This window comes from Paenibacillus sp. (assembly GCF_035645235.1).
Classification (GTDB): Bacteria; Bacillota; Bacilli; order Paenibacillales; family YIM-B00363; genus Paenibacillus_AE.
On record NZ_DASQMZ010000145.1, the window covers coordinates 1 to 88,429 of the forward strand.

The following is an 88,429-nucleotide window of genomic DNA, read 5'->3' on the forward strand; positions in this document are numbered from 1 at the left end:
GATCGTACAGCGCACGCGCACCGGCGGCGGCGAAATCGTCGGCTTGCTCGGCAACGGCAGCGCCTACTACGCGCCGGCGGCGTCGCTCGTGCAGATGACGGAAGCGATTCTAAAGGACAAGAAGCGCATTCTTCCGACGATCGCGCTGCTTCAGGGCGAGTATGGCTATACCGACCTATTCATGGGCGTACTGACCGTGCTCGGCGGCGACGGGATCGAGAAAATCATCGAGATCGAGCTGACGCCGGAGGAGAAGGTCGCCCTCGATAAGTCGGCGGAATCGGTGCGCAATGTGATGAAGATCGTTCAAGGCTGACGGACGCATAGCAGGGACGGAAGAGGCTGCATGACCGCGGGAAACCGCGGGGGTGCAGCCTTTTCCAATGGGGAAAATCACGAAAGGAAATGAATAACTTCAACGGAAATAACCATGATAATTGATAGCAGAAAGCTTGGATCGCGCGAGCGGTGATACTACGAAGAAAGAAGTGACCCGACATGCCTACGCGCTTAGGCGTGAAACCGCAAGCGGCCCCGGCGAACGATGCTCGGGCGAAGCTGACGTCGGCCGAAGTCGCGAACCTATGGACGCAGTATATGAACGACAGCCTAGCCGTACGATTTACCGAGCATTCCTTGTCCAGAGCCCAGGATCCGTCGGTACGATCCATCCTCGAGTTCGCACAGGGGTTGTCTCTAGCGCATCTAGAGAAGATTCGGGCGTTCCTAAGCGCGGACGGATATGAGATTCCGATCGGGTTTACCGAAGCCGACCTAATCAACCCCGAGGCCCCGGCCTTATTTTCGGACGATTTTCTGTTAGCGTATTTCCATGTGATGAGTTTATTGGGGTTGACGAGCTACGCCGGCGCGCTGAGTACCTCGTCCCGCTCGGACCAAAGAGCGTATTTCACCGCGTGCAACGAGGAGACGATGGAGCTGTTCAACCGGGTTCTCGATGCAATGGTGCAGAAAGGCTTGTACGTCAAGCCGCCGATTTTGAACGCGTCGCAGCCCGTCCGATTCGTGGAGCGCCAAGGGTATTTGGCGGGGTGGTTCGGCAAGGAACGGCCGCTCAACGCGATCGAAATCAGCAGCGTGTTTTTCAATATGGTCAAGATTCAAGTAAAAATCGTGCTGGAGTCGGCGTTCAGCCAGGTGACGGGCTCGAAGGAAATTCGAGACTATCTCCAACGGGGCGTCGCCTTATGCAAGGAACAATTCCAATCGCTAGGAGCACGGTTAACGGAAAACGACCTCCCGCTCCCTCGGAAATGGGAGTCCGAAGTGACGGATTCGACGCCGCCGCCTTTCTCCGATAAGTTGATGCTGTTCCATGTCTCTACGTTGATTTCGGCCTCGGCGGCGTTCTATGGGGCCGCGTTGTCGGTCTCCCAGCGGCGGGATTTGGCCATGCAATACTTGAAGCTCATCGGGGAGATCGGCCTGTTCGCGGAGGACGGCATCAACATCTTGATCAAGCACGGGTGGTTGGAAGAGCCTCCCCACGCGATCGATCGGGACGCGCTGCTCGAGCAAAACAAGACGTAGCGCGGGGGTTCGTCGGGCCCGCGTTGGAAAACGTTTCCCGGATAAGCTATACTTTGAGGGAGAAACATTCCAGCGAAAACGGACGGAGGTACATCGGAATGACGGATATCGTGTTGTTTTTACATGTGCTAGGCGCGCTTACTGTAGGCTTTTACTTACTGCTCCCATTCGTGGTGAGCAAGCTTAAGGGCTTAAACCCGCAGGCGCAAGTCGGCTTCGCCCGCAGCATCTTCGGGTTGAATCGCGTCGGCCAGTGGCTGTTGATCGTGCAGTTTTTAACGGGAGGCTACCTCATTAGCAAGTACGAGCTGTCTGTCGCTTGGATGATCGTCGTCATCGTGCTGTTCGTCGCGCTCGGCGCGGTGTCCGGCATGATCGCCGGTCCGCTGAAACGGATTATCGCGCACGGCGGCGAAGGCAAGGCGGCGGCCGCGAAGGACGCGAGCAAGCTGTCGGCGTTCAGCGGCGCCGCTTCCCTGCTCGTGCTCGTCCTGCTCTTCCTCATGTACTACCCGGGCGTCTTGTAAGCGGCGGATATGGAGAGCCATTTCTTCTCCTATTTGTACCGGCTGCGTTACATCGAACGATGGAGCTTGATGCGCAATACGCATAAAGAATCCGTCGCCGTCCATTCGTATTTCGTGGCGGCGCTCGCGCATCTCCTCTGCACGATCGCGAACGAAGTGTACGGCAAAGCCGTCCCGACGGACAAGGTCGTCTCGATCGCGCTGTTCCACGACGCGACGGAGGTGTTCGTCGGGGACGTGGCGGCGCCGGTGAAGCACAGCAGCCCGGCCGTTCGGAACGGCTTTCGGGAGATCGAACGCGCGGCGGAGGAGAACATCGTGCGCATGATCCCCGAGGAGCTTCGGGCGGTATACGCGCCGCTCATCCAATCGCACGACGACGAGCTGTATCGGTGGGTCAAGGCGGCGGATTTGCTCGATGCATACCTGAAGTCGATGTCCGAGCTGACCGCGGGCAACCGCGAGTTCGCGGTCGCGAAGACGCAGCTCGAGGCGTCGCTGCGAAAGCTGGACATGCCCGAGGTGACGTATTTCCTCGAGCGGCTGGCGCCGTCGTTCGAGAAGACGCTCGACGAGATCGTCGCCGCGGAATAGCCGCGGCGTCAAGCGGAGCCGCTCCGCGCCGTTTTCCGGCGCGGGGCGGTTCTTTTCCTATTGCGCGGTATGATATGATAGAACATATAAATATATGATCGTCAGGAACGAGAGGAGAGCCATACCGACCATGGAACGATTCGAGCAAAGCATGTACGATCTCATCGTCGAGACGTCGACGAATTTGCCGGCGGACGTCCGCCGCGCCATCAAGGCGGGCGCGAAGCGCGAGAGCGAAGGAACGCGGGCGGCGCTGTCGATGAGCACGATTACGCGCAACATTACGATGGCGGAGACGAACGTCTCCCCCATCTGCCAAGATACCGGCATGCCGACGTTCGTCGTGCATACGCCCGTCGGCGCCAATCAGCTCGAGATGAAGCGGGCGATCCGCTCGGCGATCGCGCGCACGACGAAGGACGGCAAACTGCGGACGAATTCCGTCGACTCGCTCACGGGCGACAACACGGGCGACAATCTCGGCCCGGGGACGCCGGTCATTCATTTCGAGCAGTGGGAGCGCGACGACGTCGAGGTGAAGCTGATTCTCAAGGGCGGCGGCTGCGAAAATAAAAACATCCAATACAGCCTGCCGGCGGAGCTGCCGGGTCTCGGCAAGGCCGGACGCGATCTCGACGGCATCCGCAAGTGCATCCTGCATGCGGTTTACCAAGCGCAAGGGCAAGGCTGCAGCGCCGGCTTCATCGGCGTCGGCATCGGCGGCGACCGGACGACGGGCTATGAGCTCGCGAAGCAGCAGCTGTTCCGCAAAGTCGACGACGTGAACGAGCACGAGGATTTGCGCAAGCTCGAGGACTATATCTTGGAAAACGCAAACAAGCTCGGCATCGGCACGATGGGCTTCGGCGGCGAGGTGACGCTGCTCGGCTGCAAGATCGGCGTCAACAATCGGCTGCCGGCGAGCTTCTTCGTCTCCGTAGCGTACAACTGCTGGGCGTTCCGTCGCCAAGGCGTCATTCTGGACGCCGCGACGGGCGGCATCAAGGAGTGGGTATACGAGCGGGGCACGGCCGAGTCGATGGACGAAACGAAGGAGGCGGCTTCGGCGGCCGAGACGTCGACGGACGCAATCGCCGCCGCCTCGGAGCGGGAAGGCCGCCGCGAGGTCGTACTGACGACGCCGATTACGGAAGAGCAAGTTCGTTCGCTGCGCGTCGGCGACGTCGTCATCCTGAACGGCCGCATGTACACGGGGCGGGACGCGATCCATAAGCATCTTATGGATCATGACGCGCCGGTCGACCTGAACGGCGCCGCGTTGTACCATTGCGGACCGGTCATGCTGAAGGACGAGCAAGGCTGGCACGTGAAGGCGGCCGGTCCGACGACGTCCATTCGCGAGGAGCCGTATCAGGGCGATATTATTAAGAAGTTCGGCATTCGGGCGGTCATCGGCAAGGGCGGCATGGGGCCGAAGACGCTCAAGGCGCTGCAGGAGCACGGTGGCGTATATTTGAACGCGATCGGCGGCGCGGCGCAATATTACGCCGAGACGATCAAAGGCGTGGACGGCGTCGACTTTATGGAATTCGGCATCCCGGAAGCGATGTGGCATCTGAACGTCGAAGGCTTCGCCGCGATCGTGACGATGGATTCCCACGGAAACAGCCTGCACGCGGATGTCGATAAGAGCTCGTTCGAGAAGCTGGAATCGTTCAAGGAGCCGGTCTTCCGCTAATGCTGAAGTTTCGGAACCGATTAACGCTTATTTTTATTTTCTTCATCGGACTCTCTAACGGAGTGGCCGGCATCTTCACGATTACGGTGATGCGCGACTCGCAAATTCAAGCCCTCGAGGAAGGATTGGCGGAGCAGCTCGAGATGTATGCGGCGACCGTCGACTGGAATTACGTGGCTTCGCGCTCCGTGGACGGGGAGATGTTCCGCACGGAGGCGGCCCGCATCGCCCGCAAGACGGGCGCGCGGGTCACCTTCTTCGACGAGGACGGCGCCATGCTCGGAGATTCCGGGACGGGGGCTTCGGCCGTCGACGCGGACGGACCGCCCCCGGAGATCGCGAAGGCGAGGTCGGGCAAGCCCGGCATGGACATTCGGCGCGATCCCGCGGTCGGCGTGCAGACGATGTACGTTGCGATTCCCGCATCGTTCGGCGGCGCGGGCGTCGGCTTCGTCCGGTTCGGCGAAAGCTTGTCGCCGCTCGATGCAGAGACGCGGCGCATCGCGTCGTATTTCGGCTTCGGCATGCTCGTCATCTTGCTCGTCACGGCGCTGATCGCCCACCGGATGTCGCAAAGCCTCACCGGGCCGATCGAGAAGATGACGAGGGTCGCCAATCAGATCACGAATATGAATTATCGCGCGCGCGTGACGATCCCGAGCCGCGACGAGATCGGGCAGCTCGGACATGCGATCAATAAGATGTCCGAGAGCTTGCAATTCCAGATGCATCAAATTCAGGAGGACGAAAGCCGCCTGAAGAGCGTGCTCGAGAACATGACGAGCGGCGTCGTCATGATCGACCGCGACGGAAAGATCGTGCTGCTCAATCGATCGGCGGAGGAGCAGCTCGGCTTCACCGCCGCGGAGCTGCTGGGCCAGACGTACACGCACGCGAAAACGCATCAGGAGCTGACCCGCATGGTCGCCGAATGCTTCCAGCGGCGGGAGCCGCTGCGGGGCGAGGTCGTCTTCCACTATCCGGAGGAGCGCACGTTCGATATTCACCTCGTGCCGATGACGGTCGCGAACGACGAATACGCCGGCATTCTAATTGTGCTGCACGACATTACCGCCATCCGGCGGCTCGAGCGCATGCGCAGCGAATTCGTCGCGAACGTGTCGCACGAGCTGAAGACGCCGATCGCGGCGGTGAAGGGCTTCGCCGAGACGCTGCTCGGCGGGGCGGCGAGCGACCCGGAGACGTCGAAGGCGTTCCTGCAAATCATCTACGACGAGAGCGAGCGGCTGAACCGGCTGATCGGCGACATCCTCGACCTGTCGAAGATCGAGTCGAAGCGGGTGCCGCTGCAATATTCTCCCGTGGAGATGAAGTCGTTCGTCGAACGCATCTTTCATATGATGGCGACCGAGGCGGGCAAGAAGCGGATCGAGCTCGAGGCGGTCGTGGATTCGGATGTGTACATCGAGGCGGACGAGGATCGGCTGCAGCAAATCTTCATCAACCTGCTCGCGAACGGCATTACGTATTCCCACGACGAGGGGCGGGTACGGGTTCTCGTGGAGCCGCTGCCCGCCGATCCCGAGCGCCCCGACGAATACGATCGCGTGCGGATCACGGTGCAGGATTACGGCGTCGGCATTCCGAAGAAAGATTTGCCGCGCATCTTCGAGCGGTTTTACCGCGTAGACAAGGCGAGGACGCGCCTCTCCGGGGGCACGGGGCTCGGGCTCAGCATCGTGAAGCATCTGGTCGAGCTGCATAAGGGCTCGATTCGAGTGGAGAGCACGCTCGGCATGGGCACGAAATTTATCGTCGAGCTGCCCGTGCTGCAGTAGGGCGCTGGTTTCATTTTCGGTACATTGTGGTACTATGGTTCGTATGAACGCATTCGGGGAAACGGGGGATTCCATGCCGCACAATATATTGGTGATCGAGGACGAACCGACCTTATCCCGTCTTTTAACTTATAACCTTACCCAAGAGGGCTATGCCGTCGATACGGCGGACAACGGCGGCGACGGCTTGCTCGCCGCGTCCGGCCGCAAATACGATCTCATCGTGCTCGACATTATGCTGCCGGGCCTGAACGGCTTCGAGGTGCTGACGAAGCTGCGGCAGCAAGGCGACCGGACGCCGATTATTATTTTGACGGCGCGCAACGCGGAGAACGACGTGGTGCAAGGGCTCAAGCTCGGGGCGGACGATTATATGACGAAGCCGTTCGGCGTCGCCGAGCTGCTCGCTCGCGTCAGCGCGGTGCTGCGTCGGTCCGGCTCCGGCGACGGCGGCGCGCCTTCCGAGGAGGCCGCGCAAGAGAAGGTGATCGCCGTGGGCGGCCTCACGATTTATCCGGAGAAGTACGAGGTGTCGATCGGCGGGGAGACGATCGAGCTTCGGCCGAAGGAATTCGAGGTGCTGCTGTATTTGGTACAGCGTCCGGGCATGGTCGTCACGCGGGACGACTTGATGAACGTCGTGTGGGGCTTCGATTACGTCGGCGGGCAGCGCACCGTGGACGTGCACGTCTCGTCGCTCCGCAAGAAGCTTGAGATGAATCAGCAAAGCGTTCAGATCGACTCGATCCGCGGCGTCGGCTATAAGCTGGTCATCGGGAAAAAGTAATGATGCGTAAGGCACGAACGCCGCCCGCTCGTCGCGGGCGTTATTTTTTTCGCATATTTCATCCTCTTCCAACAAATTTCGCGCGCGCGAATTCGTATGGTTCCTCCCGGCGCGGTGCGGTACAGTAGGGGGGAAGCAGTCGATCCGCGCAGGAGGAGGCGAAACAATGATTCGTAAGCTGCCTTTCGAAACATTGCTCCAAGTGTACCGAGATTCGGTACGATACGACCTGGATCCGGAATTCATCGACATCCTCGAGCAAGAACTGCAAAGAAGAGAAGCCGCGGAGCGTTCCGGCTCGGACGAAAGCAGCCTCGCAGGCGCGAACGCGGGATCCAACGGATAAAGTAGAGGAGCATGTTCATCATGTTTCGACGCAAACATCGCTCCACTGGTAAGATCAGCTTTATGATCTTATGCAGTGGACTTGTTGTTTTTACGGTACTTATGACAACCGTTCTGCAATTGGCCGCCGGGTACCGCGCGGAGCAGCGTCTCTTATACGATACGACGCTGGAGCTGAATCAGGCGACCGCGAAGCAAATGGCCGTCACGATGAACTCGTTGATTCGGTCGATGAAATCCTCGCTCCGGTACGGCGGCGAGGCGGTCGGGAAGACGTGGGAGGACGCGGAGGGCGCGCAGGCGCGCCTCGATTTGCTGCGGGAAGGCGGAGGCATGCTGTTCAACTCCATGCTGCTCGTAAGCGCCGACGGCGTCGTCCGGACGACGTCGCCGTCCGATCTCGGCCTCCAAGGCAAGACGCTTTCCTCGGCCGCGGGACAGGAAGCGCTGCGCTCGCGGGCGACTTACGTCTCCGAGCCTTACGTCGGCGCCACGGGGCGGCTGATCGTTCTGCTGTCGGAGCCGATCTTCGCGGCGGACGGCGCGTACCTGGGGATGCTGGCGGGCACCGTTTACTTGGAGCAGTCGAACGTATTGTCCGATGCGTTCGGCACCGGTACGATTCTCGCCTCCGGCTCCTACACGTATATCGTGGACGGGAACGGCAACTTGGTGTACCATCCCGATTCGGATCGCCTCGGCGAGTCGGTCGTCCGCAACCCCGTCGTGCAGGAGCTGATGCGCGGGCGGGAAGGCCGTATGCAGGTCACGAACACAAGGGGCCGTGCGTTCTTAGCCGGCTACTATCCCGTCGAAGAGAACGGATGGGGCATCGTATCGCAGACGCCGCTCACGACCGTCGAGCGGGCGCTCGCCCGGCAAACCTGGAGTCGGCTCGCCTATGCCGTACCGCTGTGCCTCCTGATGCTCGTCGCGGCGGTATACCTTGCGAGGCGCTTGGCCGAGCCGTTCGTCGTGCTGTCGGGCGTGGCGCGCAAGCTGTCGGACGGCGAGCGGGTGTCGGAGTCGCTCCTCGGGGGACATTGGAACCGGGAGGCGGACGCGCTCGGCAAGTCGATGCTCATCGCGATGCGCGCGATGCAGCAGCACCGCGACCGGCTGACGACCGCAGCGATGACGGACCCGCTCACCGGCCTGCCGAACCGCCGCGCGATGAACGAAGCCGTGGAGCGGCGGATCGCGGCGGGAGAGCCGTTCGCGCTGCTTGTGATGGACATCGATCGCTTTAAGGCGATCAACGATACATACGGGCATGCGGTCGGAGACGAGGTGCTGCGCTTCTTGGCCGAGACGGCGAAGGCGGCGCTGCGGCCGAGCGACCGATGCTATCGGTTCGGCGGCGAGGAGTTCGTCGTGCTGCTGCCGGAGCTCGACGCGGCGACGGCGTATCCGGCCGCCGAGCGGCTTCGCGGGGCGCTCGAGCGGACGCCGAGCCCGGCGGGGCGGCCCGTGACGGTCTCGATCGGGCTCGCCGGGTTTCCGGCGGACGGCGTAACGCCGGAGCAGGTGTTCGAGGCGGCCGACGAGGCGATGTATCGGGCGAAGCAGGAAGGGCGCAATCGGACGTTGATCGCGAAGAGGGACCGGGCATAGCGCCGCGGTCCCTCTTTGGCGTACGTTCGGCGGCGTCGGGAGTCCGGGGCGCGGGACGCGTCTTATGCCCGCGCGAAGCCTTCCTCTCGTAAATAGGCCTCCGTCTCTTCGTACGTTTCGAACGCCGCCTCGAGATTCGAACCCGAGAATACGTACCAGAGCTCGTCCTCGAAGGTCACCAGCAGCGTCTGGCCGTCCGGATGCGTCCAACGGGCCGGCGCGGAGGCGTCGGGGCGGGCGCCGCCGGCCGATGCGCCGCCAGTGGATGCGCCGCCAGTGGATGCGCCGCCGGCCGATGCGCCGTCTGCGGTCGGCCGCGCGGTCCGGTCGTCCGACGGTTCGCCGCGCAGCGAGTCGATCGACGCTTCGATCCACCGGCGAAGCTCGGCCTCCGACGCCTCGCGGATGTTGACGAAGCCCTTCGGGTCCGTCTCGGCCCCCGGGATCAGCCCGGCGTATACGTACCCGTTGCCGTTCGGATGCAAATGGTAGCCGACGGTTTTTTTCTCGTGCCGGCTTTGCTCGTAATGAAAGTTGACGCGGCCGAGCGAGACGTCTTTGCGCGTCAGCTCCGGGTACGACGCGAAGACGGCGAGCTTGCGTTCGAAGTCCAGCATGAATGCGAAGCCTCCTTGAATTAGACACGCGCGAAAGAAGATCGGCGTGCGTTTATAGCATACCCTCGCAGGAAGCGTCTTCGCAACCGACGCGCACGATCTAAAAAAATGTCCGGTCTCCCCAAAAAAACGACATTCTATCCCTCCTCCCGCCTCGGTAAGATGGAGCCATGCAAGCGAGTATCCAATCGAACGAGGGGGAATTGAAAGTGAAAAACAAATTGAGGTTATCGGCGCTGCTTGTCGCGTTGGCCGTCATCGGCTCGGCGTGCTCGGCGTCAACGAGCGGCGGCGATTCGGGCGGCAAGGCTTCGACGGGCAGCGGCGGGAACGGCGGAGGCGGCGGCGGCACGACGGAGGTGCTGTTCTGGTCGCCGTTCTCCGGCGCGGACGGCGCGTTCATGCAGGAGATGGTAGAGAAATACAACGCCTCGCAGGACGCCGTGAAGGTCGACTTCGTCATCCAGCCGAGCGGGGAGTATTACAAGCAGCTCGACGTGGCGCTTAGCACCGACAGCGACCGTCCGGATCTCATGATTATGCACGTCGACCAAATTCCGACGTACGTAAGCAAAGGGCAGCTGGCGCCGATGGAGCCGCTCGCCGACGCCGCAGGCATCGTGAAGGGCGACTACGTCGAAGCGCCGGTCGAATACTCGACGATCGACGGCAAGTGGTACGGCATTCCGCTCGACATCCACCCGCTCGTCATGTACTACAACAAAGACTTGTTCGAGAAGGCCGGCATCGCCGGGCCGCCGACGAACATGGAAGAGTTCGAAGCGGCCGTCACGAAGCTGACGGACGCAAGCGCAGGCGTGTACGGGTATGTGCTGCCGACGCTCTGGCCGCAGCAGTTCATCTTCCCGACGCTCGTCTGGCAAAACGGCGGCGAAATGTGGAACGGCTCCGACGTCGCGTACAACTCGCCGGAAGCGGTCGAGATGGTCAAATGGATGCGCAGCCTCGTCGATCGCGGCATCTCTCCGGGCAACGTGCAGCAGGACGGCGAAAACACGCTGTTCCTCCAAGGGAAGAACGCGATTCAGTTCAACGGTCCTTGGATGAAGGGACAGTTCGACGAAGCCGGCATCAACTACGGCCTCGCGCCGATGCCGCAGCTCGGCAAGGCGAAGCAAGCCGTCTTCGCCGGATCGCACAACTTCGTCATCCCGGCGAGCCTGAAGGACGAAGCGACGATCGACGCCGTCGGCGACTTCCTGAAGTACGTCGCTTCGAATTCGATCGAGTGGGCGAAATCGGGCCAGGCGCTCGCGTCGAAGCCGATGCTCGAGAGCGATGAGTTCAAGGCGCTGCCGAACAGCATCATCGCGGAAAGCTTCGCGCATGTCCAATTCGCGCCGAACGTCCTGAACTGGCCGACGATTTCCGAGCCGATCTGGGGCGAGCTGAGCAGCGCGCTGCTCGGCGAGAAGGATCCGCAGCAAGCGCTGGACGACGCGGCCGCGAAATCGCGGCAGGCGATCGGCAAGTAACGGCCGAACGATACTCATACGGAAAGACGGGAGAGCGAACGAAGTCTCCCGTCTTTTTCCCCATCATTTTCGAAATAGGAAAAGGAGGCGGCGGTCTTGCTGAGGGCGTCCTGGCGGTCCCGGTTCACTTCGCTGTTGTTCGTTCTGCCGTATTTGGCATGTTTTCTCGTCTTTCTGCTGTTCCCGATTTTATACGGCATCTATATCAGCCTGCACGAATTCGAGCTGCTCTCTACCGAGCATCCGTTCGTCGGCTTCAAACATTACGCAAGCATCTTCACGCCCGATACGTACTTGAACAGTTTGTTCTTCAACGGCCTATGGGCGACGCTTCAATTCGTCGTCTACTCCGTGCCGCTATTGATCTTCCTCGGCCTCGCGCTGGCGCTGCTCGTGAACGCGCTGCCCCGCCGCATTCAGGGATTGTTCCGCACGTTTTACTTCCTGCCGTACGCGCTGTCCGCGTCGGTCATGGCCGTCATCTGGCTTATGATGTTCGATACGAACGCCGGCTTCATCAACAGCTTCTTAAGCAAGCTCAGCCTCGACCCGGCGCCTTGGCTGACAGGCCGGCCTTGGGCGTGGATCGCGCTCGTGCTGGCGACGCTGTGGTGGACGATCGGCTTTAATATGGTCATCTTCGTCAACGCGCTGAACGAGGTGCCGGCGGACCACTACGAGGCCGCTTCCATCGACGGCGCGGGCGCGTGGCGGCAGTTCGTCAGCATTACGCTGCCTTCGATCCGGCCCGTTATGCTCTTCGTCTTGATTACGTCGACGATCGCGTCGTTCAATATTTACGCGCAGCCGTTCCTGCTGACGCGCGGAGGCCCGGGCGACAGCACGAAGGTGCTCCTCATTAATATTCTCGATCAGGCGTTCATCCGCAAGGAAATCGGCTCCGCCTCGGCGATGGCCGTCTTGATGGCGCTGCTGATTATGGCGATATCCGTCGTGCAGTACCGGCTGACCTACGGAAGGAAGGGGTAGATCGATATGAACAAGGCAAGAACCGCGCTGCTCGTCCTAGTCGCTTGCGCGACGGCCGTCGTCTTCCTGCTGCCGCTCGTCTGGATGCTTTCGACGGGCTTCAAGAACGACTTCGAAGCGCTCGCCGGCCAAATGAACTTCATCCCGAAGAAGCCGACGCTCGACAACTTCGTCGACGGGCTCACCGGGGAGCTGATGAACGTGCCGATCACGCGCTGGATTTTCAATTCGCTGTTCGCGGGGGTCGTGGGCACCGTACTCGTGCTGTGGATCGACTCCATGGCGGCGTACGCGCTGGCAAGACTGCCGGACGTGCCGCTGCGAGGCGTCTTGTTTCCGATGTTCGTCGCTTCGCTCATGATTCCCGGCGTCCTGTCGTTCCTGCCGATGTATCTCGAATTCAACGCCTTCGGGCTCATCAACACCTATTACGCCTTGATTCTGCCGTATACGGCGTATGCGTTCGGCGTCTTCTTGCTGTTCCAGTTCTTCGTTTCTTTCCCGAGAGAAATCGAAGAAGCGGCGCGCATCGACGGCGCGAACAAGTGGCAAGTGTACGCCAGCGTGCTGCTGCCGTCCTCCGTTCCGATCATGGTGACGCTCGGCATCTTTACGTTTATGGGCATCTACAACGATTTCGTCTGGCCGCTGTACGCGACGACGTCGCCGGACATGCGCACGATTACGGCGGGGATCGCCATGATGGCCCATGGGAGTTATACTCAAGCATATGGCAAGCTGATGGCGATGACGACGATCGCGGCGCTGCCGGTGCTGCTCGTGTTCATTTTCGGACAACGCTCTTTCGTTCGGGCGATCACGCAATCCGGCATCAAATAGCGGCCGCGCGAGGAGGATCGGGATGGGTCGATGGAGAAATAAGAAAGCGCTTGCTCTGTTTGCGGCGAGCATCATGGTACTGATCGGGGGAGGAATCGCATTGCTGCAAGGGATGAGCGACCGGTCGCCGGACGCGTCGGCGAACGGGACCTATGCCGGACATGGCGGCACCTTCAAGAACGCGCTGGCGGACATCGACACGCCGGACCCCAGCGTCGTATATAAAGACGGCTATTATTACATGACGTTCACGCACAACGGAACCGACGTGATGGTGATGAAGTCGCGCACGCTCGATTTCCGCGGGGCGGAGCGCAAGATCGTCTGGTACCCGCCGGTCGACACGATGTATTCGGCCAACCTGTGGGCCCCGGAAATTCAATTCATCCGCGGAAAATGGTACATCTACTTCGCCGCGGACAACGGCCTGAACGACAACCACCGCATGTATGCGCTGGAGGCGGACACGGACGACCCGATGGGCTCGTGGACGTTCCGCGGGCAAGTGACGGACGAGACGAACAAGTGGGCGATCGACGGCCTCGCGCTCGAGCTGGACGACAAGCTGTATTTTATTTGGTCGGGCTGGGAGGGCGACGTCAACATCGCGCAAAACACGTATATCGCGCCGATGAGCGACCCGCTGACGGTTAGCGGGCCGCGGGTGCTGCTGTCGAAGCCGGATCTCGATTGGGAGCGCATGGGCGGGCCGCCGTACATTAACGAAGGGCAAGCGATTTTGAAAAGGAACGGCCGCACCTTCTTGTTTTATTCGGGCGCGGGCAGTTGGACGCCGTTTTACAGCATCGGCATGCTCGTCTTGGAGCCTGGCGCGGACCCGCTCGTGCCGGAAAACTGGAAGAAAGCGGAGCAGCCGCTGCTGACGATGAACGACGAAGGAGGCGTCTACGGCCCCGGCCACAACTCGTTCACGACGTCGCCGGACGGGACGGAGGATTGGATCGTCTATCACGCCACGAGCGGCATCTCCGACGGCTGGAACAACCGGAAGGCGCGCGCGCAGCGGGTCATCTGGTCCGAGGACGGCATGCCTTCGTTCGGACCGGCGCTGCCGCTCGAGACGGCGATCGCGGCGCCGTCCGGCTCCGGCGTATTCCGCGCCGAGCACGCTTCGTCGGCGGGGGGCGCGCTGACGTTCGACCTGCTGCCGTCGAGCGTCGATACGACCGTCCCTGTGCTCGTGCACTATACGAACGAGAGCGGCGCTTCGGTCGCCGCGGCGTTGTCCGCGAACGGCGCGCCCGCGGGCGACGTCGAGCTCCCGCCGACGGCGGTCGGCGAGACGGGCTACGCGTATGCGAGCGCGCCGCTGCGAGAAGGCGCCAATGCGCTGTCGATCGCCTCCGGCGGCGAAGGCTGGCGCGTGCTCGCGATCGAGCTGCCGCGCTTTGAGGCGGAGAACGCGCAGGCGGAGGGCGAGGCGGCCGCCGAGTCGAAACCGTTCGCGTCCGGCTGGGGCGTCGCCGAGCTGCCTGCCGCCGAAGGGGCGGCCGTCCGCTTCGCGAACGTGCGCGTACCGGCCGCCGGGACGTACGTCGCGACGGTGTACGCCGCGAACGGGGGCGAGGCGGCGAGCGTCGCCTTACGCGCGAACGGCGGCGCGGCGGCGACGATCGACGTGCCGGCGGGCGAGCGGACCCGGTTCGAGCCGTTCGTCGCGGAGGTAAAGCTGAAGGCAGGCGCGAACGAGCTCGTCGTCGACGGCGCGACGGGCGCGCTCTTGATCGACGCGATCGACTTGACGTTACGACGATAAGAGGGGGCCGCACCGGTGGACCGACACGGTCTTTACACCCGCATGAAGCTCGCCCTGCTTCCGGTGGCGCTCGCGCTGTCGTCCGGCTGCGCCGGCGGCGGCGAGGCGCCCGCGCCGGAGACGGCCGAGGGACCGGCTCCGGCCTACCGGCTGGAATACTGGACGCCGTTCAGCGGCGGCGACAACCGATTTATGACGGAGATGGTCGACCGCTTCAACGCGGAGCATCCCGACATTCAAGTGAAACAGACGAATTCCCGGCTGGACGATTATTACCAACGGCTGCGCACGGCTATCCTCGCGGGCAACGCGCCCGACGTGGCGATCATTCATACGACGAGCCTGCCGCAATTCGTGCAGAACGGCTATATCGAGGATGTTACCGAGCCGGCGAAGCGCGCCGGCCTCGAGCTCGGCGGCTTTAACCCGAACATTCTGGATGCGGCGACGTACGACGGGCGCATGTACGCCGTGCCGCTCGACACGCACGCGCTCGTCCTGTATTACAACAAGAAACATCTCGCGGCGGCCGGCTTGCTGGACGAGGAAGGGAGGCCGACCATCGCGGGAGGCCCGGAGGGCTTCGAGTCGTTCCTCGCGCGCATCAAGGAAGCGGTGCCGTCCGGCGTGGCGCCGATGGCGCAGCCGAGCACGCGCATCGACTCCGTCTGGCTCTGGTGGAGCTTATACAACCAAATGGAGGGCGGCGGCGTCTTCTACAACGCCGACGCGACGGCGGCGGCGCTCGATAACCCGAAGGCGCTGGAAGCGCTTGAATTCGTGAACGGCTTGTACGAGAAGGAGTTCATTCCGCCGGACATCAACGACGCGTTCAAGCTGTTCTACGACGGGAAGGCGGCCGTTCTGATTACGGGCATGTGGGGCACCGGCGCCTTCGAGCACGCGCCGGGGCTCGACTTCGGCGTCGTACCGATGCCCGTGCTGTACGACCGCCCGGCGGTATGGGGAGATTCGCATACGCTGGCGATCCCGACCCGGCACGACATGGCGGACGGGAAGCGGGACGCGATTCTAACGTTCGCCCGCTGGATGGTCGAGCATGGGGAGCTGTGGGCCGCGGCCGGCCACGTTCCGAGCCTCACGAAGGTCGTCGAGGGCGAGGCGCTCCGCGCGCTGAAGTATCGCGGCGATTACGCGGCGACGGCCGACTACGTCGCGTACTGGCCGCGCCATGTCAAGCAGTGGTCGATGATCGAAGTGCTCATCCGGGAGTTCGAGCGGATGATTTACAAGCGCCAGACGCCAGCGGAGGCGCTGCGCCGCGCCGACGAGACGATCGATACCGAATTGCGGCCGTAAGGAGAACGCCCTCATGACTTGGATCCGCACCTTGCTTCGGCGGTTTACCGACCAGGAGCTCGCCAAAAAATTGATCGTCGTCAACTGCGTCCTCATCGTCGTCCCGTTCGGCGCCTTGGCGTGGTTCGCCTATGCCGGCTTCGAGCGGACGATGGAACGCAACGTAGGCGCCTACCAGCTGCAAACGCTGAAGCAGGTGACGCTGAACATCGATACGTACATGAACGAGCTGAACCGACTGTCGCTGATGCCGTACCAGTACGAAGAGATTCTCGACTTTCTCGGCTCCGAGCGCGAGGAGGGCCAGCCGCTTACGCTCGAGGAGATCGAGCAGCTGAACGGCTTCGTCTCGAAGGTATTCATCAACGGCCGGGTCGACATTATGGGCGTCTCGCTCTACGGAGAGCGGGGCGCGTCTTACGTCGTGCTGCCGGAAAGCCAGTACATTACGTCCTACAAGCTGGACGACGACGCCGAATGGCTGAAGCGCGCCAAAGGACAGTTCGGGCAGCCGACGTTCATCACGACGCACGAGATCGTCTCGACGAGCGGCACCGTCTACCGCGTGTTCTCGATCGCGCGGGAGCTGCGCAGCTTCGATACGGGCGAGACGCTCGGCTACATCGTTATCGACATCGATCCGACCGCGGTCCGCAACATCTTGACGCAGGTCAAGCTCGGCGAGCAAGAATCGCTGTACATCGCCGACAAGAACGGGCGGCTCGTCATCGGCTCGACGCTCGGCGTCGGCGATCCGGCGTCGATCGGCTTGCTGGCGGGCGAAGGGGTGCGTCATCTCAACGTCCCGGGCGTCGGCAGCCTGCTCGTCTCCCACGTCACCTCGGGCGTGACCGGTTGGACGACGGTCAGCGCCGTGCCCGTGCGGGAGCTGATGGAGGACAGCGTCGTGCTGCGCAATTCGATCGCGCTCCTCGGCGTCGCGTTCGTCGGGCTCGCGATGGCGCTCTCCGCGCTGTTCGCGTTCGGCGTGACGAAGCCGCTGCGCAAGCTGAGCCGGCTGATGCGCAAGGTCGAGCAGGGCGACCTGCAGGTGTCTTTCCCGGTCGCGAGCGGCGACGAAGTCGGCCGGCTCGGCCACGCGTTCAACACGATGGTTTCGAAGTTAAGCGAGCTCGGTTATTTGCTTTACGAGACGGAGCTGCGCGAGAAGGACGCGCAGATCGCGGCGCTGCAAAGCAAGATCAACCCGCATTTTCTATACAACACGCTCGGTTCGATCAGCATGTACGCGGAGCTGGAGGGGAACAAGGAGATCGTCCTGATGTCGAACAACCTTAGCCGCCTGCTCCGCTACTCGCTCGGCAGCCGCAAGGAGACGGTGACGCTTCGCGACGAGCTCGAGCACGTGAACGGGTACATGGCGATTCAGAAGCTGCGGTACGACGAGCGGATCGATTACGTCTGCGACATCGAGCCGTCCGCGCTGGATTGCCGCATGATTCCGCTGCTGCTGCAGCCGATCGTCGAGAACGCCTTAAACCACGGCATCGACAAGGGCGTCGGCATCGGACGCATCCGCCTCGGCGGCTGCGCCGAGGACGGAACGCTGCGCCTTACGGTCGAGGACGACGGCGTGGGCCTCACGAGCGAGCGGCTCGAATCGCTGCAGGAGCGGCTCCGCTCGGCGAGGGACATCGGCGGCGCCACCGGCAACGGGTTGTTGAACGTGCATCGGCGCATTCGGCTGCATTTCGGAGCGCCTTACGGCCTTACGCTGGAGAGCATGCCGTACCAAGGCGTGAAGGTGATCATGACGCTGCCGGCGATCCGTCCAGCGGAGCCGTCGGAGACGAAGGAGGGAGACGATGCCGAACATCGTCATCGTGGATGACGAAGCGATTTTCCGGCGAGGGCTTCGTTCGATGATCGCTTCGCTCGATCCGGAATGGAATGTGGTCGGGGACGCCCGGGACGGCTACGAAGCGCTCGATCTGCTTCAGGAGCGGCGGCCCGACGTGATGCTGACGGATATCCGGATGCCGCGCATGGACGGCTTGCAGCTGCAGAAGATCGCCAGGGAGCGGTTCCCGGAGCTGGTCAGCGCCGTCGTCAGCGGCTACGAAGATTTCGCCTACGTGAAGCAGTCGATGCAGCACGGGGCGAAGGATTATTTAATGAAGCCGATCGAGCGGGAGGAGCTGGCGAAGTTGCTCCAGCGGCTGAAGGCGGAGGTGCGGGAGCGCGCGGAACGCCGAGGCGCGGCGGCGGAGCCGAGGGAGGATCACCGCCGGACGCGAGAGCAGCTCGGGGAGCATCTGGCCGCCGTTCTGCTGCGGGGGACCGTCGCCGAGGAGGACGTCCGGCGCCTGGAGACGATCGGCATCCGGTTCGACAAACCTTGCTTTATGTGCATGACCGTGAAGCTCGATAAACGGTCGGTCGGGCCGGATCGGTACCGGCAGCAGGATCCGTCGCTGTTTCAGCTGTATATCCAGCAGTTCGTGCAGGAAATCGTCGACCGCCGAACGAAGGGCTTCTGCTTCGTGCTGAACGACTCGGAGGTCGTCGCGCTCCTGAACTCGGACGGCGGGGAAGACGCGATGCGAAAGCATCTCGAGATGGCCGAGTCGATTCGGCTGCAAATCAAATCGCTCTCCAACTTGACGGTGACGATCGGGCTCGGCCGGCTCGCGCCCGGCGCGGCGTCGCTCGCGAAGTCGTACCGGGAGGCGGAGATCGCGCTGCTGCACCGGCTCATCGTCGGCGGCGACAAGGTGCTCGCGTACGAGCGCACGATGGAAGCCGGCATGCCGGCGGCCGCGGAGCCGCGGGAATGGTCGTGGGAGGCGCTGGAGCGGGCGATCGCCGGCGGCAGGGCGGACGAAGCCGACGCCCGCGCGAAGGAAGCGGCCGCCGAGCTGTGTCGCATGGCGGCGACGCCGCAGACGGTGCACCGCCACATCTGCAAGCTCGTCATCCGCTATTACGAGCTGTCCTCCGAGTGGGGCGTGGCGAAGGCCTGGCTCGGGGAGAAGGACGTGCGCGAGCTGCTGTTCGACGTCTGCTCGATTTCGGCCAGCGACGAGCTGACCGAGCTGTGCGGCTCGCTCTTCGGGCGTCTCGCCGCCTGCGTCGCGGCGTCCGGCGCCGATCGGCCGACGGATCCGATCGCGAAAGCGATCCGCTATATGGAGACGAACTACGAGAAGCCGATTACGCTCGGCCGCATGGCGGAGATGCTGTTCCTGAATCCCGCTTACTTCAGCGCGTTGTTTAAGCAGCGGACCGGCGCCACGTTCGTGGAGCGGCTGACGTCGATCCGCGTCGAGGCGGCGAAGCGGCGGCTCGCCGCGACGAACGAGCTCGTAACGGAGGTGGCCGAGCGGACGGGCTTCCGCAACGTGCGCCACTTCAACCGCGTGTTCAAAACCGAAACGGGCGTATCGCCGACGGAATACCGCGAGCGCGCACGGGCGGAAGACGCAGGCCGTTCCCGTAACGGCTGATTTCGGGCGGTTATGTCCGGAAAACATCCGTTACGGGTGGCGGTGGGGGAAAGCGCAAATTTTGAGCATCACGGCGAGTTAATCGCAAAATTTGATCATAACAGCGAGTTAAGCGCAAAATTTGAGCATTTCGCGGCATGCGGCAGACGGCGGTCGGCTCGGGGCGTGTGCGATCGGGCGAGCGGCGGCGGGTAACGTGGGTAAAGCGCAAATTTTGAGCATAACGGCGAGTTAAGCGCAAAATTTGAGCATTTCGCGGCATGCGGCGGACGGCGGTCGGCTCGCGGAGTGTGTGGCAACGGGCGAACGGCGGCGGGTAACGTGAGAAGAGAGCAAATTTTGAGCATAACAGCGAGTTAAGCGCAAAATTTGAGCATTTCCGGGCGTGCGGCGGACGGCGGTCGGCTCGGGGCGTGTGCGATCGAGGCGAGAGGCGGCGGGTAACGTGGGAAAAGCGCAAATTTTGAGCATCACGGCGAGTTAAGTGCAAATTTTGAGCATCACGGCGAGTTAAGCGCAAAATTTGAGCATTTCGCGGCATGGGGTGGACGGCGGTCGGCTCGGGGCGTGTGCGATCGGGGCGAGCGGCGGCGGGTAACGTTAGGGGAATGCGCAAATTTTGAGCATACCGCCGAGTTAAGCAAAAACCGTTATAACGAACGCGTTCTTCCGCGACAAAGAAAGAAGAAGGCCATGAGTTCCGGCGTCGCCGGAACCCATGGCCTTCTTGTGCGCAAGCCGCCGTTAATGTGCGACCGTATTATAGGTCATAATCCATATCGAGCCGCCGACGACGGTCACTAAGATCAGTACGCCCAGCAGCAGCGACATGATGTTCCAACGCGCGTTCTCGCCTTCGCGCAGGTGCATAAAGAACAGCAGCTGAATCGCGAATTGCAGGACGGCCGCCGCCAGAATGACGATCATCGTCGCCGTTCGTCCGAGGTCCGCGCCGAGCACGGCGACGAGCGGCACGACCGTCAGCACGATCGATAGGACGAAGCCGATAATATAGGATTTCAGGGAGCCGTGGTTGCCGTAGGCCGCCCCATGATTGTCGTGCGCCGCCATGTTACATCACCCCCATCAAATATACGACGGTAAAGAGGAAAATCCACACCGCGTCAAGGAAGTGCCAGTACAAGCTTAGTACGTTGACCTTGCGCTCCGTGACCGGCGTGATGCCGCGGCGTCGAAGCTGCAGCATGAGCCCGATCATCCAGACGAGGCCGACGGTGACGTGCAAGCCGTGCGCGCCGACGAGCGTGAAGAACGCCGACAGGAATGCGCTCGTCTGCAGCGTCGCGCCTTCATGCACCATGTGCGTGAACTCGTAAATCTCTAAGCCGACGAACGCGGCGCCGAGCGCCGCCGTGACGGCGAGCCAGCCGATCAGGCCGCGCAGCCGCCCCTGCTGCATCGACAGCACCGCGAGGCCGCTCGTAAAGCTGCTCGTCAGCAGGATGAACGTGCTGACGATGACGATCGGCATGCTGAACAGCTCCGCGCCCGTCGGACCGCCGGCCGTATTGTTCCGCAGCACGACGTACGTCGCGAAGAGGGTCGCGAACAAAATGACGTCGGTGATCAGGAACAGCCAGAAGCCGAACGTCTTCATGCCTTCCAGGTCGTGATGCCCATGGTCCGCGTGCGCATCGTGCGCGCCGGGAGCCCCATGCGTATGCGTTGCCGCCATTATGCCTTGCCTCCTCTCAGCGCCGCCTCCGTGCGGCGCACCTCATCTGCTGGAATATAGTAATCCGTATCGTACGAGAACGAACGCGCCATCATGCAGGCCGCTACGCCGAGAAGACCCGGGATGACGAAGTGCAGCCAGTCGAAGACGAAGCCGAAGCCCGCGACGAACCAGCAGAACGACATAATGAACGGAATCGAAGAGTTTTTCGGCATGTGGATCGGTGCGATCTCCGGAGCCGGCGCCTCGGGAACGCCCGCCGCGCGGCGCTGCTTCGTCGCCCACCAATCGTCCGTCTCCGAGACGGTCGGCACGGTCGCGAAATTATACAGCGGCGCCGGCGACGGGATGGACCACTCGAGCGTCCGGCCGTCCCACGGGTCGCCGGTGACGTCCCTTTTCATAAACTTCACGCTGTGAGCGATCTGCCACACCTGGAACAAGAAGCCGATGCCCATCAGGAAGCCGCCGACCGTCGAGATCAAATTCAGCGGTCCCCAGCCCATGTCGAAATCGTACGTGTACATCCGGCGCGTCATGCCGTCCAGCCCAAGGAAGTACTGCGGCATAAAGCATACGTAGAACCCGATGTTCCACGTCCAGAACGCCCACTTGCCGAGTCCCTCGTGCAGCGTGAAGCCGAACATCTTCGGCCACCAGTACGCGAGTCCGGCGAAGTAGCCGAACGCGACGCCGCCGATGAGCACCTGATGGAAATGCGCGATCAGGAAGTAGCTGTTGTGGAACTGGAAGTCCGCCGGAGCGACGGAGAGCAGCACGCCCGTCATGCCGCCGACGACGAAGCAAGGAATGAACGCGAGCGTCCAAAGCATCGGCGTCGTGAATTGAATGCGGCCGCGGTACATCGTGAACAGCCAGTTAAAGATTTTCACGCCGGTCGGGATGGCGATAATCATCGTCGTGACGGCGAAGAACGCGTTGACGTTCGCGCCGGAGCCCATCGTGAAGAAGTGATGCGCCCACGTGAAGAACGAGGTGACGCTGATCGAAATCATCGCGACGACCATCGACGTGTAGCCGAACAGCTTCTTCTTCGCGAACGTGGCGACGACCTCGGAGAAGATGCCGAACGCCGGCAGGACGACGATATATACCTCGGGGTGGCCCCACATCCAGATGAGGTTAATGTACATCATCGGATTGCCGCCCGCATCTAACGTGAAGAAGTGAGCGCCGAAGTAACGATCCATAAACAACAAGAACAACGTAATCGTGAGAATCGGGAAAGCGAAAATAATCGTGATGCAGCTCGACAGCACCGACCACGTAAACATCGGCATTTTCATTAAGGTCATGCCGGGGGCGCGCATTTTCAAAATGGTAACGATAAAGTTAATGCCGGTCGCGAGCGACCCGATGCCGGAAATCTGGATGCCCCAAATATAGAAGTTCTGCCCTACGCCCGGACTGCCGGCGAGGCCCGACAATGGCGGATACGCGAGCCAGCCCGCGTCCGGCGAGCCGCCGATGACGAACGACATGTTGAACAGCATCGCGCCCCAGAAGAACAGCCAGAAGCTTAAGGAGTTCAAGAACGGGAAGGCGACGTCGCGCGCGCCGATCTGCAGCGGCACGACGATGTTGAACAGGCCGAACATGAGCGGCATCGCCATAAACAAGATCATGATGACGCCGTGCGTCGTGAATATCGCGTTATAGTGATCCGCGTGCAGAAACTCCATGCCGGGGAACGCGAGCTGCGTCCGCATGAGCAGGGCGTCGACGCCGCCGCGGAATAACATCAGGAGGGAACACACAATATACATAATGCCGATTCTCTTGTGATCGACGGTCGTCAGCCATTCGCGCCACAGCCAGCCCCACTTGCGAAAGTAGGACAGGACGAACACGATGGCGACCATCGTCAGGCCGATGCTGACCTGCGCGCCCAGGATGAGCGGGTCGCCGGTCACGAAAAACTCGGATGCGAATTGCCGGATGGTATCCATAGGGAACTCCTCTCTAGTACGTTCGATTAGTGGGAACCATGCGCTGCGTCATGGGCGTCATGGGCGTCATGGGCGTCGTGCGTCGAGCCCGCGTCCTTCGCGGCCGCGGCGCCGTGGCCGGCGTGCGGGTTATGCCCGTCGACGACGTATTTCGTGACGATGTCGTGGAACAGCCCTTCCGGGATGCCCGAGAACGACTGTACATGCGTCGTGCCCGGCGCGGCGAGCGCCTCGTAGCCCTCCGTCGTGAGCGGCTCGGACGTCGCTTTCACCTCGGCGACCCAAGCGTCGAACTCGGCTTGCGGCACGGCGGTCGCGTAAAACGTCATATCGGCGAAGTGCTCGCCGCTGAAGTTCGCGCCGGAGCCGTAATAAACGCCGGGATCGTCCGCCTGCAAATACAGCGTCATCGCCATGCCCGACATCGTATAAATTTGTCCGCCGAGCTGCGGAATCCAAAACGAATTCATCGGCGCGTCCGACGTCAGCTCGAACCGGATCGGCCGGTCCTCGGGAATATACAAGTAGTTGACCGTAGCGATACCTTGCTCGGGATATTGGAACAGCCATTTCCAATCGAGCGAGGTGACCTGCACGACGAGCTCCTCCTGCTCCGACGCGATCGGCTTGGAAGGCTCCAGCTCGTGCGTATAACGAACGGTAATAACGGCGAGAATCGCGATGATCACGATCGGGATCGCCCACCAGACGGTCTCGAGCTTCGCGCTGTGCGACCACTCCGGCTCGTAAGGCGCCGTGTTGTCCGCGCGATCGCGGTAACGGTATACGATATAGGCGGTCAAGGCCAGCACCGGCACGAGGATGATCACGCACAGCAGCGTCGAAATATAAATGAGATCTTTTTGCGCCGCGCCGATCGGCCCTTTCGGATCCAACACCATCGGGTCGCCGCAGCCGGATAAGAACGCCGCGGCCAGCAGCAGAACGGTCGGCAGCGCCAGCGCGTATTTGAAAAATCGCGTTCGCATCGTTTTCCACCTCTTCTGTGAGTCTTTCGAATTGCAGCTCGTTAGCTTGTGATGAAATTCACGAACCTCTTGTATTCCTAGCTTATCAAAATCGCGGCCGGAACGGACCCCACTTTGCAAATCTGTCAAACGTTCGCCCCAATTCGGTAAAATTGTATTCACGCTTTAGACGAAAACGTCCCCGAACGCGCAAAAAAAGCCCCCAAGCCGATAGCTTGGAGGCGGATGTACCGCGTCTGGACTAGATTTTTGCGTCGTGGTCCGGCGACTGCGGCGCGCGCGCATGGACGAGATGGATCGCCGTGCGGATGACATAAATGTGAACGCTGCCGACCATAAAGCCGATGCCGATCATAAACGAGGTGTTGCTTTCGCTGAAGTGGTGCAGGTTCGCCAGGCTCAGCGCGAGGCCGACGAGCAGCGTCGCCCAAGCGGCGGCCGTCATCCAGCGGACCAGCCGCTGCACGCTGCGTTCGGAAGGAGCCGCGCGATGGTCGAAGGTCTTGATGTTCATTCGTCCCACATCCTTGTAAGTGCTTTCGTTATCTATTATTGTATCACATTTTCGGCCGACGCGTTCAAACAATTTTCACCGATTCGCCAAACTTTCGTCACCGGGTAGTCACGGCTGGGGGATTCGCTTACAATAGGGAAATATTGAAATTCCGTCTTGGAAAATGAGGGTGTCCCCATGCTGTTCGTACAGCGCTTACGCTGGTTTTTTCGAAAACGATGGCCGTTCTACGTCATTACGATGGCGCTGATCGCGGGCAACAGCTACATGAACTCCGTCGCGCCGCGCCTCGTCGGCGACACGATCGACAGTATCATGAGCGGCGGGCTGACCCGGCAAAGCCTCGACGCGACGGTCGGCCTGCTGCTCGCGATCGCGGTCGCGATGTATCTCGCCACCTATGTTTGGATCAACTCGCTGTTCGGCAGCGCGTCGCTGCTGAATAAGGAGCTGCGCGAGCGGCTGCTGGCGCATTGGACGCGCATGAAGCCGTCGTTCTTCCAAAGAAACCGTTCCGGGGAGCTGATGGCGCTCGCGACGAACGACGTCGAGGCGGTCAGCAACACGGCCGGCTTCGGCGTCGTCACGATCACGAACACGATTACCGGCATCGTCGTGGTCGTCGTCTCCATGATTCTTTATGTAGACGTGCGGCTTATGTTCGCCGCGCTGCTCCCGATGCCGCTGCTGACCGTCGCGATCAACGTGCTCGGCCGCCGGATGCGGACGCAATTCGGCGTGGCGCAGCAGCGGTTCGGCGTGATGAACGATCATGTGCTGGAATCGATCTCAGGGCTGCGCGTGCTGCGCTCGTACGTGCAGGAGGAGAAGGACATCGAGGCGTTCGATCGGGTGACGAAAGACGTCATGGAGGCCAACATCGGCGTCGCGCGGACGAATGCATTGTTTCTGCCGGTCATCTCGGCGGTGACGGGGATCAGCTTCGCCATCGCGATCGGGTACGGTTCGATGCTGGTCACCCGCGGCGCCATCACGCTCGGAGATCTGGTGACGTTCAACATTTACCTCGGGCTGCTCGTATGGCCGCTTATCGCGTTCGGCGACTTTATTAATATTTTGCAGCGGGGCAACGCGTCGGTGAACCGGATCGAAGACAGCTTCGCGCAGCAGCCCGACGTGACGGAGCCTGCGGAGCCCGCGCCGGTCGCCGCCGCGGGCGATATCGCCTTCGACGGCTTGACGTTCCGCTACCCCGGCTCCGAGCTGGACCGGCTGAAGGACATCCGGCTGTCGGCGCGGCGGGGGGAGACGATCGGCGTCGTCGGCAAGACCGGCAGCGGCAAGAGCACGCTGCTAAAGCAGCTGCTGCGCCAATATCCGATCGAGCCGGGGCGGCTGACCGTGTCCGGCGTCGGTATTGAGCGCATCCCGCTCGCGCGGCTGCTCGGCTGGATCGGCTACGTGCCGCAGGAGCACATGCTGCTCTCCCGCTCGATCCGGGACAACATCGCGCTGGGCCGGCCCGAGGCGACGGAGGACGACATTGTCGAAGCGGCGCGCAAGGCGTTCCTCGCGGAGGATCTCGCCCGCATGCCCGCGGGGCTCGACACGATCGTCGGCGAGAACGGCGTCATGCTGTCGGGCGGGCAGAAGCAGCGCATCGGCATCGCGCGGGCGCTGCTCGTCGACCCGGACGTGCTCGTGCTCGACGACGCGTTATCGGCGGTCGATGCGCGCACGGAAGCGGCCATTCTCGACGAGGTGCGGCGTTCGCGGGTCGGCAAGACGACGTTCATCGCGACGCATCGGCTGTCCGCGGTAAAGCATGCGCATCGCATCGTCGTGCTCGACGACGGGCGGATCGTCGAGGAGGGCGACCATGATGCGTTGATGCGCCGGGGCGGCTGGTACCGCCGCCAATACGAGCGGCAGCAGCTGGAGCGCAGCTTGCTGGAGGAGGGGCCATGATCGAACTCGAACAAGACCAGGATCGCGTGCAGGACCGGGCCGTCGCCCGCAGGCTGTTCGCCTACTTGCTGCTTTTCCGCCGCCAGGTCGCGCTAGCGCTCGGCGTCCTCGTTCTGGCGATGGGGGCGCAGCTTTCCGTGCCGATCGTCACGAAGACGATCATCGACGAGCATCTGCTGGCGATTCAGCGCGAATGGATCGAGCTGCCCCCGGACGCCGTGCCGGCGGGCGCGCGCTTCGTGCCGTTCCGGGACATGGCGTACGTGCGGAGCGACTGGCTGCCTGCGGAGGCGCCGGCGGCCGGGGCGGCGGCGCGATTCGTCTCGGGCGACGGGGGATTCGCCCTCGACAGCCCCGCGTACGGCGCGGTGCGCGTCACCGGAAGCGAAGCGGCCGCGTTTTACCGGTACGATGTCGGGCCAATCTACGGCCTCGTCCTATTGATCGTAGGGCTGACGGTCGCAGGCAGCGCGCTGACGTACATACAGAGTTATCTCCTGCAATCGTCCGCGCAGCGCATCGTGCAGCGCATGCGCATGGATTTGTTCCGGCATCTGAACCGGCTGCCCGTCTCGTTCTTCGATAAGACGCCGATCGGGCAGCTCGTCTCGCGCGTATCCAACGACACCGAGAACATTAAGGAGCTGTATATCAGCTTTACCGCCACGTTCGTCGTCAGCGGCCTGAACATTCTCGGCGTCTTCGCGGCGCTCCTCTTTCTGGAATGGCGGCTCGCGCTGCTGTGCGCGCTGATCTTGCCTCTATTCGCGGGGCTGCTGTATTTGCATCTGACGTTCTCCAAGCCGTTCGTCCAGACGATCCGGTCGCGGCTCGCGGAGATGAACGCGATGTTGAACGAGATGATTCACGTTATGCCGATCGTACAGGCGTTCCGGCGGGAGGAGGCGATGCGCGCGGACTTCCGGCGGCTGAACGAGGACCGGTATCGGGCGCAGGTCAAGCAATTCCGCATCTTCGCGTTCTCCGGCCGGAACGTCGTCTACTTCATCGGACGGCTGCTGACGGCGCTCATCGTCTGGTATTTCGGCGGCCAATCGCTCGCCTCCGCGGCGATTTCGTTCGGCGTGCTCTACGCGTTCGTCGATTACCTCGGGCGCATCTACGAGCCGATCGTAGGCATCTTCGATCAGATGACGAACGCGCAGCGGGCTTTCGTGTCGGCAGAGCGGGTGTTCGCGCTGATGGACCGCAAGGGGGAGGGCGCAAGGGAGGCGGGGAAGGAGGCGGCGGTGCCGAGGCCGGAAGGGCATGTCGCTTTCGAAAACGTCACCTTCGCCTACGTCCCCGGCGAGAACGTGCTGAAGGACGTCGCCTTCGAGGCGAAGCGGGGGGAAACCGTCGCGATCGTCGGCCATACCGGCTCGGGCAAAAGCTCGATCATGAATCTATTGTTAGGCTTCTACGAACCGACCGGCGGCACGATCCGCATCGACGGCGTCGACATTCGCTCCCTGCCGAAGCAGGCGCTGCGAAAGCATATGGGCATCGTACTGCAGGATCCGTTCCTCTTTACCGGCGATCTGCGGTTCAACGTCGCGCTGTACAACGAAGCGATCGACGAGGCGGACGTCGCCCGGGCGCTGCGGGCGGTCGGCGCCGAGCCGTTCGTCTCGCGCCTGCCGCACGGCCTCCGCGAGCCGGTCGTCGAACGCGGCGCGACGATGTCCGCAGGCGAACGGCAGCTCGTTTCCTTCGCGCGGGCGCTCGCGTTCGACCCGGCCATTCTCATTTTGGACGAGGCGACGGCGAGCGTAGACGGCGAGACGGAGCAAGTGATCCAGCGCGCGCTGGACGTGCTCCGTCACGGGCGGACGACGTTCGTCATCGCGCATCGACTGTCCACCATTCGGGACGCCGACCGCATTCTCGTCCTGCACCGCGGCGTCATCGAAGAACGCGGCACGCACGAGGAGTTGATGGCGCTGCAAGGCCGTTACTACCGCATGTACCTGCTGCAAAACGCGGACGCGCCCGAAGGCGCTCCTGCCCGGGGCGGCTAATCGGCGCGGCGATCAAGACAACAAAATCCGCTTCCCGTACTCGAGATGCGCTTCCATCCGCTGCGCCGCTTCGTCGCCGCGCCCCGCGGCGGCGAGCTCGAAGATGCGCAGGTGATCCTCGTACGAGGCGCGGATCCGCTGCGCATCCTTGCGAAGCACGCGCAGCGCCAACCGGTACAGCCGGTCCTGCAGCCGGTCCGCGGCCCTCAGCATTTCGCCGTTGTCGTACAGCTCGACGAGCTTTCGGTGAAAAGCGGCATCGGCTGCCGTGAAGCGCTCGGCGTCGTTCGCCTGAACGCATCGCTCCTGCTCCTGCAGGTTGGCGCGGAACCAGGCGCGGTCCGCTTCGCGCCACGTTCCCCCCGCGAGCCGTTTCGCGACATATCCTTCGATCGCGATTCGGAAATCGAACACCTCCGCGACCTGCGCCGCCGAGATGTCCGAGACGATCAGCCCCTTATTCGGCGTATATTTCGCCAGCCCCTCGGCGTCGAGCCGCTCGAGCGCCGCCCGGATCGGCGTGCGGCTCATCCCCAGCCGTTCGACGAGCGTCCGCTCGGTCAGGAAATCGCCGGGCCGGAGCTCGCCGTCGAGAATCGCGCGTCGCATCGCGTCGTACGCCTTCTCCTTCAACGTTACGGCCGGCATGGCATCCCCCTCATCCCGATCGAAATTCCGGCAGCGTCCGCAAATAAGCGAGACTTTGCCGCAGCCACTCGCGTTCCAGGGCGATCGTCGCTTCGACGCTGCCTTGGTACGGAGGCCACAGCTCGAGGATCGCGTTCGCGTGCCGTCCGCGTTCGCGCGCCGCGCGGAGCAGCGACGGAACGTTCAGCTTGCCCGCGCCCGCCGGCGTGCCAAGCACGACGAAGCCCATCTGATGGTCGATCCGGGTAATGTCGAAATCCTTAATATGCAAATTAAGCAGGTGCGGCATCAAGTCGGCGACGACCGTGTCCGGGCTGTCGAGCGCGCCGAACGAATTGACCGTGTCCAGACAGCACCCGAGGAACGGGGAGCCGACTTCTTCGAATAAGCGGACGAGCTGTTTCGTCGTATGCAGCCCGTGATTTTCGAGCGCGAGGGCGACGCCCGCGCGCTCGTACGCGGGCAGCGCCTCGAGCAGCTGCGCCTTCGCGGCGTCGAGGTCCGGCGTCGTCGCGAGCGTCCGGACGAACGGGGAGCCGACGGCTCGAGCGACGTCGAGATACGCAAGAAGCAACGAAGGCTCCGTGCCGCGCGTGCCGACCTCGAGCGCGACGCCGCTCTCGTCGGCCTCGGCTTTCAGCCGGGCCAGCTCGGCGGGCGTCCAAGCGTGCAGCGGGACGTTGTCGGCGATTTGCACGAGCGAGAGCCCGGCTTCCCGCGCGATGCGGAGGAGCGCGAAGGCGTCGAGCGGCGCGGCCGGCCGTTCGTAGCCAGGGACGCCGATCGACCAGGCGAGCGTATAGCTGCCGATTCCGAGTTTCATGCGGAAGGGTCCTCCTTCGGGATGGGATGTTATGTATGACCGATTATCGATCTCCCGGCGCGAGGCTGTCAACACATTGTATACAACTTGTATATAATTGACGAATTGCATGGGCGCCCGGCAGGACATGTCCTTCGGGATGTCGAAGGAGAGAGGAAACCGGCGCGTCTCGTTGGGCGGCGCGGGGAAAAACATTTTCCAAATATGAGGAGTGTGGGCCGATGCCGCGATACACGCCGCCGGCGAACGGGTTTCCGGAGTGGAACAACAATCCTGAGGTGTTTCAGGTGAATCGCCTGAAGGCGCATGCGACCTTCATGCCGTACGATACGATCGAGCAAGCGCTCGCGGGGGACCGGTACGCGTCCCCGTATTTTATGTCGCTGAACGGAACGTGGAAATTCAGTTATGCCGAGCGGCCGGAGGAGCGGGAGAAGCATTTCTATCGGACGGATTACGACTGTTCCGGATGGGCGGAGCTGCCGGTGCCTTCGCATTGGCAGCTTCACGGCTACGATACGCCGCAGTATACGAACATTCGGTATCCGTGGGAAGGGAAAGAGGTCGTGAACCCGCCCTTCGCGCCGGAGGAACGCAATCCGGTCGGCTCTTACGCGCGCACGTTCGAGACGCCTGCAAGCTGGCGCGGCCGGCAGGTGCGCATTAGCTTTCAAGGCGTCGAATCGGCGTTTTACGTGTGGGTCAACGGCGAGTTCGTCGGCTACAGCGAGGATTCGTTCACGCCGGCCGAATTCGATCTTACGCCGTACCTCGTCGAGGGAAAGAACAAGCTGGCGGTCGAGGTGTATCGTTGGAGCGACGCCAGCTGGCTGGAGGATCAAGATTTTTGGCGGCTGAGCGGAATTTTTCGCGAGGTGTATTTGTTCGCGCCGTCGGCCGTGCACGTCGCCGACTTCTTCGCGGTCGCCGCGCTCGACGAACGGTACGAGCACGGCGAGCTGCGCGTCTCTGCGACGGTCGCGCGCGCGGACGGGGCGCCGGACGGCGCGGCGACGCTCGAGGCGGCGCTTTACGGGGCGGACGGCGCGCCGGTGCCCGCGGCGGCGGCGGCCGTCGCGCTGGCGTTCGGCGCGAACGGCGAAGCCGAGGCGTCGTTCGCTCGCGCCATAGAGCGGCCGCTCCCGTGGAGCGCCGAGCAGCCGAATTTGTACACGCTCGTTCTGGCGCTGCGCGACGCGGAAGGCGGCTTGCTCGAAGCGGTCAGCTGCCGGGTCGGGTTCCGCACGTTCGAAATCCGCGACGGCTTGATGCGGATCAACGGCCGGCGCATCGTCTTCAAGGGCGTCAACCGGCACGAGTTCCACTGCGATCGAGGACGGGCGATCACGTACGAGGATATGCTCGCGGACGTGAAGCTGATGAAGGCGAATAACATGAACGCGGTGCGCACGTCGCACTATCCGAACCATCCGCTGTGGTACGATTTATGCGACGAATACGGTCTGTACGTGATCGACGAGACGAACCTCGAGACGCACGGCTCCTGGTTTTACGGGCAGAAGGAGGAGGAAGGCGCGCTGCCGGGCAGCAAGCCGGAATGGCGGGACGCCGTGCTCGACCGGGCGAATTCGATGCTGCAGCGGGACAAAAACCATCCCTCCGTCGTGATGTGGTCGCTCGGCAACGAATCGTTCGGCGGCGACAACTTCCTCGCGATGCGGGATTTGCTCAAAGCGGCCGATCCGACCCGGCCGGTCCATTACGAGGGCGTAACCCTGTACCGCGCCTCGGAGGCGGCTTCCGACGTCGAAAGCCAGATGTATTCGAAGCTGCCCCAGCTTTACGCATACGCCGAGGCGCCGGAGCCGAAAAAGCCGTTCCTGCTGTGCGAATATTCGCATGCGATGGGAAATTCGCTCGGCAACCTGCACAAATACGTAGAGTTGTTTTATAAATACCCCGTATTGCAAGGCGGGTTTATTTGGGATTGGCTCGACCAAGCGCTGCGCAAGGCGACGCCGGACGGGACGTCGACGTACCTCGCGTACGGCGGCGACTTCGGCGACAACCCGAACGACGGCAACTTCTGCGGCAACGGACTCGTCTTCGCGGACCGCTCCGCCTCGCCGAAGCTGCCCGAAGCGAAAGCATGCTACCAGAACGTCTTGTTCGAAACCGTCGACGCGGCGGCGGGCGTCTTCCGCCTGACGAACCGGTTCTTGTTTACGAATTTGAACGCCTTCGACTGCGTCTGGACGCTGCTGCAGGACGGCGAGCCGGTCGCGGTCGAGCGGACGACGGTAACGCTGGCGCCGGGCGAAAGCGCGGAGGCGCGCGCGCCGTTCGCGCCGGACGCGCTGTCGTCGGGGGATCGGGAGTACGTCGTCGAGGCGAGCTTCGTCCTGCGCCAGGACGAGCGCTGGGCGCCTGCCGGGCATGAGATCGCGTTCGGCCAAATCGCGCTCGAGCGCGCCGCTTCGGCGGTTTCGCCGGCGTCTTCCGCCGCTCCCGGCGCGACGCTTCGGGTCGTCGAGAACGCGGTCACGGTTCAGGTGTTCGGCGACGATTTTACCGTATCGTTCGAAAAGCGCTTCGGCCATCTTTCGCGGTATCGACGCCAAGGGCGGGATCTCGTCAGCGCGCCGCCGGCGCCGAACTTCTGGCGCGCGTACACGGACAACGATCGCGGCGCGAACCATCACGTTCGCTGCGCCCCGTGGCGGCTTGCCGGCGCCGCCCGAAGAATGACGGCGATGCGCGTCGAGGCGGGCGCCGAGCGCGTCTTCGTCGAGACGACGTTCGAGCTCGGCCTGCCGGAGGCGTACGGTTCTTCGCGGACGACATGCGTCGTCGCGTACGCGGTATACCCGAACGGCGAGGTAGAAGTGACGCAGACGCTGACGCCGGGCGGCGGCTTGCCGGAAATTCCGGAGATCGGCATGTTGTTCCTGCTGGACGGACGCCTCGATTCCGTTCGGTGGTACGGGAACGGGCCGCAGGAGACGTACTGGGATCGGATGAACGGGGGAAAACTGGGCATCTACGAGGGGAAGGTCCAAGAGCAGTTGGCGCCGTATTTGCGGCCGCAGGAGAGCGGCAACAAGACGGAGGTGCGGTGGGCTTGCGTGACGGACGAGGCGGGCTTCGGCCTTCGATTCTCGGGATCGCCCACGATGGAGTGGAGCGCGCTGCCGTTCACGCCGCTCGAGCTGGAGAGCTGCAGCTATCCGTACCAGCTGAAGGCGTTCGGCGGCAAGACGGTCGTGCGGGCCAATCTTCGCCAGATGGGCGTCGGCGGCGACGACAGCTGGGGCGCGAAGGCGCATGCGGAATATACGCTGCCGGCAGACCGGGCCTATACGCATACGTTCCGGTTTCGCGGGATCGGCCCCACATAAGCGAGGGTCCCGCGGGGAATCATAGCTGCATATCAAGACCTTGGAAGCGAGGGAACAGCTATGATCGAACCGCGTACCGTACCTCTGGCCTCTTCCGAGCTCGGATCGCTGTGGATGACGTATCAAGAGAAGACGATGACCTATCAGATGCTGAAGCACTTCCTCCGGCATGAAGCGGACGAGGAATCGCGAGCGCTGCTCACCCGGGCTTACACGGACGCAGGGGGTTTTATCGAAGCCATCCGGGGGATCCTCGAGCGGGAAGGCGCAGTCGTACCGGTCGGCTTCGGCGACACGGACGTCAAGCCGGACGCGCCGGCGCTGTTCAACGGCATGTTCGCCGTCTCCTTCCTTCGGATGTTGGCCAAAATTACGGGGGGGATCGGCGCGCTCCACCTGGGGATGTCGTATCGGGAAGACGTTCGGCGGTTGAACGTCGAGTTGACGAACAAAGCCCAGAACATGTACGAGGACGCGACGGAACTGCTGCTGAAGCGGGGCATGCTGACGCGTCCGCCGATCGTCACCCCGCCGCAAGAGACGGAATTCGTGGAGGGGCTGCAGTACATGAAGGGGCATAGCGTGCTGCACAAAGCCAGGCCGGTCAACTTGGTGGAGACCGCTCATTTGTATCAGCAGCTGGAGACGAACGCCTTCGGGCTCGAGCTAATGACCGGCTTCGCGCAGGTCGCTGCGGAGCCGGACGCGAGAAGGTATTTCGAGCAAGGCCTCGAGCTTGCGAGAGACACGGTCGACATGGTTCGGTCGCTCTTCATGGAGAGCGATATGAATCCGTCGCCGGCGCCCGGCGGACGGGCGACCGACTCGACCGCGCCGGTATTTTCCGACAAGCTGATGATGTACTGCACGAACCTGCTGACGACCTTCGGCCTCGGCGGCAATGCGCTCGGCACGTCGTTCAGCCTGCGCAGCGATCTGCCGCTCAAGCTGATCGCGCTGGCGACCAAGGTGTACAACTTCGCTCAGGAGGGCGGCAAGCTCATGATCAAGCACGGTTGGATGGAAGAACCGCCGCAGGCGGAAAACCGCGAGGAGCTCGTACTGTCGCATTCCTAGCGGGCCTCGGGTCACGCAGCAAAAATCGCGCCTTCGGTGACTAAGGTCGCCGCCTTCGTACAACCGAAGGCGGCGATTTTTTTTGTAACAAAAAGAGCCGCCCCTTCGCTAGATTCATAGCGTTAGGGACAGCTCCGTTGCGTTCTGAATTTATGCCTTCGGCTGGAAGACGTCGTGGTCGACGTACCGTTCGCCGTTCAGCTCGCTGATAATGTTGATGGCGACCTTCGCGCCGTCGCCCGCGGTAATGACGCCGTGCATGCTGACGCCGGCGACCGTGCCGGCGGCCCATACGCCGGGGACGTTCGTACGCCCGGACGCGTCGACCTCGAAGATGCTCTTAATGCGCGGCTCCGTGCCGGGCGCGACTTTCACGCCGAGCTTCTCGCCGAGCTCGACGGAGAGGCCCGTCGCCAAGACGACATGCTTCGCTTCATAGCTTACGCCGCCGGTCGTCGCGATCGCGAACCCGCCGTCGATCGCGGCGATGCTCGCCGCTTCGTCAAGCACGTACTCCGCGCCGAACTTCTTGAGCTGCGCGATGCCGATGTCGACGAGCGACGGTCCGTCGATCGCTTCGATGCCGTAGAAATTTTCGAACCACGCGCGTCTCGTCGCGCCTTTGTCGCTGTCGACGACGATCGTCTTCTTTCCGGCTTTCGCCGCGAAAATCGCGGCGCTGGCCCCGGCCGGACCGGCGCCGATGATGGCGATATCGTACATGTGGATCGTCCTCCCTGTAGTAAATCTAGTTGCGTGCCCTTCCATTATGAACCGATTGCATAACTTTATCAACGTATATGTTAAATATTATTTTACGGGGTTATTGAACGATCGCCTTCTCCAGCTGACGGACCAGCTGCCCGATCATCGCCGGTTCCGCTTCGCGCAGATGCTCGAGCACGCCGAGAACGATCGGATCGGACGGCGCCCGCTTCCGCAGCTCGGCTTCCAACACGACCGTATACCCGAGCAGCTCCTCGCGCTTCGCGTCGTCGCGGACGGATTCCCGAATCGCCTCCCGCAGGACGCGGAGCCACTGGGCGCGAAGGTCGATCGGTCCGACGGGATCGCCGGCTTCCGTCCCGAGGGAGGTGCCGGCCAGCGTACGTTCGGTTAAGATCGGGGGGAGGCCCTTGCGAATCATTCCGTCCACGGCGTCGTCGAGTCGGTCGGCAAGGAAAGCGGCTAACGCTTCGATGTCGATCTCGGCTTGTTCGATGAGCAAGTATCCGGTGTATTGCGCGCACAGCGCTTGCAGGACGGCCACGGCGTCCAAGGCGTACGGACCGACCCGCTCGCCATAGACGTCCTGAATATCCGCCTGCGCCCAACGGAAGCCGCGGATGCGCAATTCGAGCATGAACGACTTCAGCTCCTCGTTCACGTGCAGCATCCCTTCGTTCATCAACATGAGGAAGAACGACTTGTGTTCGGTGGCGAAGCGAAGCTGCTCTGCGGTTTTGCGGACGAGCCGCTCCCGCGGAGACAGCCCCGGCGCGGCGGCGGCGCGGCCGACGTCCTCGATCATGCGCTGCACGGTGTGCTTGAGCGCGGATACGAGCATATCTTCTTTCGATTTAAAGTGAATATAAACAGAGCCCTTGGCGATACCGATCGCTTCGGCGATGTCTTGGATCGACGTCGCGTGAAAGCCCTTGGCGGCGAAGAGACGCAGCGCCGTCTCGATGATCTGTTCCTTCTTGTCGTTCATTCGGCCCAGCTCCTTGTCAGATGGACTCTTCGATGCCGCCCTTGCGCAGCTTCATTAGTAATTCGTAGGCGATCGGCACGATGACGAGCGTGAGCGCCGTCGAGCTGGCGAGGCCGCCGATGACGGTGACGCCGAGTCCCTTAGAGATGATGCCCGCACCCTCGAGCCCGAACGCCAGCGGCAGCAGCGCGCCGATCGTCGCGAGCGCGGTCATCAGAATCGGACGGAGACGGGTCGCGGCCGCTTCGAGCAGCGCTTCGCGCGTCGAGAGCCCCTCTTTCTCCTTACGAATGACCCGGTCGACGAGGACGATCGCGTTCGTGACGACGATGCCGATCAGCATGAGCGCGCCCATCATCGCGGAGACGCTGATCGTCTCGCCGGCAATCAGCAGGGCGAGGAGCGCGCCGATGATCGCGAACGGCAGCGAGAGCAGAATGGCGAACGGCGCGAGGCCGCCGCCGAACGTGACGACGAGCACGAGGTAGACGATCGCGATCGCCGCGGCCATCGCGAGACCGAGCTGCGCGAACGTCTCGTTAATTTGCTCCGCGACGCCGCCGAATTCGACGTCGACCGTCGGCGGCAGCGTCAGCTTCGCGTCGATGGCCGCCTCCAGGTCGGAGGACGCCTTCGCGACGTCCTTCGCCGTAATGTCGGCGGAGACGCTGCCGTACAGCCGCCCGTCCTTGCGCGTGACGGTGTCCGGGGAGTCGCCCTCGACCACGTCGACGACGTCGCCGACGGCGACCTCGAAACCGAGCGGCGAGGCGACGGTCGTCCGCTCGATATCCTCGATCGAGCCGTACGTCTTCGGATCGGCGGCGACGACGACCTCGTACGTCTTGCCTTCGATCTCGACGTTCGTCAACACCGGCCGCTCGCGAGACGGGCTAAGCGCCAGAACGAGCTGCCCGGGCGTGAGGCCGAGGCCGCTCAGCTTCTCCTTATCCGCGACGAGCGTATATTGGCCGTACGTCTCGGACAGGCTCGACTCGATGTTCTCGAATCGGCCGTCGTCCTCCATCAGCCCTTGGATGTCCGCGATCGCCGCTTCGATCTCCTCCATCGTATCGCCGTACACATGGAGATTTAGACCGGCGCCGCCGAAGCCGCCGGAGAAATCCATCTGTCCCCACTCGCCTTCCCCCGGGGCTTGTTCCGCAAGGGCGTCGACCAATGCGTTCTTCACGTCTTCGAACGCTTCGGTATCGTCGGGATACTGGATATAAAACAGCGCCGACCGGGAAGGCCCCGGGCTCATCGGATTGCTGCCGCCGACCGAGTATTGGAAATTCGTTACCCGCTCGTCTTTCAGCAACAGCGTCTCCGCTTGGAGCGCGATCGCCTCCACATCCGCCAGCCGTTCGCCCGGAGCGGGCGTGTAGGAGACCATGGCGTATTTCTGCTCCTCCTCGGGCAGGAAGCTGACGCCGATCGCCGGGACGAGGGCGAAGCTGCCGAACAGCAGGGCGAAGGAGACGACAATCGAAATCGTTTTATGATCCAGCGTCCACCGCAGCGCGCGCTTGTACGCGCCGGCGAGCCGGCCGACCTTCGCTTCGTCGTGCGCCTTGCCTTTCAGCCCGTTCTTGAACATCGCGAAGCCCATCGCCGGCACGACCGTAATCGCCACGAGCAGCGAGGCGAGAAGCGCGAACACCATCGTGAGCGCGAACGGCAGGAACAGCTCGCCGACCATGCCGCTCACGGCGCCGAGCGGCAGGAACACCGCGATCGTCACGATCGTGGAGGATAGAATCGGGATGAACATCTCGCGCGTGGCGTCGAGAATCAGCGCCTTCCCCTTCAGCGACTCGTTCGGCAGCGACATGCGGCGGTAGATGTTCTCGATGACGACGATCGAGTCGTCGACGACGCGGCCGATCGCGACCGTCATCGCGCCGAGCGTCATCATGTTCAGCGTGATGTCCAGTTGTTGCAGCAGCAAGACGCCGATGAGCAGCGACAGCGGAATCGAGACGACGGAGATGATCGTCGAGCGCACGTTGCGCAGGAACAGCAGGATGATGAGAATCGCGAACAATGCGCCGAAGGCGGCCTTCTCGAGCATCGTCTTGACCGATTGCTCGATCGGCTCGCCTTGGTCGAGCAGCGTCGTCACCTCGAGTGTCGGGTACCGGTCGCGCAGCGACGCGGCTTCGTCCTTCACGGCGTTGACCACGTCGACCGTATTGGCGTCCTGCGCCTTGACGATCTGAATGCCGATCGACTCGGAGCCGTTCGTCCGGGAGATCGACTCGGAGCGCCCCGTCACGGCCAGCGTCGCGACCTCCTTCAGCGGTACTGTCGAGAGGCCCGTCGGTCCGGCGATCGGAATCGGCACGTTCTCGAGATCTTCGATCGTCTTGACGCCGCCGTCGACGACGATCGTCTTCTGTTCGTTCCCGAGCTCGTACAACCCGAGCGGCGCGGAGAACGCGGACGCCTGCACGACGCCCTTGACGGCGTCCTCCGTCAGTCCGCGGCGCCGCAGCGCCTCGGCGTCGAACCGCAGCGACACCTCGGTCACGTATTGACCGGCGATTTGGACGCTCGCGACGCCGTCGAGGCCCTCCAGCGCGGGCTGAATCTCCCGTTCGACGAGCTTCGTCAGCTCCTCCAGCGAGCCGTTCGGATCGGCGACGCTGAGCGAGACGACCGGGAACGCGTTCAGACTGATGCGCGAGACGGTCGGCTCCTGCGCCCCGGAGGGGAGCGAAAGAAGCTCGAGCGCCTCGCGCGCCTCCGCCGCGGCCTTGTCCATGTCGACGCCGTAATCGTATTCGATCGTAATGGCGGAGACGTTTTCCATCGAGGAGGAGTTGACCGTCTTCACGCCGGGCAAATGGAGGAGTCGCTGCTCGGCGGGGCCGGTGATCGACTCCGCGACCTCCTCCGGCGCCGCGCCGGGATAGACGGCGGTAATTTGCAAATACGGCACTTCCAAATTCGGCAGCGTCTCCTGCTTCATGTTCAGGCCGGCATAGAGACCGGCGACGGTCACGATGATCGTCAGAATCAGAACGGCGAACCGGTTGTTCAGGGAAAAGCGTATGATTCCTCTCATGCTCCGCGTATCCTCTTTTCTGTAGGGAAGGTGATACGGGAAGCATAGCACAATCTTGACTGACTAGTCAAAACGAAAACCGACCGTTCAGTTTACTTTGATGACGATCTTCGGAATGCCGTCGGCGACACGCCGAACCGCTTGCGGAATTGCTTCGAAAAGTACAACGGGTCCGCGAACCCGACCGAGGAGGCGACCTCCTCGACCGACCAACGGCTGCCCAGCAGCGATTTCGCGCGTTCGAGCCGAATTTGCATCAGGTATTGCATCGGCGAGAGGCCGATCGTCTCCTTGAAAATTTTCGACAAATGCGTGCGATGATAACCTAACGACTTGGACAGCTGTTCGATGGAAATCGGCTGCGCGTGCTGCAGCTCGAGCCAACGCATCGCTTGTTCGACCTGCCGTTTCGCCGGGGATTCGGCCGACGGCGCCGAGGGCAGCTGCGCCCCGCTGGCGAGCGAGAGCTCGTGCAGCAAGAGGCGAAGCAACCCTTCCGCCTCCAAGTCGGCCAGCGCCGGCCGTTCCGCGTCGCGCAGCGTCCGGCGCAGCTTGCGGTAGAGGGAGAACGCTTTGCGCGTGCCGCTGCCGCGGACGACGGGCCGCTCCGGGGTGATGCCCAGCTGCTGGAGCAGCGGCTCGGACCGGTGGCCGTGGAAGGCGACCCAGACGTAATGCCAAGGTTCGACTTCGGCCGCAACGTACTGATGAAGCGCTCCCGGGAAAATGACGAACGTATCCCCGGCACCACAAATGTAATGCGTTCCGTTCAGCGAGAAGCTGCCGTTGCCCGAGACGATCGTGTGGATCAAGTAATAATCGTGGATGCCCGGACCGGTGTTGTGCAGCTCCACCGGACGCCCTTCCCCGCTGAATAATACCGTCATTTCGCCGGGACCCTTCGCCCGATTCACATAGGTTACGAAGCTGTAGTGTTCTGCGATGACCGGCAACGTCGCCCGCCTCCTTTTCTCCCAAGCGTACCTGAACGGACTACAAAAATCCATATCTCTCTTCGTTTCCTCCATATGCTTGCGCGCACGCCTCCCCTATATTGAAGGAGAACATGTTCAATCATGAGTTGGAGGGTTCGAACGATGACGAAAATTACGTTCTTGGGAGCGGGAAGCTCCGTCTTCGCGAAAAACGTGCTCGGCGACACGATGATGACGCCGGCGCTGCAGGGCTTCGAGCTGGCGCTGTTCGATATCGACCACGTGCGGCTGAAGGATTCGGAGATGATGCTCAACAACATCAAGCGGACGGTCGGCAGCAGCTGCGTCGTAAAGTCGTATACCGATCGGAAGGAAGCGCTGCGCGGCGCGAAATACGTCGTGAACGCGATTCAAGTGGGCGGCTACGATCCGTGCACGATCACCGATTTCGAAATCCCGAAGAAATACGGTCTGCGGCAGACGATCGCGGATACGGTCGGGATCGGCGGCATTTTCCGCAATTTGCGTACGATTCCCGTCATGCTCGACTTCGCGAAAGATATTCGCGAGGTGTGCCCGGACGCGTGGTTCCTGAACTACACGAACCCGATGGCGGTGCTGACGAACGTCATGAACACGCACGGCGGCGTGCAGACGGTCGGTCTGTGCCATAGCGTGCAGGTGTGCGTACCGCATCTGTTCCGCCACCTCGGCATCGATTCGGAGGGCGTCAAGTCGAAGATCGCGGGCATCAACCACATGGCGTGGCTGCTCGAGGTGTCGAAGGACGGCGTCGATCTGTATCCGGAAATCAAGCGGCGCGCGGCCGAGAAGCAGAAAGAAAAGCACGGCGACATGGTGCGCTACGAGATGATGCTGAAATTCGGCTATTACATTACCGAGTCGTCCGAGCATAACGCGGAGTACCATCCGTACTTTATCAAGCGCAACTACCCGGAGCTGATCGAGCGATTCAACATTCCGCTCGACGAATATCCGCGCCGCTGCGTCAACCAGATCGAGCAGTGGGCGAAGATGCGCGACGAACTCGTGAACGACGCCAACCTGTCGCATACCCGATCGCACGAATATGCGTCTTATATCTTCGAGGCGATGGAGACGAACAAGCCGTTCAAAATCGGCGGCAACGTCATGAACACGGGCGGCCTCATCTCGAACCTGCCGCGCGAGGCGTGCGTCGAGGTGCCGTGCCTCGTCGACCGCAGCGGCGTCACGCCGACGTATGTAGGCGATCTGCCGCCGCAATGCGCCGCGCTGAACCGGACGAACATCAATACGCAGCTGCTGACGATCGAAGCGGCGATGACGGGCAAGAAGGAGCATATTTACCATGCGGCGATGCTTGACCCGCACACGGCGGCCGAGCTGTCGATGGACGATATCGTCGCGATGTGCGACGACCTGATCGAAGCGCACGGCGACTGGCTGCCGAAGTTCCGGTAACGCTTTCGCTAACGATAGGAAGGCGTGGGGCATACCGGAGCGCCGGCGAAGCAGCGACGTTTTGCAGGCGTGTTGTTACCTTGATCCCATTCGATCGGACAACACACCTGCAATGGAGCAAGCGGAGCGTAGGACCCACGCCTGCTTGCACGTATGATGAATATGCTCGAACCTAGAGGACTCGTCGGCAGACGAGTTTTTCTTATGAATGCGTGCGGTCGAACAAATGATGCAGTTATTTTTTCTTCCCGGCAGCGCCGCCCGACATATTCCGCAATCGTTGGCGGTACTCGCTCGGACTGGCGCCGAGCCGCTTGCGGAATTGCGCGAGGAAGTGGTTGTAATTTTGAAAGCCGACGTCGTACGCGATCTCCGCGGCGCCCAGCCGGCTATGCTCGAGCAGCAAGGCGGCTTCGCGCACGCGCATTGCGTTCAGCGCGTCGACGATCGACTGACCCGTCGCTTCCTTAAATAGATGCGACAGCCGCGACGGCGATAAGCCGACCTCCGCGGCCAGCGCTTCGACGCGTACCGGCTCGCGGCGGCGCGCCGACAGCAGCCGAAGCGTCTCCTCGACGCGGGGGTCGAGCCGCCGGGCGTCGCTGCGGCCGGCGACGGCCAGCGCTTCCTGCAGCGCGCTTAGGCACAGCTCGTTCCAGAACGGCCCTTGCGACGCCGCGTCGCCGAGCGCCCGGCGGAAGGCGCGCAGGATGCGCCTGCGCGCCTCGACGGACGCGATCGAACGCACCGACGTCTCCGCGTCGGGCAGCAGGATCGGCTCCATCGCGCCGAGCGGGAAATGCGCCCATACGAAATGCCACCTCGCGCCGGGCTTCGTCCCGTAGCGATGCGGCACGACCGCCTTCAGCACCGCGACGTCGCCGGCGCCGACGGACCGTTCGCCCTGCGGCGTGCGAAAGAACCCCTCCCCTTCCAGCGTGAACGTGACGAGCCAGTCGCCCCGGCCTTGCGGACGATCGACCTCGTACGCGTCGTCTACGCGGAACCGGCCGACGGAGACGGAGCCCGGGCCTTCTCCCCCGTATACTTCCATAACGTTTTCGAAGCTGATGATTGCCGCCCTCCGATAGCAGGATCCTGTGATTAGTCAGCGAGATCGTTACTTCATTATAACCCCGTTCATCCTTTACGATAAAGGAAAATCGCAATGATAACACGCTTGCGCAAGGGGGAGAGGGCAATGGAAAAGCAGAGGAACGAGCAGCTCGAGGAACTGCGCCGCCGCTTCGAGGAAGACGGATATGCGATCGCGAAAGGGGTGTTCGGGCCGGAAGAGCTGGCCGAGATCGTCCGGACGTTCGAGGAGATGAGCCATCGGACGATTCCCGGCTATTTCGAGCCGGATTTCGAGGCGGGCAAAGACGATCCGCTGAAGCGGTACCCGCGGGTGATGCATCCGCACCGGTTCGACGCGACGGCGAAGAAGTATATGCTGCATCCGCCGGTGTTGGAGGTGCTGCGAGCGCTGTACGGCGAAGAGCCGCTCGCGGCGCAAAGCATGTTCTATTACAAGCCGCCCGGCTCGAGGGGGCAAGCGCTGCACCAAGACAACTTCTATTTGAAGGTCGAGCCGGGCAACTGCATCGCCGCTTGGACGGCGGTCGATCCCGCCGACGAGGAGAACGGCGGCTTGCTGGTCGTGCCGAACACGCAGTCGCACGAGATCGTCTGTCCGGACGAAGCGGACGCGAAAGAATCGTTCACGACGCACTTCGTAAAGCCGCCGGCCGGCGCGAAGCCGGTGCCGGTCGTCATGGAAGCGGGCGACGTGCTCTTTTTCAACGGCAACCTCATTCACGGCTCGTATCGAAATAAAACGAAGGACCGGTTCCGGCGCGCGTTCATTTGCCATTACGCGAACGCGTCCGCCGCGCGCATCGGGCAAGGCTATCGGCCGCTCTACCGCGCGGACGGCACAGAGGTCGATTTGGAATCGAACCCGGACGGCGGCCCTTGCGGCGTAGAGTTCGCGTACTACGGCGTTCATTAAAATGGCGCTTTACATTCTTCGCCGGCGGTGTACAATCCATTCATATAGAGGATACGCCGGATGGAGAGGGAAGCAGCAGCATGAGCACGTCGCACGCGAAGAAATTTACGTTATGGGCGCTCGCTTGGCCGGTTTTTATCGAGTTGTTCCTGCAGTTTTTGTTAGGCACGGCGGATACGCTGATGGTCAGTACGATATCCGACGACGCGGTGGCGGTCGTCGGGTTTTCGAACCATTTGTTTCAAGCGCTCATGACGTTGTTTCTCGTCGTCACGAGCGGCGCGGGCATTCTAGTGGCCCAGCGCATCGGCGCCCGCAAGCCGGAGGAGGCGCGGCGCATCGGGATCCTGTCGTTCACCGCGACCCTAGCGGTCGGGGTCCTCATCGGAGCTGCGCTCTACACCTTCCCGCTGGAGATCGCGGGGGCGCTGCAGCTGCCGGAGACGCTGAACGCCCTGGCGGAGCCGTACGTCGCGATCGCCGGCGGGGGGATGCTGTTTACCGCCGCGATGATCGCCATGAGCACCGTCATCCGCAGCACGGGCAATACGAAGGGGCCGATGATCGTCGCCGTCGGCATGAACCTGCTGCACGTTGTCTTAAACTATGCATTCATTTACGGCGCTTTCGGCTTTCCCGCATGGGGCCTCACGGGCGTCGCGATTTCGACGACGGTTTCGAAGGCGGTCGCCGTCGTCTTCCTGTTCGTTATGTTCGCGAACGCGTTCGAACGGCGCATGCAGTGGCGGGAGTTCTTTCTCTTCGATCGACGCCTGTTCGGGGAGGTGCTGCGCATCGGCTGGCCGCTCGGCATGAACACGGCGAGCTGGGTCGTATCGCAGATGCTTATCTATTCCTTCATCGCGACGCTCGGCGCGAAGGAGCTGGCCGCGCGGACGTATATGAATACGATGGAGTCGTTCTGCTTCTTGATCGGTTGGTCGGTGGCGCTGGCGGTGCAAATTCAGATCGCGCATCAATTCGGCGCGGGCGAGACGAAGGCCGCTTACCGGAGCGCTTACCGGGCGCTCGGGATCGGACTCGTGCTCGTCATGGCGAACGCGCTGCTGCTGGTGGCGGTCGGCGAGCGGGCGCTCGGCTTGTTCACCGAGGATGCCGACATCCTGCGGATGGGCGTCGGTTTGCTTGCGCTGAACTTGCTGCTGCAGCCGGCCAAGATGCTGAACATGGCAATCGGCAACGCGCTGAACGCGGTCGGGGATACGCGGTTCATCATGTACACGTCCATCGTCTCGATGTCGCTGATCGCCACGATTTGCTCGTATTATTTCGGCATCGCCCTCGGTTGGGGGGTAACGGCGATTTACGTCTGCATGATTTGCGACGAATACGTCCGGGGCTTCTGGTCGCTCCTGCGCTGGCGCGGGCGGAAGATGCTGCTGCGGGCCGAGCGCGCCGCATCCGGCGGGAACGTCCCGGTCGAGCCCGGGGTCGGCGCCGCCGTACAAAGCTGATGGAACGCAAGGGAACCTTCGGGTTCCCTATAGAGGTAAACAAAGACGGCGCTCGCCTCCCCGTTGTTTCGGGAAGGCGGCGCCGTCTGTTTTGCCGGGAAAGGAAAGAGGTTAATACGCGAACACGTGACCGCCGATCGTCGTGCTGACCGGCCGCTCCCGCACCCAGACGTTGTCGGTCTTGTCGGGGTTGTAAAACACGGTGGCCCCGCCGGTCGGATCGTCGCCGTCCAGCGCCGCCCGCACCGCGCGCTTCGTCTCCTCGCTCGGCTCGGCCTCGTAGATGCGGCCGTCCAATACGGGCGAGTATTGATAGTACTTTACGCCTTGCACTTCGACGATTTGGAAAATGACGCCTTGGATCGTGTTCGGCCAATCCGCATGGTCGACCCGGTTCAGGATCGATGCCGCGACCGCGACTTTCCCTTCGTACGGCTCTCCGCCGGACTCGGCTTCCGTAATGCGCTCGAGCCAGCGCAGGTCTTCCGCGTCCGCCGCGGCGCCGGCCGTGCCGCTCGTTCCGCCGGCGACGATCACCGCCGAGTGCGTCGCGGCGTCGTAGGATACGCGCATGCCGAGCGACTCCGCCGTCCGCCGAAGCGGGACGTACGAGCCCTCGGGTTTATGGATGACGCCGGACGCCGCCGTGAGCGATACGCTCGTCGAACCCCTATGTAGGACCACCGCTTGCGCAGCCTCGTTCCAACCGACCGACGCGCCGGCTTCGCGAAGGAAGACGGCGGGCACATACAACCGTCCGTCCCGGTTGAAGGCAGCGACCGATTGCCGCTCCCCGTCTAGCAGCACCGCCTGCGTGTCCGCGGCGCCCGCCGGGAACGCCGTCGAGCACATCGCGGCGGCGAGGGTCAACGTCGATAAGATCAGCCTCTTGCTTCGAATCGAAATCTCCTCCTTCGTCTGTAGGCATTATATAAAGAATGTTCCTGCCTTGGGTATGGTAATTTGCTCCTGCGGGGACAATAGCCGCAACGCGAAACGGTTACGCAGACGGAGGAGCTTCCATGGATAAATACATTTTGTATCACGATATGCTAGAGGCGCTTACGCACGATCAATGCCCCGTATGCCATCTGGTGGACCAACGGATCGATCGGTTTATTAAGGTGCTGCTGCGGGAAGGCGCGGGAGACGGACAGCTGGTGGAGTCGTACGTGCGGGCCAAAGGGTATTGCAACGCGCATGCGTGGCGCGTGAAGGAGGCGGGCGACCCTGCGTCGCAGTCCGCGTTTTATCGGGCGTTGATGGAGCGGCACCGCGCGTCGCTGGAGCGGTATTTGCAAAGCCGAAAGCCGGGCGTCGAAGCGCCGGCGCAGGGGAAAGAGCCGCTTCATCGGCTGCGCGCGCTGCTGACGGCGAAGCGCGGCGGACGGGAGCGGGTCGCGGAAGAGACGGCGCAGTACCTGGGGAGCTTCGCCTCCGAGGAGCGCTGCCCGATCTGCGTCGCGACCGAAACGTGCGAGCGGCGGTACGTCGAGGCGATCGCGGAATATTTCGAAGGGGACGAGGAGTTTCGGGAGCGCTACCGCAATCGCGGCGTACTCTGCCATCCGCATGTTCGCAGGCTCGTAGGGGAGCACGCGAAGCGCGAGTCGATCCCGGAGCTGCTGGAAATTCAGCTGTCCCGTCTCGACCTGCAAATCGAGCACCTGCGCGAACTGGAGCGCAAAGCAAGCCTGCGGAGCTCCGAGGAAGCGGGAGACGCGTATCTCGGCGGCTGGATTCGGGCGGTCCGGCTCGACGTCGGGCTGCCGGGGACCGATACGCGATACAAGCAAAGCGCGCAGTCGATCCCCGGCGCCACGTTGAAGCCATAGGGAGTAAGAAAAACAGGCTGCGGCGTCTCCGGCGAGGAGAGCGGCAGCCTGTTTTCGCGTTGTCCGGCGGGCGGGAAGCTTATTTCGACTTCTCGCGGCCGCGCAGACCGGCAAGTCCGAGCAAGCCGGCGAGACCGAGCCAGCCCCAGTCGACGCCGTCGTCGGCCGTCGTCGGCGCGTTCGTCGCCCGCGTCGCGTTGTTCATCCGGAAGCCGTCCAAGCCGAATCCGGTGTTCGCTCCGCGCGCGTTCGCCGTATGGCCTACGCCGTTCGTGCGCTGCATCGTCGAAGCGTTCGTCCCGGTTCCCTTGGCGCCCGGCGTTTGACCCATGTTGTTCGTGGCGGTGTTCGTGCCGGCGGTGCGCTGCGTCGTCAGGCCGTTCGCGCCGGCCCCGGCTCCGTTGTCGCCATTCGCGGCATACGCCGGTACCGCCATGCCGCACGCCAAGACGGCCGTCAACGCAAGGCTGCATAGCTTTCTCATCGCAAGTGATCGCTCCCTCTGTAGAATTTGAATGCATCTGTGCCTTCTTGTTTTTTGCGAAATCGATGCTTTCTACTCGCCGCAGCGCCTAACGATTTCTGACAATTTCCGCGCCATGAAACAAACCCCCATTCCGGAGGAAATGGGGGCGTGGCTACATTTTAAATTTATCGATCTCTCCGAACAAGGACTCCGCCAAGACGTTGATTTCCTGCGACTCGACCGCGATCTGCCCGATCGCCTCGTCCTGCGTCGTCGCCGCGGCGACCGTCTCCTCTACGCCGGCCGCCGCCTGCTGCGCGACGGTGGACACGATATGCACGGCGTCCACGAGCTCCGCTTGCTTTCGCTTCGCATCGTTCACGCGTTCCCCGATGCGGCGAATTTCCTCGTCGAACGCGTCGATCAATCCGACGAGCGAGAGGAAGACGTCGCCGGCTTCCGATACCTTCAGCTGTTGCTCGGAGAAGCTGTCCGCCGTCGACGCGAGCGTCGACGCGGACTCTTGAACGCCTGTGCGAAGCAACCGCAAGATCCGATCGATTTCCCGGGACGCCTCGGTCGCCTGCAGCGAAAGCAGGCGCACCTCTTCCGCGATGACCGAGAAGCCCTTCCCGTGCTCGCCGGCCCGCGCCGCTTCGATGGAGGCGTTCAACGCAAGGATGTTCGTCTGCTGCGAAATTTGGTGGATCGCGTTCGTCATCTTGCCGATCTCCGCAGAACGTCCTTCGAGCCGATGCAGCGCGTCGGACATCGTGCGCAGCGCGTTGCCGGTGCGCTCGGAGCTGTCGTTCAGCGCCCGCACGGCCGCGGAACCGTGCTGCGCCGATCGCTTGGCGCCGAAGCTCGTCTCGAGCAGCAGCTCGGCGGAGGCTAAGATGGCGTCCATGCGCGCCGCCAGCTCCTCGATCGTTCGCACGCTCGCGTCCGACTGCTCCGCTTGGCGGGACGTGCCGGCGGCGATTTCCTCCATCGCCCGGACGATGGAGGCGTTCGTATCCTTCGTGGAGGAGGCGAAGGCGCTGAAGTGGCGGCTGTGCTCCTGAAGCCGTTCGGCGATCCCCTTCGAGCGGGACAGCATCGCGCGCACGGCTCCTACGCTTTCGTCGAAGCCTTCGCTGAGCGTCCCGAGCTCGTCCTTCGCCGTCGACGCGATCCGCTGCGACAGATCGCCGCCCCGCACGCGCTCGATGCCGCGGCGCAGTTGCCGCACGCCGCCGGTCAGCGACCGGACGACGACCGACGCGAGGAAGACGGCGAGGACGACGGCGAGGACGTTCGCCCAGACGGCGACGGCGCTCGTGCCGGCGATCAGCGCGCTGTATTCCGAGCGGGCCGACGCTTCCGCGGCGGTATAGTCGTCATAGAACGACTCGACCAGTTCGAACATCGTTTGCTTATGCAGTTGGGAAGCATTATAGGAAGCTGCGCTAAGGCTCCGCCTCCGTTCGTCGTCGAGCGCGGGATCGTCCAGCTGATCGACCGCCCGCTCGAAATTGCCGACGAACTCCTTCGACACCATCGTCAGGCGCGCCCGCCAATTGCGTTGGTCGCGCGTCCCAGCCGACGAGCCGACCGCTTCCGCGCGCGCATAGAACGGTTCGACGGATGCCATGAATCGCTCGGCGAGTTCGGGTTTGCCCGACAGCAAGTAACCTGCGGCCGACGCATCCATCTCTTGTACGATTTCTTTCAATTCCAGCGCGGTCTGCTGGCGTTCGCCGAGCGCGCGAAGCTCTTCGTCTTTGCGTTCGAGCTCGTCCAGCCGCAGGACGGTGAAACCGGAAACGGCGGTGAATATTACGAGGACAAGTGCGAACCCTAACGTTAGCTTCCAACTTAGGCTGTAGGCTATACGTCCGAAACGGGGCAGGATACGCGATACATAATGCAACAAGGTCTTCAACGAATGTTCCTCCTCCAAGCGTTCTCTGCTAGCGATCATTGTATCGCGCGCATATTAGAGGAAGATTTGCGAATTGTTAACGCAATGTCAAAAGGAGTCGAACGTCATCGGAAAATGGTTGGAAAACGGGCCGGAGCCCGTCTCGATTTTACAATCGTTTAACAAAACTGCAGAACGTCGTTAACATTGGGGGTCTATTATTAGTTTCAGGAAGTCAAACACATAAACTTTTTCAAGGAGTGGTCTTGGTGTCGAAAGGTTTGTTGCGTAAGAGTTGGATGTTGCTTCTGGCGGCCGCGTTCGTATTCGTGGCAGCGGCTTGCGGAAATAACAATGCAGGCAACGGGGACGCAACGCAAGGTTCCGCGGCTCCGGCAGAAACGCCGGCGGCTCAGCCCGAAGCGGAAGCGCCGAAAGAAGAACCGAAAGCCGACATCAGCGGCGACATTAAGCTCGACGGTTCCTCGACGGTATATCCGATCGCGCAAGCGGTGGCCGAAGAGTTCATGAACATCCACGGCGGCGTCAACGTAACGGTAGGTCTGTCCGGGTCCTCGAACGGCATCAAGGCGATCATCAACGGCGAGGCGGACATCGCGAACGCATCCCGTACGATTAAAGACAGCGAAGTCGAAACGATCAAAGGCAACGGCGACGACGTCGTCGAGATGCCGGTCGCGTACGACGGCATCACGGTCGTTATCCATCCGGAGAACGATTGGGCGACGGAAATGACGGTCGCAGAGCTAAAGAAGATTTGGGAAAAGGGCAGCACGGTGAAGACGTGGGCCGACGTACGCGAAGGCTGGCCGAACGAGCCGATCACGCTGTTCGCTCCTGGAGCGGCATCCGGTACGTTCGAATATTTCACGGAAGCGATCAACGGCGAAGCGAAAGTCGCTCGCGAAGACGTAACGGCGTCCGAAGACGACAACGTATTGGTGCAAGGCGTCGCAGGCGACAAATATGCAATGAGCTACTTCGGTTTCGCATACTACGAAGAGAACCAAGACAAGTTGAAGGCAGTCGCGGTGAAAGTGGACGACGCATCCCCTGCGGTTCTTCCTTCGCTCGAGACGATCGGCGACTTCTCTTACAAGCCGCTGTCGCGCTTCATCTATATGTACCCGCTGAAGAGCGCATTGGAGCGCCCGGAAGTGCAAGAGTTCGTTAAGTATTACATGAGCGAAGAAGGTTCGGCGTTGGCCGGCGAAGTCGGCTACGTGCCGCTGGACGCAGCGACGCGCGAGAAAAACCTCGCCCTCCTTCCGCAGTAATTTACCTACCATTAATTACGCATGATTTGCTATAATGTTCGAGGTTGAAAAACCGTGGCGATACATGGCCCCCATGTGTCGCCACGGTTATCGACTTATCGGAATGAATTCATGTTAGGAGCCAGATATGGAAAATACAAACAGGAAGTCCTCCATTACCGGTCGGAGAAGCCCGTTTTCTTCGGATTCGATCATGCCCAAGGTGTTGCTCCTCATTGCGGCGATTTCGGTTTTGACGACGGTCGGCATCGTGTTCGTGCTGGTCGAGGAATCGTTCAAATTTTTCGCCCAGGTGCCGTTCTTGGAGTTCATCACAGGTACGAAGTGGACGCCGTTGTTCTCCGATCCGCACTACGGCGTACTGCCGCTTGTGGTCGGGACGATGCTGATTACGGTCATCGCCAGCGTCGTCGCGCTTCCGCTCGGCCTCGGAAGCGCCATTTACCTTAGCGAGTATGCGCCTGCGCGGGTGCGGGCGTTTCTCAAGCCCGTGCTGGAAATATTGGCGGGCATTCCTACTATCGTATACGGCTTCTTCGCGCTGACGTTCGTCACGCCTCTCATCCAGGCGATCCTGCCGCAGACGAAGGTGTTCAACGCGCTGAGCGCAGGCATCGTCGTCGGCATTATGATCATTCCGATGATTTCGTCGCTGAGCGAGGACGCGATGAGCGCGGTGCCGAACAGCCTGCGCAACGCGGCTTACGCGCTCGGCGCCACGAAGCTCGAGGTCGCGCTTCAGGTCGTCGTTCCCGCCGCCTTCTCCGGCATCGTCGCCTCGTTCGTGCTCGGCTTGTCCCGCGCGGTCGGAGAGACGATGATCGTTACGCTCGCCGCAGGCGCCCTGCCGAGCATGTCGATCAATCCATTGCAGAGCGTTCAGACGCTTACCGCTTATATCGTATCCGTCGCCAGCGGCGATACGACGTTCGGAAGCGCCCAATACTTAACGATGTATTCGGTCGGCTTCGTGTTATTCGTCATTACCTTGCTTATGAATATTTTGGCGGGCTACATCTCGAGAAAATTCAGGGAGGAGTATTAAGATGGCGCGTAGTAAGGAAGATTTGCGCATCGCCGCGAGGAAGCGGAAGAACGCCGTCTTTCACGGATTATTCCTCGCCTCCACCTTAATCGGGGTCGTAGCGCTCGTCATGCTTTTATATCAGGTGTTATCGCAAGGATTGGGCTGGTTGAACTGGGACTTCCTGACGAACAACTCGTCGCGTCGTCCCGAGCGATCCGGCATCTATACCGCCTTGATCGGAACGTTATGGCTTATGGCGATTACCGCGCCGCTGACGTTCATCATCGGCGTCGGCAGCGCGATTTACTTAGAAGAATACGCCAAGGATACGAAGCTGTCCCGTCTGATCCAGACGAATATTTCGAATTTGGCCGGCGTTCCTTCGATCGTGTACGGCATTCTCGGGTTGACCATTTTCGTGCGGGTGTTCGCGTTCGGTCAGAGCATTCTCTCCGGTGCGCTGACGATGACGCTGCTCGTGCTGCCCGTCATTATCGTCGCCGCGCAAGAGGCGATCAAGGCGGTGCCGGGCAGCCTCCGGCACGCGTCCTTCGCGCTCGGCGCGAATCGATGGCAGACGATCGTCCGCGTCGTGCTTCCGTCCGCGATGCCCGGCATTCTGACGGGCTCGATCTTATCGCTTTCCCGCGCGATCGGCGAGACGGCGCCGCTCATCGTCGTCGGCGCCGCCGCGTTCATCGTGCGTCCGCCGGAGCACCTGCTGTCGCAGTTCACGGTGCTGCCGATTCAGATTTACACCTGGTCGAGCCAGCCGCAAGCCGCGTTCCAGAACATCTCCGCGGCTGCGATCCTCGTGCTGCTGATTATCCTGCTCGGGATGAACGCGGCCGCGATTATATTGCGAAACAAATTTCAGAAGAGACTGTAAGGCATGAGCATGGGAGGAACCCGGAATGAGCGATAACGCGATCGTCCGTATCTCGGACTTAAACTTGTATTACACGAATTTTCATGCGCTGAAGTCGGTCGAGATGCAAATCAAGCCGAAATCCGTAACGGCGTATATCGGACCGTCGGGCTGCGGCAAGTCGACGCTTCTTCGCACGCTCAATCGGATGAACGATATGATCAAAGGCGTCCGCATTACGGGGCTGCTCGAGATCGACGGCACGGACATCTACCACCCTTCGGTGAACGTCGAGCTGCTGCGCAAGAAGATCGGCATGGTGTTTCAGCAGCCGAATCCGTTCCCGAAATCGATTTACGACAACGTCGCCTACGGTCCGCGCATCCACGGCGTAACCAAGAAGTCGGAGCTCGACGACATCGTCGAGAAGAGCCTTCGCGGCGCGGCGCTGTGGGACGAGGTCAAGGCGGATCTAAAGAAGAGCGCTTACGGCTTGTCCGGGGGCCAGCAGCAACGGCTTTGCATCGCGCGGGCGCTTGCCGTCGGTCCGGAAATTTTGCTGATGGACGAACCGACTTCGGCGCTCGATCCGATCTCGACCTTGAAGATCGAAGAGTTGATCCAAGAACTGAAGAACCAGTATACGATTATTATCGTCACGCACAATATGCAGCAGGCGGCGCGCGTATCCAACGATACGGCGTTCTTCCTGAACGGCGAAGTCGTGGAATTTAACGAGACGGTCAAGCTGTTTTCGAATCCGCGCGATCAGCGGACGGAAGATTACATCAGCGGACGGTTCGGGTAAGGCGGCAGCGGCACACCATTTTCGAACGACAAGGGGTATGGGACATGGCATTGCATCGACAACAATTCGACGCTTCGCTACAGGAGCTTCGCAAAGCGCTGATCGGCATGGGCGAGCGGGTGGAGTCCGCCATCATCGATTCCGTCGCGGCGCTAAAGAATAACGATATGGAAAAGGCGGAAGAGGTCATTCGCAAAGACCCCGAGCTCAACGAGATGGAAGAGAAAATCATCGAGATGGGGACGAACCTGATCGCGCTGCAGCAGCCCGTGGCGAAGGACCTGCGCCGCATCCTCGTGTCGTTCCGCATGGCGAGCGACCTGGAGCGCATGGGCGATCTCGCGGTCGATATCGCCAAGGTCGTTCGCCGCATCAACGGCGAACCGCTCGTGAAGCCCCTCGTCGATATTCCGCGAATGGCGGAAATCGTACAGATGATGACGAACGACAGCTTGCGCGCATATACGGAAGAGAACGTCGACCTCGCATACAAGATGGCGAAGATGGACGACGACGTAGATCACCTGCATAGCCAGATCCTTCGGGAGCTGTTCGTCTTTATGGTGGAAAATCCGAAGACCGTCAACCAATCGATCCTGCTCTGCTTCGTGAGCCGGTATCTCGAGCGGATGGCCGATCACGCGACCAACATCGGAGAGAGCGTCGTCTATCTCGTCATGGGCAAGCGGCCGGATTTGAACCAGTAACGTCACGTCCGGGGAGTGGACTGCCTTGATTCAAATCACCTCCTTGCAGGTCCGATTGCTGCAGACGATCTCTTCGAGATTGGCGCAAGGCGCGGTCGGCCTCATTTATTTCGACATCGCGGCGCTGGAGTCGCTGGAGGAACGCTTCGGCCGCTCCCGCGTGGAGGCACTGCTGCTTTCCGGCCGTACGGCGATCGACGAGCTTCGGGCGTTTTACCCGGAAGCGTTCGAGCAGAAGATGGTCGGGGACGATTTCTTTCTGTACGTGTCGTTGGGTACGCTGTTGCCGGAGCAAGCGTACATCGTCCTCGAGCGCAAGGCCGAAGATTTGCGGGAGCGGCTGGAGCAGGCGCTGCGCGACGCGGCGCCCGACTTCGACCTCTCGCTCGCCTTCGGCTGCGCGCTGCTGCAGGAGTCCCAGGAGCGCGAGCTGGAGACGGTCCTGTACACGGCTATGAAGCGCGCGATACGCCACGCGAAGGAGCGGTCGGCGAACCCCGAGCTGGCGCAGCATATGCAGGAGTTCCATTCGATCCTGGCGGGTCGGCAGGTGACGCCGGTGTATCAGCCGATCGTCTCGCTCGAGAGCGGCGCGATCTTCGGCTACGAAGCGTTGACGCGCGGCCCCGAGGGTTCGCCGCTGCGTTCGCCGCTGCGGCTGTTCCAGCTGGCGGAGCAGGCGGACAAGCTGTACGCGTTCGATAAGCTGACGCGCGAGCAAGCCATTCGCGGCATCGAAGGACTCGGGCGCCATCAGCGCATCTTCCTGAACATCCCGGCGCAAATTTTGCACGATCCGGAGTTTTCGGCGGGGCAGACGCTGGCGCTGCTCGAAGAGCGCGGGCTGTCGCCGCGCAACGTCGTGTTCGAAATTACCGAGCGCAGCTCGATCGAGGACTTCTCGACGGCGAAGAAGGTAATCGATCATTACCGCAGCCAAGGCTATCGGATCGCGATCGACGATGCCGGCGCCGGCTACTCTTCGCTGCAGGCGATCGCCGAAATTCAGCCCGATTATATTAAAGTGGACCGGTCGCTCGTGACCGGACTCCATCGCGATAAGGTGAAAGAATACATATTGGAGACGTTCGTCACGTTCGCGAAACGACTCGACATCAAGGTGATCGCGGAAGGCATCGAGGAGGCCGAGGAGCTGGAGAAGCTCATCCGTCTCGGCGTGCATTACGCGCAAGGCTTCTTCCTCGGACGCCCTGCCCGGAAACTGCTCCCCGTGGAACCGGCGGCGGCGGCGACGATCGTCTCCGCGATGAGCGGCTTGTCCGGGCCGACGTCGCTGCTGACGATCGGCGATATCGCGAAGCCGGTAAAGTCGTTCGCGACGACGAGCACCGTGTCCGATGCCGCCATGTTTTTCCGGGACCATCCGGACCAGTTCGGCGCGGTCGTCATCGACGGGGGCCGTCCGACCGCCCTGCTGATGAAGGAGGAGCTGTTCCGCAAGCTGGCGGTCCAGTACGGCATCTCGCTGTTTTGGAACAAGCCGGTCACCTTCGTCGCGGACGATCGGCCGCTTGCCGTCGATGCGGGCATGCCGCTGGAGACGGTGTCCTCGCTCGCGACGATGCGGGAAGCGGACAAGCTGTACGACCTCGTCATCGTCACGGACAACGGGGAGCTCGTCGGAGCCGCGACCGTCAAGGATATCCTGGAGCACATGACGACGATCCGAATGGAGCACGCCCGGGTGGCGAACCCGCTGACGGGGCTGCCCGGCAACGAGCGGATCGGCAGAGAGCTCCAGCGGCGCATCGTCGAGGGCATTCCGTTTTCGGTCTTATACATCGATTTGGATTTCTTCAAATGGTTTAACGATCAGTACGGATTCCAACGCGGCGACGAGGCGATTCAGCATACGGCCGACGCGATTCGCCGTTCGGTCGCCGTCTGCGGCCATCCGCTCGACTTCGTGGGGCATATCGGCGGGGACGACTTCATCGTGCTGACATCTTCTGGCGCGCCGGACGTCTTGGCCGACGAAATCGTCCGTCGGTTCCAAGCAGGCGTCGCCGCTCTGCAAGAGGGGCAGGCGAAGCTTGGGCTCGTCGAGGATCGGCACGGCAACAAGCATCGCGTCGACGGCTTGTCGATTTCGGTCTCGCTCGTGCGCGTGCTCGATCCGCGGCTGACGTCGGCGGAGGCGATCTCGCAGGCGGCCGCGGGCTGCAAGCGCATCGCGAAGGCGAAGCTCGGCAACGCCGTGGCGACGTCGTCGCTCCCTTCGGCGGCTATGGATGCCGGAACAGCTTAGGCAGCTCCGAGATCGAGGGCACGAGGCGCATCCGGCGCCCGAGCGCCGAGCGCGGGGACGCCGCGCGCCGCGCGTTCCGCCCGATCCATACCGCGCTCCAGCCCGCGAGCGCCGCGCCGGCGATATCGCGCCGGTACGAATCTCCGACCATGACGCACCGCCCGCAGGGCACCCCGAGCCGCGCGGCGACGCCGCGAAACAGCCGAGGTTCGGGCTTGCGCAGGCCGAACGCCGAGGCGAAAACGTCTTTCTCCTGAACGAAGCGATGCAGGCGGAGGCGCACCCAAAGCTCCTTCGCGATCGCGGGCTCCAAATTCGTTACGATGGCTAGGCGCTTGCGCGAGGACAACGCCCGCAGCGTCTCCTCCGCGCCAGGCACGAACGCTGCCCGCCGCGGCTGCTGCCGCTTCGCGGCCGATCGCAGCGCCCGCGCCGTCCGATCGTCGGGTACGCCTTGCAGGACGACGACGGCGCGACGCACGCTGTCCGCCTTCGAGCGGCCCAGCTTTCGCTGCTTTCGATATTCGCGCATGGCCGCATCGGTCAGCGTCTCCCCTCCTTCGCTCAAACGAGCGACCCATTCCCGCATCGCTTCTCGAAGCGCAGCCTCGTACGCCGCCTCCCAAGCCACGAGCGTCTCGCTTACATCGAAGCATACGACGGCGGCCGAACGCCAAGGCTCGTCGCTTCGCACCGGCACCATGAACGATCCACCCCTTCCCTTGTTTCTAAAATTATGCAACGCCCGAAGCCCTATGCTATGATGAAGGCAGTTTCGAAAACATTGAGGTGTTTTCCCGTGGCGAAGTGTATTTTGATCGACGGCAACAGCATTATTAACCGGGCGTTTTACGCGCTGCCCCCGCTCACGAACGGCGCGGGGCAACATACGAATGCGGTATACGGCTTTACTACGATGCTGCTGCGCCTCATCGAAGAGGAGAAGCCGACGCATCTGCTCGTCGCGTTCGACGCCGGCAAGCGGACGTTCCGGCACGAGGAGTACGGCGATTACAAGGGCGGCCGCGCGAAGACGCCGTCGGAGCTGTCGGAGCAATTCCCGCTGCTGAAAGAGCTGCTCGCGGCGATGAAGATCCGCCAGTTCGAAATAGAGGGCTACGAAGCCGACGACATTATCGGCACGCTTACGAAGCGGGCGGACGAGCAAGGCATCGAGACGATCGTCGTCTCGGGCGACAAGGACATGCTGCAGCTCGCCTCCGACCGGGTGCGCATCGCGCTGACGCGCAAGGGCATTAGCGAGACGGAGCTGTACGATCCGGCCTACATCCATGAAAAATATCAACTCACGCCGCAGCAAATCATTGACCTCAAAGGTCTGATGGGCGACGCGAGCGACAACATTCCGGGAGTGCCCGGCGTCGGCGAGAAGACGGCGCTGAAGCTGCTTTACCAATTCGGCTCCGTCGAAGGCGTGCTCGAGCACGTCGACGAAATCAAAGGGAAGCTGCAAGAGACGATCCGCCAGCATGCGGACAGCGCGAGGATGAGCAAGGAGATCGCGACGATTTTCCGCGACGTGCCGTTCGACGCGGCATGGGACGAGCTGTCGTTCGAGGGCTACGATCCGGAAGGGACGGCCGAGATGTTCCGACGGCTCGAGTTCAAGTCGCTGCTCGAGCGGCTCGGCATGGGCGGCGCGGCCGCGGGCGGCAGGGCGAATGCCGACATCCGCGTCACGACTGTCGACGAGGGAACCATCGCCGCAATGACGGAGGCGCTGCCCGATGCGAGAGGGCTGTACATCGAGGCGATCGGCGACAATCCGCACGAGGCGGACGTCGTCGGATTAGCCGTCTACGCGGACGAGGAGCGCGTCTACTTCGCGGACTGGACGTTCGTCGCGTCGGAGGCCGGGGCGCCGATTCGGGCGTGGCTCGCGGACGCGAACGCGCGCAAGACGACGCACGACTCGCATAAGACGGCGCTGGCACTCGGCTGGCGCGGCGTCGAGCTGCGGGGCGTCGAGTTCGACACGATTCTGGCGGCGTATTTGCTCGATCCGACGGAATCGAGCCATGCGCTCTCCGAGCTCGTCTCGAAATACGGGGCCGGCGGCCTGCCCTCCGACGACGCCGCGTACGGCAAAGGCGCGAAATTCAAGCTACCCGACGCGAAGGCGCTGGCGGAGCAGCTGGCCCGCAAGGCGCGCGCCGTAGCGGAGCTCGCCGAGAAGCAGCGGGCGAAGCTGGCCGAATACGACATGGAGAAGCTGCTTTACGAGCTGGAGCAACCGCTGTCCGGCGTGCTGGCGCGCATGGAAATGCGCGGGGTGAAGGTGGACGTCGAGGAGCTGAAGCGCTACGGCGTCGAGCTGTCCGAGACGCTCGAGAAGCTCGTGGCGGCGATTTACGAACAGGCGGGCGAAGCATTCAACCTGAACTCGACGAAGCAGCTGGGGGAAATCCTTTTCGAAAAACTCGGTTTGCCCCCGGTGAAGAAGACGAAAACAGGCTATTCGACCGATGCCGAGGTGCTGGAGAAGCTGGCGCCTTATCACGAGATCGTCGGCAACCTGCTGCAATATCGGATGCTGTCCAAGCTCCAATCGACGTACGTCGAGGGCTTGCAGAAGGAGGTGCGCGCCGAGACGGGCAAGATTCACACCTACTTCCAGCAGACGATCGCTGCGACGGGCCGGCTGAGCAGCCAATATCCGAACCTGCAGAACATCCCGATTCGAACCGAGGAAGGGCGCAAGCTTCGGAAAATGTTCGTTCCCTCCGAACCGGGCTGGCGCATTCTGGCGGCGGACTACTCCCAAATCGAGCTTCGCGTGCTGGCGCATATTTCCGGCGACGAACGGATGAAGGAAGCGTTCGTGAACGATATGGACATTCATACGAAGACGGCGATGGACGTGTTCGGCGTGAGCGCCGACGCGGTCGACGCGAATATGCGCCGGCAGGCGAAAGCCGTCAACTTCGGCATCGTCTACGGGATCAGCGACTTCGGCCTGTCGAACAACCTCGGGATCAACCGCAAGGAAGCGGGGCGGTTCATCGAGCAGTATTTGGACGTCTTCAGCGGCGTGCGGCGATTCATGGAAGACATCAAGAAGCAGGCCCGCAAAGACGGCTACGTGACGACGCTGCTGAACCGGCGCCGGTACTTGCCGGAAATTCACGCCTCGAATTTCAACCTGCGTTCGTTCGCGGAGCGGACGGCGATGAATACGCCGATCCAAGGCACCGCCGCGGATATAATCAAGCTGGCGATGGTGCGCCTCGACGAGCGGATGCGTGAGGCGGGCGTACGGAGCCGCATGCTGCTGCAGGTGCATGACGAATTGGTGTTCGAGGTGCCGCCGGAGGAGCTCGAGACGATGCGCGCCATGGTGCGCGAGACGATGGAGTCGGCGATGCAGCTCGACGTGCCGCTCAAGGTGGACGTCAGCGAAGGAAGCAATTGGTACGAAGCGAAATAAAGCTTCGCGCTCCGGTTTGCGGTATGATCGGGAGTAGAGGTGATTAGCATGCCGGAACTGCCCGAGGTAGAAACCGTCCGAAGCACGCTTCAACGGCTCGTGGCGGGCAAGACGATCCGCGGCGTCGACGTGCGGCTTCCCCGCATCGTCCGGCGTCCCGCGGAGCCCGAGGCGTTCGCGAGAGCGCTGGAAGGGGCGACGATCCGTTCGGTCGGACGTCGCGGAAAGTTTTTAATCTTCGACTTAGAAGAGCTGCAGCTCGTCTCGCACCTGCGCATGGAAGGCCGATACGGCCTCTATGACGCGGGCGCCGAGCTCGAGAACCATACGCATGTCGTGTTCTGCTTTACGGACGGCACCGAGCTTCGCTATCGGGACGTGCGGCAATTCGGGACGATGGACATCTATCGCTCGGACGAGCTGGACCGCGCCGAACCGTTGCGGAAGCTCGGCCTCGAGCCGCTGGACGACGCGTTCACGCTGCCCGCGTTCCGCGCGGTGCTCGAGGGGCGCAAGACGAAAATCAAGCCGCTTCTCTTAAACCAGGAATGCGTCGTCGGCATCGGCAATATTTACGTCGACGAAGCGCTGCATGCCGCCGGCATTCATCCCGAGCGGCCGGCGGATTCGCTGACGCGCGGCGAGCTGGCGCGGCTCCACGAGGCGATCCGCCGGACGCTGTCGGAGGCGGTGGAGGCCGGAGGCTCGTCCGTCAAGTCGTACGTGAACGGCCAAGGCGAGCAGGGCGCATACCAGTTTCGGCTTCGCGCCTACGGCCGGCAGGGCGAAGCGTGCGCGGCCGGCTGCGGCGGCGAGATCGTAAAATTCGTCGTCGGCGGCCGGGGCACGCATATTTGTCCCGTCTGTCAGCCGCGCAAGGCCGGCGGCCGACGCGGCGCCCGGAAGCACACCTAAGGGCGTCCCTCCATATAGTGAAGGTATCTAGCTTATAGGCGGGTGCCTTCGGGAGGGATCGAACGTGGTGGGTCTGTGGTCAATGCTGGCGCTCGCGCTGGCCGTTAGTCTGGACGGCTTAAGCGCCGGCATGATGTACGGCATTCGGAAAATTCGCATACCGATCGCGTCCGTCGCGATCGTCTCGTTATGCTCGGCCTTCGTGCTGTTCGGCTCGATGGCGGTGGGCGGCGTCATCGTGCAATGGCTGCCGGAGCGGGCGGCGCAATGGATCGGCGCCGGCATCCTGATCGGCATCGGCATCTGGGCGATCGCGCAGATGACGTCGTCCCGGCGCCGGGCGGAGGAGCGGGATCCGGAGCCTGCGGCTCCCGCGGAGCCGGGCGAACAGACGCTGCTCCAATGGGAAATTCGGCAGCTGGGCCTCATTATCCGCATCTGGCGGACGCCGGCCATGGCCGATATGGATCGATCGGGCGTCATCTCCGCCTCGGAGGCGGTGCTTCTCGGCTTGGCGTTGTCGCTCGACAGCCTCGGCGCGGGCATCGGCGCGGCGTTGATCGGGTTCCCGCCCGTCGCGACGTCGCTGCTGATCGGCGCGGCGAGCGGGCTTTGCATCGCGGCCGGCGTCAAGCTCGGCTTCTTGTTCGCCGGCTGGCGCTGGATCGGCAAGCTGACCGTGCTTCCCGGCTGCATCCTGATCGTGATGGGATTGTTAAAATTGTTGTAGAGGAGACATTCGATTGAATGTGGGACTTACGGGCGGCATCGCCTGCGGCAAATCCACCGTCTCTCGGATGCTCGCGGCGCGCGGCGCGGCTATCGTAGACGCGGATCTCATCGCCCGCGACGTCGTGCGGCCCGGGCAGCCGGCGCTGGCCGAGGTTCGCGCGGCGTTCGGCGCCGAGGTGTTCGCGGAGGACGGCACGCTCGACCGCAAACGGCTCGGCGCCGTCGTGTTCGCGGACGAAGCGTCGCGCAAGCGGCTGGAGGGTATCCTCCATCCGCGCATTCGCGAGGAAATCGCGCGGCAGATGCTCGCGTGGAACAGGACGGAGCCCGAACGGCTCGTCGTCGTGGATATCCCGCTCATGTACGAATCCGGGCTGGACAAGCGGTATGCGTTCGAAGACATCTTGGTCGTCTACGTGCCGCGCCGCGTACAGTTGGAGCGGTTAATGCGGCGGGACGGCTTATCTCTCGAGGAAGCGGAGCGGCGTATCGACGCGCAGCTGTCGATCGAGAAGAAGCGGGAGCTCGCGGACGTCGTCATCGACAACAGCGGGGATCTGGCGGAGACGGAGCGCCAAGTGGAAGCGTATATGGCGAGGAGAGGCTCCTCGGCATGAACGCGTCCAGGGAATGGTATCGTCGGAAGCGGCTCTATGTTTGCCTGCTGCTCGCGATCCTGTTGTTGTTATATTTCGACCGGGCGCTGCTCGGCAAGCTGATGTACCCGATACGGTACGAGACCGCGATCGTGGAGCAGGCGAATGCGCATCAGGTCGATCCGTACTTGATCGCGGCCATCATCCGGGTCGAAAGCGATTTTCGGCCGGACAAGCGTTCTCCGAAAGGGGCGGTCGGGCTGATGCAGCTCATGCCGCCGACGGCGGAGTGGATCGCGAAGCGGGAGGGCGACGGCCCGGATGCGCTGGCGCGGCTGACCGAGGCGGAGCAAAACATTCGTTACGGGACTTGGTACGTCCGATCGCTCCGGGAGCAGTTCGCGACGCCGGGGCTCGCGAAGGAAGACGAGATCGCGAGGATCGCGGCGGCCTATAACGCCGGTCCGGGCAACGTCGAACGCTGGCTGTCGGAAGTCGCGTGGGACGGAACGCTGGCTGCGGCGGGACGCATCCCTTTCGGGGAGACCCGGCATTATGTAAGCCGTATTTATTATTATTATTTGAAGTACGAGCAGATGTATCCCGAATTGACGCGGCCGTCGTCGCCCTGAAAAGGAAAAGGACTGCGCGACGAATCGCGCAGTCCTTCGATGCTGATGAAGCTAAGATTACTTGAATTGGCCGGCGAGTTGCTGCTCGGCGATTTGCACCAGGCGGCGAGTGATGTGACCACCGATCGCCCCTGTGTCGCGAGTAGCCATGTGACCATAGTAGCCGTCATTCGGGATTTGAATGCCCAGCTCCTGAGCTACTTCGTACTTCAGCTGTTCCAAAGCTTGGTTCGCTTGAGGGACAACCAAGTCGTTGCTGCTGGAAGAACCTGTACCCATGTGTTTTCACCTCCTCGTCGTTGGTGATAGTATTATGTGCGGTTGCAGAAAGATCAAATCAGGGATTGTATGGTAAAATGAATGTCATAGCCTGTCGACGAAAGGGGATTCGTATTATGAAATGTCCCTATTGCGATTATCAGCATACGAAAGTGCTCGACTCCCGCCCGGTGAACGAGAACAAGTCGATCCGGCGCCGCCGGGAATGCGAGAAGTGCACGCGGCGCTTCACGACGTTCGAGACGGTGGAGGAGACGCCCCTTATGGTCGTGAAGAAGGACGGCAGCCGGGAGGAATTTAACCGGGACAAGCTGCTCCGCGGGCTGATTCGCGCTTGCGAGAAGCGGCCGGTGTCGGTCGAGCGGCTCGAATCGATCGTCGACGAGGTGGAGCGGGAGCTTCGCCAGACGGCGAATACCGAAATCGAAAGCCGCGATATCGGGGAGCTGCTGATGGCGCAGCTGCATCAGGTGGACGAGGTCGCCTACGTCCGATTCGCCTCCGTGTACCGCCAATTCAAGGATATCGATATGTTTATGAAGGAATTGTCCACCCTGCTAAACAAGCCGCATTGACACAGCCGCTAGACCGTGGTACTATGTTGCTTGTTGTCATCCCGGGCTCTTAGCTCAGCTGGGAGAGCGCGTCGCTGGCAGCGACGAGGTCAGGGGTTCGATCCCCCTAGAGTCCATACCAAGAGAAAGGCGGAATTCCCTTCAGTCAAGGGGATTCCGCCTTTTTGCGGTTCCTCGCGGCGTTTTAGAGCTGCCGGCGACGCTGCGGAAGAATCGCTAAGGCTCGATTTTTATACGGAAGCGAAGCCGATCCGCAGGCGGATCGGCTTTGTCGCGTCCGCGGGACATTTTCCGAAGAACGTCAGGGCGAAGGCCTATGCCGGGCTGCGGGGGATGCACATAAGCTATTTTATATGAAGGAAAGGAGGCGTTGCTATGGCGTCTACCGTCGGCGCAGCCCGAGGCGCGTACTGGGGCGGCGAAGCTTGGGTCGTGTGGCTGTTGCTCGTCCTCGTGTTAGCGTTCGCTTTCTCGCCTTACGGGTATTACTGGTGACGCAATCGGGGCGGAACGGTGAGGGCGCATGCCCGACCGGCGTGCCCTCCCTCCGCCCAGTCGGAAAATGAAGCGGTCGACAAATGACAAATGTATTGCTTTGTACGCTGGAAAGTATTACATATAGGAGGAGGCACGTCTAATGGCAATGGTAAGTTTCGTATTTGGCGGCGTCGGCTCCGGCGAAACATGAACGAAAACAGGGCGACCGCCGCGGTCGCCCTTCCGATTTCGCTTGAAAGGTTTTAATGATTGATGTACTTCTCAAAGACGAAGCCGAAGTCTTTGATTTTCAGCTCTGCGTGCTTCGATTTCAACCAGCCGTACGCTGCTTCGTTGATCGCGGCGAACTGCTCGACGGGCGTGCTGCCTTGGGAGCCGATGCGGCCCAGCGATTCTTTGGCGACCTGAACGCTCAGCTTGGCATAGTCGAACAAATTGTCGTTCGACGACGTAATTTCCGCGATTTTGATCAACGCCTTGTATAAATCTTTCACGGCTTCGATTTGCCGCTTGTCGACGTCGATGGAGAAGGCCGCGTTCCCGATCGTAAATTTGATCTCCACGTCGATATCTACCGTGCCGGCCGTCTCCATATATACGCTTGAAATTTCGTTGCTGCCGTAGGCATACCGCTTCAGCATGCGCTTCTTGCTGACGGCGCTGTCTCCGTCGAGGTGAATGAGCGCAAGATTCGTGAAGCAATACTCGTCTTTGCGGGATTTAATAATGAAATAAATTTTCTCGCCGTCCTCGTGAAAGACGTAATCGTCGGAATCGACCTTGTCGAAATCTTGAGGCCGAATCACCTTCCCCACGTCGCTCAAGCCTAAAGCGTCCGCCGCGATTTTCCCGAACATGCGCATCATCCTTTCGATTTCGATCAGGGATAAGCACCGCGCTTCCCGATAGGAAAATTATCTCAAAAATGCAGGCTTTCGTCATCTTGAATTTCTTGCGGGGGCCCGCCTTGTCGGGACCGGGAGTGATGCCTCCCTACTTCCTCATGATATATGGTAAGATTAAGGTTATTTCCTACCGGGGAGGAAGTGGGGGCGCGCCGATGAAAACGTACCTGATCGTCTCGCAAAGCTTGTACGCGTTGTCGTTAGCCGCTTGGCTCGTCATCTGGGGATTGTCGTTCATGGCGTTCGACAATGGCTTCGCCTTCTGGAACACCGCGTTCGTCATCGCCATCACCTTATATCCGGTTGCCATTGTCGTCTGCTCGATCCTTGCCTGGGCGATTCGAAAACGCAAGCGCCAGGCGGCCGTGCTCGTGAACCTGGTACCGCTGCTGTGGGTTTTCGCATTCGCGATTTTCATGTGGACGGTCTGACGCATCCGAAAGAAGTGAGGCCGCCCCCGGGCAGACTGTTCGCTGCCGAGGGCGGCCTCTCCCGCACGTTATGGACTTTCGATCATCACGGTTCGCGTCGCTTCGTCCCAGCCGACGGTCGCGCCGTTTGACGACGGCGACGGGGTTGTCGATTTGCAGACGACCTCGCTCCCTCCGCGGGTCGCGGCGACGGTGCTCGTGGCCGCGTCCCATTCGATGTCGGCGCCGAGCGAGGTGAAGATCGCCCGAAGCGGCAGAAGGTTGTGAGCGCTTCATCGCTCGCTTATGATAGGAAGACGAGAACGAACGTAAGGGAGACGGGATGATGGGGAAACCATGGAGCATCGGCGTCATCGGACCCGGGTTGATATGGCACGCGACGCATAAGAAGGTACTGCAGAGCATGCCCGAGCGAGCGCGGGTCGCCGCATTCGCGGCGCGCCGTCCGGAAACCCGGGCGAAGGCCGCGGCCGACGCGCCGGAAGCGGCGGTGTACGAGGATTACAGGGAGCTCCTGCGATCGAGCGACGTCGACGCGGTCGCGGTGCTCACGCCGATTCCGTTGAACGCGCCGGTGACGATCCAAGCGCTGGAGGCGGGAAAGCACGTTCTCGTCGAGAAACCGATGGGGACGTCGCTGGCGGAGGCGGCCGCGATTCGGGAGGCGGAGCGAAAGAGCGGGCGGGTCGTCTGCGTCTTGGAGCAGGTGCGATACGCGGAAGGACTGATCCAGGCGAGGCGGCTGATCGAAGAAGGACGGATCGGTCGAGTCGTCTCGTACGATCGAGTCGCGCACTTTCGGTTCGCGCCCGACTCGCCGGGGGGCTTCGGGGGCACCGATTGGCGGATCGACCCGAGCTACCCGCTCGGTACGTTGTTCGACGGGGGAATTCACGACATAAGCGAGCTCTCGTATTTGTTCGGTCCGGCGGCGGAAGTGTATGCCCGCGGCACCAAGCTGAGAGAAACTTATGGGGAGTACGACCACGTGCTTCTGACGCTGACGCATGAGAGCGGCGTTGTAGGCAGCTATGGGCACTCCGGCGCGATGCCGTCCGACCGCAATTATTTCTACATTCGCGGAACGAAGGGCATATTGCGCTATACGCGGTCGTCGATCGAAATCGAAGGCGACGAGCCGGCATCGATTCCCGTCGCGGCTGCGAACGCGAACGCGCGCATGTGGGAGCACGCGTTGGACGCGCTCGAAGGACGGCCGACGGCGATGTTCTACGGCGCCGAAGCGGCCGAGCGCGACGTCGCGGCGCTCGAAGCGGCGGCGGCGTCGCTTCGGACGGGCAAGGCCGTTCGGCTATAGGCGGGAGTCGGGAGTCGGGAGAAAGCGAGCCGTAAACCAAGGAAACAGCCGTCCGAGGCGACTCGGCGGCTGTTTCCGGTTGGCGCGGGCTTTCAAGGAAACGGCGTCCGCGTCTGCGTCGTTCAGCGCGGATCGCCCGCCGGTAACGCGCGGTACCACGCGGCGGCCGCTTCGACCTCCGGCTTCGTCAGCTGGTGGCCTTGCGACTCCCAATGCAGCGTCACCTCGGCCCCCGCCGCTTCGAGCAGCGAGCCGAGCTCTTCGGTCTCGCGCTTCTCGATGAGCGGGTCGTTCGTCCCCGCCCCGATGAATACGGGCAGCCCGTCGAGCCGGGGGAGCGGGACGTTGCGCCGCGGCACCATCGGGTGGAACATGACGGCAGCAAGCAGCGCGTCTTCGTGGTGGAAAAGCAAGCTGCCGGCGATGTTCGCGCCGTTGGAATAGCCGACGGCGACGACGCGCTCCCGCGCGAAGCCGTATTGCAAAGACGCGTCGTGGAGAAAATTATGCAGCTCTTGCGTGCGGAAGACGAGGTCCGCTTCGTCGAAGACGCCTTCCGCGATGCGGCGGAAGAAGCGGGGCATGCCGTTCTCGAGCACGTTGCCGCGCACGCTTAGGACGGCCGCTTGCGGGTCGATCATCGCCGCGAGCGGCAGCAGGCTCTCCTCGTTGCCTCCCGTGCCGTGCAGCAGCAGGAGCACGGGCTTCGTCTCGTCGGCGCCCTGGCGGTATATATGCTTCATTGCGCGAACTCCCTTCGAATTAAAGATATTCGATTGTCGAACATAATGTATCATAACCCGTTCTCCGAGGCAATCTGTAAGTAGCTTTCGGCAGGAAGGGAGTGACAATCTGACATGGCGAAACGTAACGACCCGGCGGACGAGGCGCTGCTCGCATCGTACGATGACGTCGCATCCGGCGAGGACGGCGGCGAAGCCGGCGCGGCCGAGACGCGCGAGCAAGTATCCGACGCCTACGTGTCCGGCGGCAACGAGCGTACGTTCCTTCGGAACGGCAAGGATCTCGGAAAGAACGACGGCTATCGGCCCACGTAACGCACGCGGACCGGTCTCCCGGGGCAGCCCTCCGGAAGGCCGGTCCGCCTTCGCGTTAGCGGCTTTAGGCCCAGCCTCTCGCGTATTGCCTCGGCACCGGCGCCTCGGCGCGAAGCGCCTTGGCCGCGTGCAGCGGCCAGTACGGATTGCGCAGCAGCTCCCGGCCGAGGAAGACGAAGTCCGCCCTACCCGCACGCACGAGATGCTCCGCGAATTCCGGCTCGGCGATCAGGCCGACCGCGCCGACGGCGATGTCCGCTTCCCGGCGGATGCGCTCGGCGTACGGCACTTGGTAGCCGGGGTACGCGTCGACGCGGGCAGGCACGACGCCGCCGGTGCTGCAGTCGATCAAGTCGACGCCGAGCGCCTTCGCCCGACGCGCATACCAGACGAAGTCCTCCATCGCGTTCCCGCCCTCCGCGTACTCGTCGAGCGACAGCCGAAGGAACAGCGGCCCGTCCCACGCTTCGCGCACCGACTGAATCGTCTCGCCGAGCATCCGAAAGCGACCTTCCCGCCCGCCGCCGTAACGGTCGTCCCGCCGGTTGGCCAGCGGGGAGAGAAATTCGTTCAATAAATAGCCGTGGGCGGCATGAATCTCGACGACGTCGAAGCCGGCTCGCTTGGCACGGGCGGCGCCTTCCCGGAACGCGGCGACCGCCGCCGCGACGTCCGCCTCGCTCATCGCCACGGGGGTCCGGTATCCGTCTGCGAACGGGACGGCGGACGGAGCGAGCGCGCGGCCTACGGCTTGGGATTTGCGGCCGGCGTGCGCGAGCTGGATGCCGACCTTCGCGCCGGCGTCCCGGCATGCGGCCGCGACGTCGCGGAGGCCGTCGATGTGCTCGTCGGACCAGATGCCGAGATCCTCGTCCGAGATGCGCCCCTCCGGCGCGACGGCGGTCGCTTCGGTAAGCACGAGGCCGACGCCGCCGACCGCCCGGCTGGCATAATGAGCCACATGCCACGGCGTCGCCTTGCCGTCCTTCGCGAAGCAGCTGTACATACACATCGGGGACATCGCGACGCGGTTGCGAAACGACACCCCGCGAATGTCGGCGGGGGCGAACAAATAAGACGACAACGGGAACACCTCCTTTATTAATTTTCACATAAAAAAAGGGAAAACGCGAAATGGAAGCGAATATATAGTTTTGGTTAAAAAGACCTATCTACCGTAAGGAGCTCCCCCATGGATCAGACGTTTAACGGGATTGATTTCCTCTCGGCCCTCGTTTTACTGTTTCTCTTTCTTTATGTATTATTCACCAACGAAATTCGCCAGCTGCATAAGGTATATATAGCGTTCCATCTCGCCATGATGATGTGGCCGTTCGGCATGTTTTCCCTGTCGATGACGACGGATCAGACGTACCAGTGGTCTTACGTGAACCTAGCCTTCGTCGGCATCTCGTTCCTCGGATACGGATGGCTCATCTTCTCGTTGATGCTGACCCGCGGCTTGCACCGGATGAGGAAGGCGGGGTATTTGCTGCTCGGCTTGCCGGCGCTCGCCGCGGCGGTGCTCATTACGCTCAATCCGCTGCACGGGCTGTTCGCGACGACGTCCTCGACGTGGCTTGCGGAGCGAGCGTACGGGCCCGTCTTTTATTATCTTGCGGGCATGAGCGTGTTGTATTTGATGCTTGGCAGCGCCGTCATGGTGCGAACCTTGGTGAAGACGAAGGATTTCGCGTTCCGCCGGCAGATCGTGCTGTTTCTGCTCGGGCAGTCGTTCATGCTGACGCTTGCGCTGCTCGATACGGTCCTCACGTCGACCCCGTGGTTTCCGGAGTACGCCCATGTCGAAGGGCTGACGTCGCTCGGCATCGTCTTCTCGGACATCTGCTTCGTGATCGCCATTCGGAAAAACAACGCCTTTCGCATTATCTCGATCGCGCTCCGGGAAGTGGTCGACAGCATGGATACCGGCATCGCCATTATCGACGACCGGCACGTCGTGCTCGATCGCAACGCGGTGGCGGGTCGATTTTTTCCGCTTGTCCCCGGACAGCCGTTTCCGATCGAGGCCTTGGTCGAGGGGGCGCTCGAGCCGTCCTTCGGACGAGGTTTCTTAAGCGCGTACTTCCACGATCCCGGGCGGTTTCTGCAGACGGAAGTGCTCGTGCGCGACCCGTCGCCGATCCACGTCGCCGTGAAAATTACGCCGATCTACAGCGACAACGGCGCGTACGTCGGCCGGATCGTCACGATGCAGGACGTCACGGAATGGCGCAGGCTCGTGCACGAGCTCAACGATCGGAACGAGGACTTGACGGTGCGCAACAGCGAGCTTACGCTCATGCAGGAGGAGCTGTCGCTCGCCAATCGGAAGCTGGAGCTGCTGGCGACGACGGATTCCTTGACGGGATGTTATAATCGGAGATACCTGTATCAAATGCTCGAATACCAGATCGCGGTCGAGCAGCGGTATCGGGTGCCGTTTTCGATCCTGTTGTTCGACGTAGACCACTTCAAGCAAATTAACGACACGTACGGGCATCATATCGGGGACGAGGTGCTGCGTCATACGGCGACGCTCATCCGCGCGCGCTTGCGCGAGAGCGATATTTTCGCCCGATACGGCGGCGAAGAGTTTACGATTTATTTGCCTCACACCGAAAAGCGGGACGCGCACCGGCTCGCGGAGCAGCTGCGGCATATCGTCGAGTCGCAGGTCGTTCGGACGGACCGGGGCGACATACAAATTACGATCAGCATGGGAATGATCAGCGTGGAAGGCGACGGCTACGGGGACGCGAATCCGAAGGAATTCCTCGTGGACCTGATGCGCAAGGCGGACGCCGCGTTGTACGAGGCGAAGGAAGGCGGGCGCAATCGCGTCGTCGTCGCCTGACCCTCGCGCGTTCGGCATCTCGGTCTTCCCCTGCTGGAAGAGACGAAACGGGAGGATTTCCTTGACAACGACACAAGTCACGATTGGCATCGATATCGGCACGACGAACAGCAAGGTGGGCGTATTCGGGGAGGACGGGCGGCAGCTTAGCGTCGTCAGCCGGCCGACGGAGACGCTGCGCGACGAGAAGCTCGGCATCGCGTATTACGACCCGGAGCGGATGTGGCGGACGCTGTATTCGGCGTTGACGGAGGCGCTGACCCCGCTCGGGGACGTCGCGGTGGCGTCGATCGGCATCGCGTCGATGGCGGAGAGCGGCCTCGTCGTCGAACGATCGACCGGCGCGCCGCGTTCGCCGTTCCTCCCTTGGTTCGACACATGCTCGGAGCCGCAGGCGGCGCTCATCCGGGAGGAATCGGACCCCTTCGAACGGTTCGTCGCCTCGGGGCTGCACGGCAGCTTTAAGCTGGGGCTTGCGAAAATTTTATGGATCCGGGATCACATACCCGGCGCTTTGAGCGGCGGCGATCCGGTGTGGTTGTCTGCGTCGAGCTGGATCGCGTACCGGCTTACGGGGCGCATGGCGTTCGACGACTCGCTGGCGGCGCGCACCTACGCCTACCGGATCGACCGGCGGGAGTGGGATGCGCCGTGGGTGCGCCACTTCGACCTGCCCGCCGGCTTGTTCCCGGAGTCGGTTCCGGGCGGCCAGCCGATCGGGGCGCTGCTGCCGGAGCTTCGCGCCGGGGGATTGACCGCGTCGACGCAAGTGGCGATCGCCGGTCACGATCACGTCGCTGCGGCGCTCGCCGTCGGCGCGATTCGGCCGGGCGAAGTATATGACTCTATGGGAACGGCGGAGACGCTCGTCGGTACGCTGGAAGCGCGTCCGCTTACGCGGGACGACTATGAGGCGGGGCTGTCGTTCGGCGTGCATATCGCGCCGGGCCGTTATTTTTGGATGGGCGGGCAGTCGTCCTCCGGCGGGTCGGTCGAGTGGCTGCGCGAGCTGCTCGGCGATCCGGCGTTGTCGTACGAGCAGCTGCTGGCGCTGTGCGACGCCGCGCGGCCGGGACCGACAGGGGTGCTGTATTTTCCTTATTTGGCGGGCAGCGGCGCGCCGATGCCGGATTCGGCGTCGCGGGCGTCGTTCGTCGGCCTTGCGAAGTCGCACGGCAAGGCGGACGTGCTGAAGGCGGCGCTCGAGGGAACGGCCTATCAGCTCGAGATGATGAAACGCAGCGCGGAACGGCTCGCCGGCGGTCCGATCGAGCGGCTGCTCGTCGTCGGCGGAGGCACGCGCAACCCGCTGTGGCTGTCCGTGAAGGCGGACATCACGGGCTGCGAGCTGATGCTTCCCGGCGTTCCGGAAGCGTCGCTGCTCGGCGCGGCGCTCGCCGCCGGCATCGGCGCGGGCGTATACGCGGACGCCGAAGAAGCGGTCGCGGCGGCGTCGACCGGCCTCGCCGCGAGCGGCATCGAGCCGCGCACGATCGCGCCGGACGCGGCTCGCGCCGCGGCCTACCGCACGCTTTACGAGCGCGGCTTCGCGCCGCTGCAAGCGCCGCTACGCGCCTTCTTCGCGGCGGCGGCCGCCGCGCGGTAACGCGCTTCGCGCCAAAGCCGCGGCGGGGGTGAGGCTTCGCTCCCGGCTTGCCCGCCCGATGGGACCGCGACCGGTTCAGACGAGCGGGTGACGCTCGAGCGCCTCGTATGCGGGACGCCGGCCGAAATGCGTCCGATAGAGGACAAGCGCGTCGACGCGCCAGACGACGGGGGCGGGGGCCGCCCCGGCGAGCCGCTCCGCATGGGCGGCGAACGGCTCGTCGCCGCGGTACTGGCGGGCGACGGTAATGTGTGGCCGGAACGGCCGGGCGTCGCGCGCGATGCCGCAGACGGCCGCCGCGCGGTCGACGCGCTCCTGCAGCGTACGCAGCGCCGCCGTCCCGCCGCCGTCGACGCCGCACCATAGGATGGAAGGCGCGCCGCCGCGGCCGAACGTGTCGAAGCCGCCGAGCGCCAGCTCGAACGGAGCAAGCCCGGGCAGGGCGTCGCGGACGGGCCCCGCGAGTTGCTCCTGCAGCGAAGGGTCGACGTCGCCGATAAACTTTACGGTGACGTGGTAGTCGGCCGGATGCGTCCAGCGGGCGAAGGACGTCGTCCGCCGAAGCGCGCCGCAAGCGGTCTCGAGCGCGTCCCTCGCCGCTTCGCTCAGCGCCGCGGCGTAAAACAAACGAATGGGTGAAGTCATCGTCCAGCTCCGTTCGGGTGGTTTTGTAACACAACTGTAATCTTGCGTACATCTTCATTTAACACAGGTCGATTATAGTAAGGATGACCCCCTTTTTGATAATATATTCTATCGAAAGCCTACGGCTCGCTGCCGTAGGCCATTTTCTTTTTTAAGCAAAATTTCGCTAGCCATTGGTAGATTCAAATGGTAAAATTTTCATAGATCTCTAAAAGATCGGATGTCGTCGCAAGAAACGGGAGTGAAGGCAGTTGTCGGTGTCGGAAGCCGCGCTCGGTCGTCTGGTGACATTATACGAGTCACGCGTCTATCGGACGGCGTACGCGATGGTCAAGGATCCGTATCTCGCGCAGGACGTGACGCAGGAAACTTTCTTGAAGGCGTATCGGCATCTGGGGTCCGTGAAGGACGAGCGCCGCGCGGGTGCATGGCTGAGGAAAATCGCGACGAACGCCGCGATCGACCTGCTTCGCAGGCGCCGATGCTGGAACGGCATTCCGACGGAGAACGAAACGCTCGCATGCCTTTGCGGCGCGTCGGCCGAAGGCGTGGAGGAGGAAGTGTGCAGAAGGCTCGGCGCGGAGGCGCTTCGGGGCTGCGTCGATCGGCTGCCGGCGACGTATCGGGAAGTCGTGCGGCTGAAAATCGAATGCGGGTGGAAGGACGCGGACGTCGCCCGGCGTATCGGCGTCTCGGTCGGCACGGTGAAATCGCGGTTTCACCGGGCGAAAGGGCTCATTCGGAGCCGGATGAACGGTTTGCCTTCCATAAGCGAAACATCTCCAGGGAATTTCGGAGATGGGTCGCTTCCTCTTCGGTGAGCGGCTCGACCCGTCCGTCCCAGATCGCGGCGTAATAAGGAGCCGCGGATTCGCGCAGCGCATCGCGGAGCGGCCCGTTCCCGGGCGCGGGCTCGTCCCCGTCCGCGGAAGCGCCTGTCTGCGAAGAGGATGCGCCCGAAGCGGACGCGCCCGAAGCGTCGCGGCCGAGCAAGTAATCGACGCTGACGCCGAACAGTTCGGCGAACCGCAGCAGCGCGTCCATGTCGGGACGGCGGATTTCGTTCTCGTAGCCGGAGATCGTCGATTCCGCCAGCTCGAGCATCTGCCCCAGCTGCTTCATCGTCCAGCCGCGCCGTTTGCGTAACTCTCGAATTTTCGCGCCGTACATGCGCTCACCTCCGCCTTCATTATACTTTGCACAATGCAAAATGTGAATTTTCTCCTAAAAACTATGCGTTACGCATTGAACTGGAATGGGTTTTCGAGTAAAATATGGAGAAACAATGCATTTTGCGAAGGCGGGACGGGGAATCGATGGAAAGCATGCTGAAACGAACGAGAGAGCGGGCCGGAATGACGCTGGAGCATGCGGCCAAACGACTGCGCATCTCGCCCGGCTATCTGCTCCAGATCGAGAACGGGCACCGCGGCGTCGGCGTCCCGAGAGCGGCGCAAATCGCGGAGTTGTACGAGCTAGGGAAGGAAGAACTCTTCGTGCCGATTCGTTTCGCGGCCCGATTCAGTAAAGGAGGGAGCATGTGAACCCGACCCCGATTTGGTTTTGGATCCTCGGCATTATCGTAATCGGCATTTCGGTCGTATTGGAAATTCAGACTCGCAGACGGATGAACAAGGAGAGGAAATAACGACACAGGCCGGTCGGCGTTCCGACGGCGAGCGTACGACGAATGGAAGCAACGCGCATCCCGACGCAGCGGAGAACCCCGCGGCGCTCGGGATGTTTGCGTTCACCGCCGGCTGCGCATGGCGCGCGTCTTCTTCACGCGGGGCACCGCGCTCGGCGGCTGCTTGCGGATCCAACGCAGGTAAGGCGCGAGCCGCTCGTCGGCGCGCAGCGCCTCGAGCGTCGAAAGCCCCGCCGCCAGCTCGGCGTTCGTGAACGTGGCATGGATCGTCTTATGGCAGGCGGCGCACAGGTCGGCGGTGGGCAGGAACGTACCGCCTTTCTCCTTAGGCGTCAGATGATGGACCGTCGTCGCGACGCCCGTCCGGCCGCACAGGGCGCAGACGGAGGGCGGCGGCGGACGATGGGAATCGAACATCGGCGGGGCCTCCTTTTCCCAAAAACATACTAAATCCGACCTCTTTCGGCAAAGCTAGAATGGAACATGCATCCAAGGAGGGGTTCCATGAACACGGTTTGGTATATCGTCGGCGCGCTGCTCGGCTACGCGGCCCATCTGTGGTTGGGGTAAGCCGAATATGATATAATGGCAGCAAAGTGCGAGTAGGGGGAATACCGATGAAACTGGGTTTGCTGTTCGGGTTGCTCTGGCTGTTGCTCGGCAATCCGTTCGTTGCCATCCTCGTGCTTTTGCTGCTATTATACGTTCTGGACCGCAGCTTTCTGGGCTTCTTCCCAAGCTTCCTGAAGCCGCTTCGGCGCAATCGACGGCTGGCAAGGGCGCTGCAGGACATCCGCGAGCGTCCGTTCGACGTCTCGGCGAAACAGGAGGCGGCCCGCCTCTATATGGAGAAGAAGCGTTGGGGGGAAGCGCGGCGCTTGCTGGAGGATATTATGCCCGTAATGGAGCATTCGGCCGAGGTGCGTTGCGATCTCGGCATTTGTCGCGTCAAGACGGGCGACGTGGCGCAGGGCGAGAAGGATCTTGCGGAGGCGCTCGCGATGAATCCGCGGGTGCGGTACGGGGAGCCTTACTTGCGGCTGGCGGAGGCGCTGGCGCCGACGGACGTCGAGCGGGCGGTCGCCGCGCTGCATCGGTTCAAAGAGGCGAACTCGTCGTCGTGCGAGCTGTATTACCGGCTCGGTCGGCTATACGAATCCCTCGGCCGGAAAGCGGACGCGAAGCAGTCGTACCGGGAGGCGGTAGACGTCTACCGGGCATTGCCGAAGTATAAACGGAAATCCGAGCGGCGTTGGGCGCTGCTGTCGGCCGTCCGGAACGCGGCGGGGTAAGACGAAACGGAGGAGTTAGGCATGGGGCGCGACGTATCCGAGGCGATGTTTATTTTGTTGATCGTCGTCTTGACGTTCTTTATTACGGTCGGCGTGCTGAAGCGGAAGGCGCGCAAGAAGCGGGATTCATAACATATTATTTTTCGGAAAACGAGGAGGTCGCCGCATCATGTATTACGTCAATCGGGAACAGATCGACGCGCGGCTGCGCTTCGTGCCGACCGTCGCGCGGGCGCTGCGGGCGCTGGCCGCGGGCGCGGGCGCGGGGAACGGCGCCGCGGCGGACGCGTCGGACGGCGCGCTGCTGACGCATTTCGCGCAGGAGCGGGCGCTGCATCTCGCCATCGAGGCGGTCACCGACGTCGGGAGCTTTCTGATCGACGGCTTTATGATGCGGGACGCGAGCAGCTACGAAGATATCGTCGACATCCTCCGGACGGAAGGCGTATTACCGGACGACGTCGCGGACGGGCTGCGGGCGCTGGTGGCGCTTCGCCGGCCGCTCACGCAGGAATATATGGAGCTGCGGCGCGATGCGCCGCGGGACGATCTCGAGCGGACGGCGGAGCTGCTGGAGACGTTCCCGCCGCTCGTCCGCGCATTCATCGAGAAGGAATTGCAGCCGTTCGCCTAAGCGGCGAGCGGATGCTTTGTCATATAGGGGAGGAACAGCGGATGCAACAAGAACAAACGATAAAGCTGACGTCGCTCTCGACGAAGGGCGGCTGCGGCTGCAAGATCGGTCCCGGCGAATTGTCCGGCATCCTTGCGAGCTTGCCGAAGTCGGAGCGGGATCCGAATTTGCTCGTCGGCACCGAGACGAACGACGACGCCGGCGTGTATAAGTTGACGGACGACCTCGCCCTCGTGCAGACGGTCGATTTCTTTACGCCGATCGTGGACGACCCGTACGCGTTCGGGCAGGTGGCGGCGGCGAACGCGCTGAGCGACGTGTACGCGATGGGCGGGACGCCGAAGACGGTGCTCAACCTCGTCGCGTTCCCGATCGCGAAGCTCGATCCCTCGGTGCTGGCGGACATTCTTCGCGGCGCCGGGGATAAGGTGCGGGAGGCGGGCGCGACGCTCGTCGGCGGCCACTCGATCGACGACAACGAACCGAAATTCGGCTTAGCGGTCACGGGGGTCATTCATCCGGACCGCGTGCTGGCGAATGCGGGCGCGAAGCCCGGCGACCGGCTCCTCCTCACGAAGCCGATCGGCGTCGGCATCTTGACGACCGCCATCAAGCGGGACAAGCTGTCGCCGGAGGAGATCGAACGGGTGACCGCGGTCATGGCGACGCTCAACCGCCGAGCGGCCGAGGTGATGGCCGATTACCCGGTGCACGGCTGTACCGACGTGACCGGCTTCGGACTGCTCGGTCACGCGCTCGAGATGGCGAAGGGCAGCGGCGTCGGCATCGTCATCGATGCCGCGAAGGTGCCGGTGCTGCCGCGCGCGAAGGAGCTGGCCGCCGAGGGCGTTATTCCCGGCGGGACGAAAAACAATTACCGCCACGTCGAGCCGTCGATCGATTTCGCGCCGTCGCTCGACGAGCTCGATCGGTTCATCTTATGCGACGCCGTTACGTCCGGCGGCCTGCTCATCGCCGTCGACGGCGAACGGGCGGAGGCGCTTCATGCGGCGCTTCTCGACGCGGGGGTCGAAGCGGCGCTGATCGGCGCGGCGACGCGCGAGCATCCCGGACGCATCGTCGTCCGGGGCGGAGAGGAAGCGTAGGCCGACTTGGTAGAAGATATTAGCGTAGAACGATTCGTAGAGCTGCTGGGCAAAGGCGATATCGTCCCGGTCGACGTCCGGTCTCCCGGAGAATTCGCCGAGGGCACCGTGCCCGGCAGCGTGAACGTGCCGTTGTTCGATAACGAGGAGCGCGCGGCGATCGGCACGATTTACAAGCAAGTGAGCGTCGAAGCGGCGAAGGAGAAGGGGCTGGAGATCGTCGCGGCGAAGCTGCCGGCGTTCATTCGCGAGCTGCAGGCGCTGCCGGGCCGCAAGGCGTTCTTCTGCTGGCGCGGCGGCATGCGCAGCAAGACGTCGGCCACGCTGCTGTCGATCTTGGCCGGGCGCGTATACCGCATTCAAGGCGGCATCCGGGCGTATCGCAGCTGGGTCGTCGAGACGCTGGAGAACTACGAGCTGAAGACGCCGGTCGTCGTGCTGAACGGCTATACCGGCACGGGAAAGACGAACATCTTGCGGTCGCTCCATGCGAAGGGCTATCCCGTGCTCGACCTCGAGGGGCTGGCCGCGCACCGCGGCTCGATCTTCGGGGGCGTCGGTTTGGAGCCGCGCAATCAGCGCACGTTCGAGGCGCTGCTCGTGCACGAGCTCATCCGGCTGCGGAACGCGCCTTACGTGCTGATGGAGGCGGAGAGCCGCCGGGTCGGCAAGGCGGTGCTGCCGGAGTTTCTCGTCGCGGCGAAGGAGCGGGCGCCGCAGTTATTTCTAGAGCTGCCGGTCGAAGCGCGCGTCACGAACATCGTCGCCGATTACGAGCCGGAGCGGTTTAAGGCGCAATGCGTGGAAGCGTTCGAACGCATCGAGCGGAAAATTCACACGCCCGCGGCGAAGGACATTCGCGACGCGCTGGCGCGGGACGACTTCCGCAGCGCCGTCGTCGGATTGCTGGCGCATTACTACGACCCGCGGTACGAGCACACGATTTCGGAATACGACGCCGAGCGTACCGTCATCCGGGCCGCGACGACGATGGAAGCCGAACGGAAAATCGAAGCTTACCTGAAGAAGGCCTACCCTCTTGCTGCAACGTAAGAGGGCAGGCCTTTTTTTTCCGAGAGTTACCACTTCGCGGGGTCGAACTTGTCCATGTCCAGCCCTTCCCACACGTTGCCGATCCGAGCGAGCGCCGGCTGGCGGAAGACGAGGAAGGCCGTCGGCAAGTAGCGCTCCCCTTCCGTCGTGGCCGGCTTGTTTTCGATGCGAAAGCCGGTCTCGGCATCCCGGGTGACAAGCACCGTCGAGGCGCCGCCGTCCAAATTCGCCGCCACGACGGCGCCGCGATCGAGAAACAGCTGCTGGACGTCGTACAGCGTGGCGCCTACGCTGTGCGTCTGCCGTCCGTCGATGACGGCGAACAAGACGGTGCCGTCCGCCGTCTGCGCCACCGCCGTTCTCGGCGCGAAGCCCCAGCCGTCGTCGTCGCTCTTGACGAGACCTTTGCCGTTCACGATGAGCCTCGGCCGGAACGAGACGGCTTCCTTCACGCCCATGCGGAGAATGTCCTTCAGCGTATATTTGCCGGCGATTATGGACCCTTGCTCCGTGAACCCGACGACGTCGATTTCCTCCTCGGGGGCGGCGTCGCTGTAAAACACCTTCCCGCCCGACAGGACGAGTCCCGTCGGCTTGAAGCCGTTGCCGGTCCAATTCGGATCGGCGAAGCCGCCGCCGTTGACGCCGGCCTCGGCGCCGAGCCGAAGCATCATGCGGCTCACCTTCTCCCCGCGGCCGGCGACGCCCGGGACTCCGATGCGGATGGTGCGCGGGTCGGAGACGACGAGCAGCTTTCCGGACCACCCCTCGCCCGCGATGTCTTCGACGCGGAAGAGCGGAGCGGTCTCCGGCGCGGGGGCGGCGATCGCGGCGAGCGGCGGTCGAACCGGCTGCAGCGTCTCCCGCCCCATGTCGTCGAACCGCCGCTCGTACGCGGCTATCCGCTCCCGCAGCGCCCGCTCCCCGATGACCGCCTTCGCCCATTCGCGGTGCTGCGTCGTAATGATCGTGTCCGCCGCCAAATACCGCAGCCGAGCGCCGGAGGGCGTGCCCCACAGCCATATGGCGGCGGTCAACGCCGCTGCGGCCAGCGCGACGGCGGCGAGCGTCCATCGCCGGCGGGGAAGCCAAGTGAGCGGTGTGGGTGCCACGGGCAAGTCCATTCCTTTCCGTTCCTATCCGGATTCCTAACAGTAGTCCTATGCTGGTCCTATCGACTTCCTATTGTCTACTGACGAAGAGCAGCATGGAAAGTTGCGCGGGCACGCCTTCCGTCATATAGGAAAATTTTGTAAACAAAAAAACTCCCCTTCCTCCGCCGGCGCCCCGATCGGAGCATGCCTTGCTTGGCGGAGAAAGAAGAGGGTTCCCGAATGGCGTTCGTTCCGTTGTCGGCGGGTTCCTACGGCTGTCCGTTCGGCACCGACGTCTTCTCGAGCATCGCTTGGAACTGCTCCGCGGGCAAGGGCTTGCTAAAAATATAGCCCTGCACCTCATTGCAGCCGCGCTCCCGGAGGAAATTCAGCTGTTCCACGGTTTCTACGCCCTCGGCCAAGGACCGCATCTTCATCTGCTGGCTCATGGCGATCAGCGCGGTCACGATCGCCGCGTTGTCCTCGTCGGTCGTGACGTCTCGAATGAAGCTGCGATCGATCTTGAGCGTATGGACGCGGAATCGCTTCAAGTAGCTGAGCGACGAGTACCCCGTGCCGAAGTCGTCGATCGAGATATGCACCCCGATGCGCTTGAGCTCTTCGATCGTCTCCATCACGAAGTTGACGTTCTTCATCGCGACGCTCTCGGTAATTTCCAACGCGAGCCACGCCGGTTCGAGTCCGGTCTCCGCGAGCGTCTCCTGAATCGTAGCGACGAAGTCGGGATGCTGAAACTGCTGCATCGAGATGTTGACGGAGACGCACAGCCGATGGCCCATGTCGTACCAGCGTTTGTTTTGCATGCAAGCGGTGCGAAGCACCCAGTTGCCGATCGGCACGATGACGCCGGTCTCCTCCGCGAGCGGGATGAATTCCCCGGGGGACACGAGCCCGAGCTCGGGATGCTCCCACCGGACCAGCGCCTCCATGCCGAAGATGTTCCCGTCCTCCAAGTTGACGAGCGGCTGATAAAACACGCGGATTTGGTCCCGGCTGAGCGCCTTGCGCAAATGCGTCTCGAGGTGGAGCCGTTCGAGCGAGCGGAAGTTCATGTCCGGGTGATAAAACTCGAACGAATCGCCGCCCTTCTCTTTCGCGCGGTACATCGCCGTGTCCGCATGCTTGATCAGCGTATCCGGATCCATGCCGTCTTCGGGATAAAAGCTGACCCCGATGCTTGCCGTAACGAACAGCTCCTGTCCTTCGTGATCGTACGGCTTGCTGACGACCTTCGCGACCTCGCGGGCGTAATCCGCCGCCTCCGAGCGATCGTTCACGTGCGGGATGAGCCAAATAAACTCGTCGCCGGAAAATCGGGCAAGCGTGTCCTCCGGCCGCGTAATGCTCTGCAGCCGCTTGGCGAGCAACTGCAGCATGCTGTCCCCGACATGGTGGCCGAGCGTGTCGTTAATGACCTTGAACCGATCGAGATCGAAAAAGAGGATGGCGGGCTTTCTTTGGTGCTGGACCGCTTCCTCGAAGCAGGCTTTCACCCGGTCCTGGAACAGCATCCGGTTGGGCAGGTTCGTCAAAGCGTCGTGGAACGCGAGATGGTTGATCTTCGCGTTCGCGCGCCGGCGCTCCTCCGAGAGCTGCATGGCGGTGTAAGAGCGGACGAACAACGGATTGTCGTTCGTCGACGTCAGCTCGGTGAGCAGGTCCGCGAGCGGCTCGCCGTTATCGTCCGTCCGGCTGCGCGCTTCAAGCATCTTCATAATATTCATGACGTGCTGCTTATGAATACGGGCGGCCGTGGCCGATTTCTGCGCGGCGCCGTCGCCTTCGGCGGCGCTGAGCGCGATGCGACCACGATCCGAATCATAGGATACGATCTGATTGACGTTGACGATGTTATGGGTGTCGAGCATGCGGAAGCCGTCTTCGTACAACCATTCCTCGATCGCGTCGAAGCTCAGGTTCAAATAGAATTGATCCGACTTCGTATGTACGAGATAGAGTTTATCTTTAATGAGGTCGATTTTAACGACGTCCGTCGAGTCGATCGTGAAGACGTCGCCTCGCTTCACGTCACGGGTCACCGGCAGTTTCTGTACCACGATATCATCTCCGAGCGAGTGAGGAACCTCTGTATACTTTTTTCATTGTACCAATAATTCTACGTCCTGCGTAATAGTAAACTTGTCCTGTTTTCCCTATTTTTCGACACAATTCTTTCCTATTCTTCCGTACCAGCCCGTTGTGACCGATACGGCGCCGCTCACATATGCTGAATAGCATCGGAGGGACCTATCATATAACAGAGGGAAGCGGTTCAACAGTGACGATTCAACAGGCCATCGCGATTTTGGATTCCGGCGTCGGCGGACTTACGGTCGCCAAAGAAGTGATGCGGCAGCTTCCGCAAGAGAGGGTGTTGTATTTCGGGGATACCGCCCGCGCGCCGTACGGCCCTAGGTCCAAGGAAGAGGTCGTTCGGTTTACCGAGCAGATCGTCGATTACCTGCTGCAGTTCGACCCGAAGATGATCGTCATCGCCTGCAACACCGCGACCGCCGTCGCGATCGAACGGATCCGCGCCCGGGTGTCGGTGCCCGTGCTCGGCGTCATCGCGCCTGGGGCGCGCGCGGCCATTAAACAGACGAAGAACGGCCAAATCGGCGTCATCGGCACGGAAGGGACGATCCGCAGCGGCGCGTACGAGACGGCGCTGCGGCGCATCGCGCCTTACGTGAGGGTCGTCAGCCTGGCTTGCCCCGCGTTCGTCCCTCTCGTAGAGAGGGGGTTGTTTCGCTCGGAGGAGGCGGTCGACGTCGTCTGCGACGCGCTCCGCCCGCTGCGTCGGGAGACGATCGATACGCTCATTCTCGGATGTACGCATTACCCGTTCCTCGCGGACCGCATTCAAGCGTGCATGGGCAAGGGCGTGGCGCTCATTTCGTCGGCGGACCAGACCGCCCGGGATATCAGTACGGTGCTGTACCATAGCGGGCAACTGGCTTCGGCGAGGGAGCTGCCGGTGCATCGATTTTTTTGCAGCGGAGACCCGGCGACGTTCCAATGGATCGCGCAGGAATGGCTGGGAGAACAAATTCAAGTGACGCCAGTCATGTGGCAGGTTCCCAAATTCATCTAAGCGGGAGGAGGGTCATCTTCGGGATGACAACGAGAAGCGGCATCGTGCCTTTCGACGAGACGTTCGGCTTCGGCGCCCTGGAGCGCTGCCTCGACCGGCTTCGGGCGGCGTATCCGGACGCGGAAGTCGCGACGATCGGGCGAAGCGTCTTGGGCAAGCCGATTTATGCGATTCGGGTCGGGCGCGGGCCGGGGCAAGCGTTCCTGAACGCCGCGTTCCACGCGAACGAATGGATTACGAGCCCTCTCGCGCTTCGCTTCGCCGAAGAGGCGCTTGAGGCGCTGCGAAGCGGAGGCGCGCTGCGAGGCGTCGACGCGGCGTCGCTGTTCGAGCGTACGTCGCTGTGGGTGGCGCCGATGGTCAATCCCGACGGGGTCGACCTGGTGGTGAACGGCGCGGCGGCGGCGGGACCGCATCGGGACGACGTGCTTGCCTGGAACGGGGGAAGCGAAGATTTCGCGGGCTGGAAAGCCAATATCCGCGGCGTCGATCTGAACGACCAATTTCCGGCGTACTGGGAGGTCGAGCGCGACCGGCGGGCGGTCGAGGGGCCGGGGCCCCGGGATTATACGGGGGAGGCGCCGCTCACGGAGCCCGAAGCGCAAGCGATCGCCCGCTTTACGGAGGAGCGCGGCTTCGACGTCGTCGTGGCGCTCCATACGCAGGGGCGGGAAATTTATTGGAATTACCGAGACGCGGAGCCGCCGGAGGCGGAGCGAATCGCGGCGCGCATGGCGCGGGCGAGCGGATACGCGGCGATCAAGCTGACGGGGAGCGACGCGGGGTATAAAGATTGGTTCATTCACCGCTGGGGCCGGCCGGGATTCACGATCGAGGCGGGCTTCGGAACGAACCCGCTGCCGCTCGAGCAGCTCCCCGGCATGTACGAGGAGACGGCGGCGATCGCGCTGGAGGCGCTGTTGGCATCGAGGCGGGGCAACTGATACACTAGAGGCATGGTTTCGATTCGCGGCAAGCGAAGGAGCAGTGGATCCCGATGAAGAAGTGGCTCAAGCTGTCGACATGGGTGAGGCTTGTATCCCGGACGTTCACGTATCTTCGTGCGCCAGACATCCCGCTTCGCGAGAAGGCGCTTCTGCTTGTTCCGGCGGCGCTCTATTGGGTGCTGCCGGACGTACTTCCGTACGTGCCGGTGGACGATCTCGCCGTGACGCTGTTGTTGTCGAATTGGTTTTTGCATCGAATCGAGAGCAAATTTCCGCACAAGTCGAAGGAGTAGACGATTCATGAAGTGCAAAATCACCCGCAACGCCGCGAAGGTGCTGCTCAAGGAAATGGAAGGCGAAGAAAACAAAGAATTAAAGCTTCGCGTCTACGTGACGCACGCGCACGGCGACCATGCCCACTACGGGCTCGGATTGGACACGCCGGGCGAGGGCGACGTCGTCGTCGAGACGGACAAGGGCATCGACGTCATTATGAAAGAGGGCGACGCCTTCCTCGACGGCGTGACGATCGACTACCTGTATACGCCGGAGGAAGGCTTCGTCATCACGAATCCGTCCAAAGGGAATCACGGCGATCACTAAGCCACTTGGCATAGCGAATCGGCTGCAGCAGCGCGTCCGCGTAAGCTCTCTCCCCGGAGAGCGCGCGGACGATTTTTTTTCCGGGCTTAATATTAACCTCGATGATCCGTACGGCGCCGCCCCGCTCGACCGCCAGATCGATGCCGAGCTCGACGAAGCGCTTGCCGTACGACCGCTCCAGCTCGCCCGGCAGCTCCGCGGCGATGCGCCCTGCCTCCCCCGCGATCCGCGCCGCCTCGGCTTCGCCGTACATATCGGCGAGGAACGCATCCACCGCCCATACCGCCCCGCCGGACGTGACGTTGGACGCGATGCGCCCGATCCCGCTCTGGCGCACCGCCGCCGCCGTCGTGCGCCAGGCGTCGCCCTCCGCCTTCTGCGCGAGCGCCCGAATGTCGAACACGCCGCCCTTCGGACAGCGAATGTCCATCCAACGCTGCACGATCGCGGCATCGGGACGGAACCGCCGGTCCAGCCGGGCGGCGGCTTCCTTGCGCGTCAATCGCGACGAGGCGCCGCCTTGCTCCTGCCACCGGTATTTCCCCGGCCCTTCGCGGCTGATTTTCACGATCCCCTTGCCTTGCTTGCCGTCGCGGGGCTTTACCATCGCGGCGCCGTACCGATCGGCCATCCGCACCGCCGTTTCGCCCGACCGCATGGATGCGGTCTCCGGGAGGTACGCCGCGTAAGGCGTCCGCAGAAGCCGCTGATGAATGGTCCATTTGTGCCCGAGGGCGTACCCGACGAAGGGAATGCCGCCCGCGGCTTCGGGCGCCTTGACGCGCCTCGCCGCGCGAATCGTCGCCGCGCCGGCGTAGAAGCCCATATCGTGCGCGAGATCGGGCAGCGGGCGGACGCGGCGGCGCCAGCCCCCTCGCTCGTACGCCCACGCGTCGACGCGGCGCCGCCGCAGGTCGACGTCCATCGGCGCGAAGAGCAGCACGCCGTCGAAGCCGAGGCGAAGCGCTTCTTGTGCATACATGTCGTATCGCGCCGGCGTTCCGGCGGCATGCGTCATAATTCCGAGCACGGTCATCGGCATCGGCTCCCCTTTCGTTTTCGCTCTCTGGGATATTTTATGCAACGGCCTGCCATTCGGGTATACTGGTGCAAGCGATACAATGGATGGACGAAGGAGCGTGCGGCGCATGAGAAACGACGATGTGGAACGGTACGTAGAGGCGTTATACGAAGGGAAGGCGGACGCCGCGCTGGAGCGGACGCTCGCGTCGATTCGGGAGAGGGGCATGCCGGACATTTCGGTGAAGCCGGGGTACGGGCGGCTGCTGACGCTGCTGGCCGCGGCGAGCGGCGCCGAGGCGGCGCTCGAGATCGGCGCGCTCGGCGGCTACAGCGGCATCTGTATCGCCCGCGGCCTGCGTCCCGGGGGGACGCTGACGTCGCTCGAGCTGAAAGCGGATTACGCGGAGCTCGCGCAGTTCAACGTGGAGGCGGCGGGCTTCGCGGGCCGCGTCGAGTATCGCGTCGGCGAGGCGCTCGACAGCTTGGCGGCGCTCGAGGCGGAAGGGCGCACGTTCGATTTCTTCTTCATCGACGCGGATAAGGGCAACTACCCGAACTACCTCGATTGGGCGCTGCGGCTCGGCCGCCCCGGCGCGCTCGTCGTCGGGGACAACACGCTGCTGAAGGGCCGCATCGTCGAGGAGGATTCGACGTCGCCGTCGGTGCGCGCGATGCGCGTCTTTAACGAACGGATCGCGGCCGATCCGCGCCTGCAAGGGGTCGTGCTGCCGGCGTACGACGGCCTCGCGATCGCCCGCATCGTGTGACGGCTCCCGGTTATTTCGAGGACGCCGCGCCGCGCCGCGGCTTGCGCAGCGTCGCCCATACCCACGCGGCGTTGAGCAGCAGCATGCCGCAGGCGAAGACAAAGATGCCGCGGATGCCGACCCAGCCCGCGAGCGCGCCGCCCGTCATCGGGCCGAGGATGTTGCCGAGGCTGAGGAAGCTGCTGTTGAAGCCGTAGGCGCGGCTCTCCATGCCGTCCGGCGTGTACGCGCGCAGCAGCGCGTTGACCGACGGCAGCATTCCGCCCATGAACGCGCCGAGCAGGAAACGGCTCGCGACCAGCTGCCAGACGTTGTCGACGAGCGCCTGGGGGATGAACGAAAGGGCGGCGCCGACGAGGCATACGGTGAGCACCTTCTCGTACCCGATGCGGTCGGCGACCCTCCCGAGGATCGGGGACGCCGCCATGTTCGCGAGGCCGGTGACCGAGCCGACGAATCCGGCGTAGAACGCCAGCATCTCCGGGCCGTGCAGCTCCTGCACGAACAGCGGAATGAGAAGCAGCGAGCTCAGCAGCGAGATCTGAATGCCGACCGTGACCGCGAACAGCGCCGGGATTTGCGGCGCCTTCACGAGCCGGCGGAAGCCGGAGGCGAGCGACTCGTTCGCCCCGCTGCGCGACGACGCGGGGACGAACGACTCCTTCACGACGGCCCACGCGAGCAGGCTTGCAACGAACAGCAGCGCGCCGGTAATGTAGAAGATCGGCCGGTAGCCGACCCATTCGGCGAGCACGCCGCCGATGAGCGGGCCGAGAATCGTGCCGGCGACGGCGCCGGATTGCATCGTGCCCATGGCGAAGCCCATGCGCTCCTTCGGGGCCGAAGCGGACATGAGCGCCGTGGCGGCCGGCACGAAGCCCGCGATGAGCCCGTTCAGCACGCGAAGCAGGAGCAACTGCCAGACGCTCGTCGCGAACCCCATGAGCGTCATGACGATCGCCATGCCGAAGCCGGAGCGCAGCAGCATGATCTTCCGGCCGTACCGGTCTGCGAGCCCGCCCCAGAGCGGCTGAGCGAAGAACGACGTCACGAAGTTGGCCGCGAAGATGGCGTTCGCCCACCACGCGACCTGATTCGGATCCGTTACGCCGAGCTCCTCCTGTACGTACAGCGAAATGAACGGGATGATCATCGTCATGCCGGACATGACGAGAAATTGGCCGAACCAGAGGACGGCGAGATTCATTTTCCAACGTTCCAATGGGGGGATTCCTCCGCGTCGAAATCAAGCCTTCTCATTATACACGAAATCGGCTGTGCATAAATTTGCCAATCGAGGGGAAGCGTAGAAGGAGGCGCGCATTCGCGCCATTACGTTGAGAAGATGAAGGAGCTGACCCCCGTGAAATTCGGAGCCCACGAAGTAATGGAAGTCTCGGAAATTTTGAGCGAGAAGCTGAACATGATCAACCATATGGCCTTATACGAGCAAGAAGCTCAAGACGAGCAGCTTCGCTCGACGATTCGCCGTCAGATGGACGCGGCGATCGCCGCCTACGACCAGATGGTCGCTTACACGCATGACTACAGCGCCCGCCAAGGCATGCAGCCGCCGTACCCGCAGCCGAATTCGAGCCTCGAGCGGGTGAAGTACGGCCTGCGCAACCCGCAGCCGATGGCGCCGCAGCGCACGGGCCGCTTCGATGACAATATGATCTCCATCGCGCTGCTGACGGTGCACAAGGCGTCCGCGACGTTCCACATCCAGCGCGGCCTCGAGGTGACGGACCCGTCCCTTCGGACGATGTTCTTGAACGGCGCGATTACGTGCTACAACCAAGCGTACGAAATTTTCCTGCTGATGAACCAGCAAGGCACGTATCAGGTGCCGACGATTCACGATCATACGGCGAAGACGATGCTCCATTCGTTCTTGCCGATGAACAATCAAAGCCTCATGGCGGAAGAAGGCATGAGCGCGGCGCAAATGCAAGGCATGCAGGGCATGCAAGGCGCGATGCAAGGCATGCAGGGCATGCAGGCGGGCGCGCCGTCGCAGGGCCAGCGGATGCAAGGGCAAGGCGCGCAAGCCGGCATGTACGCGTCCGGCGCGAACGGAGCGGGCGCGGGCAACCAGGCGCTGCAGACGCCGCATATGAACGGCCACTATATGAATCAATAGACGCGGGCGAAAGTCGTCGCTTGCGGGCAAGGGAGCGTCCGTCCGGACGCTCCCTTTTTATGTTATAATATCGGAATCGTGAACCGCGGAATAAGGAGTCGGAAGATGAGTCGATCGAGAACGGATGAGATGAAGCGCCGGCGGGCGAGCCGCCGCCGGAAACTGTTGTTATGGAATACGGTGCTGTTGGGCGGCGTCGTCGCCGTCGTC

At 62.5% G+C, this 88,429-nt stretch carries 81 protein-coding genes, 1 tRNA gene and 1 pseudogene; 54 read left to right on the top strand and 29 right to left on the bottom strand.

Annotated features, from left to right (window positions below; genetic code table 11):
* From VEZ38_RS14375 to VEZ38_RS14415, 9 genes and pseudogenes are all read left to right on the top strand, one after another.
* Nucleotides 1-316: pseudogene (locus VEZ38_RS14375) on the top strand (malate dehydrogenase); the annotation flags it as partial.
* Between the two features lie 182 nt (nucleotides 317-498).
* A complete protein-coding gene (locus tag VEZ38_RS14380; RefSeq protein WP_324894555.1) occupies nucleotides 499-1,551 on the top strand; it encodes a DUF3231 family protein in 1,053 nt (350 codons plus the stop codon).
* Between the two features lie 98 nt (nucleotides 1,552-1,649).
* Nucleotides 1,650-2,078 (top strand): hypothetical protein, encoded by a 429-nt coding sequence (locus VEZ38_RS14385; protein WP_324894557.1) that lies wholly within the window; start codon nucleotides 1,650-1,652, stop codon nucleotides 2,076-2,078.
* 9 nt (nucleotides 2,079-2,087) lie between these two features.
* On the top strand, nucleotides 2,088-2,672 hold the full coding sequence (gene yfbR, locus VEZ38_RS14390; RefSeq protein WP_324894559.1) for a 5'-deoxynucleotidase: 585 nt from the start codon (nucleotides 2,088-2,090) through the stop codon (nucleotides 2,670-2,672).
* A 130-nt stretch (nucleotides 2,673-2,802) separates the two neighbouring features.
* Nucleotides 2,803-4,371, top strand: a complete 1,569-nt coding sequence (locus VEZ38_RS14395; protein WP_324894561.1) for a fumarate hydratase — start codon at nucleotides 2,803-2,805, stop codon at nucleotides 4,369-4,371.
* Nucleotides 4,371-6,170: a two-component system histidine kinase PnpS gene (pnpS, locus tag VEZ38_RS14400; RefSeq protein WP_324894563.1), complete on the top strand. Its 1,800-nt coding sequence runs from the start codon at nucleotides 4,371-4,373 to the stop codon at nucleotides 6,168-6,170. The genes VEZ38_RS14395 and pnpS overlap by 1 nt, the downstream gene beginning before the upstream one ends.
* Before the next feature lie 73 nt (nucleotides 6,171-6,243).
* The gene (locus VEZ38_RS14405; RefSeq protein WP_324894565.1) at nucleotides 6,244-6,957 is read left to right on the top strand and encodes a response regulator transcription factor; all 714 of its coding nucleotides are present in this window, start codon (nucleotides 6,244-6,246) and stop codon (nucleotides 6,955-6,957) included.
* Between the two features lie 166 nt (nucleotides 6,958-7,123).
* Nucleotides 7,124-7,303 (top strand): sporulation histidine kinase inhibitor Sda, encoded by a 180-nt coding sequence (gene sda / locus VEZ38_RS14410; RefSeq protein WP_324894567.1) that lies wholly within the window; start codon nucleotides 7,124-7,126, stop codon nucleotides 7,301-7,303.
* 20 nt (nucleotides 7,304-7,323) lie between these two features.
* A complete protein-coding gene (locus tag VEZ38_RS14415; RefSeq protein ID WP_324894568.1) occupies nucleotides 7,324-8,916 on the top strand; it encodes a sensor domain-containing diguanylate cyclase in 1,593 nt (530 codons plus the stop codon).
* Nucleotides 8,917-8,978: 62 nt separating this feature from the next.
* On the opposite strand, the gene VEZ38_RS14420 is transcribed toward VEZ38_RS14415, so the two are convergent.
* On the bottom strand, nucleotides 8,979-9,533 hold the full coding sequence (locus VEZ38_RS14420) for a hypothetical protein (RefSeq protein WP_324894570.1): 555 nt from the start codon (nucleotides 9,531-9,533) through the stop codon (nucleotides 8,979-8,981).
* Nucleotides 9,534-9,742: 209 nt separating this feature from the next.
* On the opposite strand from VEZ38_RS14420, the gene VEZ38_RS14425 reads away from it, so the two are divergent.
* From VEZ38_RS14425 to VEZ38_RS14455, 7 genes are all read left to right on the top strand, one after another.
* Nucleotides 9,743-11,029 (top strand): ABC transporter substrate-binding protein, encoded by a 1,287-nt coding sequence (locus VEZ38_RS14425; RefSeq protein WP_324894572.1) that lies wholly within the window; start codon nucleotides 9,743-9,745, stop codon nucleotides 11,027-11,029.
* Nucleotides 11,030-11,125: 96 nt separating this feature from the next.
* Nucleotides 11,126-12,019: a sugar ABC transporter permease gene (locus VEZ38_RS14430; protein WP_324894574.1), complete on the top strand. Its 894-nt coding sequence runs from the start codon at nucleotides 11,126-11,128 to the stop codon at nucleotides 12,017-12,019.
* Nucleotides 12,020-12,025: 6 nt separating this feature from the next.
* The gene (locus VEZ38_RS14435; RefSeq protein WP_324894576.1) at nucleotides 12,026-12,859 is read left to right on the top strand and encodes a carbohydrate ABC transporter permease; all 834 of its coding nucleotides are present in this window, start codon (nucleotides 12,026-12,028) and stop codon (nucleotides 12,857-12,859) included.
* Between the two features lie 22 nt (nucleotides 12,860-12,881).
* Nucleotides 12,882-14,636 (top strand): family 43 glycosylhydrolase, encoded by a 1,755-nt coding sequence (locus VEZ38_RS14440; protein ID WP_324894578.1) that lies wholly within the window; start codon nucleotides 12,882-12,884, stop codon nucleotides 14,634-14,636.
* A gap of 15 nt (nucleotides 14,637-14,651) precedes the next feature.
* Nucleotides 14,652-15,956 carry an ABC transporter substrate-binding protein gene (locus VEZ38_RS14445; protein WP_324894580.1) on the top strand — a complete coding sequence of 435 codons (1,305 nt, stop codon included), beginning with the start codon at nucleotides 14,652-14,654 and terminating at the stop codon, nucleotides 15,954-15,956.
* A 13-nt stretch (nucleotides 15,957-15,969) separates the two neighbouring features.
* Complete coding sequence (locus VEZ38_RS14450) at nucleotides 15,970-17,808, top strand: sensor histidine kinase (protein ID WP_324894582.1); 1,839 nt, start codon at nucleotides 15,970-15,972, stop codon at nucleotides 17,806-17,808.
* Complete coding sequence (locus VEZ38_RS14455) at nucleotides 17,783-19,423, top strand: response regulator (protein ID WP_324894584.1); 1,641 nt, start codon at nucleotides 17,783-17,785, stop codon at nucleotides 19,421-19,423. The genes VEZ38_RS14450 and VEZ38_RS14455 overlap by 26 nt, the downstream gene beginning before the upstream one ends.
* Nucleotides 19,424-20,167: 744 nt before the next feature.
* On the opposite strand, the gene cyoD is transcribed toward VEZ38_RS14455, so the two are convergent.
* The 5 genes from cyoD to VEZ38_RS14480 form a co-directional block, all read right to left on the bottom strand.
* Nucleotides 20,168-20,494, bottom strand: coding sequence for a cytochrome o ubiquinol oxidase subunit IV (gene cyoD, locus VEZ38_RS14460; RefSeq protein ID WP_324894586.1), 327 nt, complete (start codon nucleotides 20,492-20,494; stop codon nucleotides 20,168-20,170).
* Between the two features lies 1 nt (nucleotide 20,495).
* Nucleotides 20,496-21,119, bottom strand: coding sequence for a cytochrome o ubiquinol oxidase subunit III (gene cyoC, locus VEZ38_RS14465; protein ID WP_324894588.1), 624 nt, complete (start codon nucleotides 21,117-21,119; stop codon nucleotides 20,496-20,498).
* On the bottom strand, nucleotides 21,119-23,089 hold the full coding sequence (locus tag VEZ38_RS14470; RefSeq protein WP_324894590.1) for a cbb3-type cytochrome c oxidase subunit I: 1,971 nt from the start codon (nucleotides 23,087-23,089) through the stop codon (nucleotides 21,119-21,121). Before VEZ38_RS14470 ends, cyoC begins: the two co-directional genes overlap by 1 nt.
* A 26-nt stretch (nucleotides 23,090-23,115) precedes the next feature.
* Nucleotides 23,116-24,078: a ubiquinol oxidase subunit II gene (gene cyoA, locus VEZ38_RS14475; protein ID WP_324894592.1), complete on the bottom strand. Its 963-nt coding sequence runs from the start codon at nucleotides 24,076-24,078 to the stop codon at nucleotides 23,116-23,118.
* A 241-nt stretch (nucleotides 24,079-24,319) separates the two neighbouring features.
* On the bottom strand, nucleotides 24,320-24,592 hold the full coding sequence (locus VEZ38_RS14480) for a hypothetical protein (protein WP_324894594.1): 273 nt from the start codon (nucleotides 24,590-24,592) through the stop codon (nucleotides 24,320-24,322).
* A 177-nt stretch (nucleotides 24,593-24,769) separates the two neighbouring features.
* On the opposite strand from VEZ38_RS14480, the gene VEZ38_RS14485 reads away from it, so the two are divergent.
* Nucleotides 24,770-26,521, top strand: coding sequence for an ABC transporter ATP-binding protein (locus VEZ38_RS14485; protein ID WP_324894596.1), 1,752 nt, complete (start codon nucleotides 24,770-24,772; stop codon nucleotides 26,519-26,521).
* Nucleotides 26,518-28,542: an ABC transporter ATP-binding protein gene (locus tag VEZ38_RS14490; RefSeq protein WP_324894598.1), complete on the top strand. Its 2,025-nt coding sequence runs from the start codon at nucleotides 26,518-26,520 to the stop codon at nucleotides 28,540-28,542. The genes VEZ38_RS14485 and VEZ38_RS14490 overlap by 4 nt, the downstream gene beginning before the upstream one ends.
* Before the next feature lie 12 nt (nucleotides 28,543-28,554).
* On the opposite strand, the gene VEZ38_RS14495 is transcribed toward VEZ38_RS14490, so the two are convergent.
* Together VEZ38_RS14495 and VEZ38_RS14500 are read right to left on the bottom strand one after the other, a co-directional pair.
* A complete protein-coding gene (locus VEZ38_RS14495) occupies nucleotides 28,555-29,190 on the bottom strand; it encodes a GntR family transcriptional regulator (protein WP_324894600.1) in 636 nt (211 codons plus the stop codon).
* 10 nt (nucleotides 29,191-29,200) lie between these two features.
* Nucleotides 29,201-30,013, bottom strand: a complete 813-nt coding sequence (locus VEZ38_RS14500; protein WP_324894602.1) for a sugar phosphate isomerase/epimerase family protein — start codon at nucleotides 30,011-30,013, stop codon at nucleotides 29,201-29,203.
* A 221-nt stretch (nucleotides 30,014-30,234) separates the two neighbouring features.
* Here VEZ38_RS14500 and VEZ38_RS14505 point away from each other — a divergent pair, with 221 nt between their 5' ends.
* Together VEZ38_RS14505 and VEZ38_RS14510 are read left to right on the top strand one after the other, a co-directional pair.
* Complete coding sequence (locus tag VEZ38_RS14505) at nucleotides 30,235-33,372, top strand: glycoside hydrolase family 2 TIM barrel-domain containing protein (protein WP_324894604.1); 3,138 nt, start codon at nucleotides 30,235-30,237, stop codon at nucleotides 33,370-33,372.
* A gap of 60 nt (nucleotides 33,373-33,432) precedes the next feature.
* Nucleotides 33,433-34,449, top strand: coding sequence for a DUF3231 family protein (locus VEZ38_RS14510; protein WP_324894606.1), 1,017 nt, complete (start codon nucleotides 33,433-33,435; stop codon nucleotides 34,447-34,449).
* Between the two features lie 150 nt (nucleotides 34,450-34,599).
* Here the strand turns inward: VEZ38_RS14510 and VEZ38_RS14515 are convergent, their stop codons facing one another.
* The 4 genes from VEZ38_RS14515 to VEZ38_RS14530 form a co-directional block, all read right to left on the bottom strand.
* Complete coding sequence (locus VEZ38_RS14515; RefSeq protein WP_324894607.1) at nucleotides 34,600-35,172, bottom strand: FAD-dependent oxidoreductase; 573 nt, start codon at nucleotides 35,170-35,172, stop codon at nucleotides 34,600-34,602.
* Between the two features lie 100 nt (nucleotides 35,173-35,272).
* Nucleotides 35,273-36,163, bottom strand: coding sequence for a helix-turn-helix domain-containing protein (locus tag VEZ38_RS14520; RefSeq protein ID WP_324894609.1), 891 nt, complete (start codon nucleotides 36,161-36,163; stop codon nucleotides 35,273-35,275).
* A 16-nt stretch (nucleotides 36,164-36,179) separates the two neighbouring features.
* Complete coding sequence (locus VEZ38_RS14525; RefSeq protein WP_324894611.1) at nucleotides 36,180-39,233, bottom strand: efflux RND transporter permease subunit; 3,054 nt, start codon at nucleotides 39,231-39,233, stop codon at nucleotides 36,180-36,182.
* Between the two features lie 92 nt (nucleotides 39,234-39,325).
* Nucleotides 39,326-40,186 (bottom strand): AraC family transcriptional regulator, encoded by an 861-nt coding sequence (locus VEZ38_RS14530; RefSeq protein WP_324894613.1) that lies wholly within the window; start codon nucleotides 40,184-40,186, stop codon nucleotides 39,326-39,328.
* A gap of 144 nt (nucleotides 40,187-40,330) precedes the next feature.
* Here VEZ38_RS14530 and VEZ38_RS14535 point away from each other — a divergent pair, with 144 nt between their 5' ends.
* On the top strand, nucleotides 40,331-41,632 hold the full coding sequence (locus VEZ38_RS14535; protein WP_324894706.1) for an alpha-glucosidase/alpha-galactosidase: 1,302 nt from the start codon (nucleotides 40,331-40,333) through the stop codon (nucleotides 41,630-41,632).
* Nucleotides 41,633-41,867: 235 nt separating this feature from the next.
* On the opposite strand, the gene VEZ38_RS14540 is transcribed toward VEZ38_RS14535, so the two are convergent.
* On the bottom strand, nucleotides 41,868-42,686 hold the full coding sequence (locus tag VEZ38_RS14540) for a helix-turn-helix domain-containing protein (RefSeq protein WP_324894615.1): 819 nt from the start codon (nucleotides 42,684-42,686) through the stop codon (nucleotides 41,868-41,870).
* Between the two features lie 147 nt (nucleotides 42,687-42,833).
* Between VEZ38_RS14540 and VEZ38_RS14545 the strand changes: the two genes are divergently transcribed.
* Together VEZ38_RS14545 and VEZ38_RS14550 are read left to right on the top strand one after the other, a co-directional pair.
* Complete coding sequence (locus VEZ38_RS14545) at nucleotides 42,834-43,643, top strand: phytanoyl-CoA dioxygenase family protein (RefSeq protein ID WP_324894617.1); 810 nt, start codon at nucleotides 42,834-42,836, stop codon at nucleotides 43,641-43,643.
* 80 nt (nucleotides 43,644-43,723) lie between these two features.
* The gene (locus VEZ38_RS14550) at nucleotides 43,724-45,118 is read left to right on the top strand and encodes an MATE family efflux transporter (protein ID WP_324894619.1); all 1,395 of its coding nucleotides are present in this window, start codon (nucleotides 43,724-43,726) and stop codon (nucleotides 45,116-45,118) included.
* A gap of 111 nt (nucleotides 45,119-45,229) precedes the next feature.
* Here VEZ38_RS14550 and VEZ38_RS14555 read toward each other — a convergent pair whose 3' ends face one another.
* Complete coding sequence (locus VEZ38_RS14555) at nucleotides 45,230-45,988, bottom strand: cell wall hydrolase (protein WP_324894621.1); 759 nt, start codon at nucleotides 45,986-45,988, stop codon at nucleotides 45,230-45,232.
* A gap of 152 nt (nucleotides 45,989-46,140) precedes the next feature.
* On the opposite strand from VEZ38_RS14555, the gene VEZ38_RS14560 reads away from it, so the two are divergent.
* Nucleotides 46,141-46,953 (top strand): DUF6062 family protein, encoded by an 813-nt coding sequence (locus tag VEZ38_RS14560; protein WP_324894623.1) that lies wholly within the window; start codon nucleotides 46,141-46,143, stop codon nucleotides 46,951-46,953.
* A 79-nt stretch (nucleotides 46,954-47,032) separates the two neighbouring features.
* Here VEZ38_RS14560 and VEZ38_RS14565 read toward each other — a convergent pair whose 3' ends face one another.
* Entirely contained in the window at nucleotides 47,033-47,437 is a 405-nt protein-coding gene (locus VEZ38_RS14565; RefSeq protein ID WP_324894625.1) for a WGxxGxxG family protein, read from the bottom strand.
* Nucleotides 47,438-47,591: 154 nt separating this feature from the next.
* Nucleotides 47,592-49,343 carry a methyl-accepting chemotaxis protein gene (locus VEZ38_RS14570; protein ID WP_324894627.1) on the bottom strand — a complete coding sequence of 584 codons (1,752 nt, stop codon included), beginning with the start codon at nucleotides 49,341-49,343 and terminating at the stop codon, nucleotides 47,592-47,594.
* A 248-nt stretch (nucleotides 49,344-49,591) separates the two neighbouring features.
* On the opposite strand from VEZ38_RS14570, the gene VEZ38_RS14575 reads away from it, so the two are divergent.
* From VEZ38_RS14575 to VEZ38_RS14600, 6 genes are all read left to right on the top strand, one after another.
* Complete coding sequence (locus VEZ38_RS14575; protein WP_324894629.1) at nucleotides 49,592-50,620, top strand: PstS family phosphate ABC transporter substrate-binding protein; 1,029 nt, start codon at nucleotides 49,592-49,594, stop codon at nucleotides 50,618-50,620.
* Nucleotides 50,621-50,747: 127 nt separating this feature from the next.
* The gene (pstC, locus tag VEZ38_RS14580) at nucleotides 50,748-51,665 is read left to right on the top strand and encodes a phosphate ABC transporter permease subunit PstC (RefSeq protein WP_324894631.1); all 918 of its coding nucleotides are present in this window, start codon (nucleotides 50,748-50,750) and stop codon (nucleotides 51,663-51,665) included.
* Nucleotide 51,666: 1 nt separating this feature from the next.
* Entirely contained in the window at nucleotides 51,667-52,536 is an 870-nt protein-coding gene (gene pstA, locus VEZ38_RS14585) for a phosphate ABC transporter permease PstA (RefSeq protein ID WP_324894633.1), read from the top strand.
* 25 nt (nucleotides 52,537-52,561) lie between these two features.
* Entirely contained in the window at nucleotides 52,562-53,323 is a 762-nt protein-coding gene (pstB, locus tag VEZ38_RS14590; RefSeq protein WP_324894635.1) for a phosphate ABC transporter ATP-binding protein PstB, read from the top strand.
* 44 nt (nucleotides 53,324-53,367) lie between these two features.
* Nucleotides 53,368-54,030, top strand: coding sequence for a phosphate signaling complex protein PhoU (gene phoU / locus VEZ38_RS14595; RefSeq protein WP_324894637.1), 663 nt, complete (start codon nucleotides 53,368-53,370; stop codon nucleotides 54,028-54,030).
* 25 nt (nucleotides 54,031-54,055) lie between these two features.
* Complete coding sequence (locus VEZ38_RS14600) at nucleotides 54,056-56,299, top strand: GGDEF domain-containing protein (RefSeq protein ID WP_324894639.1); 2,244 nt, start codon at nucleotides 54,056-54,058, stop codon at nucleotides 56,297-56,299.
* On the opposite strand, the gene VEZ38_RS14605 is transcribed toward VEZ38_RS14600, so the two are convergent.
* Nucleotides 56,277-57,002: an HAD family hydrolase gene (locus VEZ38_RS14605; RefSeq protein ID WP_324894641.1), complete on the bottom strand. Its 726-nt coding sequence runs from the start codon at nucleotides 57,000-57,002 to the stop codon at nucleotides 56,277-56,279. The two genes, VEZ38_RS14600 and VEZ38_RS14605, sit on opposite strands and share 23 nt — an antisense overlap.
* A gap of 96 nt (nucleotides 57,003-57,098) precedes the next feature.
* Here VEZ38_RS14605 and polA point away from each other — a divergent pair, with 96 nt between their 5' ends.
* The 5 genes from polA to VEZ38_RS14630 all read left to right on the top strand — a co-directional run bounded on the left by polA (nucleotide 57,099) and on the right by VEZ38_RS14630 (nucleotide 62,622).
* Complete coding sequence (polA, locus tag VEZ38_RS14610; protein ID WP_324894643.1) at nucleotides 57,099-59,747, top strand: DNA polymerase I; 2,649 nt, start codon at nucleotides 57,099-57,101, stop codon at nucleotides 59,745-59,747.
* A gap of 48 nt (nucleotides 59,748-59,795) precedes the next feature.
* The gene (gene mutM, locus VEZ38_RS14615; RefSeq protein WP_324894645.1) at nucleotides 59,796-60,662 is read left to right on the top strand and encodes a DNA-formamidopyrimidine glycosylase; all 867 of its coding nucleotides are present in this window, start codon (nucleotides 59,796-59,798) and stop codon (nucleotides 60,660-60,662) included.
* 67 nt (nucleotides 60,663-60,729) lie between these two features.
* Complete coding sequence (gene ytaF / locus VEZ38_RS14620; protein WP_324894647.1) at nucleotides 60,730-61,392, top strand: sporulation membrane protein YtaF; 663 nt, start codon at nucleotides 60,730-60,732, stop codon at nucleotides 61,390-61,392.
* 13 nt (nucleotides 61,393-61,405) lie between these two features.
* The gene (gene coaE / locus VEZ38_RS14625) at nucleotides 61,406-62,011 is read left to right on the top strand and encodes a dephospho-CoA kinase (RefSeq protein ID WP_324894649.1); all 606 of its coding nucleotides are present in this window, start codon (nucleotides 61,406-61,408) and stop codon (nucleotides 62,009-62,011) included.
* Nucleotides 62,008-62,622, top strand: coding sequence for a lytic transglycosylase domain-containing protein (locus VEZ38_RS14630; RefSeq protein WP_324894651.1), 615 nt, complete (start codon nucleotides 62,008-62,010; stop codon nucleotides 62,620-62,622). The genes coaE and VEZ38_RS14630 overlap by 4 nt, the downstream gene beginning before the upstream one ends.
* 57 nt (nucleotides 62,623-62,679) lie before the next feature.
* On the opposite strand, the gene VEZ38_RS14635 is transcribed toward VEZ38_RS14630, so the two are convergent.
* Nucleotides 62,680-62,901: an alpha/beta-type small acid-soluble spore protein gene (locus tag VEZ38_RS14635; protein WP_324894653.1), complete on the bottom strand. Its 222-nt coding sequence runs from the start codon at nucleotides 62,899-62,901 to the stop codon at nucleotides 62,680-62,682.
* Between the two features lie 116 nt (nucleotides 62,902-63,017).
* Between VEZ38_RS14635 and nrdR the strand changes: the two genes are divergently transcribed.
* Nucleotides 63,018-63,476 (top strand): transcriptional regulator NrdR, encoded by a 459-nt coding sequence (gene nrdR, locus VEZ38_RS14640; protein ID WP_324894655.1) that lies wholly within the window; start codon nucleotides 63,018-63,020, stop codon nucleotides 63,474-63,476.
* Between the two features lie 43 nt (nucleotides 63,477-63,519).
* Nucleotides 63,520-63,592 (top strand) — tRNA-Ala (locus tag VEZ38_RS14645).
* A 624-nt stretch (nucleotides 63,593-64,216) separates the two neighbouring features.
* Here VEZ38_RS14645 and VEZ38_RS14650 read toward each other — a convergent pair.
* Complete coding sequence (locus VEZ38_RS14650; protein ID WP_324894657.1) at nucleotides 64,217-64,831, bottom strand: PH domain-containing protein; 615 nt, start codon at nucleotides 64,829-64,831, stop codon at nucleotides 64,217-64,219.
* 203 nt (nucleotides 64,832-65,034) lie between these two features.
* Here VEZ38_RS14650 and VEZ38_RS14655 point away from each other — a divergent pair, with 203 nt between their 5' ends.
* A complete protein-coding gene (locus VEZ38_RS14655) occupies nucleotides 65,035-65,310 on the top strand; it encodes a hypothetical protein (protein WP_324894659.1) in 276 nt (91 codons plus the stop codon).
* Between the two features lie 68 nt (nucleotides 65,311-65,378).
* On the opposite strand, the gene VEZ38_RS20645 is transcribed toward VEZ38_RS14655, so the two are convergent.
* The gene (locus VEZ38_RS20645; RefSeq protein WP_414694724.1) at nucleotides 65,379-65,567 is read right to left on the bottom strand and encodes a stalk domain-containing protein; all 189 of its coding nucleotides are present in this window, start codon (nucleotides 65,565-65,567) and stop codon (nucleotides 65,379-65,381) included.
* A gap of 68 nt (nucleotides 65,568-65,635) precedes the next feature.
* Between VEZ38_RS20645 and VEZ38_RS14660 the strand changes: the two genes are divergently transcribed.
* Entirely contained in the window at nucleotides 65,636-66,628 is a 993-nt protein-coding gene (locus VEZ38_RS14660) for a Gfo/Idh/MocA family oxidoreductase (RefSeq protein ID WP_324894661.1), read from the top strand.
* Between the two features lie 122 nt (nucleotides 66,629-66,750).
* Here the strand turns inward: VEZ38_RS14660 and VEZ38_RS14665 are convergent, their stop codons facing one another.
* Nucleotides 66,751-67,371: an alpha/beta hydrolase gene (locus tag VEZ38_RS14665; protein WP_324894663.1), complete on the bottom strand. Its 621-nt coding sequence runs from the start codon at nucleotides 67,369-67,371 to the stop codon at nucleotides 66,751-66,753.
* Nucleotides 67,372-67,485: 114 nt separating this feature from the next.
* Here VEZ38_RS14665 and VEZ38_RS14670 point away from each other — a divergent pair, with 114 nt between their 5' ends.
* Nucleotides 67,486-67,686 carry a hypothetical protein gene (locus tag VEZ38_RS14670; RefSeq protein WP_324894665.1) on the top strand — a complete coding sequence of 67 codons (201 nt, stop codon included), beginning with the start codon at nucleotides 67,486-67,488 and terminating at the stop codon, nucleotides 67,684-67,686.
* 64 nt (nucleotides 67,687-67,750) lie between these two features.
* Here VEZ38_RS14670 and namA read toward each other — a convergent pair whose 3' ends face one another.
* Nucleotides 67,751-68,770 (bottom strand): NADPH dehydrogenase NamA, encoded by a 1,020-nt coding sequence (gene namA / locus VEZ38_RS14675; RefSeq protein ID WP_324894667.1) that lies wholly within the window; start codon nucleotides 68,768-68,770, stop codon nucleotides 67,751-67,753.
* 108 nt (nucleotides 68,771-68,878) lie between these two features.
* Between namA and VEZ38_RS14680 the strand changes: the two genes are divergently transcribed.
* A complete protein-coding gene (locus tag VEZ38_RS14680) occupies nucleotides 68,879-70,543 on the top strand; it encodes a diguanylate cyclase (RefSeq protein ID WP_324894669.1) in 1,665 nt (554 codons plus the stop codon).
* A 61-nt stretch (nucleotides 70,544-70,604) separates the two neighbouring features.
* On the top strand, nucleotides 70,605-72,149 hold the full coding sequence (locus tag VEZ38_RS14685) for an FGGY-family carbohydrate kinase (protein ID WP_324894671.1): 1,545 nt from the start codon (nucleotides 70,605-70,607) through the stop codon (nucleotides 72,147-72,149).
* Between the two features lie 75 nt (nucleotides 72,150-72,224).
* Here VEZ38_RS14685 and thpR read toward each other — a convergent pair whose 3' ends face one another.
* Nucleotides 72,225-72,794, bottom strand: a complete 570-nt coding sequence (gene thpR / locus VEZ38_RS14690; RefSeq protein WP_324894673.1) for an RNA 2',3'-cyclic phosphodiesterase — start codon at nucleotides 72,792-72,794, stop codon at nucleotides 72,225-72,227.
* Between the two features lie 257 nt (nucleotides 72,795-73,051).
* On the opposite strand from thpR, the gene VEZ38_RS14695 reads away from it, so the two are divergent.
* Nucleotides 73,052-73,615, top strand: a complete 564-nt coding sequence (locus VEZ38_RS14695; protein ID WP_324894708.1) for a sigma-70 family RNA polymerase sigma factor — start codon at nucleotides 73,052-73,054, stop codon at nucleotides 73,613-73,615.
* Here the strand turns inward: VEZ38_RS14695 and VEZ38_RS14700 are convergent.
* Nucleotides 73,530-73,964, bottom strand: coding sequence for a helix-turn-helix transcriptional regulator (locus VEZ38_RS14700; protein ID WP_324894675.1), 435 nt, complete (start codon nucleotides 73,962-73,964; stop codon nucleotides 73,530-73,532). The genes VEZ38_RS14695 and VEZ38_RS14700 overlap by 86 nt on opposite strands.
* A 146-nt stretch (nucleotides 73,965-74,110) precedes the next feature.
* Here VEZ38_RS14700 and VEZ38_RS14705 point away from each other — a divergent pair, with 146 nt between their 5' ends.
* Nucleotides 74,111-74,338 carry a helix-turn-helix transcriptional regulator gene (locus tag VEZ38_RS14705; protein WP_324894677.1) on the top strand — a complete coding sequence of 76 codons (228 nt, stop codon included), beginning with the start codon at nucleotides 74,111-74,113 and terminating at the stop codon, nucleotides 74,336-74,338.
* A gap of 206 nt (nucleotides 74,339-74,544) precedes the next feature.
* Here VEZ38_RS14705 and VEZ38_RS14710 read toward each other — a convergent pair whose 3' ends face one another.
* Nucleotides 74,545-74,859: an HNH endonuclease gene (locus VEZ38_RS14710; RefSeq protein ID WP_324894679.1), complete on the bottom strand. Its 315-nt coding sequence runs from the start codon at nucleotides 74,857-74,859 to the stop codon at nucleotides 74,545-74,547.
* Nucleotides 74,860-75,059: 200 nt separating this feature from the next.
* Here VEZ38_RS14710 and VEZ38_RS14715 point away from each other — a divergent pair, with 200 nt between their 5' ends.
* The 4 genes from VEZ38_RS14715 to mnmH all read left to right on the top strand — a co-directional run bounded on the left by VEZ38_RS14715 (nucleotide 75,060) and on the right by mnmH (nucleotide 78,527).
* Nucleotides 75,060-75,734, top strand: coding sequence for a tetratricopeptide repeat protein (locus tag VEZ38_RS14715; protein ID WP_324894681.1), 675 nt, complete (start codon nucleotides 75,060-75,062; stop codon nucleotides 75,732-75,734).
* 169 nt (nucleotides 75,735-75,903) lie between these two features.
* Nucleotides 75,904-76,368 carry a DUF86 domain-containing protein gene (locus VEZ38_RS14720; protein WP_324894683.1) on the top strand — a complete coding sequence of 155 codons (465 nt, stop codon included), beginning with the start codon at nucleotides 75,904-75,906 and terminating at the stop codon, nucleotides 76,366-76,368.
* A gap of 41 nt (nucleotides 76,369-76,409) precedes the next feature.
* A complete protein-coding gene (gene selD / locus VEZ38_RS14725; RefSeq protein WP_324894685.1) occupies nucleotides 76,410-77,474 on the top strand; it encodes a selenide, water dikinase SelD in 1,065 nt (354 codons plus the stop codon).
* Nucleotides 77,475-77,480: 6 nt separating this feature from the next.
* Nucleotides 77,481-78,527 carry a tRNA 2-selenouridine(34) synthase MnmH gene (gene mnmH, locus VEZ38_RS14730; RefSeq protein WP_324894687.1) on the top strand — a complete coding sequence of 349 codons (1,047 nt, stop codon included), beginning with the start codon at nucleotides 77,481-77,483 and terminating at the stop codon, nucleotides 78,525-78,527.
* A gap of 26 nt (nucleotides 78,528-78,553) precedes the next feature.
* Here mnmH and VEZ38_RS14735 read toward each other — a convergent pair whose 3' ends face one another.
* Entirely contained in the window at nucleotides 78,554-79,651 is a 1,098-nt protein-coding gene (locus VEZ38_RS14735; protein WP_324894688.1) for a phosphodiester glycosidase family protein, read from the bottom strand.
* A gap of 239 nt (nucleotides 79,652-79,890) precedes the next feature.
* A complete protein-coding gene (locus VEZ38_RS14740; protein WP_324894690.1) occupies nucleotides 79,891-81,699 on the bottom strand; it encodes a putative bifunctional diguanylate cyclase/phosphodiesterase in 1,809 nt (602 codons plus the stop codon).
* 227 nt (nucleotides 81,700-81,926) lie between these two features.
* Here VEZ38_RS14740 and racE point away from each other — a divergent pair, with 227 nt between their 5' ends.
* Genes racE through VEZ38_RS14760 form a run of 4 tightly spaced genes read left to right on the top strand, consistent with a single transcriptional unit; the run spans nucleotide 81,927 to nucleotide 84,286 of the window.
* A complete protein-coding gene (gene racE, locus VEZ38_RS14745) occupies nucleotides 81,927-82,736 on the top strand; it encodes a glutamate racemase (protein WP_324894710.1) in 810 nt (269 codons plus the stop codon).
* 23 nt (nucleotides 82,737-82,759) lie between these two features.
* Nucleotides 82,760-83,680 carry a M14 family metallocarboxypeptidase gene (locus tag VEZ38_RS14750; protein ID WP_324894692.1) on the top strand — a complete coding sequence of 307 codons (921 nt, stop codon included), beginning with the start codon at nucleotides 82,760-82,762 and terminating at the stop codon, nucleotides 83,678-83,680.
* A 53-nt stretch (nucleotides 83,681-83,733) separates the two neighbouring features.
* Nucleotides 83,734-83,976 (top strand): hypothetical protein, encoded by a 243-nt coding sequence (locus VEZ38_RS14755; RefSeq protein WP_324894694.1) that lies wholly within the window; start codon nucleotides 83,734-83,736, stop codon nucleotides 83,974-83,976.
* A gap of 7 nt (nucleotides 83,977-83,983) precedes the next feature.
* Nucleotides 83,984-84,286, top strand: a complete 303-nt coding sequence (locus VEZ38_RS14760) for an iron-sulfur cluster assembly accessory protein (protein WP_324894696.1) — start codon at nucleotides 83,984-83,986, stop codon at nucleotides 84,284-84,286.
* On the opposite strand, the gene VEZ38_RS14765 is transcribed toward VEZ38_RS14760, so the two are convergent.
* Nucleotides 84,249-85,322, bottom strand: a complete 1,074-nt coding sequence (locus VEZ38_RS14765) for a YheC/YheD family protein (protein WP_324894698.1) — start codon at nucleotides 85,320-85,322, stop codon at nucleotides 84,249-84,251. The genes VEZ38_RS14760 and VEZ38_RS14765 overlap by 38 nt on opposite strands.
* Nucleotides 85,323-85,434: 112 nt before the next feature.
* Between VEZ38_RS14765 and VEZ38_RS14770 the strand changes: the two genes are divergently transcribed.
* On the top strand, nucleotides 85,435-86,076 hold the full coding sequence (locus VEZ38_RS14770; RefSeq protein ID WP_324894700.1) for an O-methyltransferase: 642 nt from the start codon (nucleotides 85,435-85,437) through the stop codon (nucleotides 86,074-86,076).
* 10 nt (nucleotides 86,077-86,086) lie between these two features.
* Here the strand turns inward: VEZ38_RS14770 and VEZ38_RS14775 are convergent, their stop codons facing one another.
* On the bottom strand, nucleotides 86,087-87,298 hold the full coding sequence (locus VEZ38_RS14775; protein ID WP_324894702.1) for an MFS transporter: 1,212 nt from the start codon (nucleotides 87,296-87,298) through the stop codon (nucleotides 86,087-86,089).
* 141 nt (nucleotides 87,299-87,439) lie between these two features.
* Between VEZ38_RS14775 and VEZ38_RS14780 the strand changes: the two genes are divergently transcribed.
* A complete protein-coding gene (locus VEZ38_RS14780) occupies nucleotides 87,440-88,219 on the top strand; it encodes a spore coat protein (RefSeq protein ID WP_324894704.1) in 780 nt (259 codons plus the stop codon).
* The last annotated feature ends 210 nt before the right edge of the window (nucleotides 88,220-88,429 follow it).

Coding starts and splice junctions, on each gene's coding strand:
- VEZ38_RS14395 (WP_324894561.1), top strand. CDS start 2,803: ATGGAACGATTCGAGCAAAGCATGTACGATCTCATCGTCGAGACGTCG.
- VEZ38_RS14500 (WP_324894602.1), bottom strand. CDS start 30,013: ATGAAACTCGGAATCGGCAGCTATACGCTCGCCTGGTCGATCGGCGTC.
- VEZ38_RS14535 (WP_324894706.1), top strand. CDS start 40,331: ATGACGAAAATTACGTTCTTGGGAGCGGGAAGCTCCGTCTTCGCGAAA.
- VEZ38_RS14560 (WP_324894623.1), top strand. CDS start 46,141: ATGGATAAATACATTTTGTATCACGATATGCTAGAGGCGCTTACGCAC.
- VEZ38_RS14605 (WP_324894641.1), bottom strand. CDS start 57,002: ATGGTGCCGGTGCGAAGCGACGAGCCTTGGCGTTCGGCCGCCGTCGTA.
- VEZ38_RS14550 (WP_324894619.1), top strand. CDS start 43,724: ATGAGCACGTCGCACGCGAAGAAATTTACGTTATGGGCGCTCGCTTGG.
- VEZ38_RS14385 (WP_324894557.1), top strand. CDS start 1,650: ATGACGGATATCGTGTTGTTTTTACATGTGCTAGGCGCGCTTACTGTA.
- VEZ38_RS14455 (WP_324894584.1), top strand. CDS start 17,783: ATGCCGAACATCGTCATCGTGGATGACGAAGCGATTTTCCGGCGAGGG.
- VEZ38_RS14525 (WP_324894611.1), bottom strand. CDS start 39,233: ATGAGAGGAATCATACGCTTTTCCCTGAACAACCGGTTCGCCGTTCTG.
- selD (WP_324894685.1), top strand. CDS start 76,410: ATGCAACAAGAACAAACGATAAAGCTGACGTCGCTCTCGACGAAGGGC.
- VEZ38_RS14705 (WP_324894677.1), top strand. CDS start 74,111: ATGGAAAGCATGCTGAAACGAACGAGAGAGCGGGCCGGAATGACGCTG.
- VEZ38_RS14765 (WP_324894698.1), bottom strand. CDS start 85,322: ATGACCGTGCTCGGAATTATGACGCATGCCGCCGGAACGCCGGCGCGA.
- VEZ38_RS14750 (WP_324894692.1), top strand. CDS start 82,760: ATGACAACGAGAAGCGGCATCGTGCCTTTCGACGAGACGTTCGGCTTC.
- VEZ38_RS14520 (WP_324894609.1), bottom strand. CDS start 36,163: ATGAACGACAAGAAGGAACAGATCATCGAGACGGCGCTGCGTCTCTTC.
- VEZ38_RS14420 (WP_324894570.1), bottom strand. CDS start 9,533: ATGCTGGACTTCGAACGCAAGCTCGCCGTCTTCGCGTCGTACCCGGAG.
- VEZ38_RS14470 (WP_324894590.1), bottom strand. CDS start 23,089: ATGGATACCATCCGGCAATTCGCATCCGAGTTTTTCGTGACCGGCGAC.
- pnpS (WP_324894563.1), top strand. CDS start 4,371: ATGCTGAAGTTTCGGAACCGATTAACGCTTATTTTTATTTTCTTCATC.
- VEZ38_RS14490 (WP_324894598.1), top strand. CDS start 26,518: ATGATCGAACTCGAACAAGACCAGGATCGCGTGCAGGACCGGGCCGTC.
- VEZ38_RS14710 (WP_324894679.1), bottom strand. CDS start 74,859: ATGTTCGATTCCCATCGTCCGCCGCCGCCCTCCGTCTGCGCCCTGTGC.
- VEZ38_RS14505 (WP_324894604.1), top strand. CDS start 30,235: ATGCCGCGATACACGCCGCCGGCGAACGGGTTTCCGGAGTGGAACAAC.
- VEZ38_RS14440 (WP_324894578.1), top strand. CDS start 12,882: ATGGGTCGATGGAGAAATAAGAAAGCGCTTGCTCTGTTTGCGGCGAGC.
- VEZ38_RS14545 (WP_324894617.1), top strand. CDS start 42,834: ATGGAAAAGCAGAGGAACGAGCAGCTCGAGGAACTGCGCCGCCGCTTC.
- VEZ38_RS14680 (WP_324894669.1), top strand. CDS start 68,879: ATGGATCAGACGTTTAACGGGATTGATTTCCTCTCGGCCCTCGTTTTA.
- VEZ38_RS14665 (WP_324894663.1), bottom strand. CDS start 67,371: ATGAAGCATATATACCGCCAGGGCGCCGACGAGACGAAGCCCGTGCTC.
- VEZ38_RS14495 (WP_324894600.1), bottom strand. CDS start 29,190: ATGCCGGCCGTAACGTTGAAGGAGAAGGCGTACGACGCGATGCGACGC.
- VEZ38_RS14650 (WP_324894657.1), bottom strand. CDS start 64,831: ATGTTCGGGAAAATCGCGGCGGACGCTTTAGGCTTGAGCGACGTGGGG.
- pstA (WP_324894633.1), top strand. CDS start 51,667: ATGGCGCGTAGTAAGGAAGATTTGCGCATCGCCGCGAGGAAGCGGAAG.
- sda (WP_324894567.1), top strand. CDS start 7,124: ATGATTCGTAAGCTGCCTTTCGAAACATTGCTCCAAGTGTACCGAGAT.
- VEZ38_RS14415 (WP_324894568.1), top strand. CDS start 7,324: ATGTTTCGACGCAAACATCGCTCCACTGGTAAGATCAGCTTTATGATC.
- VEZ38_RS14735 (WP_324894688.1), bottom strand. CDS start 79,651: ATGGACTTGCCCGTGGCACCCACACCGCTCACTTGGCTTCCCCGCCGG.
- VEZ38_RS14655 (WP_324894659.1), top strand. CDS start 65,035: ATGAAAACGTACCTGATCGTCTCGCAAAGCTTGTACGCGTTGTCGTTA.
- mutM (WP_324894645.1), top strand. CDS start 59,796: ATGCCGGAACTGCCCGAGGTAGAAACCGTCCGAAGCACGCTTCAACGG.
- VEZ38_RS14515 (WP_324894607.1), bottom strand. CDS start 35,172: ATGTACGATATCGCCATCATCGGCGCCGGTCCGGCCGGGGCCAGCGCC.
- pstC (WP_324894631.1), top strand. CDS start 50,748: ATGGAAAATACAAACAGGAAGTCCTCCATTACCGGTCGGAGAAGCCCG.
- VEZ38_RS14510 (WP_324894606.1), top strand. CDS start 33,433: ATGATCGAACCGCGTACCGTACCTCTGGCCTCTTCCGAGCTCGGATCG.
- yfbR (WP_324894559.1), top strand. CDS start 2,088: ATGGAGAGCCATTTCTTCTCCTATTTGTACCGGCTGCGTTACATCGAA.
- VEZ38_RS14380 (WP_324894555.1), top strand. CDS start 499: ATGCCTACGCGCTTAGGCGTGAAACCGCAAGCGGCCCCGGCGAACGAT.
- VEZ38_RS14485 (WP_324894596.1), top strand. CDS start 24,770: ATGCTGTTCGTACAGCGCTTACGCTGGTTTTTTCGAAAACGATGGCCG.
- VEZ38_RS14480 (WP_324894594.1), bottom strand. CDS start 24,592: ATGAACATCAAGACCTTCGACCATCGCGCGGCTCCTTCCGAACGCAGC.
- nrdR (WP_324894655.1), top strand. CDS start 63,018: ATGAAATGTCCCTATTGCGATTATCAGCATACGAAAGTGCTCGACTCC.
- VEZ38_RS14630 (WP_324894651.1), top strand. CDS start 62,008: ATGAACGCGTCCAGGGAATGGTATCGTCGGAAGCGGCTCTATGTTTGC.
- VEZ38_RS14760 (WP_324894696.1), top strand. CDS start 83,984: ATGAAGTGCAAAATCACCCGCAACGCCGCGAAGGTGCTGCTCAAGGAA.
- VEZ38_RS14540 (WP_324894615.1), bottom strand. CDS start 42,686: ATGGAAGTATACGGGGGAGAAGGCCCGGGCTCCGTCTCCGTCGGCCGG.
- VEZ38_RS14720 (WP_324894683.1), top strand. CDS start 75,904: ATGTATTACGTCAATCGGGAACAGATCGACGCGCGGCTGCGCTTCGTG.
- pstB (WP_324894635.1), top strand. CDS start 52,562: ATGAGCGATAACGCGATCGTCCGTATCTCGGACTTAAACTTGTATTAC.
- VEZ38_RS14660 (WP_324894661.1), top strand. CDS start 65,636: ATGGGGAAACCATGGAGCATCGGCGTCATCGGACCCGGGTTGATATGG.
- cyoC (WP_324894588.1), bottom strand. CDS start 21,119: ATGGCGGCAACGCATACGCATGGGGCTCCCGGCGCGCACGATGCGCAC.
- phoU (WP_324894637.1), top strand. CDS start 53,368: ATGGCATTGCATCGACAACAATTCGACGCTTCGCTACAGGAGCTTCGC.
- cyoA (WP_324894592.1), bottom strand. CDS start 24,078: ATGCGAACGCGATTTTTCAAATACGCGCTGGCGCTGCCGACCGTTCTG.
- VEZ38_RS14670 (WP_324894665.1), top strand. CDS start 67,486: ATGGCGAAACGTAACGACCCGGCGGACGAGGCGCTGCTCGCATCGTAC.
- VEZ38_RS14450 (WP_324894582.1), top strand. CDS start 15,970: ATGACTTGGATCCGCACCTTGCTTCGGCGGTTTACCGACCAGGAGCTC.
- thpR (WP_324894673.1), bottom strand. CDS start 72,794: ATGACTTCACCCATTCGTTTGTTTTACGCCGCGGCGCTGAGCGAAGCG.
- VEZ38_RS14435 (WP_324894576.1), top strand. CDS start 12,026: ATGAACAAGGCAAGAACCGCGCTGCTCGTCCTAGTCGCTTGCGCGACG.
- cyoD (WP_324894586.1), bottom strand. CDS start 20,494: ATGGCGGCGCACGACAATCATGGGGCGGCCTACGGCAACCACGGCTCC.
- VEZ38_RS14405 (WP_324894565.1), top strand. CDS start 6,244: ATGCCGCACAATATATTGGTGATCGAGGACGAACCGACCTTATCCCGT.
- VEZ38_RS14700 (WP_324894675.1), bottom strand. CDS start 73,964: ATGTACGGCGCGAAAATTCGAGAGTTACGCAAACGGCGCGGCTGGACG.
- VEZ38_RS14770 (WP_324894700.1), top strand. CDS start 85,435: ATGAGAAACGACGATGTGGAACGGTACGTAGAGGCGTTATACGAAGGG.
- VEZ38_RS14755 (WP_324894694.1), top strand. CDS start 83,734: ATGAAGAAGTGGCTCAAGCTGTCGACATGGGTGAGGCTTGTATCCCGG.
- VEZ38_RS14635 (WP_324894653.1), bottom strand. CDS start 62,901: ATGGGTACAGGTTCTTCCAGCAGCAACGACTTGGTTGTCCCTCAAGCG.
- VEZ38_RS14565 (WP_324894625.1), bottom strand. CDS start 47,437: ATGAGAAAGCTATGCAGCCTTGCGTTGACGGCCGTCTTGGCGTGCGGC.
- VEZ38_RS14715 (WP_324894681.1), top strand. CDS start 75,060: ATGAAACTGGGTTTGCTGTTCGGGTTGCTCTGGCTGTTGCTCGGCAAT.